The sequence below is a fragment of the Gottfriedia solisilvae genome (assembly GCF_002128405.1).
GTDB lineage: Bacteria > Bacillota > Bacilli > Bacillales > Bacillaceae_G > Gottfriedia > Gottfriedia solisilvae.
Map to the genome: position 1 here is coordinate 519,045 of NZ_NETJ01000001.1, position 115,343 is coordinate 634,387.

A 115,343-nucleotide genomic window follows, 5' to 3' on the forward strand; every position below is an offset into this window, starting at 1 on the left:
TCCAACCCATTTCACGATCTACAATAAAGCAAGTTACGCCACTTCGACCTGCAGTTGCTTGATGTTTTTCTTTATCTGTTATGGCAATTACCATTACAAAATCAGCTTCATTCCCACCTGTAATAAACGTTTTTTCGCCATTTAAAATATATTCAGAACCATCTTTTACAGCGGTCATTCTAATATTTTGCGTATCAGAACCAGCATTTGGCTCTGTCATTGCAAAGCATGATTTCTTTTCACCATTTATTGTTGGAATTAAGTACTTTTTCTTTTGTTCTTCATTTGCATAAAACAGGATATTATCTGCAAAGCCTCCAAATGTAAACGGAACAAATGTTTTTGAAATTTCCATATAGACAATCGCTAACATCATTTGACCTAAGTCCGCTCCACCATACTCTTCTGGTGTATTAATTCCCCAAAATCCTGCTTGCTTTGCTTTTAATTGCAGCTCTTTAATGACTTCAGGAGATAAACTAGGTCGCCCTTCTCTTTCATTACGTAATACTTCATTTTCTAGAGGAATTAATTCTTTTTCAACAAATTTGCGAATCGTTTTTTGAATCATTCTTTGTTCATCTGTTAAACGTAAATGCATTCTCAATTTCCTCCGTTCCATTTGTTTTTATAGATGTAATCATGAATAACATCTAAAGAATATTTATTTTTTAGGCTCTAAAATAACTTTTCCAACTGTTTTTCTTGCTTGCATAAGTGTATGTACATTGGCTGCTTCGCTTAATGGGAATACTTCTCCAATTGTTACTTGAATTTTTCCTTCTGCTAAATAGGTAAACAACTCTTTTAAACTATGATTTATTAATTCTACTCTTCTCATAAGTGGTGGTAAGAAGAACCCAATCACCGATTGATTTTTTGCCATTAAAGAAGAAGGATAAAACTTACTTTGTTGCCCACTAGCAACACCATAAATTACTAGTCTGCCAAAGTATGCTAGACATTTTAAGGTCTTATAAAACACATCTCCACCAGCCATCTCAAGTGCAACATCTACACCTTTACCATTTGTAGCTTCAAGCACTTTTTCTTCCCAACCATCTTCTGTATAGTTAATTAGTACATCTGCACCCATTTCTTTTGCAAGTTGTAGTTTCTCACTTGTACTAGCTGTTGCGATCACTTTTCCTGCGCCAAACAGTTTAGCCAGCTGAACTGCTAATGTCCCAACACCGCCAGCAGCAGCGTGAATTAGCACAGTTTCACCTGGTTGAAGCATACCCATTGTTTTTAAAATATGGTACGCACTAAGTCCTTGAACAGGCAAAGCTGCTGCTACTTTAAAATCCAACTCAGCAGGAATAGGAATAATGGATCTTTCATCAGAAATTGCATACTCTGCGTAACCACCAGACTCCATAATAGTCACAACTCGGTCACCTGGTTTTACTTTCGTTACATTTTCGCCTACTTCCACAACAAAGCCAGCTACTTCTGCACCCGGAACATATGGCAAATTTGTTTTGACAACATATTGTCCTTCTCTTCTAGCTGTATCAGCATAATTGACAGCAGATGCATGAACTTCAATTAATACTTCTCTACCTTTTGGTACTGGTCTTTCTAATTCAACTCGTTCTAATACATTAGGACCACCGAATTGTTTAAATTGAATCGCTTTCATTTTAACCCCTCCAATAGTTTATTTACCTGTAAAGACAGGTTTACGTTTTTCTTTAAATGCGAGGACTCCTTCATGATGATCTTCTGTTGCAACCATTAATGTTTGAATCATTCGTTCCTTTTCAAGTATTTCATCTAAATTTGATGTGAAAGAATGATCGATTAGTTTTTTCATCATGCCAAATGCTTTTCCCGGACCACCCGCTAATTTATTAGCATATTTAACTGTTTCTTCTTTCAAATCTTTTGCGGGAACTAAAAAGTTAACTATACCTAATTGAGCCATTCTTTCTGCAGAAACAGCTTCTCCACTAAAGAAAAATTGCTTTGCCAAATGTGGTCCAATTAATTGAGGCAAAAAGTATGAGCCGCCACCGTCTGAAATAAGACCAACTTGTGAAAAGCTTAAGGCAAATTTACTATCCTCTGCTGCAATAATCAGATCACATGCAAGTGCTAAATTAAAACCTGCACCAGCTGCGAAACCGTGAATTGACGCAATAACTGGTTTATGTGTATCTTTAATTGCTTTTATACATTTGTTTAATACCCCAATATGTTCATACACATCAGAGGCATTCGTGTTTCCCATTGTTTTTACATCGCCACCTGCGCAAAATGAACGACCAGCTCCTGAAATGACGATTACTTTTATTTCCGGATTATTCTCAGCTTCTAAAATAGAATTCGTGATACCTGTTAACATCTCTAGATTAAAAGAATTTAAGGATTCAGGTCTCTTTAATGTTAAAAATAAGATACGATCTTGTATTTCAGTTAATAAAGACTCGTTCATAAGTTTCATTCTCCTTATATCGTATTGTGATTTGGTAACGTGACTTGATGCCCCAACGTAATTAGTGACTTAGCAAAGTGTTCAAATTTTGCAAAACGTTGATCATTTGTTTGCCCCATTTTAAATCGATAATAAATTTGTTGGACAATGACAGCTAGTTTAAAATACGCAAATGCAAGGTAAAAATTTATGTTGGAAACATCTCTACCACTTTTAATAGCGTAGGCTTCTATGAATTCTGCTCTTGTCATAAAACCTTTATGAATTGTTACTGAAGGACTACCAAGTCCATATTTCAACAGATCTGGATCATCTTTTTGTATCCAATAGCTCATCGCAACACCTAAATCAGCAAGTGGATCACCAATCGTTGTCATTTCCCAATCAAATAGACCCACCATTTCTGATAAATCCTGATTAAACATGGAATTATTTAACTTGTAATCATAATGGATAATTGCTGCGTCGTGATGATGTGGAACATTTTTTTCAAGCCACTTCATCAGCTGTTCAACTTCCAAAATATCACTTGTTTTCGCTCTGTTATATCTAGTAATCCATCCATGAACTTGTCGTTCCATGAAATTAGTTGGTTTACTGATTTCTAATAAATTTGTTTTTTGATAATCAATCGAATGCAGCTCAACGAGTTTTTCAACCATTACATTGGAGATTTTGCTACAATCTTCTTTTGTTACATTTAAGTGGTCGGGAAATGCCGTATCAAAAACTTCACCTTTTTTCCTTTCCATCATAAAAAATGGACTACCAACAATTGTTTCGTTTTCTGAATATAGAATAGGTTTAGGAGCGATAGAATAATGTGGATGAATCTCTGATAAAATTCGAAATTCCCTGCTCATATCATGAGCTTTTGGTGCAACGGGACCAAGAGGTGGACGTCTAAGAACTGCTTCCCATTCTCCGACTTTCAATAAATAGGTAAGATTTGAATGACCCGCTGAAAACTGTCGAACACTCAACTGTTCATTAGGCAAATCATTTATATGTTTTTTTAGGAATTCCTGTAATACTGGTATATTTAATTCCTCGCCTCTACGAATCTGTATTGTTTCAGATTCTACTCTCTCCGCCATCTTACTCCTCCAATGAATCTATTTTTATTATTTATCTTCTAAATGATTTTCTAATTGAGCTCGAAATAAGTCTGGTATATTTTCACTTCGTTGTTCCTTGAAATTAAAATACACGATGATTGCATTTGCTTTCGCAATGAAGACATTCGTTTCTTCACAAGTAATGTCATGCTCAAGTTGAAAGCTTTTACTCCCTATTTTGGAGATATAAGTAGAGATTACTAGTTTTTGATTAAAGTAGCCTTGACTAAGGAAATCACATTTCGTCGAAGCTAAAATGAAATTCCAGTCTTGTAGATTCATTCCATATCCTAGTTGTTGAAAAAACTTGATCCGTGCTTCTTCCAAATAAATGAAGTAGCTCGTATTGTTTATGTGACCAAGCGCATCTGTTTCACAAAATCTAGTCGTGATTGTTAATTTTTCCATTTTATCCCTACTTTTTTATTAGTCTATGATTCAAAAAGGAAATACTAACTAGTCGGTATGTAATTCGTTTAAGTAAAGTAGGAGAGATGAGCTCCCCTACAACTAAACTTCAATACCTTTAAAAACCATTTCAGTAAAAATTTCTGCTAATTGATGATCATCTATTGAACCCTCAGGATTAAACCATTGATAGCTCCAATTCGTAATACCTAAAATACCAAAGGTAACGATTGGCACATTCAAACTTGCTCTTAATTCTCCGCTTGCAATTCCTTCATTTAATAGGTTTTCAATATTAAATCGATATTGATCCCTCTTTGGATTAATTTTATCCAAACTTTCAGGACTTAAGTGTCGCATTTCCCTGAAAAATACTTTTGCACTTGCACCTTGTTTTTTGATATCTAGTATTGATAAATGAATGATACTAAACAATTTTTCTTTAAAGCTTTTGCCATGATCATCAAGTATTTTCATTTGTTTCGTTAATAAATCATCAATATAACGAAGGTGAATTTCCATCAGAAGCTCCTCTTTACTAGAGAAGTAATAATAGAAAGTGCCTTTCGTTACGCCAATAGATTCGACGATATCCTGAATGGAAGTGACTGTAAATCCTTTTTTATCAAATAATTGTATTGAGTGTTCTGTAATTTTCTCTTTCATTGGAAATCCTCACAATCTAAAAAAATATCACTTGAATTATACCATAATCTATTCTCGTGAAAGTTTAAAAAACAGAATCTTCTTTACTTTTAACAATGTCCGAATTCGTACATTATACTGTTTTAGAATTTTCGGTTTCTCTCAGTGCTCTACGTAATATTTTTCCAACATTTGTTTTTGGTAATTGATCTCGAAATTCAATCATTTTTGGTACTTTATATGATGAAAGATTACTTTGACAAAATTGTAGAATCTCATCCTCAGACGTGTTTTCACCGACTTTTAATACGATGACAGCTTTTACAGTTTCACCTCTATAAGTATCAGGTACACCTATGACTACTGCTTCTTGTACACTCGGGTGTTCATATAAGATTTCTTCTATTTCTCGTGGATAAATATTATAACCACTTGCAATAATCATGTCTTTTTTCCGATCAACAATTGAAAGATATCCTTCATCATCAATTCGAGAAATATCTCCTGTAAATAACCATCCATCTTTTAACGTATGAGCTGTCTCCTCAGGCATATTCCAATATCCTTTCATGACTTGTGGACCTTTTACAATTAATTCTCCAACTTCACCTACTGGAACTTCCACCGTACCTGTTGCTAGATCTACAATTTTATAATCAGTCGAAGGTAGTCCAAAACCAACTGTACCTGGTTTACGTTCTGCAAATGCAGGATTACAATGTGTAGTAGGCGATGCTTCTGATAATCCGTAACCTTCCAATATTTTTGCGCCTGTTTTCTTTTCAAATTGATTAATCAATTCTACAGGCATTGGTGCACTTCCACTATTGCACACTTTAATACAATCAATTCCATAATTTTCTGCATCTGGATGATTAATAATTGCAACATACATTGTAGGTACACCAGGAAAAAGTGTTGGTTGTTTATTTTTTATTGTTGTTAAAACCTCCATGACGTCAAAACGTGGAAGGATGATCATTTCATTTGCCATTAGAATTGAAAGATTCATACTAATGTTCATACCATAGACATGGAAAAATGGAATAACCGATAAACTGCGCTCCTTTGCAATCTCAATACTGCCTTTAAAGAATTCTTGCGATTGCATTACATTTGCTAATAAATTGCGGTGAGTAAGCATAACACCTTTGGATCTCCCCGTCGTACCACCTGTGTACTGAAGTACGGCTATGTCTTCACTTGGATCAATCGAAATAGGCAAAACGATTCCATTTCCTTCAGTTAAAAAGTTTTCAAATGTTGTATGACCATCAAAACTTTCTTCTGTTTGGGTTAAATTGACGACAATAACCTTACGTAGCTTTGTTTCCGGTAAAATAGCCTTTACTAGTGGATAAAGACTCCCTAATACAATCATTGTTTCTGATTCAGAATCATTCAACAAATGCTTGAGCTCTCGTGCTACACTCATAGGATTTACCTGAGTTACGATTGCACCTGTCGATAAAATACCATAGAAAGAAATGACATATTGAGGACAATTTGGCAACATTATGGCTACTCGATCGCCTTTTTGGATACCGTTTTTTTGTAATGATGAGGCGAATGCCTTTACTGCGTTTTGAACTTCTTTAAATGACAACTTCTTATGATAGAAAGTAATACTTGTATGATTAGGATATTTTGAAACAGTATCTTGTAAGATTTGAGGAATTGATTTGTCTGGAATTGTGATTTCTGGTGCAATATGCTGTGGATAGTGGGAATACCATATTTTATTCGAATTCATTTTATACCCTCCAATGTTATAAAAATCTATTCAATACATGAAACATGTAAACCTTAAAATATTAATCCCCCACCATCAACAGGAAGTGTAACACCTGTTATAAAAGAGGCTTCATCAGACGCTAAAAATAACGCGACAGCTGCAACTTCATCTGGATTCCCGACTCTTCCAAGTGCATTTGCTTTAGAAATAATCGGCCATTTTCGCTCATCTTTTTTCCACATATCAATAATATTTGTATCAATTACACCTGGGGCTATAGCATTAACTCTAATTTGATACTTTCCATACTCTAAAGCGGCATTTTGTGTTAATAATACAACCCCACCTTTAGACGCATTATACGCACTGACTAGTTTTCTACCTCTTAAACCTAGTAAGCTTGATGTATTAATGATTACGCCATTTCCTGATTTGATTAATTCAGGCACAGCATATTTAATTCCTAAAAATACACTTTTTAAGTTAATATCTATGACAGAATCCCATTCGTCTTCTTCTAAATCTACACTTCGAACCTCAGAGTTACCAACCCCTGCATTATTAAACAAAATATCAAGTCCACCATATTGCTCTACAGTTACGCTTATCAAGTTTTGAACGCTATTTTTGTCACTTACATCTGTTTGAACAAAAATTGCATTCCCATTTTGCTCCCTAATGAGTCGAGCAGTTTCTTCCCCAGTTATTTCATTTCGATCAGCTATGACAATCTTTGAACCTTCTTTTGCGAACCTGATAGCAGTAGATCGACCGATTCCTCCTCCACCACCAGTTATGATTGAGACCTTATCCTTTAATCTCATGTTTTATCACCCATCATCTCTATTTTTCAACCGATACAAATTGATTAGATGTTTGGTATTTTCGTAGTTCAAGTTTAGCTATCTGTGCTCGGTGTACTTCATCTGGTCCATCAGCTAATCGTAATGTTCTAGCATTCGCCCATTGCGCTGCTAGAGTAAAGTCATTTGATACACCTGCTGCACCAAATGCTTGTATCGCACGATCAATCACATTAAGGGCCATTGAAGGAGCTACTACTTTAATCATCGCAATCTCCGCTTTTGCGGCTTTATTGCCGACTGTGTCCATCATATATGCTGCTTTTAATGTTAGTAATCTAGCTTGCTCAATTTCAATTCTAGAGTTTGCAATCCATTCTTGAATCACACCTTGATTGGCAATTGGTTTTCCAAAAGCAACACGACTTTGAACACGCTTACATAATTCTTCAAGTGCTCGTTCAGCTGCACCAATCAATCTCATACAGTGATGAATTCGTCCTGGACCTAATCGTCCTTGGGCAATTGCAAAGCCTTTGCCCTCACCCCAAATCATATTACTTTTCGGTACTTTTACATTCGTGAAAGTAATTTCTGCATGACCATGTGGTGCATGATCATATCCGAAAACTGGTAGCATTCTTTCAATCTTTACACCTGGTGTATTTAATGGTACAAGAATCATAGACTGCTGTTCATGTCGGTTTGCTTCAGGATTAGTTTTTCCCATTACAATCGCAAGTCTGCAGCGCGGATCCCCAGCTCCCGAAGACCACCATTTTCTTGCATTAATGATATAATAATCACCTTCATTTTGAATGCTAGCTTCTATATTAGTAGCATCGGATGAAGCAACATCAGGCTCAGTCATGGAAAAACATGAACGAATTTCACCTGATAGTAAAGGTGTAAGCCATCTTTCTTTTTGTTCTTCTGTACCATATCTTTCTAGAACTTCCATATTCCCAGTGTCTGGTGCACTACAATTAAATACTTCTGGACCAATTAATGAACGCCCCATAATTTCACATAAAGGTGCATATTCTAAATTTGTTAATCCTGCCCCGTAGTTGCTGTCTGGTAGAAATAAATTCCAAAGCCCTTCTTGCTTAGCCTTAGCTTTTAATTCTTCAATAATTGGAGGCACATCACTCCATCTAGTTTCTTGTTGATTCAATTGCTCTTCATATAATTGCTCATTTGGATAAACATACTGATCCATAAATGTTTTCAATCTGCTCTGAAGCTCTTGTACTTTTGATGAATATAAAAAATCCATTTACTCATTCCTTTCATACTAACTAGTTGGTATGTAATTTATTTCAATAATAATCTTTTTCTAGAGAACTTTATTAAAAAGCAGTTTTCTCAGAAAGTTTCACATCCACTATCCTTTTTCCATTTTCCATCATCGGTACAACGTTAAATATACTTTTTTGGCTAACAAAATGAAGTTCTGCTTCAAAACCATAGTTCACCATCATTTTACCTACTCTAGATTCTGCTAATATCTCAATCTCTTTTTCTTTAAAACTTCTATAAAAATGTAATGCAGCTAAAGAAGAATCAGTCATTTCTAATTGAATCGATTCACTTAAAAGACAATCTATAAAATAACCCGCTCCATAAAAGTCTTCAATATTAAAATGGCCAAATGACCCTGCACAAACTAAAATAATTGTTTCATCATCATAAGTTTGACGAATATGATTTACAACAGATTTACTGTTCAGAATCGAAGCCGCATACACTTTTTTCGCAGCCTGTGCATTTTTAAGTGCGATCGTTCCATTTGTAGTTGATAAAATGATTGTTTTTTTGTTTACTACACTTCTTAGCGCTAAAGGATTAGGCGAATGAAAACCGTCTAAAGTTGCACCATTATATTCTCCAATTAGAATCGCTTCATTATTTTTTATTCCTTCTGAGATTTCTACTGCTTCTTTTCCATTTAGTACAGGAATTACTTCTTTTGCTCCAAATTCCAACGTGGCAGTGATTGTAGAGGTTGCTAGTAAAATATCGAAAACAACAACTGTTTTATTCCCGCTTAGTTTTTGTTGATTCATTTCTTCTTTTTTCATTAATAAATGAATTTTTGTCATTATTAAACTCCTTTTTTAACAAGAAATCTCAACAAATTACATAACTGAAGAACCACCGTCTACTACTAAAATTGCTCCTGTCACAAAGTCTGAAGCTGGTGCAGCTAAAAATAGTGCAGCCCCTTTTAAATCATTTTCAGATCCGAACTTTCTCAAAGGTGTTCCCTCCAAGATTTCCTCACCACCATGTGCGATCACATCTTTTGACATCTTAGTTGGAAAGAAACCAGGTGCAATCGCATTTACATGAACCCCACGCGAGCCCCATTTGACTGCCAAATCTCTTGTTAAATTAACAACTGCTCCTTTACTTGCACTATAGCCAACTGCATCTAAATATTTTGGATTTGTACCTTGCAATCCTGCAACTGAAGCAATATTTATGATTTTCCCACTGTTTTGTTCAAGCATGATTTTTCCTACTGCTTGAGACATAATAAATGTTCCAGTCACATTTACATTTAATACTTTATGCCAAGCCTCTAACGGCATATCTTCAGCAGGCGCACCCCAGGAAGCACCACTATTATTGACTAATATATCAATACTGCCAAATTTTTCTTTCGTTTGATTGACAACATTTTTAACATCTTCAGGGTTTGTAACATCACATTTAATAGCTAGCGCTTCAACCCCGATGCTTTTCAATTCTTCACTTACTTCTTTACAAGCATTTTCATTCCTAGAACATAAAACAACGTTTGCACCTGCTTCAGCGAAACCTTTTGCAATCTGCTCGCCAAGACCTCTACCACCACCAGTCACAATTGCCACTTTACCAGTTAAGTCAAACAATTCTTTTACATGCATTCCGATAACCTCCTAATTACGAAATAAAAACGCTTAAGTAAGATTCTGTATGGATCAATGTCATAAAAATAAAACATACATTAAGATACTAACCAGTCGGTATGTTGTAATTACATCATACAAAATAAATTCTGAATATTCAATAAAAAAATCTATGAATCTATTTTTGATTAATATACTTATATTCAATTGAGTGACATTCCATACAAAAAACCATTTCTAATAAGTAGAAATGGCTTTCGTGTAAATACAAACTATAAAAATTGATAGAAATAATCTTAATACTATTCTTTCATAGATAAATGATTGATGACATCCTCTAGCGTCTTTTCAGCCATTGAAGATAGACGAAGACTATAATCTTCAAAAACTAAATTTGCTGTCACACTGTTTGGAACGATTACGCAATGTAAACCAGCCTTACGAGCTGCTAATAAACCATTTAGTGAATCCTCAAATGCAATTGCTTCTGTTGCATCTATACCTAATGCTTCAATAGCTTTCAAATAAAGCTCGGGATCTGGCTTGATGTCCAATACATCTTCTTTTGTTTTAATTACTTCAAAATAATCGTATATATTCATTTGCTTTAGAAAACCTTCAACCCATGCTCGAGAAGAACTAGATGCCAATCCAATTTTTAGTCCAACTTGTTTTGCTGTTAATAAATAGTCTTCAACACTTTCTCTTAAAACAGGTTCTCCTAATTTTACCTGTACTAACTCCGAGACTTTACTTTCTAAAATTTCTTTATCAAATGGTATTGAACTATTTTCTTCAATATATGAAAATAGTACATCATCATGAGTACCAACGACTTCTGAGAATTTTTCAAGTGTTAATTGTATCTCGTAATCTACCAAAACTTCTTTATATGCCTCAAACCACACAGATTCTGTATCGATGATTAGACCATCAAAGTCAAAAATAATTGCTTTAATCACCTGTAATCCCCCTTTTATAAATCATGAACGATACCTATTTAGTTTTAACAAAATACTAGTGATTGTCTCCTTAAATGCTTCATCTTGAAAATCAACTCTAAAATAAAGGCTACGTAAAAAATGCTTAGCATTTATTTTTATATAATAGTCGGTTATATAATCACCAGTTTTGTTAACATTCTGGAACTGTTCCATCCACTTACATATTTCTTCACTAGATAATACATCACGTTTTAAAATTGAATTAGCTGCTGTTACTAATCTTTCATCTTCTTCACAATCAAACACATTTTGAGATTCCATCGCTCTAAATAAGATCAGTTCTAATATTGTTCTTAGATCATTTTCGTTTAAATCATTACATTTTGCAAGTTCATCTAAGCAATCAGCCAAATGAGCTACTGAATGAGCCCATCCTTTTTCTTCGACATAACCCCTGACATCATTTTCACTTTTCGCAAATAAAAATACGTGCTCCTTTACAAGTTCTAACTCTTCGATTGAAATGAATTGTTTTTCATTATGCTTCAGTAAAATAACCGCTATGATTAATACAGAAAATGCTCTTGTAAAAACTGAATCAGTATTCGTTTCACCTAATCCGAACAATAAATGTTCATCATCTATACTAACCTGTAAAAATTCTCTTAATTCACCGGGTGTAAATACATCATTTTTAATCCACTTAGAAAGCGTTGAATAAATTAAATCGTCTCGTAAATATGGATTAACAGAACCAATGTGATCTAACATTTGTTTTGCGATTTCATAATGACTTTCATTTTTTGGGATCATATAATCATTTTCTCTGATATTTTCAAGCTGCTCTATTAAATATTGTTCATTTTTCATTTTATTCACCTTTACATCTTACCTTGTTATTTTTTATTTTTTGTGCACGAATCAATTCATTCTTAGATTGATTTAAGTCTTGAGATTATGTATACAAATCATTCCTGTTTACTTCTTATTAATCATTCATTTTGCCCAATCGGACTTCAGTAATGAATAGACGTATACATCATGTGAATCTTCATTTTGATAAATATAGCCCCTTAAAAGTCCTTCCTTTTGAAAGCCGAATTTTTCAATTACTTTAGTAGACGCAATATTCTTAGGAAAAATAACTGCCCCTATACGGAATAATAATAGCGTCTGAAAGCAATATGTAATGACTTCATTAATGGCCTCTGACATAATACCTTTACCCCAATACGTTGGAAGTAGATCATAACCGATTTCCGTTCTCTTTCCTGATAGAATTAAATTGTTTAATCCAATCGTCCCAATCAAATGATTTGAATCCTTCTCAACGATTCCCCAACGCATTCCTTGTTTATTTTCAAACCTAATTCTGAAAGATTCAATCATTATTTTTGCTTGTGATTCATTTGTAAAAGGACTCATCCCATAATATTTTGTAACTTCTTCATTAGAAAAAATTTGATAGACCTCATCAAGGTGTTTGTCTTCTATTTCTACTAACAATAAACGGTTCGTTTCTAAAATTGGAAAAGTCATCAAATCACTCCATTATATTTAATTTTGTGAAAATTCTGCTTCACAAATGATACGTATATACAAATTTTACCATATACTTATGAATATTGGTCATTTTCAAAAAATGACAAACAAAATTCTATACAAAAAAGACGATTACAAAATAGTAATCGCCTTTTTATTCCACTATTTTTGCAAACTCATCTATAGTTGTAGAATACTTAATATAAATGCGAGGTAATAAATAGTTTTCATCTTTTTTACCTTTTTCTACGTAAAGTTCTGGAATCGTTGTAATTCCATATGTATAGTACTTCTTGGTTTCTTCAATAACTTTTTTATCATATAAACTATATGGATACGCCAAAGCAAGGACAGGTTTATTCGTAATGGCTTGTATTTTCTTTTTCGATTCATTTAATTCATATTCATAATTTGTTATTTTTGTTAAATTTGGATGGGTTGCAGTATGAGATTGAATTGAAAACATGCCCGAATCAACCATCTTTTTCAAATCTGACTTCGACAACCTATTTGACCAATCAATATAATCAGAAATCACAAAAACCGTTCCAGTTGGTTTAAATTGATCATCCTTTAATTTTTGAAATATCGAAAAAGCATTTAAATTATTCTTATAACCGTCATCAAAAGTAATGAAAATCGGTTTCTTTACTTTATTCCGTTTCTTCCAATCTTCAAAAGTTAATAAAGTGAAACCATGTTGCTTTAAATACAACATTTGTTTTTCAAATTCTTTAGGATGTACATAAAGATCCTCAACACCATGTCCCGTAAATTCATCAATGGAATGATAAATGAGTATTGGTATTTTTTTCTGAGCAAAAACCTTTGAAGGCTGACATGTAATAACTAGTAAAAATAGCAATAGAAAAATTTTTTTCATAGAATTCCTCACTCTTCAATATCGTCATGGTTAGTATTCCTAATATCCAAAAATCTATTAGTTTCTTTAAAGATTGAAAGTGAATATGACTTTTTCTGTATTGGATCTTGAGTTTCATACAGTATTATTAACGGGTATAAAATTTTAATCGTAAATACTCTGTAATAAAGTTAGTCTTTCTAATTTCCCTCATATATCTACATAAGAAAAAGACATTGAATTGTTGTTCAATGTCTTTTTTCACTATACTTTTCAATTTTATAATTAGGAGATCATATTACTACATAGAATCAGCAGCTTTTTCAAATAATACACTTTGTTCAATGACACCACATGCACCACATTGAACTAAGTATTCAGGCCCTTTATAAGGAACATAAAATGGGTCTAGCCCACCTGAGATATATTCTTCTTGTTCAATATCACCGCTTTGTGCATTTAATTTTACTGCTTTTGGGTGTTGTTCGATTAAATAAAATCTCGTTTTATTTGTTTTACAGCGTGGACATGCTAATTTAGACATATTTTCACCTCATTTTATTCATATAAGGTTACTTTTCCATAATTTTACTAATATTATACATCTATTTATTAATCTTTCCTTCAAATACTATTTTTCTACCTGAAGGTTCAATCTCAATTTTACCATTGATCATTTGCTCTGAAAAAATTGGAACTTCCATTCTTTTAACTGGCGTATACCCTTCTGCTTCCATTCTCTTTAAACAATCATTAATTGTTTCATGTTCTAATACTTCAAATTTTTTCTTACTCATTGTATAGCCCTACTTTCTAACCAAATTTCGTGCTTTAAATCTTATGTAGAAAAAACCTTACTTCCATCACAGAGTAAGGTTTTTAGCTAAATATGTTAATTTCTAAGTCTTGATAGAAATCTTAACGCTTCAACATAAATCCAAATGACAGTAACTAATAGACCAAATGCACAATACCATTCGAAATGTTTAGGTGCACCATGTTTTATGCTAGATGTAATCAAATCAAAGTCTAAAAATAGATTAAGTGATGCAATGATTAAGATTGCTAAACTTACTAATAAGCCAATGGTACCAGATTGATGCATAAATGGAACTGGTACATGGAATAGTTGTAGAATCATTGTTAGTAAGTAAAATATTAATACGCCAAATGTTAAACCAATTACAATTGATCTAAATCGATGTGTAACTTTCACGATGCCAGTTGCGTAGCAAATTAATGTACCAGCAATAATTGCAATTGTTAATAATGCAGCCTGTAAAACAATCATTCCGTAAGTTGCTTCATATACAGCTGAAATATTCCCTATTAATATCCCTTCAACAGCAGCATAAATAGGTGTTGTAATCGGAGCAATTCTAGGTGAAAAGCTTGTTACTAAACCGATTATAAAAGCAAAAATTAAACAACCAATAAACACCTTAGTACTTAAAGTACCCGTTACTGTTAAATAATAAGAGTATCCAGCAGTAGCGATTAGCATGATTAACGCAATTAACGCTTTACGAATCGTTCCACCCATTGTCATCGCTTTTTCTGAATGCCTAGCCTTTGTTAATTGTTCAGAATTTAAAATCGGATTCGAACTCCTCATCGAAACTCCTCCTTGTTTTTTATACATTGATTTTACCATTTTTAGTATTTTAATGAAAATTTAAACAAGCTTTATTAAAATATATGAAAAAAGATGTCCAAAAGGACACCTATTTTCTAAAAAGTATTAAAACTTAATTTTGTTTGCTAAGAATGATTGAAGTTCACTAATCGCAACACGCGTTTGTTCCATTGTATCGCGGTCACGAACCGTTACTTTTCCATCCTCAATTGACTCAAAATCGTAAGTGATACAGAATGGCGTACCAATTTCATCTTGACGACGGTAACGTTTACCAATTGAACCAGTCTCATCGAAATCTACATTGAAATCTTCAGCTAATGCTGCAAATACTTCTTGTGCATTTTCTGATAATTTTTTTGATAAAGGTAAAATTGCCGCTTTATATGGCGCTAATGCAGGATGTAATCTCATAACAGTACGAGAAGTTCCATCTTCTAATGCCTCTTCTTCATAAGCATCAATTAAAAATGCTAAAGTAACACGGTCAGCACCTAATGATGGCTCAATACAATAAGGAACATATTTTTCATTCGTAATTGGATCATGGTACGTAAAGTCTTCAGTTGAAAACTCCATATGCTGTTTTAAATCATAATCTGTACGAGATGCTACACCCCATAGCTCGCCCCAACCAAATGGGAATTTGTATTCGAAGTCTGTTGTCGCATTACTATAATGTGATAATTCATCTTCACTATGGTCTCTTAAACGAAGATTATCTTCTTTCATACCTAATGATAATAACCACTTATTAGCAGTTTCTTTCCAATACGTAAACCACTCAAGCTCTTCACCTGGCTTACAGAAGAATTCAAGTTCCATTTGTTCAAATTCACGAGTACGGAACGTGAAATTTCCTGGTGTAATTTCGTTACGGAAACTTTTACCGATTTGAGCAATACCAAATGGTACTTTCTTTCTCATCGTACGTTGAACATTTTTAAAGTTAACGAAAATACCTTGTGCTGTTTCTGGACGTAAGAAAATTTCATTTGTACTTGATTCAGTAACACCTTGGAAAGTTTTAAACATTAAATTAAATTGACGAATATCAGTAAAATCATGACTTCCGCAATCTGGACAAGCAATATTATGTTCTTGAATTAACTTAGCCATCTCAGTAAATGGTAGCCCATCAACGATAATTTCCATGCCTTTTTCATCAAGTGCATTTTCAATTAATTTATCAGCACGGTGTCGAGCCTTACAATTTTTACAATCAATCATTGGATCATTAAAATTACCAATATGACCAGAAGCTTCCCAAGTACGTGGGTTCATTAAGATTGCAGCATCTAAACCAACATTATATGGACTTTGTTGAACAAATTTTTTCCACCAAGCTTTTTTAACATTGTTTTTTAATTCAATACCTAATGGACCATAATCCCAAGTATTTGCTAATCCACCATAAATTTCTGATCCTGGAAAAACAAATCCACGATGCTTTGCATGACTTACAATGACTTCCATTGACTTTTCTGACATTTTTTTTGCCTCCATTTTTCATTCGATTCTATTTGAAAATGCAAGAATGAAAATAAAAAAGCTCTCATCCTTAGGCATTTTCTGCCTAGGGACGAGAGCTGTATATGCACCCGCGGTTCCACCCTAGTTGACAATTTTAGAAATTGTCCACTTTCAAACATAACTCAAGAATGCCTTTCACTAAAGGTTTTGATTGAGCTTCCACCGTCCTCAATTCGCTATGCAAATATTGCTTTAGTTACTTCTTTCCATCAACGTTATAACTTATGTAATAATAATATGGTCTTAGTTTATCAAAGTGACAACTATTCCGTCAAACATTATTATTATCTTTTCTTAATGAAATAATACCATGAATTTTTTGAATATTTAACGGGAATCATTCATGTAAAGATAATATCTTTACAGTATTCTGATTAATTGGTATGATAGAAAAGTTGTTTTAAAAATATACCTATTTTCTGAAGAAGGGAGTGCTAGTTTTGAGTAGCAGCATATTTTTTAAGAAAAAGAAACGATCAGCAGTATTGCTTGATAAACATCATTCCATTCGTTTATTAAAAACGAACAAAAAACGAATCGTAAATAAGAGAAATAATAAAATAAAAGGATTCGAACAAATCTTAGTTAAAGAATTAAACGATGAAATGATTTCAACTTCAAATAGTACGGTAAATGAAATTTCTGAACAAAAAGGAAATATCACAATTGAAAAACTTCCAGTAACATTTCTTCTAAAGCTTGGAAAAGAGTTTTTCTCAGATTTAGAAGCAGTGAAGTACTATTATAATAGCAATCAAGAAAACTATTATAAAAATCGTAGTTTACTAGAAGAGACATTACAATCTTCTATTAATCAATCATCTGAAGATGTTCAAGCAAAAATTGCGGAATTTATTGCTAACAAATAATGACCAAAAAAAGTGCCATTTGTAATCAATACAAATGGCACTTTTTTTATGCTAAGTAAGCTTTCTTAATTTCTTCGTTATTCATTAATGTTTTACCTTCACCAACCATTTGGATTTCTCCTGTTTGAATTACATATCCACGATGTGCAATCTGTAATGCTTGGTAGGCGTTTTGTTCAACTAATAAAATCGTCATCCCTTGCTTGTTTAATTGCTCGATGATCTCAAATATTTGTTCAACAATAATCGGCGCAAGTCCCATAGATGGTTCGTCTAGCATTAACAGTGACGGCCCCATCATTAATGCTCTACCAATTGCAAGCATTTGTTGTTCTCCACCACTCATCGTACCACCCTTTTGGTTAATACGTTCTTTCAGTCTTGGAAAATAATCAAACGCCATTTCCATTCTGGCAGCTATTAGTTTTTTATCTTTTACTGAGAAAGCACCCATTTCTAAATTTTCTTTTACAGTCAATTTAGAAAAGATTCTTCTTCCTTCAGGTACATGAGCAATCCCCTTTAAGGCAATTTCATGAGATTGTAGTTTTACAATATTCTCACCTTTATAAATTAGCTCTCCAGTTTTTGGTTTCACTTGACCACTTATTGTTTTTAAAGTAGTAGATTTTCCAGCACCATTACTTCCAATTAACGTAACGATTTCACCTTCATTTACATCAATATTAATATTTTTCAGTGCTTGAATACCACCGTAAAAAGAGTTAATTTCTTTTAATTGTAATAGCGTCATTTTTTTTACTCCTTTCACTATGCAGTAGTCACTGCACTTTTTCCAAGATATGCTTCGATTACTTTTTGGTTATTTCTGATTTCTAGTGGTTTTCCTTCCGCAATCTTTTCACCATGATCTAAAACGAAAAGATATTCAGAAATTTCCATTACTAGCTTCATATCATGCTCGATCAGAACGATTGTTAAATTTAAATCATCACGCATTTGATAAATTAAATCTGTTAGTTCTTTCGTTTCTTTTGGATTCATACCAGCTGCTGGTTCATCTAAAAGTAAAATACTTGGCTTTGAAGCTAGTGCACGCGCGATTTCCAAACGTCTTTGTGCGCCATATGAAAGACTAGAAGATTCTTCATTATAAACATCGCTAAGCCCTACGTATTCTAACCATTTATAAGCCTCTTTCATTGCAGCTTTTTCAGCTTTTTTATAGCTAGGTAAATGGAATATTGTAGAAAATACACCGTATTTTAAGTGTTGATGCATACCGACCATCACGTTTTCTAAGGCTGTCATACTACTAAAAAGTCGAATATTTTGAAACGTACGAGCAATTCCTTTTTTAGACACTGCGTGAGGCTTCAATCCGACTAAACTCTCTTCTCCTAGAAGAATTTCTCCACTTGTTGGTGTATATACACCCGTAATCATATTAAAAAATGTTGTTTTACCTGCTCCATTTGGTCCGATTACCGCGGTAATTGAACCTTTTTGAATTTCGATATTTACATTATTTACAGCAGTTAATCCACCGAAACTTTTCGTTAAATTATTTGTTTTTAACATTTTTGTTTGCCTCCTCTCCTAAACTGAAACTGAACGTTGGTTTTCATCAACAACTGTTTGATCTACTACATCTTCTTTTGGAACAACCTTATTTCTGGCAGGTAATAAACCTTGTGGCCTAAAAATTGCGACTAAAATTAAGATTAAACCGAATATCATTCGTTGCATTTTAGAAGGAGAAAGTGCCGATGGAATATTTAGTACTCCATCTAATGTTAATTGATTTAAATAATTCGTTACTTCTGTTAAAACTTGTAAGTTTAGGATTGTAACAAGTGAAGCTCCTAAAATTACGCCAGGTACACTACCCATTCCTCCAAGAATTACCATAACTAGAATTGTAATTGACTCTAGTAATGTAAAGTTTGTTGGATCGATGAACATTTGTTTCGCTGCGAATACAACTCCCATCATTCCTGAGAACGATGCACCGATTGCAAACGCAATTAATTTTGTTCTAACTAAGTGAATACCTGAAGCTTGTGCAGCAATTTCATTTTCACGAACTGCTTGCCAAGAACGTCCAAGCTTAGAGTCTTGTAATCTTGTAACTCCTAAAATAACAATCGCAAGTACGACAAGTACTACATAATAGAACTGACTTGAATCACTAATTACATACCCAAATATTGTTGGTGATGGAATTGAAGAAATACCTTGAGCTCCACCTGTAATATTTACCGGTTTATCTAAGTTATTAAATACAATTCGAATAATTTCACCAAACCCAAGTGTAACGATTGCTAAATAATCCCCTTTTACACGAAGTACTGGAATTCCTAATAAAACGCCTGCAATCGCCGCGATAATCCCACCAATAATAATGAAAGCCCAAAATGAACTTCCAGAGAATGGTAAGAAATCTAATTTCAAGAAATTCTGTACTTGATTTGTTGAAAAAATTGCATAAGTATAAGAGCCAATCGCAAAAAATGCTACGAATCCTAAATCTAATAATCCAGCAAGTCCAACTACTACATTTAATCCAAGTGCCATGGCTACATAAATTCCAACTAGCGTCGCAACACCCATATATGATTCAAATGCAGAACCTTGTGAGGCTGCAAATGGCATTACAAGTGTAAGAATCAGAATACCGAGGCTCCATTTCAGCTTTACTGGAAAATTCGTTTTATATAATAGAAAAAGTGAAAATAAGATTAATAAAAATGCAGTTACAGATTCTTGTAAAAGGAACAGACCTAATACTGTTACAACGATATAGGAAGTTAAGAATATTGCTTGTAGCTTATTTGACTGTTTTACTTGTGCAAATAAATTATTCATAAGATCCACCTACACTTTCTCTGCCACTGGTTTACCGAATAAACCTTCTGGCTTAAAGATTAGGACTAGAATTAAAATACCAAATGCAAATACATCTTTATACTCTGAAGGGAAAATACCGTGTGTGATCGTTGATAAATTTGCCGCTGCAAACATTTCAATAATACCAATTAAAAATCCGCCGACCATTGCACCACGAATATTTCCAATTCCACCTAATACAGCTGCTGTAAATGCTTTTAACCCTAAAATAAATCCGATATAAGGATCGATTGTGTTGTATTGTAAAGCAAAAAGAACACCTGTTGCCCCACCTAATGCAGAGCCAAGGAAAAATGTTAAAGAGATAACTTTATTAACATTCACTGACATTAATGATGCAGTTTCACGGTCTTGTGCTACTGCACGCATTGCTGTTCCCCATTTTGTTTTATTGATGAAGTAATCTAATGAAATCATCATTACAACTGCAACAACAAGGATAATGATCGATGCTGATTTTATTTGGGCATTTCCAAATGAGGATAAGATAGAACTAGTATTAATTTGATGTTGTCCAGCAAATAGTGATGGACCAGTAATAATGTAATTTCCTTCTTTTAATTCAGCAATAAAACGAACGATATCTTGTAATAAGAATGAAATACCGATTGCTGTAATTAATGTAATTAGTTTTGGTGCTTTACGTAGTGGTCGATATGCGACACGCTCGATTCCCATACCGAGGAAACCTGTTAATACAGAAGCAATAATTAAAACAATAGCTAATAATAATATAGCTGGTAAACTACTTAAAAAACCAAGTCCAGTAAAAGTGATTAATACTGCTGTACCAATAAATGCACCTGCCATAAATATTTCACCATGGGCAAAGTTAATCAATTCGAGTATTCCATAAACCATTGTGTATCCTAGCGCAACAATTGCATAAACAGCCCCTAAGACAAGTCCATCAATTAATACTTGAGGCAGTGTATGGATTATTTCATTCATGTACGTACCCTCCTATAGATAGTAATATTCGTTATCTCGATTTTCAAAAACTGACATGTTTTTTACGATATTTAGAGAAAAAGAGTATCACGATATACGAGATACTCTTTTCTTTCACTAACATCCTTCAACCTTCATCGTCGTTTGCAATTATTCATTGCTATCGGCTGATCGGAGGTATTTTAAGGCGCTAGCTTTACTAATTATTTAGTAACTTCGCCTACTTGAGTACCAGGGTATTTAGCTTCTTTAAATGTATAGATGAATACTTTAGCGAATTTGTTGTCCCCTTTATCATCAAAGCCAACTTCAGTTACTACACCTTTATAATCTTGAATTGCACGAACAGCAGCAGCTACATCTTCACGAGATGGAGTTTTACCATCGCTATTTTCAATTGCGTCTTTTAAACCTTCTAATAATACGCCAGCTGAATCATATCCGTAAGAAGAGAAAGACTCAATGTTTTTCTTGAATTTCGCTTTATAGTCTTCTGCGAATTTTTTACCATTATCAGTTTTTAATGTATCTCCAGCTACTGAAGTGTAGTAGAAGTTTTTAACAGCATCTCCAGCGATGTCTACTAAGCCTGAAGAGTCCATTCCATCTCCACCCATGAATGGCATATTTAATTCTTTATCACGAGCTTGTTTTAACAGAATTCCACCTTCAGCGTATAGACCACCGAAGAATACTAGATCTGGATTTTTTGCTTTAACGTTGTTTAATACTCCGTTAAAGTCTTTATCTCCAACTGAAATACCTTCTTCACCAAGAATTTCAGCACCTAATTGCTCAGCAGCCGCTTTAAATTCGTTTGCTAAACCAGTACCATAAGCAGTTTTATCTTGAATGATAAAGATTTTTTTAGCTTTTAATGTATTGACTGCGAAATCTGCTCCAGCAGGTCCTTGGAAGTCATCACGAGCACAGATACGGTTAACTACGCTTAATCCACGATCTGTTACTTCATTAGCAGTATTTGAAGGTGAAACCATTACAAGATGATCTTTTTCATATTTTACTGAAGCTGGGATCGCAACACCTGAGTTTAAGTGTCCAACAACACCTAAAATTGATTTATCAGCACCTAATTGCTCAGCATTTGCTACACCTTTCTTCGGATCTCCTTGATCATCATAAGGAACAAGCTTCAAATCAAATCCTAATTTTTTAAATGCTGCCTTTTGATCATCTAAAGCTAATTGTGCACCTAATTTGATTGAATCACCTAAAATAGCATTATTCCCAGAAAGTGGTGTATTTGTTGCAATTTTGATAACTGTATTTCCATCCTTCTCACCGCCATTGTTACAACCAGCTAAAATACCCGCCGCTAATGATGCAGATGTTAAAATTGCAAAACCTTTTTTTAATACCATTATGTACTTCCCCCTTAATAACTTATTTTTTAGAAAATTTCAAATACTTAAGAAAATAGTAAGCGAAATTTTTGTATTAAACAAGTTCTTTTGGTTCAAAATATTTCGACAATTCTGTCGTTTTCTTGTTATTTTAGGAATATATTACCATTTAATAGTCAAGATTCTCCTATTTTCTTTAATTTCTAGCTATAGAAAAGCCATATTTAATCGCTATTTTCAAGTATTTTGCTCATAAAGAATAATTCTTTCTTCTATGCGACATTCTTCGACAAAAAAACCTATTCCAGATTTATGGAATAGGCATTTTTTTAGTTATTTTCTTCTTTTTTGTAGCGAATGATTGTTTTAATTTCTCCTGCTTCATCTGTATCCATTATAAATGATCCGTTACTATATTGATCACTATGACGAATACCTGCAGGATCGACCATTTCAAATTGACCTGATTTACTTAAAATTGCAAACATATCATTCTCGTTAATCGTATAAACACCAATTAACTGGTGAGGATTATTTTTCAAATCTCTGATGATTTTCGCACCTCTAGTTCCTCTTGAACTTTGAGGTATTGTATCTAATTTCATTTTCTTTACTGCTGCTCGATGAGTGGCACAGAATATATCTTTTACCGATTCCGAAACGATATCAGCTGAAACGACATAATCTTGATCTTTTAAGTTAATTCCTTTAACGCCACCAGCTCTTAGACCCTGGACACTAATTTCGTCTACTTTAAATAACAGTGTATAACCGTTACTTGTTGCAAGTAAAACGCGGTCTGTCTCACCTGAAACGCCTGCATAAATTAATGCATCATCATTCTTTATAGACATTCCGACAAGTGGTTTAGAATATCTCTGCACCTTTAATTGGCTAATACTTGTACGTTTCACGATACCATTTTTCGTTACAAATAATATAAAATCTTTATTCTCTTCAAAATTATTTACAATCGTTGCAGAAAGAATAGCTTCATCACGTTCAATTGGAATGATATTGGCTATATGTTGTCCCATGTCTTTCCATCTGATATCTTGCATTTCATGTATTGGTAAATATAAATAATTCCCTTTTGAAGTAAACAAGATTAAAGTATCTGTCGTTGTACTTTCTTTTTGATAAATTAAACGATCTCCTTCTTTCATTCCATAATCCTTACCATTTGAGGCAGAATATGACCTTGGAGTTGTACGTTTAACATATCCTTCGCTTGTAACGGTGATAATGACATCTTCTTGTGCAATAATGTCTTCTCTTACAATTTTAATTTCTTCAATTTCACCTTCGATTGTAGAACGACGATCATCAGCATATGTTTGTTTAATTTTCTTTAAATCTGTTTTAATAACTGATAAAAGCTTTGTTTCACTATTTAAAATAGTTTCTAATTGCTCTATTTTCTTGCTTAACTCTGCTGCTTCTTCTTGAAGTGCAGTGATATCTGTATTGGTTAATCGATATAACTGTAACATCACAATTGCTTCAGCTTGCTGTTCCGTAAAGCTATACTGAGCTATTAATTTATCTTTCGCATCACGTTTATCGTTTGCTGAACGAATAGTAGAAATAACTTGATCAAGTATAGATAAAGCTTTCATTAAACCTTCTACAACATGTGCTCTAGCTTTTGCTTTTCGCAAATCATACTTTGATCTATTCGTAACAACTTCTTTTTGGTGCTCAATATACGCGTCTAAAATAGCTGGTAATGACATTTGCTTTGGCGTACGATTGTAAATCGCAACCATATTAAAGTTATATGGAATTTGAAGTTCAGTATTTTTATATAAATAATTTAAAATCGCTTCATTATTCGCATCTTTTTTCAATTCGATAACAATGCGTAGTCCTGTGCGATCAGTCTCATCGCGAACCTCTGTAATCCCATCGACTTTTCGATCAAGTCGGACTTCATCTATCTTTTTTACTAAATTCGCCTTATTTACCTCAGCAGGAATTTCAGTAATGATTAATGCTTGTTTCCCACCACGTATATCTTCCGTATGAACACGGCTTCTAATAATAATTTTACCTTTACCTGTTTCATACGCTTTTCTAATGCCATCGACACCTTGAATAATCCCACCTGTTGGGAAATCTGGACCATGAATAACAGTCATCAGATCATCAATAGAGCAATTTTTACGATCAATTCTCATAATTGTCGCATCAATTACCTCTCCAAGATGATGAGAAGGTATTTCTGTTGCGTAACCTGCAGAGATCCCTGTGCTTCCATTCACTAATAAATTAGGGAACATTGAAGGAAGAACAACCGGTTCCATACTTGTGTCATCAAAATTCGGAACAAATTCAACTGTTTCTTTATCAATATCACGTAAAAGCTCACTAGCAATCGCAGATAATCTAGCTTCGGTATAACGCATTGCAGCTGGAGGATCCCCATCAATACTTCCGTTATTACCATGCATTTGAACTAATACATTTCTTAATTTCCAATCCTGACTTAAGCGTACCATTGCATCATATACTGATGTGTCCCCGTGAGGGTGGTAATTACCGATTACATTACCAACAGTTTTTGCTGATTTACGGTAAGGCTTATCTTGTAAGTTACCTTCATAAAACATGGAGTATAAAATACGTCTTTGAACTGGCTTTAAACCATCTCTAGCATCAGGTAATGCACGTTCTTGAATAATGTATTTACTGTATCGTCCAAAACGATCTCCTAAAATATCTTCTAAAGGGATATTATATAACTTTTCTGATGATACCATCAGTCTTCGCTCCCTTCTGATTCGACCTCAACTTGTTCGTTATTTAAAATTTTATCTTCTTCATCTAAATCAAACACAACATTTGATTCAATCCACTTACGTCTAGGCTCAACTTTATCACCCATTAGCGTAGTGACTCGACGGTCTGCTCTAGCCGCATCGTCTATTTTCACACGAATAAGCGTTCTCGTAACTGGGTCCATAGTTGTATCCCAAAGTTGGTCGGCATTCATCTCTCCAAGACCTTTATATCTTTGTAAAGTATATCCTTTACCAACCTTCTTAATTGCATCTTGTAGATCTACTTCAGACCATGCATATTCAATTACTTCTTTTTTACCTGAACCTTTGCTCACTTTATATAAAGGTGGGAGCGCGATGTAAACCTTACCTGCTTCAACCAGAGGTTTCATATAGCGATAAAAGAATGTCAGTAAAAGTACTTGAATATGTGCTCCATCTGTATCCGCATCGGTCATGATGACAATTTTGTCGTAATTAACATCATCTATATCAAAGTCAGAGCCTACTCCTGCACCAATTGCATGAATGATTGTATTGATCTCTTCATTTTTCATGATATCAGCTAGTTTTGCTTTTTCTGTATTGATAACTTTTCCACGTAAAGGTAGAATCGCTTGAAAACGACGATCTCGCCCTTGCTTCGCACTTCCACCTGCTGAGTCACCCTCAACTAGGTAAAGCTCATTTTTTTGAGGATTTCGCGATTGGGCAGGCGTTAATTTTCCGCTTAATGAAGTTTCAGAACGTTTTCTTTTTTTGCCACTTCTCGCTTCTTCACGTGCTTTCCTAGCCGCTTCTCTAGCTTGAAAAGCTTTTACAGCTTTTCGCACAAGTGAAGTTGCAATATCTGGATTTTCTTCTAAGAAATATGCAAGTTGATCAGATACGACTGAGTCTACAGCAGATCTCGCTTCACTAGTTCCTAGCTTCCCTTTCGTTTGTCCTTCGAATTGAAGTAGCTCTTCTGGAATTCTAACCGAAACGATTGCAGCTAATCCTTCACGAATATCCGCGCCTTCAAGGTTTTTATCTTTTTCTTTTAAGATATTTACTTTTCTAGCGTACTCATTAAATGCTCTTGTAAGTGCAGTTTTTGCACCAACCTCGTGAGTTCCACCATCTTTTGTTCGAACATTGTTTACAAAAGATAGCATTGTTTCTGAGTATCCATCATTGAACTGAAAAGAAAATTCAACCTCGATTTTATTTTGAATACCATCAAAGAATACAACCGGATGGATCGTTTCTTTTCCTTCATTTAAGTAGCTAACAAACGCTTCGATACCGTTTTCATAATAAAACTCTTCGAAAGCATCGTGACGTTCATCTTTAATTGTAATTTTTAATCCTTTTAGTAGGAATGCAGATTCTCTTAAACGCTCACATAGCGTATCAAAATTATAGTTAGTTGTACTAAATATTGTTGGGTCTGGTTTAAATGAAATCGTTGTACCAGTTTTTTTTGATTTTCCAACGATTTCTAATGAAGTAACTGGTTTACCACCATTTTCAAATCGTTGTTTGAAAATAGATCCTTCACGATGGATTTCTACAACAAGCCATTCTGATAATGCATTAACAACTGATGCACCAACACCGTGTAAACCACCACTTGTTTTATAGCCGCCTTGTCCGAATTTTCCACCTGCATGCAGAACAGTTAAAATGACTTCTGGGGTAGGTTTACCCATTTTATGCATCCCAGTTGGCATGCCTCGACCATGGTCTCTTACAGTTAAGCTATTATCTTTATGTATAATCACATCTATTTGAGTTCCGTGACCAGCTAATGCTTCATCTACGGAATTATCTACGATTTCGTAAACTAAATGGTGTAGACCTCTACTATCTGTGCTACCAATGTACATTCCTGGACGTTTACGTACTGCTTCTAAACCTTCCAGTACCTGTATCGCATCTTCGTTATATGCTGTTTCATTCTTTGCCAACACCATTTCTCCTTTCCATATTACACCTTACATAAGAACATCCGTTCCATTATATCATATACCGGATTAAAATGTTTCTTCTAATCGTTCATGTTAATGGTTTTTTCGTTAACTTACAAGTCGTTGAAGAAAAAAATAGTTAAATTGTCCTTTTTTTTATCGTCATTTTTTTAAATAGTTTAAATTTTTAAATCTTTCTAATATCATCGTATATTCTCTTTAGAAACTAAAAACTCACTGGGTTACAGTGAGTTCATAGTAGACAAAATATTAGAAAATAGACATTCAGACTAATTGAAAACGCTTGTCTTTCGAGGTGTGCAGGCTGGTGAGGAGCGGAGTTACCTTAGACGGTAATGAGCACCGCAGACAGACGAAACAACGAAGAAAGCGAGCGTTTGTCTATAGTCTGAACTCACTGGGTTACAGTGAGTTTTCGTTCTATCTTGTCATAGCATGTTCTACTTTAATACAACGATTCATAATAACTGTTTTGCCATTAGCTTTTAGTAGTTCATAGGCTTCTTCATTTTCTATACCTAGTTGTGCAAAGAACACATCACAATCTATTTTTAGAAAATCCTCTGCAACCGGCAAAAGATGCTCTGGTCTTCTAAAAACATTTACAATATCTACTTTTTCTTTAAGATCTAATAAACTTGGTACTGCTTTTTCTCCTAACACAGTGTCAACTGTAGGATTAACTGGGATGATTTTATAACCAGCGTCTTGCATTGCTTTACTTACCATGTAAGACGTTTTAGAGGAATCCGCTGAAAGTCCAACTACTGCAATAACTTTACTGTTCTTTAGAATTTGGCCTATTTCTTCTCTAGATGGGTATTTACTCATTATCTAATCACCCTTTCATTTACATAAATAAGCGAAAAGAGCAATCTCTTCGCTTATTCGTTATATATTCATCTTATTTTGTAAAAAATTTCCTGTCAATTACTTGATGCTAGCGTTAAAGTTAAATCTTGTTTTTTACCATCTCGGTAGAAAGTTACTTTTAATTTATCGCCGACTTTTTTATGTGAATATAAGTATTCTCTAATTGCAATTACATCTTCAATTGGTTGATCATCTAATTCGACAATGACGTCTAATTGTTGTAATCCCACTTTCGCTGCAGGAGTACCTGGATCCACATGAGTTACTACTGCACCTCTCGTAACAGATTCAGGTAATTTTAGAGATTCTTCAATATTAAATTGTGGAATTTCTTCTAAAGCTTTTAACCCTACTCCCATTACTGGACGTGTTACTTCGCCGAATTTTTCTAGCTGGTCAAAAACCGGTTTTGCTATATTAATTGGAATTGCAAAACCAATCCCTTCAACTGATTGCTCTGCTATTTTACTCGAGTTTATACCGATTAACTCACCCTTCGCATTAATTAATGCACCACCACTATTACCTGGATTAATTGCTGCATCAGTTTGAATAACTTGTGTTTGGTAATCTGCTACTCCATCACCATCAATATCTTGTGGGATTTCACGCGCTTTACTACTTACAATACCTTGTGTTACAGTGCTTTCTAAAAATCCAAGTGGATTCCCGATTGCGATTGCTGTTTCACCTACATTAATTTTTTCAGAATCTCCTAAATTAGCAACATTTGTAACATATTTAGCATCTATAGCTACTACAGCTAGATCTAATAATTCATCAGTTCCCACTAGTTTAGCATCTACTAATTTACCATCGGCCATTTTCACCTTTAGTTGTTTTGCACCTGATACAACATGGTTATTTGTTGCAACTAATGCTTTATTTCCGACCTTTTTATAGATTACCCCAGAGCCAGAACCAGCTTCTTGAGTGTCCATTGAAAAAGGGTTTGAAGATTGATAATTATTAACACCAACTACAAATTTACGAGCAGTTTGAATTGTTGAAGTAACATCTTCACGTGATACGTTAATGACTTGTGCTGGAGTTTGGTTTTCATTTCCGATTTCAGATTCGTTTGTTGTATTAATTAAATTGGGAGAAACAAGTGAAATCGTTACAGCTCCAATTACTGCACCAATAAAACCTGTTAATACATGTGATCCGCCTCTTCTGCCTTTGTTATATCGTTTATTGTTATGATCATTATTTTCATTTCTTAAATCTGTTTCATCATAATATCCCATATTTATTGCCTCCAATATGTAATAAATTATCTTGATATTAATTTACCCTAGCAATGTGTATTTACTGTGAACTTTTTTAACTATTTTGGAATTTTTTTAGAAAAAATGAAAATTCTACTCCATCTTCTTTATTATGGACGTTAATTTTTGAATGATGTAAATCTACTATTGTTTTTACAATGGCTAAACCTAAACCTGTTCCACCACTTTGTCTATTTCTAGATTCATCAATTCGATAAAAACGATCCCAAATTTTATCAATCTTGTCAGATGGGATTGGATTTCCTTCATTAAAAATAGAGATGTTTATACAATCATGATCATCTTTTAAGTTCACAATAATTTCACTTCCAGGTTTACCATAATGGATTGCATTCGAAAGGATATTAATTAGGACTTGCTCAATTCTTCTTTTTTCACCACTAACAAGTGTATCTTCTTCTACATTAGAAATCAGTTTACATCCATTATGCGTTGTTTTATGATCACAAATTCTATTTATCACATTTAGGGCAGACTCTACAATTAAGAAAGGTTCACTTTTCAGCTTATAAGTACCAGATTGCAGTTTCGATAGCTCCAACATATCTACAACTAAATCATTCATACGATCTACTTCTTCTAGTATTACATCTGCATAATAACCATTTTTCTCAATGTTTAATCCATCTTTTAAACCTTCCGCATAACTTTGCACAATACTTAACGGTGTTTTTAGCTCATGTGATACACCACTTATAAATTCTTTTCTAGTTTGTTCAAGCTGTTTTTCTTTTTCAATATCTTTTATTAATCTTTCATTTGCCTGCTGTAGATTATCGATCGTCAATGCAAGATTTTCAGACAATGTATTAATTGATTTTGACAGTTCTCCTATCTCATCCTCTGACTGTATGTTTATTTTCTCATTAAAATTTAACTTCGCTAATTGATTCGTCACAGCATTCAATTTAAGTAATGGTTTTGTAATGACTTTAGAGTAGTAAAATGAAACGACAATAATGAGTAACAAACCAATCATAAATGCGTATAAATAAAAATCTTTTAATACATACATCGCCTCGTTTACAGGTTGAAGTGATGTCATCGCAAATATGACCTCATTATATCCTTGCTCAGTTTTTAAAGGATATATCAAGACTTTATTGTCTAATCCATTCACTTTATCTAGATAATTAAACGTAAGTGGAAAGTCTTTTACTGTATAATTAGAAAAGTCTTCATTACTCTTTGTCCATTCTGTGATTGCCTGCATTAACGAGTTCATTTGAGCTGAATACGAATACTGATTTGCTAATGGTAAATGTAAATCGACTACTTTACCCTTTATCTCAATATTAATTAAGTCATTCAAATCATTATTTTGTGTAGACAATTTCACAGGATTAGCTGAAGGATTTTCTTCCTTCCATTCACCAAATTTCGTTTTAATATACATTGGAATAAAATAGTCATCTTCTATATATCCTCTAATGACGATATTCTCATTCTCTTTAATTCTCAAACTTAGAATTTCTTCAATTTGATCAGAATACAGTAAATTATTTAAAGGTACATATACTTTTTTACCTGATGTTGTCTGTACTGTTAAATCAAAATTATTCTCAGCTTTTAAAATACCTTTACGATCTAATACCGCCAAAGAAGTATTATATTTGGTAAAAAATCTTGTTAATTCATTTTGAAACTGTTTGTCAGATAAATTTCCTTTTTCATAAGTATGGACAAATTCCTTCAATTCTTCAGAGACTATATCAATTTTCTTTTTCGTATAAAAACCTTGTAGAAAAACTGATTGTCCAACGAACACAATCATTAAAAACACAATTAACAAAACAGTGATTGATAAAAAAAGCTTACTTACAATACTCTTTTTCATCCTTTACTCCTCAAACTTATAGCCAACTCGTATAACGGTTGTAATATGTTTTGCCTTCTCACCTATTTTGTGACGAAGTTTTTTGATATGTGTATCGACTGTACGACCATCTCCAACATAATCAAAACCCCAAATATTATTTAATAATTGATCTCGCGTTAGAACGATGCCTTTGTTTTCTATTAAATACGCTAATAATTCGAATTCCTTATGAGTTAAATGAAGTTGTTCTCTATTTATATAAGCTAATCTTGAAGAGGTATTGATCGTGATTCCGCAAATCGTTTTTGAATCAGAATCTTCCTCTTTCATTTCCATTGTTCGTCTTAGGACACTTTTTGCTTTTGCAACCAGTATTTTTGGACTAAAGGGCTTTGTAACATATTCGTCAGTACCCATTTCAAACCCTAATAATTGGTCCTCTTCCTCAGATTTAGCTGTTAACATGATAATTGGAAGATTTGATTTTTCTCTTATATATTTACAGACTTCTAGACCATCAATTTTAGGCAGCATCAGATCTAAGATGATTAAGTCAATTTCATGTTCATTAAATTTTTTGATTCCTTCCTCACCGTCAGCTGCTTCAATCACAATAAAATCTTCATTATGAAAATAATCTTTAACGATCTCCCTTAACCTTTTTTCATCTTCAATTAATAAAACAGTTGAGCTCATTTATTTTCACTTCCATTTATATTTTGAGATATATTACCATGTTATCATAATTATTTGAAACATTTCGAATAGAAGACTTTGAAAAAGATTTATGACGTACATTTCAAAAATCTATTTATTCAATTCAACTTGTGATAAAATGAAGGGAAAATGCACTTATATTTATTATGTTTGTAAAGGAGCTAGAAAATGAGCTTGTTCATCATTGTACTAGCCTATTTAATAGGCTCAATTCCGTTTGGATTAGTTATAGGAAAATCCTTTTACGGAGTAGATATTCGTCAACATGGCAGTGGAAATTTAGGCGGTACGAATACATTTCGTACGCTAGGTAAAAAGGCTGGAATTATCGTAACACTTGGAGATATATTAAAAGGTACACTAGCGGCATCATTACCAGTTTTATTTCATTATTCAGGCCCAGACTGGTTCAATCCATTATTAGTTGGTTTATTTGCTGTTATTGGGCATATGTATCCTATTTTCGCAGGTTTTAGAGGTGGAAAAGCTGTTGCTACATCCGCTGGTTTATTATTATTTGCATCACCTATTTTGTTTCTAGCACTTTTAATTTTCTTTATTTGTTGCTTAAAAATTACAAAATATGTATCACTTACATCAATGTTATCAGCAATAGCAGGTACAATTGGAGCATACTTTGCTGGCGAACATCTATTATTTATAATTATGATTGTATTGACAATCTTTGTTATATATCGTCACCGTGCAAATATTACAAGAATTATCAATAAAACAGAACCAAAAGTATCTTTTCTTAGCAAAAAGAAATAAAAATTTTATTCTAAATAAAACCTTACAAATAGTAAGGTTTTTTTGTTATCTATTTCATACTATTTGGGAAAATATACAAGTTTTATCATTGATTATTATGTAGATGATATTGTAATGAAGGGTAGGATGCAGTTTAATAGGAGGCTATCATGAAATATCATCCGTTTGTTTACTTTTCCGCTTTAAAATGGTGTTCATTCGGGTTTGAATTATTTTTTGGAATGCCGACATTCGGCCGCTTTCTTGTCTTAATTTCTGCTAATATTCTTCCTCTCATTTTAGGAATTGTTTACTTAATCACATTGTACCTTGCTAGAAACCATGGCCAATTTACAATTGGTTCTATTGCAGGTTTAATTACTCTTTTTATTGAATACATTTCCCCATTAGCGTGGATTATGCATCTTATTACAGCTGTCATACTGCTTGTTGAAAGTATACAAGCAACGATAACGCTTAATAAGAAGGAGTATATAGTAAGGGATGAAGATGAAGACGCGTTCCTATTAGAAGCATGAGTGTTTTAAATTAAAAGGTAGAAGAATTTTATTTATCCTTCTACCTTTTTTACATTTATCCCATCGCCTTTTCGTATGCATCATACCAGTCGGGGAAGGATTTTTTAAATTTGATTGGTCTGAAAGTATCCTTAGATACTAAAACATGTGTAGAGCTTCCAATACAACAGATTTCGTCTTCTTCATTTAAGATCTCATATTCATAAATTACTTTGAGCGGACTGAGTGATTTTATTTTTGTTTTAATGGTTGGACTTTGACCATATCGTAAACTTTTTTTATACGATACATTCAAATCAATGACAGGAGATATTACTCCTTGTGCCTCCATGTCCGCATAATTAAATCCTAATTCCTTTATTAGTGCAGTTCGTCCAATCTCAAACCAAACTAAATAATTTGCATGATATACGACACCCATTGCGTCTGTTTCTGCATATCTAACTTCAACCTTTTTTTCTGAAATAAACATCATACTCACCTCATATTCTTCTATAGAATACTTTACCAAAAAATTAATTTTTGTTCTATTTTAAACTTCGCGTAGCCCGTAGATGTTATAATGTATGTAACAATTAAGGGAGGTCTCATTCTTGAAAGTTATAATAGGTTCAATCTTGATCATCCTTCTTTTTTTATTTGGTATCTGGCTCATCCTATCTCCTACATTTCATAAAATTGGAGAAAAGTCAGCAAAAGTTAAAAACATATTAAAGGACGAGGAGGAAAATAGAGAATGAATGTTCAACCAATGGAGCAAAAAAAATCATTTTTTACGAAAAAAGTAATTGGTGGGATGATTGCTGGAATTGCACTTCTTTCTGCTGTGGCAATACCTGCATTATTTATTGAAAAAATTACACCAGGATATGTAGGGGTAGTTTATTCTCCTAATGGTGGAATACAAAAAAATACATTATCACAAGGATGGAACTTTGTAGGTTTATTTGACAAGGTCACTGAATATCCGATTCGTTTACGTACAGTTGAATATAAAGATGTTGCACTTGCTACTTCCGATGGAAAGCGAATTGAAATGGACTTATCTTATACATATAAAATTGATCCATCGAAGGTTGTTCCAATGTTTAATGAATTTGGACCAATTGCCATTGAAGAAATTGAAGATACATATTTAAAGAAAAGACTGCAGGATGCCGCTCGAATTGCAGTTTCTAAATACACTGTTCTTCAGTTATATGGTGAAAAATCAAGTAATGCTTCAGCAGATATTGAAACACTTTATAAGGACGATGTGAAGGTGCTTGGCTTCTTTGTCGAGAACCTGACATTAGGTACACCAAAACCAGATGAAAAAACTCAGGAAGCAATCGATGCACGTGTTCAAGCAGCTCAAATAAACGATCGTAAGAAAATCGAATTAGAAACAGCAAAAATAGAAGCTCAAAAGAAGAAAGTAGAAGCGCAAGCAGATGCTGATTCACAGCTCATTCGTGCACAAGGTCAGGCAAAATCAAATAAAGTACTACAACAATCACTTACAAAGGAATTAATTGAATATAAAAAAGCAGAAAAATGGGATGGTAAACTTCCTACTGTTTCTGGTAGTGATTCAAATATTATTCAGTTCCCACTTCCACAAAATGAAAGTAACGAAACGAAAAAATAATATTTCTTGTAAACCTGGTCCCTTGGCCAGGTTTTTTCTTCCTTCCTTCTTTATCCCCTAACCTTGTTTTTTGGTCCCCTCTTCTATTTCCTTAATATCGGCATATATTTTTTAATAGCGTAATTCATCATTCCTGTGAAAGGAGATAGACGAAATGCAAATTCACGTGGTTAAAAGCGGCGAAACTGTAATGAGTATTGCCGATTTTTATGGTGTTGACAGGCAAGCACTAATAAACTCAAATGCCCTAATAGCCCCTTATAAAATAATTAAAGGTCAAGCGCTAGTAGTACCTACAACTGGAAATGAATATTTTGTTCAACCTGGAGATAATTTATACGAGCTTGGCTTAACTTATGGTGTTAGAGGAAATCAAATCGCTACCTATAGTGGAATCAGTCCGTACGCAACCTTACATGTTGGACAAAAATTAAATTTACCACCAAGAAAAAAGAGAAATGTTGAATCTATTGGCTATTTACAACCAACTTCTAGTCCAATCAGACCTGCTTTAGAAGAAGCTGCTAGGAATGAAGGTAAATTTTTAACTTACTTAGCGCATTTTAGTTTTGATGCGAGAAGAGATGGGTCTTTGACAGAGCCACCAATTGGTAATATCCCTCAAATCGCGAAAGAAAACCGAAATATTTACATGATGGTTGTTTCTAATTTAGAAGCAGGAAACTTTTCAACAAGTCTTGCAACAGATATATTACAAAGTCAGGCAGTTCAAGATACTTTAATCAATAATATAATTGCTACATGTAATAAATATGGTTTTAGAGATGTTAACGTCGATTTTGAAGATGTAGCTGCAACAGACCGCGTTGCTTACATTAATTTTTTATCAAAACTTAAATCAAGACTACCTCAGGGAATTATTCTAAGTGCAACATTAGTTCCAAAAACTAGTTCAAATCAAAAAGGTAGATATTATGAAGCACATGATTATGCTGGAATAGGAAAAGTTGTCGATTTTGTTGTCATCATGACATATGACTGGGGCTGGCAAGGCGGTCCACCAATGGCGGTTTCTCCGATTGACCAAGTCCGTAGGGTTATTAATTATGCAAAAACGGTCATTAGCCCTTCAAAAATAATGATGGGACAAAATTTATACGGTTTTGATTGGAAAGTTCCATTTAAACAAGGTACAATGGCGAAAGCCCTTAGTGCTGAAGGAGCAACTAATTTAGCCATTCAAATGACAAACGAGATATTATTTGATACAAAAGCTAGAGCTCCTTATTTCCGTTATACTGAGTCAAATGGCCAAAAACATGAGGTTTGGTTTGAGGATGCTAGATCAATTCAAGCCAAATTTAATTTAATAAAAGAAGAAAATATTAGAGGAATTTCTTATTGGAAGCTTGGCCTACCATTCATCCAAAATTGGGAATTACTTCAAGCAAATTTTAATATTGTCAAAAGAGGATAAAAAAATGCTAGGTATCAATGAGATATACTCATAATACCTAGCATTTTTTTAATCAATCATTTGCATCATTAAATGCTTGTTCGTCCTTTAATTCACTTTGCAAGGCAACTAACGCTTCCTCACGACGTTCATTTTTTGCTAAAGCATTTTGACGATCTTGTTCATTTCCAAATTTCATTGAAGCTTCTGCTTCCTTCATATTTTCTCTTGTGTTGTTAATTGCATTTTGAATTTTATTTGCGTTATCACTTCGATCATCTGGATTCGGTTTAAATTCCATGATAAAATCCCTCCAATTATTTTATTGTTCTTATTTAGCCATTATCTACAATTGGTTGTTTCCCCGTAGGGTCTTTGTACTGCATTTGCTTTCCTTTATTTCCACCAGCAGCTTTGTTTTGTGTTCCAATATGATTCGGAACAAAGTCTTTAGGATGTTTTTTAGGGTTTCCCATATTATCGCCTCCTAGCGATAGTATGAGTTTTCCTACTTTAAATATGTATTTAGAAATTAAAAAACATCGAGTTAAAAAATAACTAAAATAAAAAAGAGAAGGTTCCCCTCCTCTACTTTTTGAATTCTATTTCATTACTCTGCTTTAGCCTTTCTTTCTAGGCGTTCTTCAAGTCTGTCATATATTTTATTTAAAGCTTCTTGATCGTTCAACAAAGAGTTTTTATTTTCTAAAATTAATTCTTGAAACGATTTATGTCTTTTCTTACGCAAATTAATCACCTCTTCTTTTTAGATAGTATTGCCAAAAAAAAGAGTTTTCTTACAGTTTAGTTAATTGAATTTTATTATTTTAGAAATTGATTTAATTGTTTTTCAGTTAAAGGTCCAATTTGCTTATAAATCACTTCACCATTTGGGTTGATAAAGAATGTAGTCGGTATCGAAATAACTCCGTACTTTCGAAAATTATCGCCTTTTTCATCAAGTAAAATTTGATAATGCATATTATTTTTTTTAACGAAATTGTTCACAAAATTAAGATCCTTTTTTTCACCAATAAAATCGGCAACTCCTAATATAACGATATCACTTTTATTTTTCTGATAAAATTTTTCAAGAACTGGAATTTCATCCTGGCAAGGTGGGCACCAAGTTGCCCAGTAATTTAATATAACCTTTTTCCCTTTATATGACGATAGCTTCACTTTCTTTTGATCCAATGTCATAAGCTCAATATCTGGAGCCTGTTGACCAACTTGGACACCCATTTTTTGAATTGACGCAATATAAGAATCATTCTTACTCACTTTCTTCTCTTCTTGCTTTTTTTCAGTTAATTGAAAAATTGAATACCCTAAAGCTATTACTAATAGTAGTAATGGTATGATTTTTTTCATGATTGTAATCACCCTTTTAATGAACTAACTCTATTTAACCATAAAATATAGAAAAAACAAATTTCAAAAAGAAGTTTTCTTAGGATACCCTTTATAAAGAAAAAAAGCACAGTCATTAAGACTGTGCTTTTTATGATGAAAATTAATGAGTTACTTTAGAATCATTTAATTTATCACGTAGTACCATTTGAAGAATTCCACCATGACGGTAGTAGTCAATTTCAACTTCACTATCGAAGCGAGCTACTACATCAAATTCTACAGTTGTTCCATCTTCTCTTGTAGCAGTTACTTTTACAAGATCACGTGGTTTAACATTTTCATCAACATTAACTGCAAATAATTCTTTTCCAGTTAATTCGTATGTTGCAGCATTTTCGCCATCTTTAAATTGAAGTGGTAGAACACCCATTAATACAAGATTACTACGGTGGATACGTTCAAAGCTTTCAGCTAGAACAGTTTTAATACCTAAAAGGTTTGTTCCTTTTGCTGCCCAGTCACGAGAACTTCCCATACCATAGTCATTTCCTGCTAAAATCATTAAACCAGTTCCATCTTCTTTATAACGCATTGCTGCATCATAAATTGACATAACTTCACCAGTTGGCCAGTAAGTTGTGTATCCACCTTCTGTGCCTGGTGCAATTTGATTACGGATACGGATGTTTGCAAATGTACCTCGCATCATTACATCATGGTTTCCACGACGAGAACCATATGAGTTAAAGTCAATCGGATTTACACCTTTGCTTTGTAGGTAAAGACCTGCAGGAGTTGTTTTACCAATTGAACCAGCTGGTGAAATATGGTCAGTTGTAACTGAATCTCCAAATTTACCAATAATTTTTAATCCAGCTAATGGTTTAACTTCACCTGGCTCTTTTGATAAACCTTCAAAGAATGGTGGGTTTGCAATATATGTTGATTCACTATCCCATTTGTATAGAGAATCATCAGTTGTTTGAATTTCGTTCCAACGCTTGTTGTCTTCAAATACTCTTTCATATTCTTTCTTGAATAATTCAGGAGTAACTGTTGCAGCTACAACTTCTTGAACTTCAGCAGATGTTGGCCAGATATCTTTTAAGAATACATCCTTACCATCTTGATCTTGTCCGATTGGTTCAACAGAGAAGTCAATATTTACATTTCCAGCTAAAGCGTAAGCAACTACTAATGGCGGTGATGCTAAGTAGTTACCTTTTACTTGAGGATGAATACGTCCTTCAAAGTTACGGTTACCTGAAAGTACAGATGTTACTAACATATCATGTTCAGCGATTGCTGCTTCCATTTCAGGAGCTAAAGGACCAGAGTTACCGATACATGTAGTACATCCATAACCTACAATGTTAAATCCTAATTGGTTCAAGAAAGGAATTAAGCCAGCTTCTTGTAAATATCCACTAACTACTTTAGAACCAGGAGCTAATGAAGTTTTTACATAAGCAGGAACTGTTAATCCTTTTTCAACTGCTTTTTTCGCAACTAAACCAGCACCTAACATTACGTAAGGATTTGATGTATTTGTACAACTTGTGATCGCAGCGATTGCTACAGCACCTGTTTTAAATGTTGTTTCAGTACCATTTTCAAATTTAACTGCAACTTCTTTATCTAAAACATCTTTCGTTAATCCGAAACCTGCATTACCCATTGGTGCAGCAACAGCTTCTTGGAAAGATTTTTTCATTTCAGAAAGTGGAATTAAATCTTGTGGACGTTTTGGACCAGAAAGATTTGTTTCAATTTCAGAAAGATTAATTTCTACTAATGAAGTGAAAGTTGGATCTTCTAAATCAGGTGTATAGAATAAGTCATTTGCTTTGCAATATGCTTCAACTAATTCAACTTGCTCTTCTGGACGACCTGTTAAACGTAAGTAGTTTAATGCTTCACCATCAACTGGGAAGAAACCACATGTAGCACCATATTCAGGAGCCATGTTCGCAATTGTTGCACGGTCTGCTAAAGGCATGCTTTGTAAACCTGGTCCAAAGAACTCAACAAATTTATTAACTACACCTTTTTTACGTAAAACTTCAGTAACTTTTAAAGCTACATCAGTTGCAGTAGTTCCACTTGGAAGTGAACCAGTTAATTTAACCCCAATTACTTCTGGTACTGGGAAATAAGATGGTTGGCCAAGCATTCCTGCTTCAGCTTCAATACCACCTACACCCCAACCTAATACACCAATACCATTGATCATTGTTGTATGAGAGTCAGTACCTACTAATGTATCTGGGAATGCAACGATTTCACCATCTTCATTTTGAAGAGCATGAACAACATTTGCTAAATATTCTAAGTTAACTTGGTGAACGATACCTGTAGCTGGTGGCACAGCACGATAGTTATTGAATGCTTTTTGAGCCCAGCTTAAGAATTGGTAACGCTCTTCGTTACGTGAAAATTCTAAATCCATATTAAAATCAAGTGAATCCAACGTACCAGCTTTATCTACCATTACTGAGTGGTCAATAACAAGATCAACTGGAATTTCAGGATTAATTACTTCTGGGTCTCCACCCATATCTGCCATAGCTTTTCTTAAAGAAGCTAAATCTACAACAGCAGGAACACCAGTAAAATCTTGTAAGATTACTCGTGATGGTTTGAAAGGAACATCTACATCTTGTAGTTCAGTTGTTCCCCATTTTGCTAAGTTTTCAACATGTTCTTTCTTAATTACTCTGCCATCTACTTGACGAAGAACTGACTCTAATAATACCTTAATTGAATAAGGTAATTTGCCAATTTTGGCAACTCCAGCTTCCTCAATTGCTTTTAAGCGATAATAATGATAAGTTTTGCCGTTCGCAGTAAAAGTCGAACGTGATTGAAAAACGTCATTTTTCCCCATGTTTCTTCCCCCTATTAAGCATAAAATGTCTGAATTTATTTTATATCCAAACTTTTCAATACCTTACAATAATATCTTATTACAATGTATATCATAAGTAAATAACAAGTAACTTATCATTTCTAATAAGTAAAACTTATGACCAAATATCAATGACAAATTTCGCGTATTCCGAAAAAAAAAGGTAACACTAATAAATGTGAAAAGGAGGGATTATGATGTCAAGACGTAAGAATAATGTTGGTAGTGGTAGATCTGCCTCACTCGAGCAAGGAAAAGCAGCTGGTTTTAATGAAGAAACTGCACAAGAGCCACTTTCAGCAGATTATAAATTAAACAATAAAAAAACAAAGAAAAGACAATAAGCCAAACAAAAAAAACAAGCAATTTCATTAATTTGAGATTGCTTGCTACTTTTTCTTTATTATTTTATCACAAAAACAATCATAAAAATTAATCTACATCATCTTTATGTCGTGGGAATATTTTCTTATCTATCGACTTTGGTGGGATTAGATATATAATCTCCCCAGTTCCTTTTGTATCTTTATTAACTTCATTATTTTTTCGGTTATAGTATTGGTAAAAATTTACTACATTTTTTTGCCTCTTATTATATTGAAGTTTTCTAATCAAAAAATAGAGTACGATAATACCGGAATATATGAGACAAATAGTTAAAGCTTGCATAATCAGTCTCCTCTTTCATTTTGACTACTACTAGTATTGGTTAAATTACATGTTTCATACATAAAAAGAGTCAGACAAACAAAAGTTTTGAACTAATATTCTATTATTATAGGCTATTCCATATTTCTTCAAATAATTGATTGTCATTATTTTTACATTTGAACTAATAGAAAACAGTTTGAAGATTAAAGATATGAAACCAACTCTCCCCCTTTGTTATATGTATTTTATATATATGAAAAATGTTATTGAAAATTATAAGTAAAATTGATTAAAACGCTTTCATTTGAAATTTAGTAAATTTTACATAGTAGCATATTTTTTCATTTAGAACTAAAGCTATTAATGAAGGTAGGTGACAATAATGGCAAATAAATCAGTTCGCCGAAACAGTGCGATTGAAAATGAAAGTGGACAACCAAAACCATTAAGCGGTTCTCATAAAGTAAAGAACCAAAACCATACAAGGCAGAAAAAACATAGTCATCATGACATGTAAATAAATTGATATATTTTGGAGGGTATTAAAAATGAAGAATAAAGAAAATATTAACAATAAATTTAACCGATACGTTGAACCAGATGGACTGGATGTAGAATACTCAGAGGAATTAGCAGATCAAAATGATATTCAAGCACAAGAGCGTTCTGCTGCTGCTGATGCTCGCGTAAAGAAAAAACTATAAATAAAGGAATGCGTTATTAACTTTCAGACTGACTGAAACTCTTGGTTTACAAACGAAAAAGGTATGCGTTATTCGCATACCTTTCAAACTTTATTTATTTAATTCTGCATCAATTGCAGCTTTAATTGACTCTAAACTTGGATCAGCAGTTGCTTTCCCGTTTACAAATACAGTTGGCGTACCTTGAACACCGTAATGATTACCGATTGCAACATCACTAGATACTTGGCTCATTGCTTCTTTTTTATATAAATCTTTTTTAAACTTCTCTTCATCTAAGTCAGGCATAACAGATTTTGCAAGTTCAGTTAACTTCTCTTTTGTTGCCCAGGTTTTCGTTTCATCCTCTTGCTTTGCATAAATCTCTTCTTGGAATTTCCAAAAAGCATCCTTGTCATAGCTATAGACTACTTCAGAAGCTAATGCCGCTAAATTTGAATCTTTAGCGATAAATGGGTAATTGATAAATGAAAAAGAAATTAAACCTTTATCGATATATTCTGATTTAATATCAGGAAAAACAATTCTCGTCCAGTCAGCACAAATTGGACATTTATAATCGCCAAATTCTACAACTTCAATTTTAGCATTTTTATTTCCAATCGTTGGCTGGTCTTTTGTATTAAAGCCGTCCACTTTTACATCATTCACACCAGAAATTGTCGGATATGATTCTTCTGCTTTTTTATCTTGAACTTTAGAGACATAAAACAATGCTCCTAGTAAGAGTAAAATGCCAACAAAAACAGAAATGGCGAATGTTTGATTATTATTCTTTTTTTTCATTACTACTAAGCTCCCCCTACTTTTGTAATGTATATTATTGTATCATAAAGTAGATAAAGCTAACTATTTATTACTTTGTAATAGAAATATATATTACGATTATTTAGACATAATTTAGACATATTTATCTCGAAAGGAAGATATTTTTTTGAAAAAAACAGAAATCATTATATTAACAGGTTTTTTAGGGAGCGGAAAAACAACTTTATTAAAACAGTGCCTACAAACGGAGCTAGCGAATAATCGTAAAATAGCAGTTGTGATGAATGAAATAGGTAAAATCTCAATTGACTCTAACGAAGTGTCTAAAGACGTTCGCTTAAAAGAGTTACTAAACGGCTGTGTTTGTTGTACGATGAAAGATCAACTTGAAATACAACTCTTATCCTTAGTACAAAATAATGAACTTGATTGTATTTATATTGAAACAACTGGGGTCGCAAATACAATTGATGTAATTGATGCTTGTACCTCAGCTCAAACTGTAGAATCCCTCGTGATAAAAGGTGTTTTATCTACAGTCGATGCTTCGCGTTGGTTAACCAAAAATGAATTAAGTCCTACAATTAGATATTTACTCATTCAACAGATTTCATATAGTAATTTATTATTTATTAATCGTTTACAAAATTTATCTACCGACGAAAAAGAACATGTCTTACATGAAATAAAATCAATCAATCCAAATATAATCATTGAAAATACGAATATTAATGAGTTTTTATCGAATCTAAGCTTTTCAGAAACGACAATCGATCATGAAAAATTTGATGTAAATACATCATTAAAAATCAAAACCTACACTCATGAACAAAATCATTCTTATGATAAACAACAATTTGAAGAATTTCTTAGAAATGCTCCGAGTAATTTATTTCGCATGAAAGGCTATGTTTCATTTAAAGGTGATCCATTATTATATAATGTCCAATATTCAAATGGACTCCTTACCTATGAAAAGGAATTAATGAAGCTCCCTAAAAGATTAGTTTGTATTGGGGAAAATATTGATCAAAAGCTTTTAGAAATTGAATTAAATAAACTAGAAGTAAGTGAATAATCTCATGTTAAAAGCCAAGTTTCAAATTAGAAACTTGGCTTTTATTTCGTTTTTACTTATTGTTTTTATTAACAAGAATAATTAATTCTTCATCAAATTTAATATCCGAACTATGTTTCAATATTTCTTTAATAAATCCTTTGGGATTTTCAAGCGTTAGTAAAATCGGCTGAACTGATTCGTTAATGTGAATTAATAATGTAATTAATTCCTTATTTCTACCATAAACCTCAACTAATTGTTTAATTTCAGTAATATCTTTTATTTTAACTTTTAAAGAAACGAATCCTTTATGAATGACTATTTCATCCTGGTTGATCACTATATCGCTTTTAATCAAACGATATGCAGTAATCATTAATACAACGATTACTACCCCCATCTGTAAATACCCTGTGTACTCATTCGCAGTTCCAACCAATAATGATATCAACTTGTACAGAAAGATTAGAAGTAGTGAACATGCTGCCATATAGAATAAAACACTCAGAAAAGTAAAGTGAGAAGAGAATTTCGCCTGTTCCACAATCGTTCGCCTCCTCTACGACTTTTTTAATTGTTTTTTCTACTATATGTATCAAATCCCCAAAATGAAACTAGTACCCTAAAAAAAATGGTCATTTTTTGACAAAATCACTCGTACTTGCTTGATAGTTCCCTCATTTTCTTACTATAATAGTGATATGTTTATTGTTTAATGGAAACAAGGAGGATACATATGTTTTCGGTTTGGTCGCAAATTATGATTGTCATTTGGACAATTTTCTTATTAGGAATGATGTCAATTGGTGGGTACTTCATGTTCAGAAAGTTTTTAAAAAGACTTCCAAAAGAAGATGGCAAATCCATTTTAGATTGGCAAGATGAATACTTACAACAAACAAGACATTTATGGTCTACTGAGCAAAAGGAATTATTAGAAGAACTTGTAAAACCAGTCCCTTCATTATTTAGAGATGTTGCTCGAGACAAAATTGCAGGTAAGATTGGTGAATTAGCACTCATTGCTAACGCTACACAAATTACACAAGGTTTAATTATTGAAGGTTATATTAAGGCAACTCCTAAAAGGGATCATGCATTTTTAGTAAAAACCTTAAAGAAAAAAGAAATTGATTTTACTGAATATCAACATTTACTAGCAAAATAAAAAGTGTACCTTAAAGGTACACTTTTTTTCATGTAATAATTGTATTTGATGGAAGCTGTCTTCTCATTTTTGTATAAGATTTATACATCGCTAAACGCCACGGAACAATCATTGAGAATGCAAGTAAGAAAAACATTCCGCTCAATTGACCTACATCGATACTTGAACTTAAGTAAAGCTTCATAATAATACGAACAATTAATAAACCAAGTAAGATAAATACGAATGATTTTGATCTTTTTAAATAAATTTCATTTTCTACAATTTCAAACTTCGACGTTTTAATTAAGAATAATGAAAAAAACATTCCGATACAAACTGCCTCAAGTATTTCAGATCCATTTAATCTGAACTCTGGAACGATATACATCAGTGCCCCAGTACTCATGAAAAATGGTGGTAATATAATTTTTCTTAAGTTTGTTGGTTTCTTTGCAGCTTTTAAGCGGACAACAATCACACCTAGAGCCATTACTGTCGCTATGACAGTACTTACTATAATACTCATATCCTTACTCATTTCTTCACTACCTTTTTATTTCAATCTTGAAGACTAAATATTCTCTCTAGTGCTGTGATAATTTGAAGATCATGCACTGGTTTTTCAATAAAATCTAATGCACCGTATTGAAGTGCTTCATTAACTACATTATCTTGCGTCATTGCAGATAACATGATAATTTTTGCATCATGGTGATTTTCTTTAATTTCTTTTAGTGCAGTTAATCCATCTTTTAGTGGCATCGTGATGTCGAGTAACATAAGGTCTGGTTTTAGTTGTGAATAAAATTTGACGGCTTCTTCCCCATTTGATGCAAATCCTATAACATCATAACCAGCGTTTTTAACAACTTCTCCAATTTTCGTACGTATGAATAAAGAATCATCTACGATTAAAATCCTTGCCACTACTAAGCCCCCTGTATTAGAGAATATCAGAATATACTTTAACTATAACCTATATATTTTAAGATTACAATTCAACATCAATTGATTAAAACCCAGTAAATCCACCGGTAAATCGCGTAAAATAAATTGTAATTTTTGTTAGCCAATCAAAATATAACATAATCCCCATTAGAATCATAATATATCCGCCAAAAACGACAATTTTATGTGAGTATTTTTTTATCCAATTTAATGAGCCTAAATAAAATGAAAGAACAAAAAATGGAATCGAAAACCCAAGTGTATAAGCTAGCATATAAAATAGACTGGAACTTGGATTACTAACAGCTAACGCAAAAACAGATGTTAAAATTGGACCTGTACAAGGTGTCCAACCTGCAGCAAAGGCTAAACCAATTAACATCGTACCTAAATAACCGCTTGGTCGTTTCGAAAATTGAAATTGGCGGTTATTCATTAAGAACTTCGGTTGAAAGATCCCCGTTACAACCAATCCTAAAAATACAATTAATATTGCCCCTATTTGGCGAATAAAATCTTGATAGCGCATAAAAAACGATCCAATGAAGGACGTACTAAATCCTAACACGATAAAAATAATAGAGAAACCTAATAGAAAGAATAACGTATGTAATAACGTTTTGCTTTTATGTATTCTATTCTCACTTTTTAAATCACCTAAAGATACCCCAGTAATATATGATAAAAACGCTGGATAAATTGGTAAACAGCAAGGAGAAATAAAGGAAAGAAATCCTGCTCCGAATGCAATACCAATATTTAAGTCCCCCATTAACAAACTCCCTTTCTCATTTAAACATTCTAAATAACATTATAGTATAATCATATGATAATGTTAATTTTAAATACATTCATTAAAGGAAGAAAAGAACTTTTGTCGAATAATAGTTCAAATATAATTTAATAGACTTGGCGCTGATTTGTACCCTACATGACTTTATTGTGTAGGGATTTTACAAATCAACTCCACAACTCTATGAAAGGAGATTTATATGTCAACATTACTTCAGCAAACAAAAAGTACACCTGAAAAAATGAATCGTAGTAAAGAAATGAAAGAAGGCTTTTTAGCAGCTGTACCTTTAATCATTGGCTATTTACCAGTTGCATTTACATTTGGATTAATTGCAAAACAATCTGAGATTGACATACTAAATACTCTATCTTTTAGTGCACTTGTCTATGCAGGTGCAAGTCAATTTATGGGTTTATCAATGTATATTACTGGCGTTAGTTTAGTTCAAATATATATTGCTACACTCATTTTAAATTTTAGGAATTTCGTCATGAGCTTGTCTTTTAACAATCAATTCAAGAATTTGCCTTTTTGGCATAAAATCTATTTATCTATTACATTAACTGATGAAAACTTTGCAGTAACAACACTTGGTAATAAAACAAATTCGGGTAGTCAATCCTCCATATACTTAATCACCTTACATACAATTGCTTACGTAACATGGATTTCAGGTACTTTATTAGGCGTTGTTTTTTCTACACTTATTCCTAAAGTAATTAGTGAAAGTATGGGAATATCATTATATGCAATGTTTATTGGACTATTAACTCCAGCAGTTAGAACGAATTGGCGTGCTTGCATCATTGTATTTGTGAGTATGCTATTAAACTTTTCATTTTCACAACTATTAAGTCAAGGCTGGTCACTTATTTTAGCATCAGTAATTGCAAGTTTATTAGCTATCGTTTTAATGAAAGGAGAAGACAAAAAATGATCGTATTTCTTCTTGTTCTTGGAATGTGTTTAGTCACTATGATCCCTAGAATACTCCCTGTATTTATTGTAGATCGAGTTCAATTTCCAAACTGGGTTACATCGTGGTTAAAAGGTGTTCCATACGCAGCATTGGGTGCACTTATTTTCCCAGGTATATTATCAGTAGAAAAGGGAAATATGAGTGTCGGTCTTATAGGTGGGATTGTTGCCATTATTCTATCTATATTTAGATTGCATATTATATTTGTTGTATTTGGTTCGATTGGAACTGTACTCATTATGAAATTATATTTTATTTAGGCTGTTTTCGTATATATTGTTGCTTTTTAAAAATGCGTTAGTTGATTACAACTCCAGGTTGCTCCCTTTCCGTGAGACGTGAGGCGTGACACTGAGCCTCGGGTCCACACGATGTGGAAATATCAAATAATATAGAAAAAAACTTCCAGCCAATAAAAGGTTGGAAGTTTTTTTGATTAAAAGCCGATACTCATCGTATCAGGATGTGAACCGGCACGACTATCGATGTTTAATCCACTGATTCGTTCCATATCTTCATCTTCTAAATAAAAATCAAAAATATTAGCGTTTTCTATGATTCTATGTTCTTTAATCGACTTTGGAATTGTGACAACTCCGTTTTGTAAATCCCAGCGCAGAATAACTTGTGCAACTGACTTGTTATATTTACGAGCAATTTCTTCAAGCGTTGGATCCTTTAACAATTGCCCTTGTTTTAACGGTGACCACGCTTCAAGCTGAATTCCTTCTTTTTTACAAAAAGAAAGTAGTTCACTTTGTGTTAAATGTGGATGATATTCAACTTGATTTACCATTGGTTTAATTTCTGAAGAACTGATTAGATCCTCTAAATGGTGAATTTGGAAGTTACTAACTCCAATTGCACGCACACGTCCATCTTTATATAGCTTTTCAAATGCCTTCCATGTCTCCTTATATTTATCCTTTCCTGGCCAATGGATTAAATATAAGTCCAGGTAATCTAAACCTAGTTTTTGAAGACTTGTTTCAAAAGCATTTAAAGTTGATTCATATCCTTGATCGGAATTCCAAAGTTTTGTTGTAATAAACAACTCTTCACGGGGGATATTGCTATCTTTAATAGCTTGACCAACACCTTCTTCATTTCCGTATATGGCCGCTGTATCAATACTTTTATACCCATTTCTTAAAGCAGCTTTCACAGACTGTACGACTTCTTCTCCGTCATTCACTTTAAATACACCTAAACCTATCCAAGGCATTTCCACACCATTATATAATTTAGAAGTGTCTTTTAAACTCGTTTGCATCAAATTTCCCTCCTATTCATCTTTATCAAAAGTTTTTAAAACATAGCCTGACAACTTTGCTTTTGAAAGTATCTTTATTGACCTACTCCCATACCTATTTCAATATCCGTTGTATTCTGACCTCGTGCATCTTGGACCTTCTGAACATATTGCTTGGCAATGATTGTTATTTGGTCAAAATCACCTGTCTTTGCAGGGGCAATTAAGTTTCCACCAACACCAACAGCCACACAACCGTTCTGTATCCATTCTTCAATATTCCCTAAATCTACTCCACCTGTTGGCATAATATTAACTTGTGGTAACGGGGCTTTTATCGCCTTCACGATCTCAGGTCCGAATGCATTACCAGGGAATAATTTCACAATATCTACTCCTGCTTCTAGTGCATCTTTGATTTCAGTAATCGTCATACATCCGGGCATATAAGGAATTTGATATAAATTACATAATCGAGCTGTTTGAAGATCAAATGCAGGACTAACGATGAACTGAGCACCTGCTAAAATTGCAATTCTTGCAGTAGTCGAATCAAGAACTGTACCTGCACCAATGACTACATTCGGATTATTTTCGTAAGAAGTTGCTAATTTCTTAATTACTTCATCAGCCCCTTGAACTGTAAACGTAACCTCTATTCCTTTGATTCCGCCTTCCACACAAGCATCACAGATTTTGATAGCCTCATCTTTTGAATTAGCCCTTATTACGGCTACAACCCCACATTCAGTAATTTTTGTTAATATATGTTGTTTGTTCATCATGTCCGTCACACTTCCCTATCTATTTATAGTTGATTTTAAAAGTTTACTAGTTTTGAATAAAATAAATTGAGGAAAACATGCTTACTTTATCAATACTTTCATACTGTTCTCATTCTTTTTATTCGTTTTACAAAACTTTCACCATGTCGTATCATATATTAGAACGGCGTTTCAAAATGAGACCCCATATTCAATGTAAGAAGGTGAATCCTATCTCTAATGTTCAATCACTCGAAAGAGCGTTAACTATATTAAACAAACTATCTGAGTATCCAGATGGTATATCAATTGCACGATTATCAGAGCAAGTCGGTTTAACAAAAAGTACCATACATAGACTTTTAGCTACTTTATCTAATATGAATTATGTGGTGAAAGATTTAGAAACTGATAAGTATAAACTTGGATTACAAGTTCTTTTTCTTTCTAGAAACCTATTAAACAACTCGAACATTGTGAACATAGCCAAACAATATCTAGAAAAATTATCTCAAGAAGTCAACGAAACTGTTCACTTATGTATTGAAGATAGTGGTCAAGTTATTTATATTGATAAAATTGAAAGTAACCAAACAATTCGAATGTTTTCCCGTATAGGAAGTCGGGCACCAATGTATAGTACAGCCGTGGGTAAAGTTTTGCTTTCAGATATGGACCAAAACCATTTTGAAGAAATCATTTCGAATATAGACTTTACACCTAAGACACCTACCACGATTACTTCGAAAGAAAAATTTTTAGAAGAAATAGAAATGGTAAAAATACAAGGCTATGGATTAGATAATGCTGAAAATGAAACGTTTCTTAGATGTATCGCTTTTCCAATCTTTAATCACAAAGGAAAGATCGTAGCAAGTTTTAGCGTTTCTGGTCCAACAAACCGTGTTACGATGGAATTTATAAACGAAACATTAATAGAAAAGATGAAACGTTGCTCTCTAGACATATCAAGAAACCTTGGGTACATAGGAAGTTGATTTAAAAAGAATTCTCTAAAGCCAATCTTTAGAGAATTCTTTAATTTATTTCAAAGTAGATATTTGTTTTTCCATAAATGTATTAAGTACTTCCCTACTTGGTAAACCATCATTATCTCCTGGAGACATGACAGCTAATGCACCGATTGCTGCTCCACGTCTTGCTGCTTCCTTAAGTGGAAGACCTTCTAAGATCGCACTTACTACCCCAACGGCAAAACCATCTCCAGCACCAACAGTATCGACCACTTTCTCAACAGGAAAACCTTCAGTAAAGAATTGCACTCCTTCTGAACTTGTAAATGCACCACTTGCACCAAGTTTGATCACTACTGTTTTTACACCTTTTGCATGATAGTAATCAGCTATTTCATGTACATCTTTTCTTCCAGTTAGTAATTGTCCTTCATTAACTCCAGGAAGTACAATATCAGCTAAGCAGGCTAAATCATTAATCACCTGAACCATTTCCTGTTTGTCACTCCAAAGTCCTGGTCGTAAATTAGGGTCATATGAAATTTGTACACCTTTTTTTCGAGCTTCATTCATAAGTTCGTAAACCATATCTCTACAGCTAGAGGATAGAGATGGTAGAATTCCTGTCAAATGAATATGATCATAACCAGTCCAGTCAAAATTTGAAATTTTTTCAGTTCCCATATGTGAGGCTGCAGAGTTTTTTCGAGCTGAAAACACTTCTGGATCGCCTTCTAATACTTTTTGTTTCCACTGCATACCTGTTTGGTAATCTGAAGCAAAAGTTACGTTCGATGTATCAATTCCATTGTGTTGAAGAAATTTTTCAATATATTTGCCAAATGGATCAATCCCCAATTGGGAAATATAAGTAACTTGATGTCCTAAACGAGACATTCCGATTGAGAAATTGACCTCTGCTCCTGCAACAAACCTATTAAAATGCTCAGCCTCTTCTAGAGAACCAACTCGATCCGCTACAAACAGGGCCATCGGTTCTCCACCAGTAATAATTCTGCTCATTTCAATCCTCCTTGTAAAATAACGCCTGCTATATGTAACTCTTAGTCTATAAAAGCTCTTTTCATAATCTTAGTAGAATCAAATTAGATACTTTTTAAAAATTCAGTTAATAATTGGTAGTATGCTAGTATACATGCAATGAATAGATCAATACATTATTGACTGCTAGACTAATTCAAAAAATAAACCAATTTAATATATTATTTAAATTGCAGTTGCACTGTGTTTTTTTGTTGGTGTCTGTCCATTCTTTTTACTCATAAATTGTGAAAAATAAGCTGTGAGGATAGGAACCAAAATCGATGTGACAATGATGGATGCAGCAACTAAAGCGGTTGCAGATTCTGCTACAGGAAGAAATTCCGGCTTCATTTGAGCAATGATCATTGGGTTTGCAACTGCAGCACCAGCCGTACTTGAAGCAGCAAGACCTGCTGTACCATTTCCACCACCAATATATTTATCTGCGAGCATTAATGGAATACCTGTTACAACAATTACAAGAATGCCAAGGACAATTCCTGCTACACCAGTTTTCGCAATAACGGTCAAATCGATTGAGTTCCCTAAGGCGAAACCAAAGAATGGTATCATCGTATGTGTTGCTTTACTGAAGAAATCTCGTAAATCGTGATCTAGATTACCTAGAATAAAACCAATTAAGAAAGGTAATACAGCTCCTACAAAAACATGCGGTTCAAAAGCAGCTAATCCAGTTGTACCAAGTATTAACATCGTTACAAGTGGACCTGATTCAAGTGACATTAAGACAAAAGCTCCTGCCTCTTCTTTCGTCCCATACTGCTGCATTATGGAAGCATAAAGTCCACCATTAGTCATATCCATAGCTGCAATCAAAGCAAGTACTGAAAATCCTGCAAAAAATCCAGTTTGGATACCTCCATCAGGGATAAATAAGGAAGCAACGATCGCTACAACCCATGCAACCGCTATCTTTGTTATGACAAGTGTACCCGATTTTCTTAATACCGTCCCTGTTGCTTTAATATTAATACCCGCACCCATACAGAAAAACCAAACTGCTAAAATCGGTACTGTACCGGTCATTAACCCATTTGTAAATGAACCGAAATATTCACCTGATTTTGGAGCTAGAGTGTGAATAATCGCACCTAAGAATAAAGGAACCAACATTAGCCCCCCTGGAATCTTTTCAATCGTCTTCAAGATTTTCATCATTGCACACCTTACCTTTTCTTTATATTTGGTAATTCAAGCAAAAGAAATTGACACCCGAGTTTTGTTTCGTAATAAAACCTACTAGTGTAGTTCCTTAATGAATGTAATGAAAAACATAGTTTCTTGATGCATCTTCCCAGTTATAATCGCTTAAGCAATTGGCTTCTCTTATTAGTCTTACAATCTATTAATAATAGAAATTAACTCATCCAAAGATTTTTGTTTATTTTAACGTGCTAACCATCCGCCATCGACGGCAAGTATATGTCCATTCATATAGTCTGATGCTTTACTTGCTAAGAAAACGACAACACCCATTAAATCAGAAGGTGAAGCCCATCTGCCAGCTGGAATCCGAGAGAGTATTTCTGCATTCCTTTGTTCATCAGCACGAATCGGTGCAGTATTCGCTGTTGCAATATAACCTGGAGCAATTGCATTCGTTTGAATATTATATTGTCCTAATTCATTTGCAAATGCTTTCGTAAGGCCTGCAACTCCATGTTTACTCGCAGTATATGGTGGGATAAATTTACCACCTTGGAAAGACAGCATCGAGCCGATATTAATAATTTTACCGCTTTCCTGTTTTGCCATTACTCTAGCAACCTCTTGACTTAAAAAATATACAGCATTCAAATTAATATCCATGACTGCATCCCAATCTTCTGCTTTATATTCAAGTAATGGTGTCCTGCGAATTGTTCCCGCGTTGTTTACTAGAATATCGATTTTACCGTATACTGTTAAACACTCGTCTACGATTTTTTTTATATTATCTCTAACTGTAAGGTCTACTTGAAAAAAGTGAACTTTCCTTCCAGTACCTTCAATTAGTTCTCTCGTTTCATCCCAAGAAGAATCATGTGAAACAATAAAGAGATCTGCTCCGGCCTTTGCCAGTGCAACTGCGTAGCCTTGGCCAAGACCTGTATTACCTCCAGTTACAATCGCTACCTTTTCATTTAAGGCAAAATAATCCAATGAAAAATTGTCTAAACTCATTTCAAATGCACTCCTTGTTCTCAATTTGAATTTATACTTATATTGAACTTAAAAAGTTTCATTAACTTATCAAGCTTTGTATGTAACTAGTAATCTATAAATCTAACTATCGCAACTGATCCATAGCGACCTGGTCCATGTCATTATAGGTTTTGTTTTCTCCTGCCATCGCCCAAATAAATGTATAATTACTAGTTGCAGTTCCACAATGAATGGACCACGGAGGTGAAATAACAGCCTGTTCATTTTTCATGACAATATGGCGTGTTTCTGTTGGTTCGCCCATCATATGAAACATTCTCGCATTCTCATCTAATTCAATGTATAGATACACTTCCATTCTGCGGTCATGCGTATGAGTCGGCATTGAATTCCAAACACTGCCCGTATTTAATTGTGTCATTCCCATCACAACCTGACAGCTTTGAATCCCTTCATTATGTATCATTCGGCGAATCACTCTGTCATTTGCATTTTCAAGTGACCCTAAGCGCTCACCTTCAATATCTTTAAACGCTACTTGCTGAGTTGGATACTCTTTATGAGCAGGTGCAGAGAATAAATAATATTTTGCTGGATTTTCATTAGAGTCACTCGAGAATAATAACTCTTTCTTTCCTAATCCTACATATAAGCAATCCTTATTTTCCATTTCATAAATTTCACCATCAACAATAACTTTCCCTGATCCACCCACGTTGAATATCCCAACTTCTCTTCGCTCTAAGAAGTAAGCTGCTTTGATTTGGTCATATCCTTCAAGAGAGATCATTTCATTTATTGGGGTAATTCCACCAGTAATCGTTCGGTCCTCCATCGAATATACAAGCTTGATTTCTCCAGGGACAAATAATTCTTCAATTAGATAGTGCTTTCGAATTTCTTCAGTATTAAATGTTTTCGCGTGATCCGGATGTGTTGAGTATCTTATTTCCACAATTAGCATCTCCTTTTATTTCACCCTTAAAAAAAGGTAATTCTATTAAGTGAAACAACCAAAAATAAAACGGTTACATCTTTATCAACATTTATCAAACTGTGAAAATTGAATAATTTTGTTTTTTTATTATCACACTCCAATACGTTTATGCAATGTTCCGTATCGTGGAACGGTGTTTCATAATTTAATTATATCGTTTTCAATTACAAAAATGCAAGAAAGAATATTACAAAAAAATGAATTTTTCTCCAATGCTATTATGTACATGAATCTAAATTTCTTACATTACTACATAAAAGGACCATTCACCTAACCTAAATTACTTCAAAAAAAATACACCACTTTTGAAAAGTGATGTACTTAATTCATTTCTAGCATATCTATTAAACTAGGTTACTTTTACTCTGCTAATTGAAGTGACCCTTTATTTTGCAGTAAATACATATTGTAATACAACCCTTGCTTAGCAAGAAGTTCTTGATGGTTTCCTGATTCTACTATTCTTCCTTTATGGAGTACATAAATACAATCAACATCTTGGATCGTAGATAAACGGTGAGCAATTATGACTGTCGTTCTTCCTTTTCTCATTGCTGTTAATGCAGTTTGGATGGCTTCTTCCGTTTCACTATCAATATTTGCTGTTGCTTCATCAAGAATTAAAATAGTTGGTTTCGCCGCTATCGTTCTTGCAAAAGTAATTAACTGTCTCTGACCACTAGATAAGGTTGAACCTCGCTCGACTACTGCCTCATCATATCCATTTGGTAATTTTTCAATAAATTCATTTGCTCTTACTAATTCCGCTGCTTCCTTCATATCCATTTCGCTAATGGTGTCATTATACATTGAAATATTCCCTTTAATATCTCCTACGAATAAGTAAGGGTCTTGCAAAACTAATCCGATATTAGAACGTAATTCACTTTCTTGAAAAGTAGATAGTTTTTGAGCGTCGATTCTTATTTCTCCATTTTTCACATCATAAAAGCGTAATAATAAGTTCATGATAGTCGATTTACCACTTCCAGTATGCCCTACAAAAGCAACTGATTGCCCTGGTAAAACAGAAAAAGACAAATCATGAATGACATTATGCACACCATCATATGCAAAAGAAACATTCCTAAAATCAATACTACCTTCTACGATTTTCGGTGAATTCGAACCTTCTTGTACAGGGGCTTTTTGCTCTTCATCCATTAAATCAAACACCCTTGCAGAAGAAACAACTGCTTGTTGCAGTAATGAAAGTTTCATCATCATTTGTGTTATTGGTTCAAAAAATCTTTCTAAATAACTAACAAATGCATAAACAGTTCCAATTTCAACAGGATTACTAAATGAAGCAACTCCAAAAAAGCTTAAAACAAACATAATACCGATCGTGTAAATTAAATCAGTTGCTGGTCTTAAAAATAATGAATCTAGTCTGATTGTTTTAACGCCTGCTTGGTAATGTGACTCGTTTACATGTTCAAATTCACTTTGAAGACGCTTTTGTTGATTAAATGCTTGAATGATAGACATACCTTGCAAATGCTCATTCAGTTTTGCATTTAAATTACTTAATTGTCCTCTTGTTTCCATAAAAAATGGAAAACTCTTCTTACGATATGTGAGAATGACAAAATACACAATAAACACTAAACCTAAACAAATTGAAGCAAGTTTTACATCCAAACTATACATCGCAATAATAATACCGACTAAAAAGACGATTTGCTGAATAAATGTTGCTAAAACACTTACGTAAAAATCCTTGATTGCTTCTGTATCATTCGTAATTCTAGAGACTATGCTTCCAATTGGTGTTTTATCAAAGAATGAAAAGGCTAACGAGTGAACATGTTCATAAACTTTCATACGAATATCTTGAACTACTTTAAAAGCAATTTGTTGAAACATTAATAATTGAAGATAAGATAAAACAATTTTTCCAATCATTAATACAACATACACAGAGAACAGCATAAGAATGGTATCTTTTGGAAAGTACTGTTTCATTAAATGATCATCTAAAAATCTCTTCACTAATATTGGCCCGTACATTTCACAAGCAGTTGCAAGGAATAAAAATACAAATGCGAAGAAAAGTAGAACTTTATATTTTTTTAAAAATGAAAGTAAACGAAATAAGTCTTTCTTTTGCCTTGAAATATCTAATTCTTGTTCCATTTATCTCCCTCCTTGCTGAACAAGTTCTTCTAATTGCTGTCTTTCAAACATTTCCTTATACCAACCATCTATTTGAACTAATTCCTCATGTTTACCACGCTGAATGATTTTACCTTCATCTAGTACAATAATTAAATCACTATGCATTACAGCACTCATACGATGAGAAGTAATAAAGGTTGTTTTCCCATCACGCTCATCTTTTAATGAACGAAGTATCTTCTCTTCTGTTTTTGCATCTACTGCCGATAAACAATCATCCAAAATTAAAATGTTTGGATTTTTAATTAATGATCGAGCAATTGAAATTCTTTGTTTCTGTCCGCCAGAAAGAGAAACACCTCGTTCTCCAACCACTGTTTGATAACCTTCTGTAAAATCTAATATATCATTGTGGATATTTGCTATTTCAGAAGCTTTATAAACATCTTCATCTGTTGCATTTGTGAAACTAAAAGCAATATTTTCTTTCACGGTACTTGAGAATAAAAAATGCTCCTGAGGTACATATCCGATATGCTCTCTTAATGCATGTAAGCTCACATTTTTAATATTCATATCCCCAACAGAAATTCTTCCTTGATTGACATCATATTCTCTTAACAATAATTTTAATAATGTCGTCTTTCCTTGCCCTGTCTTTCCAACAATACCAATCGTTTGACCTTCTTTTACACGAAAATGAATATCACTTAACTTAAAATTGGATTCCTCATTATATGTAAATGAATCGATTGCATAGTGTATTTCACCCATCGCAAGTTTTTGTAACGCTTGGTCGGAATCTTTAATCTCAGCTTCAATACTTAATAAAGAGCGAATACGATCATAAGAAGCTCTCCCTCGTTCAACAATATTGAATAACCAACCTATTGCAAGCATAGGCCAAATTAAAATTCCTAAATATGTAACAAAAGTGATTAATTGTCCAATTGTAATGTCATCTGAAATGACTAATCTTGAACCATAAACAATCGAAATTAAGTATGAAATTGAAACAACAAGCATAATTGTCGGATCAAATAAGGCATCAATTCTTGCAACCTTCATATTGTTTTTAACAACTACGTCGGCTTGATTTTTAAAAGCACCAATATCTTCTTTTGCTTGCCCTAAACTTCTGATTACTTTTAAACCACTCATGCTTTCTTGTACTTTATTATTTAATTCAGAAAAAGCTTCTTGCGCTAAATGAAATCGTTGATGTAATAGTTTTCCATAGTATTGCGTTAAAATGGCCATGATTGGTAGTGGTAATAAACTAATTAAAGTAAGTTTCCAACTAATTGATACTGCCATCATGACTAACACAGATCCACCTAGTATAATCGAGTCAACAAAAGTTAAAATACCCGCACCGGCCGTTTCTCGAACAGCTTGAACATCATTAGTCGCATGGGCCATTAAATCTCCAATACGATTTTTTTGATAAAAAGTTGGCGACATTTTTGTAAAGTGATGATATAAATTATCTCTAAGTTGTTTTGCTAATTTTAATGAAGAGCCAAAAATTAATCTTCTCCACAAAAATCGAAATAAATATAGTAGTAGTCCATTTAGGAAAATTAATCCTACCCAGAAGAATAATGTCTTGCCACTAAGTGATTTTTTTATCATTTCGTCGATAACAAAACCAATGACTTTCGGAGGTAAAAGCTCTAATAATGCAACAATAATTAGTAGCGATATACCCCAGATATAACTTCTTTTTTCTTGTTTAAAAAACCATAGTAAATCTTTAAAGACTGACATTTCCTCACCCCCGTAATTAACACATAGTTTGATTTTAACAAATATTATGAATACTTTACAGTTAAGGGTCAATTATAACATAAAAAAAATTGTTCAAAGAAAGATTTTAAAAATGCACAAACAGTTCACTGCTTGTGCATTTATCAAGAGATAGATAATCTACCATAGATATTTGATTAGTTCACCTTTAAATAAATTTGTATCAATATTACAATCAGTTGCATCTAATCCATATTGCCAACCATAAATTTTAGCCTCACTTGGTCCACCAGCTGAAAATTCTGGTGCTTTTGTTTTTGAAGTTACACCTCGTTGTGGAAATGCAGTCCAGAGAATCGTTTCTTTACTTAATCTGCTATTATCTTTTGCAGCTAGTTTATATGCTTTCGATAAACCTTGCCCATTATCAAACACACCATAGAGGCCTGATACATATCCCATCTTTTTCATCTCATCGTAATACCCTTTTATAAACTCAGCATCGACTTCATAAGTTGGTTCAATGTCTGCAAATATTGCTGTTCCTTTTGGTACATCTAAATTCTTTGCTAGCTTCACACCGACTTGTGCCTGCTTTACACCGTTTTTGTACCCTGTTGCTGACACAAATTGATTATTGATTAATAAGATTTTTATTTTCTTTGAATGTAATAAAGCTGCTTCTTTTTTAGTAATTCCTTTAGAAACGTCTTCTTTCGTGCCAAGATATCTACCCCAAACCTCAGGTGTTCCAAACTCTTTTTTCACACAAGTTAAAAATTGGTTAGTTGTATTTGAAGCAGAGTCAACTCCCCAATAAAAAGATTTAGTAGAAGGACCTTTTTGCTCCTGCTTTTCATGTTTTCGAGACGAATCTTCTTTACTGCTCATTACTCCGAAGATTATAGAAAACAATAATACAACTGATATGAGAATAAAAATGATTGGTTTCCAATTCAAGCTACACACTCCCTTTTCGAAACATCTTATTCAAGAGAGAAAAGGAATGATTGTGCTCTGGAAAATGAAGTAGAAAATGACATTTAAAAAACAACTAAAAAAACCACTCTCCATTGGATCATTACCAATGAAAAGTGGTTTTGGATTAGTTGTTTGATTGATGAGATATTATTGCAATTTTGATCATGTCTAACAAGAAGAATGTTCTCAATTCTAGCAATAAGATCTAAATCTAGACTAATTACTTTTGGTTGTTCATAGCCTTCATCATTTGATTAATTTTCTTTTGTGAAGGTTTTTGACCCATTTGTGCCATCATAACTTTTAACATTTGTTCATTAATTGGTGGATTTTTCTTTAAATAGTTCATTGTATATTGACGAGCTATGAAAAATCCAATCGCTACACCAGCAACTAATGCTAGTACTCCGACTAGAATATATAACCACATATTTATTGCTTCCTCCTTAAAATCATCTAGAACAATTTTACTAAAACAAACCTATTAATACAAGAGCATTATGCATTTTTATCTTATTAAATATACTTTTGGTACGCAATTGGTCTTAGCCAGCCAAATCTTTCATCCTTTACATCTATTGCAATAAACGTAGAGCGAAATTTCCTTAAGAGTTCAAAGAAGATCGTTTCAGCATCTAAGCTGCCATTTGCATACAAAATTAATTCACCTGGATTCATTTTTAGCTGCGCTTTGGCACCGTCAGCTAGTTCTAGAAGATACTCTCCGGTTTCTTCATGAAAGTAGATTTGATAAGGATTATTTTTGCGAATAAATGTGTGTAGCTCAAATAAAGGTATTGGTTCTGTAATATATTGTAATTGTTTTTCAATTATTTTTCTCAATTCTTTTGACGAGTAGTAATATTCGTTCACTAGTTGATATATTTTATGCTCTCTTCCATAAAATTCTATAGAAAGTGGTTCACTTATTAAATATATTTTATATTCTCTCATAACTTGTCCACTCCTAACAACTATCTGTAAGGAAATTATATAGAATTTCACCTAAAATATTTGTCTTTTTAAGGAATAGAATATCAACTAGTTTTGTCGAATATTATTTTTTCGTTTACATTTTTAATTTATTTGACCTATTAGCCTAAAACTTTTTTGGCAGCTTCAACAACATGATCAACAGTGAAGCCAAATTTCTCCATTAATAATCCACCTGGAGCTGAAGCACCGAAAGTATCGATTGCAAGTACTTCTCCTTCGAATCCAACATATTTATGCCATCCAAATGAAGAACCCATTTCAACAGCGATACGTTTAGTCACTTCTTTAGGAAGAACTGATTGTTTGTATTCTTCAGATTGTTTCTCAAATAAATCCATTGAAGGCATTGATACAACTGAAGCTGAAATACCTTGAGCTGCTAATTTTTCTTGTGCACCTACAGCTAATTGCACTTCACTACCTGCACCAATTAAAATTACATCAACTTTATCTTGCTTAGCTGGTGAAATTACATAAGCACCTTTAGATACTTTCTCGTACACATCAGATGTCGTACCTTCTAAAACAGGTAAATCTTGACGAGATAGAACTAACATAGTTGGTGTATCTTTTGCCTCTACAGCAATTTTCCAAGCAGCTGAACTTTCGTTTCCATCTGCTGGACGAATTACATTAATGTTTGGCATTGATCTAAATGAAGCTAATTGCTCTACTGGCTCATGAGTTGGTCCATCTTCACCAACAGCAATACTGTCATGAGTAAATACATAAGTTACAGGTAAGTTCATTAAAGCAGCAAGACGAATTGCTGGTTTTAAGTAATCAGAGAATACAAAGAAAGTAGCTCCAAATACGTTTAGTCCACCATGAAGCGCCATTCCGTTTAATGCAGCTCCCATTGCAAATTCACGTACACCAAACCAAATATTACGTCCATCATAGCTTTCTCTAGTAAAGTCACCTTTACCGTTCATATATGTTTTATTAGAACCAGCTAAGTCCGCTGAACCACCAAAGAAGCTTGGTAATACGTTCGCGATTGCATTGATTGCTTCACCTGATGAAGAACGAGTCGCAATTTTCTTACCTAATTCATATTTTGGAAGTGCATCTTCTAAATTAGTTGAAATATTACCTTCAATTGCATTCTTTAATTGAGCTGCAAGTTCTGGATATTTTTCTTCATATTTAGCAAATGTAGCATTCCATTCTGCTTCTTTTTTCGCACCAGCTTCAACAATTACATCATTAAAGTGAGCATAAACTTCTTCTGGTACATGGAATGCATTTTCATATCCCCATGCATAAGCTTGCTTTGTTAAAAGTGTTTCTTCTTTACCTAGTGGCTCACCGTGAGATTTAGATTTACCCGATTTATTAGGAGAACCATAACCGATCGTCGTTTTTACTTCAATTAAAGTTGGACGAGATAATTCTTGCTGTGCTTTTTGAACAGCAGCGTTAATTTCATCTAAATTATTTCCATCTTCTACACGAATAACTTGCCAGCCATATGCTTTATAACGATCTTCAACACTTTCAGAGAAAGAGCGATTTAACTCACCATCTAAAGAAATATCGTTTGAATCGTAAAGAACGACTAATCTTCCTAATCCTAAGTGTCCAGCTAATGAAGCTGCTTCAGCTGAAACACCTTCCATTAAATCTCCATCACCACAAATTGTATATGTAAAATGATCTACAACATTTAAATCTTCTTTATTATATGTACCAGCTAAATGACGTTCTGCTAATGCAATACCAACTGCCATTGAAATACCTTGTCCTAGTGGTCCAGTTGTTGCTTCTACTCCATGTGTATGACCAAATTCTGGATGACCTGGCGTGTTACTACCCCACTGACGGAAGTTTTTAATATCTTCGATAGTAACTTCATATCCTGATAAATGAAGCATGCTATATAGTAACATTGAACCGTGACCTGCTGATAACACAAATCGGTCTCTGTTAAACCATTTTGCATTTTTTGGATTGTGATTCATAAACTTTGCAAATAATGCATATGCCATTGGTGCTGCACCCATAGGCATTCCAGGGTGACCTGAGTTTGATTTTTCGATCGCATCAATTGATAAAGTACGAATCGTATTAATTGCTAATTGTTCAATATTATTAGACATAAATTTCGCTCCTTTAGCTTATTCATAAATATTATCATATAGTTTCGTATGATTTATTACAATATCTATCACTTAGTTTTAACAATTTTTAGAACTTCTTGTCATAAAATAGAAAAAAAGCAGAAATAAATATTTCCGCTTAGTGTAAATTTCTTTTTCGAATTGCTTTTGCAATTTTTAACTTTGCAGGTGTAATATCGTTACCTTTCTCGTCTACTATTTTAATAGAAGTTAATTCATCTACCATACGAGAACGAAAATCAGCTAAATATTCTTTTCTTAATTTTTCTTGCTCTATTTTTTCATCCGGAGTTAATCCTTCAGCTTTAGACTTTTTTGATAATTCATTGATCCTATTTAAAGTTTTAGGTGAAACCATCTTACCTTCTCCTCTCATTGAATGATACGATTCAATTATCATATCTTACATTAAAATTGCTTAGCTTTCAATCTTTGAGATTTCACCAATGTACTCATTATATCTTCTATTAACAGTTGCTTTAGAAACATCATAGCCAAATCCTCTTAAAGTAGCTGCAATTTCCTCAAATGTTAGATTATTTTGACGTAAACGAACGATTTCAGTAATTGGCAATTCTTTCTTCTCTCGTCCCCCACCATTTATGCTACCCTCTAGGTTTCTTTCGGGTTTATAACCATTTTCAACAGCTTTTCTCATACCTCGTTTTATTTTCATATTATGTATTTTTCTTTGATATTCTTCTACAATACTTAAAATCTCAAGTACCATTTCATCACTTTCACTTAATTGAAATTCACCATTTTGAGATGATGTAAAAAGCTTGATCCCCTCTTTTTTTAAGAAGTGCAATATGGCTATTCTAGCATGTCCACGGCCAAGACGAGTTTCATCTTGAATTAATAAAGCTTCTACTTTATTTTCTTTAATGGACTCAAATAATTCTATTAAACCATCTCTTTCCACAACATAACCGCTTGCTTGTTCGCTTATTGTTTTAAGAATACACATTCCCATCCGCTCACTTAGTTCAGACAGCTCAACTACTTGTCTTTGCAGTGATGTTTCTTGTGAATCCTTAGCTGTACTTACTCTTGCATAGATAATTGCATTCATTAGTTGATACCCCCATACGAACATGAAAACTACTTTCCGAAAAAAACGAACTAACGTTTGTATATATTATCCTATCATGATATAATTAAAAAAATAAAGAGGAACGTATTATCTACTTTACAGGTAAGGGGGAAATTTACGTGAATAAGTTATCTAAAAGACAAGCTGAAATTCTAGCGTATATTAAGGATGAAGTAAAAGTTAAAGGTTATCCGCCTTCAGTTCGAGAAATTGCTGAAGCTGTTGGACTAGCTTCTAGTTCTACTGTTCATGGACATTTAGAAAGATTAGAACAAAAGGGATTTATTCGCCGAGATCCAACTAAGCCACGTGCTATTGAAATTCTTGGAGATAGTAACCCTGTTGTAAATGAAGCTCAAGCTGTTTACAGTGAAATATACAGTGACATCATGAATATTCCTGTGATTGGGAAAGTTACTGCCGGTATCCCTATTACTGCAGTTGAGAATGTTGAAGAGTATTTTCCTTTACCAACTAGTGTTGCACCTGCAAATGAACAAGTATTTATGCTTCGAGTTGAAGGTGACAGTATGATGAATGCAGGAATTTTAAATGGTGATCTAGTAATTGTTAAAAAACAATTTACTGCTGAAAATGGAGAAATTGTTGTAGCTATGACCGAAGATAGTGAGGCAACGGTTAAACGTTTCTATAAAGAAAGTGATCATTTCAGACTACAACCAGAAAACGACGCTCTACTACCAATCTTACTAAAACAAGTTTCTATTTTAGGTAAAGTTATTGGCGTATACCGTACATATCATTAATGAATTTGGAGGCAATGACATAATATGTGATTGCCTTTTTATTATCTTTACATCTTTCACATAGATACGAATTTTTCATAGTAAGGGGTTAATCATGAGTAAGTTTGAATGGAGAAAACATTTAAAAGATATTTATCTACCAAAAAATAATCCTGAAGTTATTGATCTACCAGCAATGAAATATTTCACAATTAATGGAACAGGTAATCCGAATTCTGAACAGTTCACAAAGTGTATTGAAGCTTTGTATTCATTGTCTTATGCTGTAAGAATGATGCCCAAAAAAGGTATTACGCCTAATGGTTTTTATGAATATACTGTATTTCCATTGGAAGGATTCTGGGATTTAGATGAAGAAGGAAGAAAATTGGATTATTTAAATAAAGACCATCTCGTCTACAAATTAATGATCAGACAACCAGATTTTGTAACACAAGAAGTTTTTGAGATTGCCGTAAATAGTGTTAAAGAAAAAAAGTCCCAACTTGAGATGGATAAAGTAGGTTTTGAAACAATAACAGAAGGTCTATGTGTCCAAGCGATGCATAATGGAAGTTATGATCTTGAACCGGCTACTTTTGCTTTAATGGAACAATTTTGTTCTCAAAACAACTTAGAAAGACTTGAAAAAACACATAAAGAAATCTATATTTCGGACGCTCGAAAAACACCTTCAGAAAAACTAAAAACAGTTTTAAGGTTTAACGTAAAGAAACTTTAAACTTAATCAAAAAAACAAAGAGCTTGGCAATCCATGCTCTTTGTTTTTTTGTCAGTTTTTTAAATTTAACTTTTAACTCCCCTAACTAATACTCCTTTTTTGATACATTTTTTTCTAAATCTTCACGGAAAGCTACTGCTAAATAATTATCAATGATATTTCTTGTAATTGAAGATTGAAACACCTGAGAATTATAAACACCATCTTTATATTCAATTATATCAATCGTTTTTTCTATATTCTCATTCGTAATTTCATCATAATACTTAACTAGAACTTCAATTAATGGTTCATCAATTTTAATTTCCAGCTCTCTATTGAAAAATACTACTTTTGTATACGCATATTCATCAATCAGTATATCTAACTCACCATTTGCTGCTTCTATTTCTTTCTTTAAGGACTCTTTCAAATCAGTAAAATATGATTCGAATTTATTACACAGTTTACTATAGGCATGATTCTCTGATACTGTCTCTTTATAAATTTCTTTTGTTTTTAAAATGAATTCCTTTTTAAAATCCATAACCTAGCCCTCTCCTCCCCAAATATGATTGGAGTTTTTATACATTCTATTCATTTCACATAGATTAATAGAATAAAAGCAATAAAAGTTTTCTAAAACTTTCATTTATTTATTAATCTTATTGTTTCAAATAATAGGAGTTGTGACATGTTTAGAAGAATTATTAAAAGGAATACATTAATTTCAATAATAAGTGAAGGGATCTATAGTGATGACTGTACTTTATGAAACGAAACGATTAATGCTACGAATATTTGAAGATGAACATCTTGAAGCAACGAAATTCTTTTGGGGTGATGAAGATGTTATGGCCCTTTGCAGTGGTGCTACGACTGAGGAATTATTATCTCAAATCATAGTCGGATATCGTAAATGCCACGAAAAGACAGGTTTATCGGTTTATGCTGTGGAAGAAAAGAAATCAGGCAGTATTATTGGTGCTGCAGGATTTAATATTTCTGGGAATATGGAAACTGTAGAATTAATTTACCATTTTAATAAAAACTCATGGGGACAAGGATATGCAACCGAAGCTGTTAAAGCTTGTCTAGACCTTGCTAAACATCACGGTAGCGTCAAACTGATTACCGCTTCTGCTGACGTTAAAAATATTGGCTCCTTAAAGATCCTTAAAAATGTAGGTTTTATTGATAAAGGAACAAAATATTTTGAAGACTCGCATCAAGATGAACCTTATTTTGAATTCACTATTTGAGATTTAAAAGAAAATAAGTATTCTTACAAACCTACTTATTTTCTTTTTTAAACTTATTCATTAAATAAATTTTACGTAGATAATTTCTGGATCATCTTCATCTAAATTGTTAATAATTCCACTCTCTACATAACTTAGCGTTTTAAATACTTCTTGCATGGGCTGATTTGATTGATTTGTAGATGAAAATATTTTACTAGTTTGACAGTTTTCTTCTATATATCTTAACAAGCTCTTTGCAACTCCATTACGTCTCTTCCTTGGACTCACAATAACTAACTCAACAAAAAATTGGCCAAAAAAGTGATGATGATAGATAAGGAATCCAAAGATCCTTTCATCAATACAACATACTACGCATCTATTATGTATTATTGAATTTCTAATCTCAGCTTCCCTACAATTGCTTTTTATGACTTCTTCTTCAATAAACATGATTTCTTTTAAATCAAGTATTGTAGCTAGTCTAATTTCCATTCAATTCATATCCTTTTTGTTTTTTTTCATTTCATGATTTTGCTTATACTCTACTGCTCTATTAAATTTCTAAATAGAATAAGTCATTTTATTAGAAAAGTGTATATTTACCCTATTGGTAAGTACTCCAATGAAATCTTAAGGCAATCCCTGAATATTACTAAACTCGGAAAATACCTTCCCTTTATGAATACTCATCTCCAAAGTTTAAATATATACAAAAAAGGTAAAGATAAAATAAAAAGGAAATGAGAACGTATGGCATTAAATTGGATCGTTGGATTTGTAATTCCATGGATTATTTTTATATTTCATCTAAACCTTAAAGATAAAACTCTTTTAGTTCTCATCGCTCCATTTGGAACTTTTCTTGCATATACAATTAATGATATTGGAATCTATTTTGAACTTTGGAAAGTACAGCCATTTGATCACCCATTATCCGAGATGCCTTTTAATATTGGACTCTATCCTGTTTTTGGATGCTATTTAATTTACTTTATAAAGAAATACAAACATCCTTATGTATTTATTATCGTACTGTCATTACTTACAACAGGTCTAGAATACGGCTACCTGATTGCGGAAAATGTAAATTACGGAAATGGATGGAGTATATATTGGACGATTTTGTCCTACGTAATTCCTTTTACAATCGCCTATTGGTTTTATCTTTATTTGAAAAAGTTAAATATCACGAACTAACAAATTCTACTATTGTTACTATAATACATCAAAAGTCTACATTCGAAGTAGGCTTTTTGTTTTGCCTATATATTAATGATACTCCATTTTCACATGTGAACACTTGCCTAATCGACTTCATATACTAATGAAAAATGGAGCTGATCAATTTGGGCATTTGGATTCATATATCTACGTCTCGACATCAACTAAAACTTTTTGATGGTAGTCAACTAATAAAAACATACCCGATTGGCGTTGGTAAAATGGTGACACCTACTCCAGCTGGCACATATACAATCATCAATAAGGACCCAAATCCAGGAGGACCTTTTGGGGTATTATGGATGGGGCTTTCAAGACCACATTACGGCATCCATGGAACAAATGATCCCGCTTCAATTGGTCATGATGTTTCTCATGGTTGTATAAGAATGCAAAATCGTGATGTTTTGGATTTATCATCCAGAGTTTCAATCGGAACTGGTGTCGTCATTCAATGATGATTTCAATCATAGATTATATAACAAGTATTGTTTAAACAAAGTTCCCTATTACTAAAACAGTATTAGGGTTTTTTTGTACATTATTACATAAAAAGCATTTACATCCATGCAATAAAAAAATAAAGATGATCGTCGTACTAATTTACAATACTAATAAATCCAATACTTTTTTAAATTCTATAAATATTCTATACTAATTTAATAGTAAACTTGTAAACGAACACTAATTGGGGGGAAACGTTTGAAATCACCACTTATATCATATGCCTTTTTATTTTTTGCTGTATTTGCACTATCTACTTCTGCAATCTTTGTGAAATTAGCAGATGCACCAGCCTCGATTACCGCATTTTATCGGATGCTTTTTGCAGCAATGATTCTATTACCTTTTTTAATAGGAAGCAAAAAGAACCAACAGGAATTGAAATCCTTGTCAAAAAAACAATGGGGTCTCGGGTTATTATCAGGATTATTTTTAGCCACTCATTATGCATTATGGTTTGAATCACTACATTACACTTCTGTAGCAAGTTCGACCGTTATTGTAACTTTACAGCCACTTTTTTCAATGGTTGGTGGCTATTTTTTATTTAAGGAACGCTTTAGTTTTGGAGCTATAATCGGATGTGTTGTTGCAATTGCCGGAAGTATTGTTATTGGATGGCAAGATTTTCAGATTAGTGGCCAAGCTTTGTTAGGTGATATTTTAGCTTTTATTGCTGCTGGTGTCATTACTGCTTATTTCTTTGTTGGTCAACATTTTCGTAAGACACTTTCACTTGTACCATATTCAATTATTGGTTATGCAAGTAGCGCTTTATTCTTATGTATTTATGCAATTTCACTCAATGAGCCCTTCTTCAATTACTCAAAACAAACATGGTGGTCATTTGTCGGTATCGCATTTATTGCCACAATCTTAGGTCAAACCATTTTTAATTGGCTTTTAAAATGGTTAAGTACTACTGTAATCTCAATGAGTATTTTAGGGGAGACAATCGGAACATGTATCCTGGCTTACTTTATTTTGGATGAAATCATTTCCTTACAGCAAGGAATTGGAATCTCTATTATTTTAATTGGTCTAGCTATTTTTCTACTCAAACAAAGAAAAATAGAATCAAAGGAAGTAACTTAATTTATGTACATAAAAAAACCGCTGATTACATTTTAAAAATGTTCAGCGGTTTTTTTTATGAAAGTTTTGCTACTTTTGAAGGATTATTTAACTTATATTTCACTTCTTTATTTAATTTTTTATCAACAACTTTACCATCAAATTGATAAGAATTTCCAACTTCTAATTCAGCTGCTTTCAAGGATTTACTAAGGGAGCACCAAGCATCACCAATCGTTAATTCAGTATCGCCTTTAACAATCACATTTTCCCAAATAACAATTTCTTCTTCACTATCATTAAAATGATTATATTTTGTTGAAAACTCCTTAACAGTACCATTGAAGTGAGATTTTTCTGTTGGTAGAACAATTGTTACTGTTTCTTTTTTCTCTTTTGAAGCCTTAGTAGTAGATGTACTTTTCGTTTCTTTTGGCTTAGGATTTTCACTCTTTACTTCAGTAGGTTTGCTTGCATTTTCATCTACTATATAAACCTTTTTGAAATTTGGAGACTGCATTTCTTTTAAATACGCTGGATGGATGCTCGATAAGTTTCCATCTTCAAATTCAATAATGATTGTATGGTACTCAGCTGTGACACCGTAAGTCTCATACCCGACAATTTTAACGATTCGTTGATAATCCTGCCCTTTAAATAAAAATTCATGTTTTGGATTCTTATTAAAAAGTCCCCACAATTGACCTTTTTCTAAATAGTCTTCATCAGATAAAAATTTTGTAAATTCCCCTTTAGGTGGGATATATTTCGTTAATTCACTTTTTTCAATATGTGATAAATTGTTCGCCATGTATAAACTCCTTTTTTAACAATACACTTATTTATTTAATAGTAATCTACTTATCATTTTTTCACAATCATCACTGATTTAAAACAATTTATTCTCTTATTTAAGAATGTAATCTTTTAAAGAATTACCAAATAAAAAAAGCAACCAAATTGGCTGCTGACTTACTTTTCTTCTGGTTTATTGATCACATTTTTCGTACCACTATATAGTCCAGTAGCTGATAATCCAATCATTAACCCTACTACAATACCCTCTTTAATATTACTTGCTATATAAAAGATGCCAAAGAGTAAGCCAAAGAATACACTTACAAATGGAGCGTATTTTGCTGGTAACCCGCCTCTTTTAAATAATTCTACGATTCCTATGATGAGTGGAATGACTGCTACATTATAGATTTCAAACATCCTACACCCCTCCTTTATTTCAATATATTCTATTTTATTAATGCATCCTTCAAAATGTGTCCATTCAGTAATAGTCTCAAAAAATATTTTTGAAAAAATTTTAAGTTGCTATTAACCTATTCCTTCAATAATTACATAGTGACTGATCCCATGTTTAGAATAATCGACTTTCATTTCAACCACATGAAAAAATCATGACAATTCATTTAAATTTGTATTCAATAAAAATTTATTGTCAAAACTGTATTAATGAAAGGAGTTGACAAAATTGGGATATAGATTAGATTCTAAAATAACTAACATAATGAATGACCTGGATATTGATGAACAAGAAGCAGCCAATATACTTCATATTCCTAGATCCGATATTTTTGATAGTGTAGATCAAAACGAATTTAGAACAACTCCATATTTAAAATTATTCAATATATTTTGACCTAATGACAAAAACCCTTGGACCTAATGGTTTCAAGGGTTTTATGTTTTATGCTATAGGTAAAGACGATACACTTATCTTCCATAATGTTGATGTAATTGTTCCATACATTCCTTCCAATTAGGAATTTTTTCATTTTCAATTTCCCAATTTATTTTCTCTAATTCATCTGCAATGTTTCTTGATATTTTCATAGCTTTTAAATGATTCCCGTTATTTCGGTATTTTTTCATAAATTCTTTATTTTCCCAAACAGTTAGAGTCCAGTATGTCAATAAATTCTCATTTCTTACTGAAGAATGTATTAAGCCCTCTGATTTTTTTAATTGCTGATTTGATTGAAATGTATGTAAAAAAAATAGTGGTAACATTCTTCTTCCTTTTAAATGTAATCTCGTAACTGAAATAAACATATCTTCCCTCTTTTTGAAAGTTTTAAAATATAATTAAGTTCGGTAATTGAATGATTACTAGATTAGGTGAATATTGTGCAAAGATAATAAATCCTTAAAAGCTGGTCTTTCATTTCCATCTCTTCCAACAACATGTGTTGCTGTTACTAAAGAGTTCAAAACAGCCTCTTCAGTAGCTTCTCCAATTGCTCTAAAGGCTAAATCAATATCTTCTTCATGGATAACTGGAATTGAAATACATTGAGTGGTTTTTTCATGTGGTATTTTAGTAGCAGTTGAAAATCCAATGACTACTTCTCCACTACCAGTTGTTATAATTGAACCCGTACGCGAAAGCCCTGTAATTGCTCTTTTTATGATTCTATTTAGCTGCCTTTCTGACACTGGAAGATCAGTTCCTACTATGATAATAATCGACCCTTTGTCTTGTTCCTCTCGTGATTTAAGAATTGCATTACTTAATTCTTCGCCAACAGCCTTTCCATTTACTTTTAAATCACTCAAAATACCAAAATTAGTTAATACCAAGACGCCCATTGTATAAGTCCCATGTTCCATATTCATGAGTCTTGAAGATGTACCAATACCACCTTTTAATGAATAACAAAGCATTCCAGTACCTGCTCCAACTGTTCCCTCTGTAACATTTGTTGATGTATTGCTTAAAGCTTCTATAACATGATTTTTTGTAATTTGTCTAGCTCGTACATCATTTAAATGCATGTCATTACATTCGCAAACTATTGGATTAACAGTTCCCGTCGTTCTTCCTATTTCCGGATTATGATCTAGCATGTATTCGATTAATGCATCAGCAGCTGTACCAATGCTTAGGGTATTTGTTAAAATAATTGGTGTTTCTAATGTACCTAGTTCATTTATTTGGATTGTTCCCATCGTTTTCCCAAATCCATTAATGATATGTGTTGAAGCAATTAACTTCTCCTTAAAAATATTCCCTTGGTGAGGAAGGATTGCTGTTACACCTGTTTGAATGTCCCCATCACTGAGCGTAACATGACCAACCGTAATCCCTTCAACGTCAGAAATTGCGTTTTGTTTACCAGTTTCTAATTTCCCTATTTTCACACCATAATCTCTGATTCGTTTTTGATGACACATAAATTTTCCTCCATTATTTCAACAAAAATGTTCTACGTATTCTTCTGCAAAATTATCTAAATTTAACGTTAATCGTAAGTACAATTCACCAAGTACAAACTTATGATGAAAATGAATTGATTCTTCGTACTATCTTATACATTCTATTGTCTACTATTACAACCCTGCTTAATAAAAAATAAAAAATGAGCTACCAAAGGTAACTCATTCAAAAAAGAACTATTTTGTATCAAGTATTTAAATTTTTACTTTTTAAACGAAGTTAGTTTCAAAACTATTTTCATAAACTCCTCGTAAGATGCAAAGTACTTATTCCGATGGTTATACCACTTTCGAATCGTTTCTAAGACCCAAAACGGTACACTATTTCCATCAATTAAGTGATAGTAATCGTCGTAAGCTTTTTTCAAATGCTCCCATCTAAAATCATTTCCGGATTGATTATACTCTGATATATCGAGTATTTTTGCTCTTCCATTTTGTAATAAAATATTTTTCAAATGTATATCACGTGGATTTAGCCCTTTTGTTCGTACTATTTCTCTAGCAGCTTCCACATCATCTATCACCTGTTGTGGAACGTGAATACCTAGTAAAAGGCAGTCAAATAGCGTTTTCCCTTCCTCATAACTTAAAACAAGGAAATGATCATTTGATGCAAAACACCTTGAGAAGAATGGCGAGTCCCCGATCATATGATATATATTTTCTTCAACTTTTATTTTATGTACTTTGTCTTTTGCATAAACTTTAAATGCATACTCTGGAGCAAAAAATGATTGAAAGACTGCTGCATCAGTCCCCACACCGATACACTTTAAATCATCAGAATCACCACAAATTGTTACAGGTTCATTGTTTGGATTTGATAAAACTGTTATCTTTGAGAGTGAATCAATTGCAATTTCCCACTTATTTTCCACATTTTCACTCCCTTTAAATTCTCTTACTTAATAAATTACTTATACTAGTTAAATTTTTTTAATTTATTTTTAATTATATTTTAATATTAGTATAAACGTAAAAAGCTTAAAAAACCAAATATAAGAACTAATATTTCGATTTATTCTATTTTTTAGCTTCGCATCTTGTTGACAGTATATGTATTTTAAGAACAGTCTATTTCAATCAAAAATAATAACTTTAACGTTCTTCCTATAGCATTCTTTACACGAAACTTAAATAAGCTTTTATAAAAGTACATAGATGAAAGTGGTGATTTTTATAGCCTATATATTCGATCAAGGGCAATTTCTAGATGAATCAACAACTTCTATTAGTTTGAGAAATAAAGGGTTAAATTATGGATTAGGATTTTTTGAAGGAATCCGTGCTTTTTGGAATGAAGAGCAGCAACAATTATATGTTTTTCGATTATATGATCATTATTTACGCTTTTTCCACTCAGGCAGGTCGATACATATGGATATCCCCTTTTCACCTACCCAATTAGCTGAGTGGACGATTCAATTATTACGTTTAAACAATATACGAGAAGATACGTATATACGTCCCATCTGCTTTAAAGGTAGCGATACACTAAGACCTAATTTAACTGATCCTTATAACCGAGTGATGATCTATGAAACGATTAGTCACTATTTACCTCAAAAAGAGCTAAAAGTTTGCATTTCATCCTGGATCAGAAATGGAAGCAATATGATTCCTCCCCAATCGAAAACAACTGGAGGATATATGAATTCGGCATTAGCAACAGCCGGGGCTATTTTAAATGGTTATGATGAAGCTATTTTCTTAACTGAGGAAGGAAATGTAAGCGAAGGTCCAGGTGAAAATATATTTTTGGTTCGTAATAATCAACTTATTACGCCCCCACTATCTGATGACATATTGGCAGGTATCACTCGTGAAACTGTAATGACTTTAGCAGAAAATATTTTCCACATGACGGTTAAGGAACAAAGTATTTCTAGAACTGAACTATATTCAGGTGACGAAGTTTTTTTTACTGGAACAGCAATTGGCATTAAACCAATAATTGAAATTGATCGAAGAATGATTGGATACGGCCAAGAAGGACCGAATACAAAACGAATACGCGAATTGTATAATCAAATTACAATGGGAAAACATCCTAATTTTATGAAATATTGTACACCTGTTTATTAAACGCTATTAAGTGATTTCAAAATTAATTTTCAATAAATGAAAAAAGTAACCCATTAGAATTCGTACAGGGTTACTTTTTCCTTTTGTCTTTTTCCAATTCGTTCAAAGACTTAGGGGTTATTTATGGATTGGTTTCTATATATATTAATTATTTGATGAATCTTTGTAAGACGAAACTTCACTAAAAGAATTATGATTAAATCTATCTATTTATGTATTAAGGTTCTTATATTTCACTTCTATCTTTACTTACTATTTTAATTAATTCATCAATTTTTTCATTTCTTTCTTTGTCTAAATTTATTTTTGCATTCATAAATTTAATAATTTTAGTTACAAAGTAAATACCAATGCAAAGTAGCACAAACTTTAAAAACACTGGAAAGTAAACATAAAAAAGCATAATACCATCTGTAGCAAATACTGTTTCACCGTTAAACATTTTTAACCTCCAAAATTGTATAAATTCAAATCAACACTTTTTAAAATAAATAAAATGAGTTGTTGCAAAAAATTTGATGTAGCGTAATAGAAAAAACACAAAACAAGAAAAGTATCTTATCTTAAACTACTCAATCGTTAATCAAAACGTACCGTATCTATTCCATCTATAATATCTTCTAATTCTGTTAAAAAATTTATTTGTACTGGTGCTGGAATTTGCTCCATCCAATTTTTTATTTCAGGTACCTCTTCAGCTTCCTCAATATTTAATGGTTTTGGATCAAGGGTTTCCCACCATTTTTTCAATTCATCAATAAACTCATAAAAATAGCGTTCAAATCTTTCTGCCCATTCTGCGCCTTCATCATCTGAAGTTTTTTGCATCATTCCCCAGGCTTCCATTGCAGTTTCAAAATATTCATCTATCTTCTTCATTTTGAACTCCTTTCTTCATACATCTTCAACTATAATTAATCGATAAATTAAACTTAAGGTAGTTTGTTAACATAACTTATAAAAATTGTAAATTGACTAGATTAACAATAAGAAGAACTATATGTTTACTTAATATAATAGCGTAATTCAGATGAAAATCCTTCAATTTTTTACAACTCCAAACTAAAACCAACAAAAAATAAATGAAATAAATAGGCTGCCGAGATATACTCGACAGCCTTAGTCCAATAGGTACTCCCTATCTTCTTTTTATGAAGCAGGTTCAATTTTTGTTGCTATATAACCTGTGCCATTCCATTCAAGAAACACACGATATTTTTGTGAGCCTTTTTCTTTTGCAGAGACAGTCCCAACTGAACCTCCTGGGTTGCTTTTATCGCTCCCTAAAAACCAAACAGTCATATTACTTTGATCTATTCCAGTAGAAGTTGAGATTGTCTGTAGCATATCCTGCCAATCTTGAGAACTAGAATCATAGTTTGTAACATGCTGCATTCCTGTTTGTTCCGGCGTTTCTGGAGCTATAGTTGAATTTGACTGAGAGCTATCCGGCGTAGAATCTCCAGACACTGTATCACTACTTGATTGATCAATTTGAGTTTGATCTTCAGACGATGTGTCCTCATTTGTTTCATCTACTGTAGAATCCTCTTCTGCAGTTGGCTTTTCCTGATTTTCGGTTGAAGCTTGAGTACTTTTTGGGGATGCATTGTTATCATTTGATGAAAAAATCGAATACATAACAAATACAATCAGTATAAGACCTATTGCAATTGATCCAGTTAAAATCAATTTGGTTTTTTTTCTTTTTGCTCTAGATGTTGCACGTGAATTTCCATTATTCAACATAACCACTCTCCCAAATCTGAGAATGTCAAAATTCTACCATGTGTAATGAAAAACTTGAAGTATTTCTCATAAAATTAACCATTTCGTAATACAACTGATAACTTCCTTTTCATGAATTTACATCCAAATGAACTACTCCAAGTCTGGAAAATTAAATTGAACAGTATTATATATTCGTTTTTTTTGATGATTTAAAAAATTTTTTTCCTTTGTTATAGATAAATCTTTCTAATTTAGCCAATAATCCATTCCCATTTTCACCACGTTCTACTTCAGAAACATGATTTTTATGGAGAACGTTTATGTTAGCAAGAGCTTTTCCTTTGTTATAAACAAATTTCTCCCATCTAGCTAATAATCCATTTCCATTTTGAATATTATTGACATGATTTTTATGGAATTCTGCCACTCGCTTATTATGTTTTTTCTGCCATACTTGTAATTTATTTGTTTCCATTTTAATTTCCACCTTCCTTATATTTAATTCTGAATGTTTCGTTGTACCAACATATATCCGTCATAGCGTTGTAATTAAATACTTGTATTATCATATACCTGTTAATCGGCGTTCTTAATCAGATCAACCCAATTTAACACCGTTAAATTTAACGGTGTTAAATTGAATATAAGTGCTTTTTTAGACACTGTCAAGTAGAATAAGATTAAATATAATCGACAATTAATTTAGGTAAACACTGCAATTTACGTACGATAGATAAAATGATAGAGCTTAGTAAGGAGAGAAATTTGATGGCATTAATAAAGGAAAAAATAATAGAGGAATCACTACAATTGCTTAATGAAAGCGGTCTCGAAGGTGTCACTTTGCGAAAACTTGCAAAAAGATTAGGTGTTCAAGCACCAGCTTTATATTGGCATTTTAAAAATAAAGAAGCATTAGTGAACGAACTTGCTGAGACTATATTGCGAAACGAATTCTCTGAATTTGAGCAAAGCGATGATAGCGAGGAGTGGCAAAAATTGTTCATCCATATTTTTTATCGTTTACGTAAAGCCTTAATCTCTTATACAGATGGTGGCAGGGTCGTTGCTGGAGCACATCTATCACTAAAAATGGCGGAAATTTCAGAAGTGGCAATTAAAACACTTTTAGATGCCGGGATAAGTCTTCATAAATCACGGTTGTTAGTTTTGACGGCAAAACATTACACTTTTGGATATGTGATTGAGGAGCAAACTTCTCCATCTCCGGAAATAATTAATATTTTCGATTTAGAGTTATTTAAAAAAAATCATCCCTTAACGATTCAAAGTATAGAAGAATATTTTGCTACTGGGCGGACTCGTGATGATTTATTTCTTGATGGAATGGAAATTATCATAGGCGTTCAACGTTAACTCACTGTTAAAGCAGATCTACAAAGCATGCGAAATGTCACATTGTTAGGTACTTTGTTTTCGTGGATGAATTGTGAAATAATTGAAGTTAAGTGTCACTATTCAAATTCAATAATATTGGAGGTAAATTAGAATGTCCGACAGCACTCAAATGCATCATTCAGGTAAATTGCACTTTATGCTAAAATCTACTCCCCCAAGAACAACTTTTCAACAAGACATGTCAGATGAAGAACGAACAATCATGGGAAAACATATTGCCTATTGGACAGACAAGCAAAACCAAGGGATTGCTCTTGTATTCGGTCCTGTTCGAAATCCTACATCACCTCATGGAATTGCTATCATTGAAGTTGAAAATGAAGATCAAGTCCCAAAACTGATTGCCGAAGATCCAGCCGTAATTGCTGGTATCATGACAACAGAGTATCACCCGATGTTGGCAGTGCTTCCTAACCAAAAGTCATAACCAGGTGATTTTAAAAAAGCAAACGGCTCAGCATTATGCTGAGCCATTTGCTTTTTTCAAGGGTTCGAATTGCATTAGTTTCTTGACCCACTGATGGAATGCTTTATTGGTATTCCTTTTAGCATCTACTATTAACCATCGCATTTCATGTGGCGTTTGTCTATACCATTCAAGCTCTTCAACACAAAACCTTTCATTCACTGGGAGAAATTTGTTCCAGTCTAATTTTTTTAATGATTCTTCATCATTAACATCGAAATCTGGCATTTCTAATACCATTTCATATAAATCCCCTAAATTCATATTATTAGCTTCTAACCCATAGTCTTCAAGGAACATAATCTTTTTGTCTTCTTGGTAAAGATAATAACAATATCCTTCAAATTCTTTTCCATGAAAAACCGCCATTGGGTGTTCATGATTCTCCTTGCACAAACACAAATTACAATTTAATGTATTAAAAATATTAATAAATTTGCTTAAATAACTCTTTCTAACAGGAATGATTGAACTAAATAGCCCTTTTCTAGGTTCTAATCCAGTGTACCTTTCTTCAATCATAATATTATAGAAGTCCTCTTCATTAAAATACTGATTATCACGTTCAATTTGATAATAATATTGATACTTTTTCATAATCTTCTCAATATGTTTTTTGGGTGGTAATTTATTTCCATAAATAAGTAAAATAATGTTAATCTCCATTTAAAACGATCTCCTCATTGCTATTAACGCTAATTTAATAATCTAATTAACTATTAAAAATTATCAAATTAAAAAATCAGTTATCAGTTTAATATAAACCTTATAACAAATTGAATAATAAAAGCTAAAATTGATGTAATGATCATATCAAAAACTATCATTTTCTTATTAGTTTATTTATAGTCTGAATCTAAAAAATATCTTAATATGTAAAAGACCATAAACAACCCTAATAATTCGAAAAAAGTCATGCCCTCATCCCTCAGCAAATCCTTAAAAAATCTCTGTATAAATTCTATCTTAAACATTACATGAAATAGTTATTTGAAGATACTCTATTAGATAAAATAATAGAATTTATGTAAATAGTTAGCTCAGAGAATTTATGGATTTAATGCTTTAATTGAAGAAATCAAGGTTTTCCACCTATTTTTCCTTTATTTAACTATTAAAAAATTAAGATACTTTATAGTTTTTATACAAAAAAAGACGGTCTTCTTTTGTTAAGATCCGACTTTTTTTGCTTACCTAAGAAAAACTTTAAGTTTAAACTCTATCAAACTAAATTTAATATATCCATAGGCTTGTTTAATACAAAATCTGCTTTTTCAAAGCCTTCCGTTGTCTTTGAACCCCATAATGCAAGTGCGAATTTTACGCCAGCACTTTTTGCACATTGCATGTCGTATATAGAATCCCCAATGTATATTGCGCTATCATTTGGAACATCTAATTTTTCTAAACAAGCTACTAGTGGATCTGGATTCGGTTTATGCTTTACAGTATCACATGCACAAATGATATGTCCGAAGTAATCATTTAACCCAAATGGTTCGAATCCGTCTTTTAGATCATTTTTAGTTTTCGATGTAACGATTCCAAGTTTTAATTTTCTAAGTGATAATTCTTTTATAACTTCTTCTATTTCTTCAAATACGGTAACTTCATGTAAAAAATCTAATTCAGCTTTTGACCATTTTGGATGAACTTCTTCTATATTAGATATGTTTAATTTCTTCAAAGTTTCTTTACCTGGAATTCCTAAGGCAAATCTTAATTCATGTAATTGAAACTCTTTATTTAGTTCATACTTTAAAACCTTTTGTAAAGATTTAAGTACAATTTGCTCTGTATCCAAAATTGTGCCATCAATATCAAAAATAATAGATGTTACCAAACTAATTCCCCCTATTTTTCATCTTGATTTGCCAAGATTACTTCAACGCCGTGTTCTATCATAATGTTATTTAAATCATTAGGTATTTCTTGATTAGTAATAAAAGTATCTATTGATTCAAGTGTTAAAGCTTTATAATGCTGCCTTTGATGGAACTTAGTATGATCTGCCAATAAAATAACTTGATCAGCATGCTTTATTAATTCACGTTTAAAATGAATATCTTCCTCAAATCCATAATATATCCCCTCTTCCGTAATACCCACCGCTCCAATAAACACCTTATTGAAATGATAATCTTTCAGTTTCTCAGTAGTAGAATATCCAGTGACATGTCGAGAGGATTTATTTAATACTCCTCCTAAAAAATGAATTGTCGTATCTTCAGATTGGGCTAATGTATAAGCACTATCAATAGAATTGGTTACGATTGTTACGTTCTTTGATTGTAAATATTGACCGATAAAATTAACTGTGGTTGAAACATCTAAGTAAATCATGTCATTATTTGTGATCAGATCTGCAGCTTTCATTCCAATTATTTTTTTCGTTTCCATCTCAGTCAGTGATCGTTCTTGATAATTATCAATTTTCTTATGAAAAGTTGATAAAGCTACTCCACCATAAGTTCTAACCACTGCTTTATTTTTTGAAAGTTTTACAATATCTCTTCTTGCAGTATCACGTGAGATATTATACATATCACACATTTGTTTAATGTTCATTGTTTTATGAGTTTCTAAATAATTAAGGATGCGTATTAATCGTTCATCTTGATTCATTAGTAACCACCTCATACATATTATAAGTTATATTAAGTTATTATGTAAGTAATTTTAAGTAAATATAATATTTATACGCATTTAATTAAGTGGTATTAAGTATATATATTATACACATGGATAAATTTCCAATAATTTTCCCCGAATAATTCCTATCAGACATTTTTTTAAGATACTAGAATGTCATACAAAAAAAGTCGCAATTGCGACTTAGATTGTGTGTTACATATGAAAGGCTAGTTTTAAAAGTTATCTATTAAAGTCTTCAAGCGATTTTTTACCATTTCCATTCAATAGATTTTTCATTAGATGATTGGAAATCGATAATGCCTCTTCTCTACTTTTTGCTGGTGCAGAAATCATAATACCATCACTAGTACTCCATCCATTAGTCCCTTTTGGCTCTTCTTCATATACTAAAATTGTAAGCTGACTAAAATCTTTACTTATATAAAGAGTCCCATAGTTATTAATGTCTAACCAATTTGAATAATCATTTAAAATGATTAAACCGCTATTGTCTTCATTGAATACAATTTCTACTTCTTTTTGGTCAATTTTTACGAAAGGTGGAACATCTCCTTTTATATCAATCGTACCTTTAAAACGATCATTTTCAAACATTTTATTTCGCAGCTTACCTTTTACTGTAATAGTGACTTTTTCATTAATGCTTTTCTTCTTTTCACCTAGTCCGTATAAATACCCATCAAATGACTGATTAACTTCTTTCGGCAGTATAATCCATACAAAGTAACTTGCTATACATATAAAGCATAGTAAAATAATTATTGCTATCTTTCGTTTCATTTTATTCAATTTCCTCTCTATTAAAATCCCTTTCACATTTTAATTTTTTTTAATATCTTTCCAGCCAGTTTTTGAATGAACTTGGGTTATTCTACTTTCACTAATAAACTCAACTATTTTTCCATCAATTTTGTATCTGGTTACGATAAACTGTATATTTACTGAATCATATTCAGGATGATTCAACATAAAAGAATTGTCATTTAATAAAGTCCTCGATCCACTGATAATTTCTTTATGAAGCCATTGTGTATTCCATTTATTATATTTAATTGCTAGTTCATACCATTACTTTTCTCTAATAAGACTCATTTCGTCTTTAGTTAAAGTTTTAGTAACAGTTGATTCTTTTTTCGTATTTTGAACAAAAAGTTTATTTACTGAACTTCCTATTTTGGTGAAATTCAGAACAATCAATAAAATAATAATCAATACGGCTATTTTACGACTAGTTCTAAGTTTCTTTCTTTTTTCTACTACTTCCATAATTAGAAACACTCCTACAACATTAGTCCTATTTTATAGATATTAAATAATGAAAGTGAATAATCCTTTTTATTGAACTTATGACTTTATGCAATAAAAAAAACGACTAAATAGTCCCCTTGTTCTTCAACCATGAAAAATTAATTACATAAGATTACACGTATTCAATTAAATCGTCGCCTGATTATGTCACTGAGAAGCTCATATCTGGAATTGTTAAAAAGGATAAACTAATAAAAAAATAAATAGAACTCCTATTGCAACTAACGTAACGTCAGGTTATATAATTTACTTGTCGACAATCAATTCGTATGAAATGAGGTGAAAGCATGCCAAAAACCTCTTGGAAAATTGGTGAGCTTGCAAGCCAGTGTGGAATAACAGTAAGAACACTGCACCATTACCACCAAATAGGTCTATTAGTGCCATCTGAATTTACCGATGCTGGTCATAGACTTTACACAAAGGCTGATGCAACAAAACTACAACAAATTTTATCTCTAAAGCAATTAGGACTTTCATTAGAAGAAATATTTAACTTTCTTGTAAATCCTAATTTTGATCCAATACTAGTTGTTCAAGCTCAACTCGATATCATAAATGAACAGATAAAGTTAAAAGAAAAGCTACGCGATGAGCTTGAGCAGCTACATGCAATTATGTCATTAAACAAAAATATCAGTGCCGACCAATTATTAAAAATATTGGAGTTGATCCGAATGAACGAAAGTAATTATTTAAAACCAGAGTTAATAGAGAAGATGAGAGCTTTACTCGAAAGCCTTCCGGAAGAAAAAAAGTTAAAGATGAAAAAAATGCTTCCGCTCGTTAATGAGACAAAAAAGCAAGCACTACAGAAAATGAATTTAAAATAGGATAATAATGCATTTCATCTATAAAATGAAACAAAAAACGGGCTGAAAAGTGCACTTTTCAAACCCGTTTTTTGCTATTTTCACTCTTTATTTTTTTGTGATAATTTAATTATAAAGTTGTAGGACGATCAGGAAGTATATTAGCAAGAATAATATATATGATTAAATTTGCAGGTAAAAAAAGAATAAATAAAAGTCTTATAAAAAAAGATGAAATATCGAAATACTCAGCAATACCTCCACATACCCCAGCTATTGACCTATCTTTTGATGATTTTGTTAATTTCTTTTTCAAAGATAATCCCCCTCGCCCTTAGTTTCTTACCTCATATATAAAATTTACCATAGTTATCCCTTTCTTTTTTAATATTTTTATCAGTAATGTTTCTATTCATGATAAAAAAAAGAGCCACCATTGTGACTCTATCTAGCAACTTTTAAAAAAATTGATTGGTTGAAATTATAAATATTGATTTATTATTGTTTTCACAATACCGAAGTACTCTCGAATGAAATAATTTATTCTAACAAGCATAGGAGATTTTCCTCCTAATCCATAACTCTCCAAACCTAACTCTTTACCAATCATTTTAGCTCTTACTACGTGATAATCATTTGTGACAATTAATACGGTTGGTTCTGTAACTCCTAATTGTTTAATGATCTGTTTTGAAAATTTAAGATTCTCATATGTTGTAGTTGATTCACTTTCATAGTATATTCGGTTTTCTGCAATTCCTTTATCGGTTAAATACTTTCCCATAGCCTTAGCTTCAGAAATCGTTTCCCCTTCACCTTGACCACCTGAAACAATTACTGGTAGATTCTTATTCTTTAACAAAAATTGTTTTCCTGCTTCTAATCTAGTTTCAAGAGTCTTGGAGGGAATGTCCCCATGGAGTCCAGCCCCAAGTATTATAACAAAGTCGACATTTTTAAAATCATCCTTATTACTTGCTTTAGCCTCTAAAATGATGATAGATTCTATTAAGAAAAAAGAAGTGAGAAATACACTATACATTGCTACAATTATTTGGCTAACTACTTTAAATTTTCGATTTCCTGATATTTTTGCTTTATTAAATAAAACTAATATTAGAAACAAAACCGCGCAGTTAGCAATTACAAATAAAACACCAAAACTATTTCCAAATATTGCAAGTAAAGCCATTATTATTAAAAAAATTAATAGATAGATAGTTCTACTTTGTTTAATACCTTTTATTAAAAATTCCATTCAGTACCTCATCCCATATGTGCATTCTATAGTTGTTGATATTTTTTATTTTACCAACATACAGCTTAAAATTATAGGATTTCATACAATATTTTCATTTACTTTTTTTGAATTTGAATTGGAAAATTCTTTTAAACAAAATATGGATTTTCAATATCATCATTATTAATGACTACATCCGCTGTTTGTTTAGGTAAATGTTCCTCTAAATACATTCTAGAGGCAGAGTGATACCTATTAATAAACATTTCTTCTGCTTTATCATAACTACCAAAATTTCCTTCTTCTCTTCTAGCCCCTCTTTTTCTAGCTATCTCAAAATCTGTATTAACAAATATTTTATAATCAAATAGATTGCTTAGATCCTTTTTGAATAGGAAAGTACCATCAATAATAAATATCGTATCTTTTTTAGCTACTTTTGATTCAGTACTTACAAATTCGTCTTTATCTAAATCTAAAGAAATTGTCACATAATGAAGGTTTCCCCCTGGTCCTAAAGGAATTAGAAGTTTCTGCTTAAATGAATTGTAATCGTGGGCATCTTCGTAATATCCAATTGCTGATTCTTTTCCTTGTCTATATCGTACTGCTCTCGGATTATGGAAATTATCTATGCTTGTCCTCACCACATCCATATTTCTAACTTGAAGTTCCTCCATCAGTTCATTCGCAAGTGTTGTTTTTCCAGAGGCTGTTATCCCACTAACACCTACTCTAATAGGATGGGGCAATTTTAAATTTAAGATTCTATTAGCTATTTCTGAAATTAAATCATTCCTTAACATATTTCTCCCTCTTTCAAGTGATATTCTTTCTATAACTTTTCAATTTAAATGATGAATATCCTTTTTCAATTATCCTTTCATTCAGCACTCTAAAAAAGACCGACGAAGGTTTCGATCGTTGTTGGACTAGTGAATGAGTAAATTTAATCTTTAAGAAAATTTATTTTAAGATATCATTTTTAGACCTCACAATTGGTGTTAAAATGAGTAATTTTATATTAAGTTTTGTAACAATAAACTTCTTCAGAAAAAATAAAAAAACCTTAGCCCTCCGAAATTTAGGGGCTAAGGTGTTTTGAGTTTTAACCTTAGACGAATAAACTTAGTAATAAAATAAATCCTAATCCACAAACTGAAATAATTGTTTCTAGTAATGTCCAAGTTGCAAATGTTTCTTTCATACTTAAACCAAAATATTCTTTAAACATCCAGAAACCTGCATCATTAACGTGTGAAGCTATTAAACTACCAGCTCCTGTTGCAAGTACGACTAAAGCAAGGTTTACATCTGATTGACCTAGCATTGGGATAACTAAACCAGCAGTTGTTAAAGCTGCAACAGTTGCAGATCCTAATGATATTCGTAAAATTGCCGCGATAATCCATGCTAGTAAAATCGGTGATAATGAAGTGCCATTGAATAACTCGGCTACATAGTCACCTACACCACCATTAATTAATACTTGTTTGAAGGCACCGCCGCCTCCGATGATTAAGAGCATCATACCAATATGTGTAATTGCTGTCGTGCAAGAATCCATCACTTCTTTAATTGGTATTTTTCTAGCCAATCCCATTGTATAGATTGCAACTAGTAATGAAATCACCATGGCAGTACCGGCATTACCTATAAAGCGGATCGCCACTATTAAGCCAGAATCATCAAATCCCATTGTTTTTTGTAGTAAATTAATAATTGTTGCAATTGACATTAAAATAACAGGTAGTAAAGCGGTAAATACACTAATTCCAAACCCAGGTGTTTCTTCAAGTTTAAATGTTTTCTGTTCACCTAAAGAGGCAATATTTCCCATTTTCGTGAAGGATGCTGGTACTAGTTTTTTAGCAAGCTTTGTAAATAAAGGACCCGCGATAATCACAGTTGGAATCGCAATAATAAAACCGTAAAGTAATACTTCACCAATATTTGCTCCATATTCCCCAGCAATTACAGTTGGACCTGGGTGTGGAGGTAAGAAACCATGTGTTACAGATAAAGCAGCAGCCATTGGAATTCCAAGATATAATATAGAAACTTTTAATTGTTTTGAAATTGCAAATACGATTGGGATCAATAATACTAATCCTACTTCAAAGAATAAAGCGACACCGATAATGAATGAAGCAGCAACTACTGCCCATTGAATATTCTTTTCACCGAATTTGTTAACAAGCGTCATTGCAATACGTTGTGCGCCACCAGAATCTGCGATCAACTTACCAAGCATTGCACCAAGTCCGAAGATTAATGCTAAATGACCAAGTGTTGCCCCTAAACCAGCTTCAATTGTAGTGACAATATCGTCTGGTTTCATTCCAAGTGCTAAAGCTACACCAAATGAGACAATAATTAATGAGATAAACGTGTTTAATCTTAACCCCATGATTAAAATAAGTAATGCTACAATTCCTATTGCTACTATTACTAATGGCATAATATTTCCCCCCGAAAATTTATTTATTTTTATTAATTAAACCTCTTTGATAATTAGCAATCCTTGTATAATCTGCTTCTAATACTCTTGATAAGTTGATAAAGATTGGCAATAACTGTCTGTACTCAACTACTGCTTCTTCCTTAGGCAAATGTTTGTGAGTACTACCGACCATATCAGAAACAACTTCAAAAGATTCAATTTCCCCTGTTGCATACAGTCCTAAAATGCAAGCACCTAGACAAGAACTTTCATAGCTTTCTGGTACGACTACTTCTAGGTCAAAAATATCTGACATCATTTGACGCCACACATCTGACCTTGCGAATCCACCTGTTGCTTGAATTCGAGTAACCGGACCATCCATGCATTCAATTAAAGCTAAAAATACCGTATATAAATTGTAAATCACTCCTTCAAGAGCAGAGCGAATCATATGTTCCTTCTTATGCGCCATGGTCAAACCGAAGAACGAGCCGCGGACGTCAGGATTCCATAATGGTGCACGTTCACCTGCTAAGTAAGGATGGAATAATAATCCATCAGCCCCTGGTTTTACACCTTCAGCGATCTTTGTCAGTACTTCATAAGGATCAATACCTAACCTTTTTGCAGTTTCTACTTCTGACGCGGCAAACTCATCTCGAATCCAACGAAAAACCATCCCGCCATTGTTTACTGGCCCTCCAATGACCCAATGTTTTTCCGTTAATGCGTAGCAAAATATTCGGCCTTTTTCATCAGTTTGCGGTTGATCAATAATGGTTCTAATTGCCCCACTTGTCCCTATTGTAACTGCAATTTCTCCTTTTCGAATCGCATTCACTCCAAGATTCGAAAGTACTCCATCACTTGCGCCAATTACAAAAGGAGTTTGTGGATCAATCCCCATTTGTTTAGCCATTTCAGGATTACAGTTCGTAAAAATATCAGTTGTAGGTACAAGGTTAGATAGTTGCTCTGTAGTGATTCCCGAAATCTTTAAGGCTTCCTCATCCCAATCTAGTGTTTTAAGATTCATCATCCCCATAGCTGATGCAAGTGAATGATCTACAACGTATTGGTCAAATAACTTTTTAAATATATATTCTTTAATCCCGATATATTTTTTTGCTTTATTCGCAATCTCTGGTCGTTCATTCACAATCCATGTAATCTTGCTTAAAGGTGACATTGGGTGAATCGGCGTTCCTGTTCGTTTATAGATTTCATGACCATTCAATTCATCTTTAATTTTATGCGTCCAGGCTTCACTGCGATTATCTGCCCATGTAATACAAGGCGTTAGCGGCTGATCATTTTCATCCATAACAATCAGGCTATGCATCGCACTGCTAAAAGAAATAAACGAAATCTCTTTTTGCGGATGTTGTTTCATGATTCTAGAAATCGCTTGTATAACTGCTGAAAAGATCTCATCAGGGTCTTGTTCAGCTGTCGAAATATCAGGTGTGTAGAGTGGGTAACCGATATTCTCTTGTTGAATAACTTTGCCTTTTTTACTAAATAACACGGCTTTTGTGCTTGTCGTACCGATGTCTAACCCTAACATATAACTATTCATTATTCTTGGTCTACTCCTTTAGAAAGCATTTGTTGTGACCTCCAAAGGTCTTCTACTTTTCCTTGAACATCATCAAAGTTTTGATGTAATGATTGAATCATAAGGTCTCTATTCTTTGTAGCGATTGCTTCAATATAAAGTTGATGATTCTCAACTATGCGTGGAAAGTCCTCGTATCGTTCCTCGAAACGAACACGCATTGATAATAGAATAAACGCTTCCATTACCGGTTTAGCATTATTCCAGATCATCGTAATGTATGAATGACTAATCGCACAAATAATCGTTTCATGAAATAATACATCCTGAAATGAAAACTCATCAGCATCTCGATATTTTATAGCGACTTTCATCATTTCAAGGATTTTACTCAGTTCCATTACTAATTCTTTCGTATCTAATTTTACTAATCGCTCAAATACAAACGTTTCGATTAGTAATCGGACATCATAAATTTCTTCAATTTCTTTATCTGTTAATCCAATGACAACTGCACCCATTCGCTCTAAACGAATTAAATTTTCAGATGCTAGTGTTTTTAATGCTTCTCGAATTGGTGAACGACTCACCTCAAAATCGGCAGCCAGTTTATTCTCAGATAAAGTGGTACCGCTTTCAATCAACCCTGAAATAATTTGCATTCTTAACTCATATGTTACGCGATCACCAGCTGAAGCTTTTGAAAGCCATTTTGCAGGATATAAATATTGGTTTGATTCTTTCATTTGTTCACCCTCTTGTTAATACTAGTATACTTGTATACAAGTATTATATAATTTATTTCTAAAAATGCAAGCGCTTTATTTGGATGTATAAAACTGGATTAGAATACATATTGATTATTCTTACAAAACTTTCTAAAAGTATCCGAGATAAAAAACTTAAAATATGAATTTGATTTTATAAAAACTAATAATAATAGATTGTCTAGTAGATCCTCCCTAATCAGCGGATAACACTAGATGTATTTTCTTTTTAATTCGAATACAGCAAAAAAGACTCATTCATAAATTTATGAATCAGTCTTTTTCTATTTAATCCTGGTTTGTTAATCTATAACTTTCTTTAATATTTTATTTAATTCTTTTGATTGCGTTATAGTAATGTACTCGTCATTTTTATTAAAATAAGTTTTTGAATTTGAATCATATAATCGTACTGATTCACCATTTTTGTTAATTAAATACTTAAATCTACCGTCAAACGATTCTTTGTTTTCAATGGTGAATTCTTTACCATTTTTATTTTCAAGATGAATTAGTACAAAACTCCCATACTCACACTTAATAGACATTGCATAATTATATTTAGTTTGGAAAAGAGCCATCATATTAGAATTATTTATTTCTGTAATCTTCATTCCCTGTTTTGTTATTGAATTTAGAAACACTTTAGCATGGTTATATTCGCTTGGAACATTAAAACTATGAGGTACTTCAAACTCCTCTTTTACGGTAGATTCTAATTTTGAACATCCAATAACCAGGAGAATGATCGATAATAAACATAATACTAAACTAATATTCCTGAACAAATAAAGTCCCTCCTTATATAAAAAGGATCCCTTACATTTTGTGATAATGAATTAATTTATGCTTTTGCAATGATTTATATATTTTAATGTCATTCAACTGTAATTTCTTTCAGATAAATAATTCCCATATAACGATATTTAATAATTACTTTATTTATTGATTTATTTTGTACAACATAAAGTCCATATGTTTTATCTTTTTCTGTTGCAGTGCCATTGTTTACTTTTTCCAAACTATCAGATGGTGATGTGTTTGGTTCAATCACTAAAGAATCAATATCCTTAAATCCATATTTTTTTTCTTCATCTAGTGAATCTGTAATAATTAGTGCTTGTAGTGGATTACTTTCTTGGATTTTCACATTTAAAGGGTATTCATTGTTATTAACTAATACATTTGTAATCTTTATTTTTTTCAAACCTGTATTACCTATAGCAATAACTACTCCATGTCTATCTTCAGCAAAACCAATTGTACCACTTTCTAATGGAGGGTTTCGCTTCATAAAAGGTTTAAATCCTATCAATAAAATAACTATTACAATTGCTAAAACAACAACTAATTTCTTCAAAATTGACAAATACTTTTCTCCTAACTCTATGTAACAATTTTCTTTTGTTTTCTAACTTTCCTTTCATTTAGCTCAATAATAAAATCGACTAAACAGTCGGACTGATGTTTAACTAAAAAATGCGTTAGTTGAACAGTATCATTTCATCTATTCTTAAAGACATTAAATACTGAATAACTGGTCCAACCACGACTATACCAAAAATAATTGCACCAATTTTCATTTTTTTAGACATTGTTAAAGAATCATTTAGTTTATAAATAATAAAAGCAAGTAATGCTCCAAAAAAGGAACTCACTATCCCACGCTTTAAAATTACTAAAAAATAATCAAATACTTTTAAATAATTGAGCTCATTTCCATTAGTCGTTGTAATGATTTCATAATGTTTAATAAATAAAATAGCAATTGCTATACCAATTAAAAAGCCATAAAAGAAGCCTTTTCTAATAACTTTTTCCAAATTTATTCCCCCATGATGTCTTTATATATCAAATATTATAACAGAAATAATAAAGTATTTATCTTTATATAAATAGAATGAGAAAATGAATTAACGCATGTGTTAAATACATAAATACGGTTAATGGCAATAAAAAAAACTCTTCAATTGAAGAGCTCTTTTATTGTTTTATCTCTCTTACTTTTGAGATGACTGTGTTGAAACCTGCCAAGTAACACCAAATTTATCTGTTACTTGTCCGTATAAAGGACTCCAAAAAGTTTCGTGTAATGAAATGATTACTTTTCCACCATCTTGTAATTTGCCGAATACTTCTTTCGTTGTTTCAACATCATTAATTAAAATAGATAAAGTGGTTTGATCTCCAATTTGATAAGGCAGTCCTGTAAATGTGTCAGAAATCATTAAATCTGTTGACCCAACTTTGAGATGTGCGTGTAAGATACGATTTTTTTCTTCATCAGATAGATTTGTATTTTCATCCCCTGGCATGTCGCCAAATCTTTGAAGAATAAGAGTCTTTGTATTGAATGCATTTTCATAAAACGAAACAGCTTCTTCTCCATTTCCATTCAATATTAAATACGGGTTGATACCTAAAATCATAAAATACACCTCTTTTAAAATTTAGTTGGTAGTCAACTTATTCAGTTAACAATTAATGTTACCATATATTCCCTATCTGTGACTAATAGAGATCATCACATTACAATTGTTTACTATTGATTATTTGTTAATATGGGCAACGAAAAAAGAGAGACTTAAAGTAGTCTCTCAACTGTTGATATTATGATTATGATTTTTTAAATCTACCAGGTGTATACTTTTCGCTTGCTTTGAAGTTATAAACTGGTTTTACAAAGCAAGTAATCTCACATGTTTCTTCGATTTTTTCTAAAATTTCATTCATTGGCTTGTAAGCCATTGGCGCTTCATCAAGTGTTTCTTCAGAAACTGATGTTGTCCAGACACCTTCCATAGATTCATGGAAGTCGTCCATGTCTAAGGTTTTCATTGCTTTTGTGCGGCTCAAGATGCGGCCTGCTCCATGTGGCGCTGAAAAATTCCAATCCTCATTACCTTTACCCACCGCCAAAATTGAACCATCTCTCATGTTGATTGGAATAATGAGTCGTTCTCCTTTTTGCGCAGAAACTGCCCCTTTTCGTAAAATCAAATTCTCAGTATCAATATAATTGTGCACAGTATCGAAGCGGTCAATCTCCTCGAATCCCATATTCTTTATGATAGCTCTTGCGATTTCTTCGCGGTTAGCTTTTGCGAATGCTTGCGCTAATTTCATGTCGTGCAAATAATTATGGAAGTCCTCGCCTTCTAAATATGCTAAATCATTAGGAATCACTGGATTCTTTTCTTTGAAGCTTTGAATTGCAGTTTGGATTTCATTTTCTCGTCTCTCAGCTTTTAATTTTCCAATAATTTCGGTTAAATCATGAGTACGAATTTTTGAGATTGCTACTTTTTGATAGTATGTTGCAATCTTTGCCCCAACGTAACGGCTGCCAGTATGAATCGTTAAATAGTGGTGTCCATCTGAATCAACAGATACTTCGATAAAGTGATTTCCACCGCCTAGCGTTCCCAAGCTAAAACGACTTTTATTCTGACTCAGTATGTGCTCAGCTTTAAACTCATGTGTGGCTGGAAAATTCGTTTTAATAAATCTTGCCGTCTCATCTGTATGTAGCTCATGTCCGCTTGGGACGTATGTTCGAATGACGTTATCAAGCTTATTAAAATCAACTTTATTTTCTTGAAGCTTGACAGTAAGGACACCGCAACCGACATCGACACCAACAAGATTAGGGACTATCTTATCCTTTAATTGTATGGTCGTTCCGATCACACAGCCTTTTCCAGCATGATAGTCTGGCATGATACTGATCTTTGTATCCTTTAAAAAAGCTTGATTACATAGCTCTTGTATTTGCTCAATCGCTGTTTCCTGCGGATAATTGGAAAATACTTTTGCTTTTGTTTGCGTCCCCGCTATAGTTATCACTAGTTTTCCCTCCTCCAAACGCAGATTACCAATAGGCTACCATTTAAATTACATTCTGACAATGTGTTTTATACGACAGTAAATGAGTAAAAAAACTGTTTAATGATAGCAGTCACTTCACCTTCCTCTATACATTCCATCAAGAATAAAAAATCCTTAACATCTTCAGCGTCAAGGGGTGATTTTATTAATATCCATACATATTTGCTCGCGCTCCACGAGTAGGTAACGAATTTCCTTCAGTATAGGAATTATAAGTAAAAAACACTTTTAAAAAATAAATTGTCTTATCATAAGACTAAAAATAAACTTGTCCAAATGGAAAGTACGCTTGACATTACTTTCGTTCCAAGATATACTCCACCTATGGAAAGTTAACTTTCCATAAAAATAAGGGGTGAACGCGTTGAACAACCGTTTAGAAGAAATCCGTAAGCAACGCGGAATTAAGCAAGAAGAACTAGCAACGGCTCTTGAAGTGTCAAGGCAAACTATTGGTTCACTGGAAAATGGTCGTTATAACCCATCTATCCTTTTAGCGTTCAAGATTGCTCGTTTTTTCGGTATGAGTATCGAAGAAATCTTTATTTATGAGGAGGATGAAAATATATGAAAAAAAATATTTCGATTTATTTTCTTACCATGGTAGGCATAGCACTATTTGCAGGTGGTCTGTACTTCATAAAAACTATTGAAGACCCACAAGGTCTGCTACGGGCGTTGCCTTATATCTGTGTTGGGCTTGGCTGTAGTATTTTCGGTCACGGTATGGGAGAAATAATTGTCCGAAGCGCTATGAAGAAAAATCCTACTGCAGCAAAACAGTTAGAGATTGACAAAAAAGATGAACGTAATTTGGCAATCGCTAATCGAGCAAAAGCGAAAGCATATGACATGATGGTTTTTGTATTTGGAGCTTTAATTATTTCATTTGCTTTGATGGATATAGATTTAATATTGCTTTTGCTTTTGGTTTTTGTATTTATGTTTTTTGTTGGATATAACACTTATTACCGTTTCAAGTACTATAAAGAGATGTAAAATAATATGGCGTATAATTTACTTAGATTTTTCTTATTCCTGTTTAACTAACACTAAATGCTCAAATAAAAAAGGGTCATGAATGCGACTCAAGGTATTGAACAAAAGTATGCGTTAGTTCAATACTTTTTTTATATTTATTTCTTTTCAAAATATCCTCTTTAACAATGGAACTTGTAGATAAAAAAAACAGTGTTATGTGCGGAAGTATTAAACTATGTAAACTATGATTTTTGTGTCTAAGTTCATTAATTTGTTCTCTCTTTATATACTGTATTCCATATTGCTCCTAATTTCTTGTTCTACTGCCCTGTTAGTTTATTAAATAAGTTACATTTGTTTCTCATGATTTTGTTCAAATAAAGCATGCGTTAGTTTTATACTCAAACATTAAAAGAACTCATAAATATCAACAAAATATTTATATTCCTCATCAGTAATAATTCTATTTCCATATCCTTCCAAGAACGTTGATACTTCAGATTTTTTTTCAAAAACATTTGGTTTTGGTCTTATTGCTAAAGAAACATCATACCTTGGATCTCCGTAAGTTCCACCACTCCAATCTATGACACCAGTGATTTCACCATCTTTAACTAATACATTATCAATTGTAAAATCACCATGAATTAAAGTCGGATGAAAAAATTTCGGCTTATTTACTTTCAGTTTATTTAACAGTTCTAATGAACCATCCACATTAAAATGTTTTAAATTATATTCAGCTTGAATTAACATATCATCAAGCCAGGTAGAATTATTCTTTAATTCAATTGGACATTTAGTTGAATGGATTATAGATAAAGTTTTCCCGAAATTATAAATTGCTTCGTGCCTTGTTTCTTGTTTATTTTCATTAGATAAATAACTTCTTAATGTAACGCCCTCGATATACTCCATTAATGTCCAATTGGAATGATTATCCTCAGTGTAATGATAAACATTTGGTATGGATAAATCAGTTTTAGACAACTGATTTAGTATTAGTACCTCTTTTGCCAATAATGAGGAATACTGTTCTCCTTTTGATCTTTTTAGTACATAGTAACCATGAGTTGATTGGATCAAACCGACGTTTGATGTGTGCCCTTGTCGAGGAAATGCTATTTCTATAATTTCTCCCACAATACTTCTAATGCCAACTGGAATTTCGTTTAATCTAATTGGTTCCACAAGAAATCTCCTATAAAGTTTTACTTTTATATTTTAGATTCTTTACTTTTTTACAAATTCCTTGTTTAACAATTCTGTTGGTTCGAAATATAAGCTCATCTTTTAATTCACATCCTATATATTCCATCAACAATAAAAAACCCCTCAACGCTTCAGCGTCAAGGGGTGATTTTATTAATATACAGACATGTACTGCTCGCGCTCCCAAGGGTGAACTTGAGTACGGAAGATGTCCCATTCGATTTCTTTTGCTTCAACGAAGTGTTCAAATAGGTGTTCACCTAATGCGTTAACGATTACTTCGTCAGTTTTTAATAGCTCAAGTGCTGCTGCTAAAGTTGCTGGAAGGTCGATGATACCAACTTCTTCGCGCTCTTCTTTAGACATTACGTAGATATTGCGATCTACTGGAGCTGGAGCTTCTAATTTGTTTTTGATTCCGTCTAATCCTGCTGCTAATAATACTGATAATGCTAAGTATGGGTTTGCAGCTGGGTCAACTGAGCGTACTTCTACACGTGTGCTTAATCCACGTGATGCAGGAATACGGATTAGTGGACTACGGTTTCTTGCAGACCATGCCACGTAACAAGGAGCTTCGTAACCTGGTACTAATCGCTTATATGAGTTTACAGTTGGGTTTGTTACAGCTGTAAAGCTTGGTGCGTGCTTTAAGATACCAGCGATAAAGTGACGAGCTGTTTCACTTAAGCCTTGCTCACCAGACTCATCATAAAATGCATTTTTGCCATTTGTGAATAATGATAAGTTACAGTGCATTCCAGAACCGTTTACACCGAATAATGGTTTTGGCATGAATGTTGCGTGTAAACCATGTTTACGAGCGATTGTTTTTACAACTAATTTGAATGTTTGAATATCATCACATGCTTTGATTGCACCAGCATATTTGAAATCAATTTCGTGTTGTCCAGGCGCTACTTCATGGTGAGATGCTTCAATTTCGAAGCCCATTTCTTCTAGCTCAAGAACGATATCACGACGGCAGTTTTCACCTAAGTCTGTTGGTGCTAAGTCGAAGTAACCGCCACTGTCATTTAATTCAAGTGTTGGTTCACCTTTTTCGTCTAATTTGAATAAGAAGAATTCTGGCTCAGGTCCTAAGTTGAAATCTGTGAAACCTAAAGCTTCCATTTCTTTTAACATACGTTTTAAGTTATTACGAGGATCTCCTTCGAATGGAGTGCCATCTGGATTATAAATATCACAGATTAAACGAGCTACTTTTCCTTTTTCAGCAGTCCAAGGGAATACAACCCAAGTATCTAAATCAGGGAATAAATACATATCTGATTCTTCAATACGAACAAATCCTTCGATTGATGAACCGTCAAACATCATTTTGTTGTCTAATGCTTTTTCAAGCTGACTTACTGGGATCTCAACGTTTTTGATAATTCCTAGTAAATCTGTAAATTGAAGACGTATGTATTTAACATTTTCTTCCTTTGAAATTCTGAAAATATCTTCCTTTGTAAACTTAGCCATTATTAAAGTTCCCCTTTCGTATGTATCAAACAAAATTAGTCTAACACACTATAAAATAGAAAAGTAGAAATTTCCCACTTTTCTATTTTTTTATTTAAATTTTTAGTGTCTAGCAGTTTAAATATGTTTCTTTTTCCCATTCTGATACACGTAAACGATATGCATCCCACTCATCTTTTTTGTTTTGTAGGAATGAATAATAAACGTGTTTTCCTAATACTTGCTGTAAAAATTCACTGTTTTCTAATTCTGAATATGCTTCTTGTAAACTACCAGGTAAAGTATCAATCCCTTGTGCTTTACGAGTTACATCATCCATTAAATAAAGATTTTCAGCTCGTTCAGTTGGAGGTGTTAATTGTCTCTTAATTCCATCTAAACCTGCAGATAATAAAACAGCTAAAGCTAAGTATGGATTTGCAGATGGATCTGGATTACGTACTTCAATTCGAGTACCTGCTCCACGAGCAGCTGGAATACGAATTGTACAAGTACGGTTACTGCGAGACCACGCTACATAAACTGGTGCTTCATAGCCTGGTACTAATCGCTTATATGAATTAACAGTTGGATTTGTTACTGAAGCATTGGCACGAGCATGTGTTAATACACCTGCAATAAATTGACGCGCTGTTTCAGATAATCCAATTGCATCATTTTCATCATAAAAGGCATTACCATTATCATTTCCTAAGCTCATATGACAATGCATACCTGAACCATTTTCTCCAAAAATAGGTTTTGGCATAAATGTTGCCACTAAACCGTGATTTTCAGCAATTTTTCTAACTGTATATTTAAATAATTGAATATTATCAGCAGTTTGTAAGCCTGGTGCATATTTCCAGTCAATTTCATGTTGTCCGATCGCAACTTCATGATGTAACGCCTCTACTTCTAAACCTAAACGTTGAAGTGATTTTGTAATCTCACGGCGAATCGCTACAGTTTTATCTAGTGGGGCAACATCAAAATATCCACCATTATCATTTGGTACTAAATTATTTCCTTCTTTATTAAATAAGAAGAACTCTGGCTCTGGTCCTACATTAAATGAAGAAAATCCTTGTTCAGTCGCATGATCAATTGCACGTCTTAAAACATTTCGAGGGTCACCTTCAAATGGAGTTCCATCTGGGTAATAGACGTCACAAATGAATAATCCAACTTTTTCATCTGTGTCAACTTTCCATGTACTGTAGTCTGGAAATAACATCATGTCACTTGCTTCAATTTTTGTGAAACCATTAATACTTGAACCATCAAACATGATTTCATTATTCAGTACTTTTTCGATTTGTGTAATCGGTAATTCTAAATGCTTGAATACCCCTTCCACATCCGTGAAAAATAATTGAACAAATTCAAGACCATGTTCTTCAACACTGTTTAAAATCGTCTCTTTTTTCATTTATATTTCCCCCTGTATAAATATAAAAGTCAGAAAAAACCAGTTTTAAATAATAATTTAATGAAAGAATCTCGACATATCTCCCTGCCTTAGTGATGTTTTGCCTAGCTTACCAGTTTGATATAACTCCTGGCGTAACATCTTTCTAAGCTGTTCATCTGAAATCGATTTTTCAACAATCACTTGCTGAACAACAGTCTCTTTTGATGGATCTTGAGCTTTAAGTTGTAGCACTTCTTTAATTCCTGCTAAGTTTAAACCTTGTTCAATAAATTTTTTTATTTCTAGTAATCGATCTACATCGTTAAATGAATATAATCTACGTTTACTTTCAGTTCGAGCTGGATGAATTAAATCATGTTCTTCATAATATCTAATTTGTCTTGCTGATAATTCAGTTAACGAAATGACTATTCCAATCGGAAAAAGTGGCGTTGAGCGTCTTACTTGATCATTCATAGCAGTGCTCCTTTCGTTCATCTATTAGTATTTTATTCCATGTCAGAAAAAGTGTCAACACAATGTTAGGAAATCTAACATGAAAAGTATGATTTTTTTATTCTATGCTATTTCAGCTTAATTTCTACTATTAAAATAAAAAAAAATCTCCTGTTTAGGAGATTTTTTCTAAATAATTAATTATTTTTTTTAGCAAGGAAAATGGCACCTATTAATAAAGTACCTTTAATAATATCTTGAGCAAAATAAGGAACATTTAACATCGTAAATCCATTTAATAAGATTCCCATTAAACATGCACCTAAAAATGTACCAACAATATTAGGTTTCCCTTTACCAAACATCGCAATTCCTATATACGCCGCTGTAATGCTATCCATTAATAAAGGTGTACCTGCTGAAACTTGCCCCGTACCTACGCGGCTCGCAAGTAAAATCCCACCTAATGCTGCAAATAATCCACTAATTACATAAGCATATACGCGATATTTATTAACCGGCATTGCCGATAAATGAGCAGCAGTTTTATTTCCACCAATAAAGAAAAATACACGACCCCATGTTGTTTTTTCTAAAAACAAATGAGAAATTAGAATACATACAGCCATGATGATGACAGCCACAGGAATATTAAATAAAGATCCTTGCCCCAAGTATAAGAAGGATGGAATAAAGTGACCGGTTGTTACTTCATTATTAATCGTCATGCCTTCATATATAGAAGAACCTTTTGTTAATGTTAATTGTAATCCATTCACTACATACATCATCGCCAATGTCACTAATAAATCTGGTAATTTCCCTTTTGTGATGAATAAACCATTCGCAAGACCAATGATTAATCCAATGACAATTGCTACTAGTAATGTAACCCATAATTCTTGCCTTAAAACGATTAAACAATATGCTGCCGAAACCGTACTTATACTTGCTGTTGATCCGACTGATAAATCTAAACCGTCAATAATTAAGCTGAACGTTACACCGATTGCTAATAAGGTAACGATTGAAATTGACCTTAAAATATCTGAGATATTACTATAAGATAAGAAAGAACTTGATGTCATTGAAAAAAATACAATAACAAGTAGTAGAAGCCAAATTGCTCCAAAATCTAAAACGATCCTTTTACCTTGTGTTTGGGCCCACTGTGTCACTTGATTCCCTCCAATAATTCACCTTGCACGATGGTAAAGTGTTTATCACCAATAACATTTGCTTCCTCAATGTCATTTGTAAAATAGAAAACACATCCTCCATTTGAACAAAAATCGTCAATAAATTGGAAAATATGTTGTTTTGCGTAAATATCTACACCTTTTAATGGTTCATCTAAAATTAGACAGCGTGTATTTGGTGTTATCCACTTTGCGATGCTAACCTTTTGTTGATTTCCACCACTTAAATGAATCACTTCTTTTTCAGTGTCTTTTGGAAAAATACTTAATGACTGAATAAAAGAGTTTGTTTTCACGACCTCGAGATTTTTCTTAATCCAACCCTGTTCATGAATTGATACATTTTCACGAATTGTATGATGAAGAAAGATTCCTTCTTTTCTTCTGTCTTCTGGCACAAACGCAATCCCTTGTTTATTAGCATTGATTGGAGAATGAATTGAAACAGTTTTATGTTCTTTGATCAAATCGTATGATTTTTTATCTCCCCAAAGAGTTTTTGCTAGGGTAGATTTTTTATTTCCATTCGCACCATAGATGACAATGACTTCACCTTTTTTTATTTCTATATTAATAGAAGGTTTAGAATCAACAAGATTGATATTATGAAACTTATAAGCAAGTTCATCTTGTAACGTTCTCTTCTTATTAAAAGAAAATGTAGACGAAGACATTTTCTCTACGATTATTTCTTTTGAAAGAATCTTAGACTGAGATTGTTGGTTGATTTCACCATTTTTTAAAATGACAACTTCATCACAGTGTGACAAGATTTCTTCAATTGAATGTAAGATAACGACAATTGATTTCCCTTGTTTTTTAAGGACCTTTAAAAATGAGAAAAATTGTTCTTTTTCACTTTTTCCTAATGATGAAGTTGGTTCATCAAATAAAAACAGCGAGGAATCATTTAATAAAGCTTTTGCGATTAAAATCAGTTGTTTTTCATAAATAGAACAATCACTAACGGTCTTTAAAAAAGGTAATGATAAGTTCCAACTAGATAATTTTTGAGTCGCGTACTCTATACTCTTCTTTTTCGAAAAAAATACATGTTTTTTTTCACGGTGAATAGCAAGCATCAAATTTTCGATGACTGTTAACCCTTGCACTAGTCCCTCATCTACTTCCTGAGGGACATATGCTACCGTGCCTATTTCATTAAATGTAATCATTCCACTTGTAGGTAAGTGTCTTTTTGCAAGAAGCTTTAATAAAGTACTTTTACCAGCACCATTTAACCCAGCAAATCCAACTACTTTACCAGATTCAACATTCAAATTGATTTCTCTTAGTACTTCTGTGTCTCCATAACTAAAAGATACGTTTTCTAGTTGAATAGTCATCTTTATTTCCCTTTCTCAAATTGCTCCATCCATGGTGATGTTGCAGCTGATGTTGGTGTCCAATTTTTACTATATTTACTTAAGTCACTCACCTTAATTGGCGTACTTGGTAAATCCTCTTTTTCTATTAGTTTAGGTTCCAATGAATATATGTCTGGTGTTTCTTCACCTGCTATTTTTTGATATAAGAATCTAGATTGAACTTCACCAATTTCTCCTGGATCACTTGCAGCTGAAGCAACCCATGGTGAATCAGGTTGTTGAATTAACTGTAAATCTTCATCGCTTAAGTCAATACCATATACTTTTATTTCAGTACGACCTGCTTGTTGAATTGCTTTAGTTGCACCCTTTGCAAACTCATCCCATGTTGCAAAAATGGCATCTAGTTCGCCTTTAGGATATTTCTTTAATAGCGCTTCAACTTGTGCTTGCGTATCCAACATAGTATTGCTACTAGCTTTTCCAAATCTAGCAACCTCTTTAATACCTGGGTATCGTTTATAGAACGCTTCAATCATTACTTTTCTACGATCCATCGGTGTAAATCCACCAACCCAAATTGTTGCGATTTTACCTTTGCCATTTAAATCTTCAGCTAGGCTTTTTAAGCTTTTCCAAGCAAGACTATAATCATCTTGGTCAATAACTGTTACACCAGGAAGATTTAAATCACTGTCAAATGAAACAACAGGTATACCCGCTTCTAATGCTTTTTTCACACCTTTTTCTAATGTTTCTTTACGACCGTGATCGATTAAAATGCCATCTACCTTTGCATTAACTGCTGTATCTAAATTTGCAGCCATTTTCGCTAAATCATTATCTGCATTGTAAACTTGAACTTCTCCACCAAATTTCTCTACCTGTCTTTTTACACCATCAATGTATTGCGAAGAAAACGTTCCGATTGAGAATTCCATTACTAAAGCAATTTTTAATTTTTTATTAACTGCTGCTGGAATTTCAGCAGCATTATTTGTTGTATTTGTTTTTTTCTCAGTTGTACTTGTCACTTGAGACTTTTGATTCGAAACTGCATTTTGCTCATTCCCACACGCTGTCAATAAGATCGATGCAATTGATAAAGTTGCAATGATTTTTCTCATTCTTCATTCCCCCATCGTAAAAATGTCTCACGATAATTACTTGTTACTATTCCATTTTCTGTAATAATCGCGGTAATTAATTCATTTGGCGTAACATCAAATGCTGGATTTAAGACATCAATACCATCTGGAGCGATTTGTAAATCTCCAATATTTGTTACTTCGCTACGATCGCGTTGTTCAATCACAATTTCTTTGCCTGTTTCAATAGAAATATCAATTGTTGAAAGTGGCGCTGCTACATAAAATGGGATTTGATAATAATTTGCTAAAATTGCTAATTGTAATGTCCCAATTTTATTTGCCGTATCACCATTTGCTGTAATTCTGTCAGCACCGACTATAATGGCATCAACCTTTTTATTTTGTAATAAATAGCCGACCATATTATCTGTTAAAAGCGTTACAGGAATGCCACTTTGCTTTAATTCCCATGATGTTAACCTCGCTCCTTGAAAGACTGGTCTAGTTTCAGTAGCAAACGCTGAAATTTCCCAACCCTTTTCTTTTGCTAAATGAAGCGGAGCAAGTGCGGTTCCATATCGACTTGTTGCAATACTGCCTGCATTGCAATGTGTCAATACAGCAGCACCATCATGTAAAAGTGTTAATGCATTTTCTCCAATTTCTTTACACGTAGCTTCGTCAGCTAAATGTAATTTAATCGCTTCTTCCATAATGATGAATTTTGCTTCTGCTACTGACTGTGCATCCGAGCTAAGTTGAAGTAGCTTTTCTACAGCCCAAGCTAAATTTACTGCAGTTGGTCTTGCACTAATTAATTCATCAGCAAATCGTCTTGACTGCTCGCGAAATTCTTCTATTTTGTCAGTTTCAATGTCACGCACGCCTAGATATAAGCCATAAGCAGCTGCCAATCCGATCGCAGGAGCTCCTCTCACTTGTAGCTTTACAATCGCTTCTCTCACATCTTGTAATGAGGTTGCTTCTATATAAACAATTTCTAGTGGTAATTTTGTTTGGTCAAGAATATTTAAAGTTTCACCGTTCCATTGTAATGATTCAGGTATTTGCTGTAATGTAGTCATGATTTGTTGCTCCAATCAGAAATTAAATTTTTAATATTGCCAATAGTAAATCTATTCTTTATGCAATTCGCCCCAAACGCGAGGATCTCTTTTTTAATTGCAATTTTACGGTCTAGTTCAAGCGAATCAATATCCTCTACGTGTGCTAAACCAATCGAACGTCTAATACATTCACAACCAATTACGCCAATTGCATCAATCCAATATCCTTCAAGCTTTTCTTTAATAAGTTCGACTTGGTTAAACGGTCTTACACTATGCTCTTCCCATAGCCTGATAAATGTTTCATTGAACACTTTTTCAATCGTAACAAGCTGATCAAGTATTTCTTCTTTTTGATCAGTTCTACTAAATATTTGGAACAATAGATTTGCTTGAATTTGCCCTAAATCAAATCCAATTGGACCAACGAATGCGAACTCTGGGTCGATTACTTTTGTTTCAGTTGCTGATGCAAATATACTGCCTGTATGTAAATCACCGTGTAATAATGCTTCTTTTTTTGATAAGAAATCAAGTTTCAGTTTTGCAGCTTCAAGTTGTAGCACTTCATCGTTCCATAAAGCTTGAACATCTTCTAGTAGTTCCTCTTCAAAACTATTTGTCTCGCTATTAAAAAATGGATCCGTATATACTAGATCTTCCGTTATATCGCATAGCTCCGGATTATTAAAAGTAAGCTCTAGCTCCTTCTTTTTGGCAGGCGTCGTTCCAAAATCAGAAGTGAAAAATAATGAATTTGCTAAAAACTCACCGATGTGTTCTGCAAAAAACGGAAAGCTTTTCTTTTCAATCAATCCTTTACGTAAGATTTGTAAATGAGAAAGGTCTTCCATAACTGTTACTGCTTGTTCTTCATCATGTGCAAATATTTTCGGAACTAGATTTGGAATTAATTCATTATAAATTTTTGTTGCATTACTTTCGATTGTTGCTCTTTTTAATGTTAGTGGCCAACTTTCTCCAACTACTTTTGCATATGGTAATGCTTGCTTAATAATTAATCCTTGCTCTTGATCAACAGGTCTTACTTTAAAAACTAAGTTTAAATTTCCGTCCCCAATTTCAACACTTTCACATACTTGATTTGTAAAATAACCCAATTTTTGTAAGTAAGTGATTGATGTCGCCTCTGTTAAAGGTCTATATTCTTTCTTCTGAATGACAGTCATTACAATTCATCCCCCTTAAAATTTACAATATAAAAAGCCCCTTCTCGAGACGAAAAGGGGCAATCGGAAATTGGCTTTCGTCTCTTATCTACCAGAAAATTTCTTTTCTGTTGGAATTAGCACCGTGCCTTGCTGAGCATTTAAGCTCAGGCGTATATTTACGCCCCATTTCACAATGGTATTATGGTCGGTTGCTGGGCATCATCGGGCCAAATCCCTCCGCCTACTCGAAATAAGAGTTCGCATATTAAATTTTATAACCGTATTGTAGATGATTATTTTTTAGTTTGTCAAACGTTTTTTTTGAAACTTTTATAAATTCCATCTTTTCTGTCTTCAAAAATTGGGATGGTATTGCGGATTTCCTCTACTTTTCCTCGGTCGATTTCTCCATAAATAATTTCTTCTTCGGTAGAACCTTTCACTAAAACTTCACCCCAAGGATCAATCAGCACCGAGCCTCCACCAAATGTATTCGCTAAATCTTTCCCAACACGATTACATGCGACAACATAGCATTGGTTTTCTATTGCACGTGCTTTTAGTAAAGTTTCCCAATGCTCCATTCTTTGAATAGGCCATTCAGCAACAAAAAACAAAACTTTTGCGCCATTTACAGCATGAGTTTGAATCCATTCCGGAAAACGCAAATCATAACAAACAAAACCAGCTACCTCTAAGCCATCGATGGTAAATAAACCATTGTCAGTTCCAGACTGTAAATAGTGGTGCTCGTTCATCAACTGGAACAAATGGACTTTGTCATATTCTTTTACCACATCACCTTCATTGTTTATCACGATTAATGTATTTGTCACTCCATGTTCACGCTCAATTGGAAATGAACCACTTATGATTGTCACTTGATGACTTCGAGCAATCGTTTGAAGTTCAGAAATAATAGATTCCTGTTGACCTGTATGCTTCGTAATTTCTTCTAAACAATATCCGGTCGTCCACAGTTCTGGCAACACAATTACTGTTGCATGTTGATTAATTGCCTCAATGATTTTGCCTTTCATCTTCATGGAATTAGTAATAGAATCCCCTAAAACAACGTCTGATTGTATACATGCAATCTTAATCAATTTATATTCACCCTATTCTAAATTTTATAGACATTTTTAAAATGAGCATATATGATGGTGAAAGTTATTGCAATATTCATTGTTTGAAATTTAAGGCTTGTATTCATACAAATCAATGAACTATATTTTTGGAGTGATGAACTTGAAACCTAGTAAATTATTAGAAAATCTACCAAAGCAATTCTTTGCTTCTCTCGTTATGAAGGTAAATGAGTCTATTAAAAATGGTCATGATGTTATTAATCTTGGTCAAGGTAATCCGGACCAACCAACGCCAAAACATATTATAAAAGCTCTACAAAACTCAGTAGAAAATCCTATTACTCATAAATACTCTCCATTTCGAGGAATTAGCAGTTTAAAACAAGCAATCGTCGATTTTTATAAACGCGAGTATGATGTTGATCTAGATCCTGAAGAAGAAGTAGCCATTTTATTTGGTGGAAAAGCAGGTTTAGTTGAACTGCCATTATGTTTATGTGATGAAGGCGATACAATTTTAGTTCCAGATCCAGGATATCCTGACTATTTATCAGGAATTGCCCTTTCAAAAACAGTACCATATACTTTACCGTTGATTGAGGAAAATCATTTCTTACCAGACTATCAAAAGATTCCTCAAGAAGTTTTAGACGCTAGTAAAATATTATTTATTAATTATCCTAATAACCCTACTGGTGCAGTTGCTACATCAGAATTTTTTGAAGAAACGGTTCAATTGGCAAAAAATAATCAAATAACAGTATGCCATGATTTCGCTTATGGAGCATTTGGATTTGATGGTAAAAAGCCAATCAGTTTCCTTCAAACTCCTGGTTCAAAAGATTGTGGTATTGAAATTTACACACTATCTAAAACTTATAATATGGCAGGTTGGCGAGTTGGTTTTGCCGTTGGAAATAAAGAAGTGGTTTCAGCGATTAATTTATTACAAGACCATCTTTATGTTAGTTTATTTCCTGCAATTCAAGAAGCAGCCGCTGCTGCATTAACTGAATCACAGGATAGTGTTAAAGAATTATTATCCCTTTACGAAGAAAGAAGAAATATTTTCATTAAGGGTTGCCGAGAAATCGGATGGAATGTAACTGCCCCTGCTGGTTCATTTTTCGCTTGGCTTAAAGTACCAAATGGATTTACATCATCCGAATTTGCAGATCTGTTACTAGAAAAGGCTCATATTGCTGTTGCGCCTGGTAATGGTTTCGGTGAATTTGGAGAAGGCTATGTTAGAGTTGGTCTGTTGACTGACACTAGCAGATTAGAAGAAGCCATTTCACGTTTAAAAAATCTTGAGATATTTTTAAACATTTAATGTTTGACAATTCCAATTGTTCGTGAAATAATGCGATTATGTTAAAAATTCAAAATTAAATATTTACTTTATTCAGAGTAGGTGGAGGGACCGAGCCCGATGAAACCCGGCAACCGGCTATATTGCATAGCACGGTGCTAATTCTCGCAGCATTTTGCTGACAGATAAGGTGTAGGTATACCTCTCCTTGTGAGAGGTTTTTTGTTTTTATTCACTAATTACCCGAGGAGGTCTTGAAATGAGTGGTGTAATAGCAACGTACCAGGTTTATGACAAAAATCATCATTTAGAAAAAAAAGCAGAGTCCATTGCACTTGGATTGACAGTTGGTTCTTGGACATCTTTGCCTCAAAATGATCAAATTCAATTACAAAAACATAAAGGTAAGGTACTTTCAATTCGTGAAGTCGAATGTGAGGACAATATTGCCGAATACTTTGGTCATAGACCAACAAAAGGCTTTATAGAAATCTATTATCCTAGTTTAAATTTTTCATTGGATATTCCAGCAATCTTAACAACTGTTTTTGGAAAATTATCACTTGATGGTGAAATTAAATTAGTAGACTTGAATTTTACTGATGATATTTTAAAGCAATTCCCAGGACCAAAATTTGGGATCAGTGGCATCAGAGAAAAAATTGATGTGTATGATCGTCCGTTATTGATGAGTATTTTCAAATCAGTGATTGGTAGAGATATTCAATACATTTCAGAGGAATTAAAAAAACAAGCCCTAGGCGGAGTTGACCTAATAAAAGACGACGAAATTCTATTTGATACAGTGACTTCATTAACAGAACGAGTTACGCAAGGGAAAAAAGTCTTACAGCAAGTGTATGAAAAAACTGGTCATAAAACCTTATATGCGGTGAATTTAACTGGTCGTACATACGAATTAAAAGAAAAAGCAAAACAAGCTGCAGAAGCTGGTGCTGATGTATTTTTATTAAATGTTTTCTCTTATGGAATTGATGTCCTTCAAAGTTTAGCTGAGGATCCATCAATTCAAGTACCGATCATGGCACATCCTGCTGTATCGGGAGCGTTTAGTGCTTCCCCTATTTACGGGATTGATACAGGTTTATTATTAGGGAAATTATTACGTGTTGCTGGAGCAGACTTTAGCTTATTCCCTTCCCCTTACGGGTCTGTTGCTTTACAAAAAGAAACTGCATTAAAAATTGCAGAAAATCTTACGGTACAAAATGGATTAAAAGAAACATTCCCGGTTCCATCTGCTGGTATTCATCCAGGTTTAGTTCCAAGTTTAATTCAAGATTTCGGAATTGACCAAGTTATTAATGCCGGCGGTGGAATTCATGGGCATCCAGATGGTCCGATTGGCGGAGGAAATGCATTTAGAGAAGCTATTACCGCAACACTTTCTGGAATTAAATTAAATGAATATGCACTTCCAGATACATCACTTCAAAAGGCTTTGCAACTATGGGGGTAAAAGAATGGCAATAAAAATTTTTTGTGACTTTGATGGAACGATCACTGAAGGCGATAACATCGTAACTTTAATTAAGCAATTCGCTTCACCATCAGCAAAAGTCTTAACATCAGATGTTTTAAGCGGAAAAATTTCGATTCGTGAAGGTGTAGAAAAAATGTTTTCCACAATCCCTTCATCAAAAAAAGAAGAAATGACTAAGTTTGTCACAGAAAGTACGAAAATCAGAGACGGTTTTCAAGATTTCATCCAATTTGTGAAACAAAGCGATTATGATTTAAAAGTTGTAAGTGGGGGTCTAGACTTTTTTGTACATCCCATTTTAGCTGACTACCTCCCCTCTTCGGATGTGTTATGTAATCGAACTGATTTTTCGAGCGAAAACGTGATCATACATTGGGATCATTCTTGTGATGAACATTGTTCAAATGATTGTGGTATGTGTAAGCCTTCTGTTATGAGAAAGTTTAGCAGTTCAGATGATTTCATTATAGTAATTGGTGATTCCATTACCGATTTACAAATTGCTAAAGAGGCTAACTTAATTTTTGCAAGAGACTTCTTAATAGAAAAATGTGAGGAATTAAGTCTACCTTATATTCCGTTTACAAATTTTCATGATATTCAAACAGCGTTAAACAAGGAGGTTTTAGTTTGAAGGAATTTTTCAAACGTTACGATGAAATTCGTGACATAAAACAAACTCTTGCAAAAAGAGATTGGTTTTTAGGTACGAGTGGTAATTTATCAATCAAGGTTAATGATGCCCCTTTAAATTTCTTAGTCACTACAAGTGGTAAAGATAAAACAAAACATACGTATGATGACTTTTTACTTTTAAACGAATTTGATCAATCCATTTGGGATGAAACGAAAAAACCATCTGCCGAAAGCATCTTGCATCGATTAATTTATTTGCACACTAATGCGACTTGTGTTTTACATGTTCATACAATCGCAAACAATCTGATCACAAAGAATTTTCCTGTTCAAAAAGAATTATCATTTTCAGGAATTGAAATTATCAAGGCTTTAGGCTTATGGGAGGAAGATGCAGAAATAACGATTCCGATTATCAAGAACCATGCTCATATCCCTACTTTAGCAGAGGAATTTCTACCTCATATTAAAAAGGATCATGGAGCTGTTCTCATCCATAATCATGGAATTACAGTTTGGGGTACATCAGCTTTTGAGGCAAAAAAACACTTAGAGGCTTATGAATTTTTATTTCAATATGCTTTACAAGGAAGTTTAAATAATCTTTTCATAAAAAATTGAACCTTATGGAGGAATGAACAATGGCAACTATTTGGGTAGAAAAAAAGGATTTTCACATTACGAATGATGTTGAGGTTACGTCTTATTTAGAAGAGCAAGGTGTTATTTATGAAAACTGGAATATTGAACAATTAGATCCATCTTTAAGAGAAAAATTCATTCTTTCTGATGAAGAAAAATCTTCAATTCTTGCAACATTTAAAACTGAAATAGATAGTATTTCAACTCGCCGCGGCTATTTAGCAAGTGATATCATTTCTCTTTCTGATGCAACTCCAAACTTGGATGAGTTGTTAAAGAATTTCAATCGTGAGCATCACCATACTGACGATGAAGTGCGCTTTATTGTAAGTGGTCACGGTACTTTTATCATTGAAGGTAACGAAGGTTTCTTCCATGTTAACTTAAACCCTGGTGACTTAATTTCAGTACCACCAAATGTACGCCACTACTTCACGCTAGCTGAAGATCGCAAAGTTGTTGCAGTTAGATTATTCGTTACAACTGAAGGCTGGGTACCAATTTATGAAGAGCAAGTAACACAAGGCTAATAAAAAAATATGTATGATAAAATTTAGGAATAGGTTTAAGGTCGAAATGATCTTGAACTTATTCCCTTTTTTATATTCTCCCCTATCTTTACGACCTCTTTTAAAAAGCACTTCCTTTTCTCCATTCACATGCCCTCTTTGTATTTTTTCAATCTTTTTGAAGAAAATAAGCTTACTCCTATATCTTTCAGGACAATTTGTATTATTGAGGTGATTCTCCCTGAGTAAAAAACTTTCGTTACTTGGTTTAATTTTAATGGTGTTTACTTCTGTATATGGATTTGCAAATATTCCAACCGCATTTTATTTGATGGGATATAGCGCAATTCCATGGTATTTAATTTCTGCAATTACATTCTTTATCCCCTTCGCTTTTATGATGGCAGAATTTGGTGCTGCATATAAAAAATCTGAAGGTGGGATTTATACGTGGATGTCAGATTCGGTCGGTCCTAGATTTGCATTTATCGGGACATTTATGTGGTTTTCCTCGTACGTCATTTGGATGGTTAGCGTCGCTTCAAAGGTGTGGATTCCATTGTCCACGTTTATTTTTGGGGCAGATCGGACACAAAATTTATCAATTCTTGGTCTTTCATCGACTCAGTCTATCGGTCTATTAGCTTTACTATGGATGTTTGTCGTTACATTTTTCGCATCAAAAGGAATCGAAAAAATTAGTAAAGTGACATCAATTGGTGGAGTCGCCGTTACCTCATTAAATTTAGTGTTATTGATTTCAAGTATTATCATTTTTATATTAAATGGCGGAAAATTAGCGCAACCAATCAATGACTTTTCAGCTTTCACAAATTCTCCAAATCCTAATTATCTTTCGACGTTAGCTGTTTTATCATTTGTTGTTTTTGCTATTTTTGCTTATGGAGGGTTAGAAGCAATCGGTGGATTAGTAGATCAAACAGAAAATGCTGAACGTAACTTCCCAAAAGGAATTACAATTTCGGCTATTATTATTTCCATCGGTTATTCCCTTGGTATTTTCCTATGTGGAATTTTTATTAACTGGACAAGCGCATTAAGTGCAGAAACGACAAATTTAGGGAATATAACATATGTGTTAATGTATAATTTAGGCTTAGAATTCGGAAATGCTTTTAATCTCTCAGCTGGAACAGCAGATTTAGTTGGAACTTGGTTTGCAAGAGTAACAGGATTATCAATGTTTTTTGCATATACAGGTGCGTTTTTCACACTTATTTATGCTCCATTGAAAACCATTATTAAAGGTACACCGAAGTATTTATGGCCTTCAAAATTATCAGAAACGAATCGAATTGGCATGCCAGTCAATGCAATGTGGGTACAATTTTCAATCGTCGCATTTATCATTCTTCTAACTTCATTTGGAGGAGAAGGAGCATCTTCATTTTTTAATAAATTAACATTAATGACAAATGTCTCAATGACTCTACCTTATATCTTTTTAGGCATAGCCTATCCAATGTTTAAGAAGAATGAACAGATTGAAAAACCATTTGAAATTTTCAAATCTTACTCTTCCGCTTTATTTGCAAGTATCCTTGTCATTTTAGTCGTTGGATTTGCAAACTTTTTTACAATCATCCAACCAATGATTGACGGAGATTACAACTCGACTATTTGGATGATTGCTGGACCAATTTTCTTTTCTATATTAGCTTTACTTATCTTAACTAGAAGTAGAAAAAAATCTCACGAACATAAAAATATAGCGTAGAAATTCCAAAAAAAAGACCACGTATTGTGGTCTCAGTTGTTGACAATGTACAAAAACCAAGTGATTCAGACTAATTGAAAACGCTTGTCTTTCTAGGCGCGAAGACTGATGTGGAGCGGAGTTACCTTAGACGGTAATGAGCACCGCAAGCAGACGAAGAAAGCGAGCGTTTGTCAATAGTCTGACAACTTTATATCTTCTTAACAAACTCAGATTTTAATTTCATCGCACCGAATCCTTCGATTTTGCAATCAATGTCATGGTCACCTTCTACTAAACGGATGCTTTTTACTTTTGTTCCGATTTTCACGACTAATGAAGTACCCTTTACTTTTAAATCCTTAATGACAGTTACTGAATCACCATCATTTAACACATTTCCATTCGAATCTTTCACAACTTTCACTTCATCATTTTCATTTGCTTGATCAAGTGTCCACTCATGGCCACATTCAGGACAAATTAATAAACTTCCATCTTCATATGTATATTGAGACTGGCATTTTGGGCAATTTGGTAATTCTAACATAGTTTCAAGTCCTCCGGTAATTAAATAAATAAAACGATTCTTTCGTTAATTAATCTTCTCTATACTGTCATAATCTATGAAAATTGACAAGTCTTTTTACAAATCAACTCTTTTATATTCTTTAAGGAAAAATTAAGAATTCGAATGTAAGATACCAAATATAAAGTATAACCCTTTGAAACAAACTTATGAAAGTATGCCCCCCATTTATTTTCATAAAAAAACAGCCCATTCTTCTAAAGAAAGGATGGGCTGTTTTTGTTTATTTCATCGTTAATAATTCTTTCTCGATTAAAGAATTAACAGCAGAACAAATCGCAATTTTAACATGCGCATAAGTTAAACCACCTTGTACATAGGCAATATAAGGAGGTCTAATTGGACCATCTGCAGTCAGTTCGATACTTGCACCTTGAATAAACGTACCTGCTGCCATAATAACATCATCCTCATATCCCGGCATATAGTTTGCTGTAGGTGTAAAGTGTGCATTGATTGGCGAAGCTGCTTGAATTGCTTGGCAGAATGCAATCATTTTATCTTTATCATCAAATTGTACAGATTGAATTAGATCTGTTCTTGTAGCATCCCATGATGGATTTGTATTCATTCCAAGTTTTTCTAAAAATGCCGCAGTAAATATTGCACCTTTTAATGCTTGACCAGTGATATGTGGAGCCATAAAGAAGCCATGATACATATCCTGTAATGCATATAATGATGCGCCGGCTTCTCTACCTATACCTGGAGAAGTTAAACGATAGCCACATTTTTCGACTAAGTCTTTTCTACCAACAATATAACCACCTGTTTTAGCTAATCCTCCACCAGGATTTTTGATTAGAGATCCTGCCATTAAATCCGATCCAACATGACATGGCTCTAATTTTTCTACAAATTCACCATAACAATTATCTACAAATACAATTACATTTGAATCGATTTCTTTTACAAATAAAATCATTTCCTTAATTTGTTCAATTGTAAAAGATGGACGAGTGCCATACCCTTTTGATCTTTGGATCCCAATTACCTTTGTTTTACTTGTCATTTTATTAGCTACTTTTTCGTAATTGATTCGACGATCATTAACTAAATCAATTGCTTCGTAACCAATCCCGAAATCCTTTAATGAACCATTTCCACTTTCACCACGAATTCCAACAATTTCTTCAAGTGTATCATAAGGTTTCCCCGTAATATAAAGTAATTCATCACCAGGTCTAAGCACACCAAAAAGCGCAGTAGAAATCGCATGTGTACCAGAAATGATTTGAGGTCTTACTAAACCAGCTTCTCCTCCTAAAACATCAGCGAAAATTTCTTCTAATGTGTCTCGACCGATATCGTCATATCCATAACCTGTTGTTGGGATAAAATGACTATCACTTACCTTATGCTTACGGAAACTTTGTAATACTCTAAATTGGTTATACTCAATAACCTCTTCTATTTCTTTATGACGTTCTGAAATCATTTTTTCTACATCTGCTACTAATGGTGCAAGTTTTTCCCCATGTGTTAAAAATTCTAGCATTCGATTATTGCTCCTTATAATTTCGATATCTTTTTACTGTGTCATATATTGAGTGTTCTTTAAACACGTAACCTGTTAACTGATAAATCTCATTTTCTTCATCAAACCTTATATCATCGATTAATGTAAGTTTTTTCATATCATGTATTAGCTTGCCTTCAGTTGCTGGAACAAAAGCCTCATAGTGCTCCATATATTGCTTGCAATCTGATTCAATTCTATGGCGAAGTTTTTCAAGATCATTTTCACTTAGTGCACTCATTTCGATGAAACCTTCTTCAGGAGAAGGAACGAAGCCCTCATGTACTTGATCGATTTTATTATAAACTGTGAGGATTGGAATATTTTTAACTTCTAAATCGTTTAATAATTTAGAAACTGTGATCTCATGACTTTTATAATTCTCATGTGACGCATCAACAACGTGTAAAATAAAATCTGCTTCTGTTGCTTCTTCTAAAGTAGAACGAAATGCTGCAATTAAAGAAGTCGGTAAATCTTGAATAAATCCTACTGTATCAGTAAGTAATGTTGTCATTCCGTTTGATAAAACAAATTTACGAGTTGTAGGATCTAATGTAGCAAATAATAAATCTTGTTCATAAACATCTGATTTCGTTAGTCGATTAAATAAAGTCGATTTACCTGCATTTGTATATCCGACTAATGAAATATGAAACATTTCATTTTTCTTACGACGTTCACGATATCTTTTTCTATGTTCCACAACAACTTTTAATTGTTGCTTGATATCATCGATTCGTTTTCGTATATGACGTCGATCCGATTCTAGTTTCGTTTCACCAGGACCTCTTGTTCCAATCCCACCACCAAGACGTGAAAGCTCTGTCCCTTGCCCAACTAATCTAGGCATTAAATATTGAAGCTGAGCTAATTCTACTTGAAGTTTACCTTCTTTTGTTTTAGCTCTTTGTGCAAAGATATCTAAAATAAGTTGTGTACGGTCGATTACTCTTGTACCTAATCTAGCTGAAAGATTTCGAATTTGAGAAGGCGTTAATTCATTATTAAAAATAACGACTTCAGGCTCTAGCTCTTCAATTGCCGCTTCTAGTTCTTCTACCTTACCAGTACCTATGTATAAAGCTGAATGATATTTAGTTCTCTTTTGAGAAGTTACAAGAACAACTTCTCCATTTGCAGTTTTCGTTAATGATGCTAATTCCTCCATCGAATAGTGGAATCTTTCGTCATCTACATTTTGAAGCTGACATCCAACTAATATGGCTCTTTCTCTCGATTCATTAGACACAAAATTCCTTCTTTCTGTAAACAATTGTCAAACTAATAATTGTTCTTTACTCTTAACTGTCTCTTTATTATA

Annotated in this window: 128 protein-coding genes, 2 riboswitches and 1 other annotated feature (1 of these 131 only partly in view); of the genes, 33 read left to right on the plus strand and 95 right to left on the minus strand. The window is 33.1% G+C overall.

Annotated elements, in window-relative coordinates:
* The 19 genes from CAB05_RS02510 to CAB05_RS02600 all read right to left on the minus strand — a co-directional run.
* Positions 1 to 601 carry the 5' portion of an acyl-CoA dehydrogenase family protein gene (locus CAB05_RS02510; RefSeq protein ID WP_087998234.1) on the minus strand. It extends 578 nt beyond the left edge of the window, so 601 of the gene's 1,179 nt are visible here — the first part of the coding sequence; the start codon lies at positions 599 to 601; its stop codon lies beyond the left edge, outside the window.
* Positions 602 to 664: 63 nt separating this feature from the next.
* Positions 665 to 1,645 (minus strand): quinone oxidoreductase family protein, encoded by a 981-nt coding sequence (locus tag CAB05_RS02515; RefSeq protein WP_087998235.1) that lies wholly within the window; start codon positions 1,643 to 1,645, stop codon positions 665 to 667.
* Between the two features lie 18 nt (positions 1,646 to 1,663).
* Positions 1,664 to 2,449 carry an enoyl-CoA hydratase/isomerase family protein gene (locus CAB05_RS02520; protein WP_087998236.1) on the minus strand — a complete coding sequence of 262 codons (786 nt, stop codon included), beginning with the start codon at positions 2,447 to 2,449 and terminating at the stop codon, positions 1,664 to 1,666.
* 5 nt (positions 2,450 to 2,454) lie between these two features.
* Positions 2,455 to 3,537 carry a phosphotransferase family protein gene (locus CAB05_RS02525; protein ID WP_087998237.1) on the minus strand — a complete coding sequence of 361 codons (1,083 nt, stop codon included), beginning with the start codon at positions 3,535 to 3,537 and terminating at the stop codon, positions 2,455 to 2,457.
* Between the two features lie 27 nt (positions 3,538 to 3,564).
* Entirely contained in the window at positions 3,565 to 3,966 is a 402-nt protein-coding gene (locus CAB05_RS02530; protein WP_087998238.1) for an acyl-CoA thioesterase, read from the minus strand.
* Between the two features lie 102 nt (positions 3,967 to 4,068).
* The gene (locus CAB05_RS02535; RefSeq protein ID WP_087998239.1) at positions 4,069 to 4,632 is read right to left on the minus strand and encodes a TetR/AcrR family transcriptional regulator; all 564 of its coding nucleotides are present in this window, start codon (positions 4,630 to 4,632) and stop codon (positions 4,069 to 4,071) included.
* 112 nt (positions 4,633 to 4,744) lie between these two features.
* Positions 4,745 to 6,364, minus strand: coding sequence for a long-chain-fatty-acid--CoA ligase (locus CAB05_RS02540; RefSeq protein WP_087998240.1), 1,620 nt, complete (start codon positions 6,362 to 6,364; stop codon positions 4,745 to 4,747).
* Between the two features lie 53 nt (positions 6,365 to 6,417).
* Positions 6,418 to 7,170 (minus strand): SDR family NAD(P)-dependent oxidoreductase, encoded by a 753-nt coding sequence (locus CAB05_RS02545; protein WP_087998241.1) that lies wholly within the window; start codon positions 7,168 to 7,170, stop codon positions 6,418 to 6,420.
* A 19-nt stretch (positions 7,171 to 7,189) separates the two neighbouring features.
* On the minus strand, positions 7,190 to 8,428 hold the full coding sequence (locus CAB05_RS02550; protein WP_087998242.1) for an acyl-CoA dehydrogenase: 1,239 nt from the start codon (positions 8,426 to 8,428) through the stop codon (positions 7,190 to 7,192).
* Between the two features lie 73 nt (positions 8,429 to 8,501).
* A complete protein-coding gene (locus CAB05_RS02555; protein WP_235821346.1) occupies positions 8,502 to 9,254 on the minus strand; it encodes a 2-phosphosulfolactate phosphatase in 753 nt (250 codons plus the stop codon).
* 36 nt (positions 9,255 to 9,290) lie between these two features.
* On the minus strand, positions 9,291 to 10,064 hold the full coding sequence (locus CAB05_RS02560; RefSeq protein ID WP_087998244.1) for an SDR family oxidoreductase: 774 nt from the start codon (positions 10,062 to 10,064) through the stop codon (positions 9,291 to 9,293).
* Positions 10,065 to 10,348: 284 nt separating this feature from the next.
* Complete coding sequence (locus CAB05_RS02565) at positions 10,349 to 11,008, minus strand: HAD family hydrolase (protein ID WP_087998245.1); 660 nt, start codon at positions 11,006 to 11,008, stop codon at positions 10,349 to 10,351.
* 21 nt (positions 11,009 to 11,029) lie between these two features.
* A complete protein-coding gene (locus CAB05_RS02570; RefSeq protein ID WP_087998246.1) occupies positions 11,030 to 11,860 on the minus strand; it encodes a DUF2785 domain-containing protein in 831 nt (276 codons plus the stop codon).
* 126 nt (positions 11,861 to 11,986) lie between these two features.
* On the minus strand, positions 11,987 to 12,529 hold the full coding sequence (locus CAB05_RS02575) for a GNAT family N-acetyltransferase (protein ID WP_087998247.1): 543 nt from the start codon (positions 12,527 to 12,529) through the stop codon (positions 11,987 to 11,989).
* A gap of 157 nt (positions 12,530 to 12,686) precedes the next feature.
* A complete protein-coding gene (locus CAB05_RS02580; RefSeq protein ID WP_087998248.1) occupies positions 12,687 to 13,415 on the minus strand; it encodes a polysaccharide deacetylase family protein in 729 nt (242 codons plus the stop codon).
* Between the two features lie 280 nt (positions 13,416 to 13,695).
* Positions 13,696 to 13,938: a DNA alkylation repair protein gene (locus CAB05_RS02585; RefSeq protein ID WP_087998249.1), complete on the minus strand. Its 243-nt coding sequence runs from the start codon at positions 13,936 to 13,938 to the stop codon at positions 13,696 to 13,698.
* 61 nt (positions 13,939 to 13,999) lie between these two features.
* Complete coding sequence (locus CAB05_RS02590) at positions 14,000 to 14,191, minus strand: NETI motif-containing protein (RefSeq protein ID WP_087998250.1); 192 nt, start codon at positions 14,189 to 14,191, stop codon at positions 14,000 to 14,002.
* 95 nt (positions 14,192 to 14,286) lie between these two features.
* Positions 14,287 to 15,009, minus strand: coding sequence for a Bax inhibitor-1/YccA family protein (locus tag CAB05_RS02595; RefSeq protein WP_087998251.1), 723 nt, complete (start codon positions 15,007 to 15,009; stop codon positions 14,287 to 14,289).
* 126 nt (positions 15,010 to 15,135) lie between these two features.
* Positions 15,136 to 16,521: a glycine--tRNA ligase gene (locus tag CAB05_RS02600; RefSeq protein ID WP_087998252.1), complete on the minus strand. Its 1,386-nt coding sequence runs from the start codon at positions 16,519 to 16,521 to the stop codon at positions 15,136 to 15,138.
* A gap of 84 nt (positions 16,522 to 16,605) precedes the next feature.
* Positions 16,606 to 16,785 (minus strand) — a binding site (T-box leader).
* Positions 16,786 to 17,003: 218 nt separating this feature from the next.
* Here CAB05_RS02600 and CAB05_RS02605 point away from each other — a divergent pair.
* The gene (locus tag CAB05_RS02605) at positions 17,004 to 17,432 is read left to right on the plus strand and encodes a hypothetical protein (RefSeq protein WP_087998253.1); all 429 of its coding nucleotides are present in this window, start codon (positions 17,004 to 17,006) and stop codon (positions 17,430 to 17,432) included.
* A gap of 46 nt (positions 17,433 to 17,478) precedes the next feature.
* Here the strand turns inward: CAB05_RS02605 and CAB05_RS02610 are convergent, their stop codons facing one another.
* The 11 genes from CAB05_RS02610 to CAB05_RS02660 form a co-directional block, all read right to left on the minus strand.
* A complete protein-coding gene (locus CAB05_RS02610; protein ID WP_087998254.1) occupies positions 17,479 to 18,186 on the minus strand; it encodes an ABC transporter ATP-binding protein in 708 nt (235 codons plus the stop codon).
* Positions 18,187 to 18,203: 17 nt separating this feature from the next.
* Entirely contained in the window at positions 18,204 to 18,974 is a 771-nt protein-coding gene (locus CAB05_RS02615) for an ABC transporter ATP-binding protein (protein ID WP_087998255.1), read from the minus strand.
* 18 nt (positions 18,975 to 18,992) lie between these two features.
* A complete protein-coding gene (locus CAB05_RS02620; protein WP_087998256.1) occupies positions 18,993 to 20,261 on the minus strand; it encodes an ABC transporter permease subunit in 1,269 nt (422 codons plus the stop codon).
* 9 nt (positions 20,262 to 20,270) lie between these two features.
* Positions 20,271 to 21,254, minus strand: coding sequence for a branched-chain amino acid ABC transporter permease (locus tag CAB05_RS02625; protein WP_087998257.1), 984 nt, complete (start codon positions 21,252 to 21,254; stop codon positions 20,271 to 20,273).
* A 203-nt stretch (positions 21,255 to 21,457) separates the two neighbouring features.
* Entirely contained in the window at positions 21,458 to 22,636 is a 1,179-nt protein-coding gene (locus CAB05_RS02630; protein ID WP_087998258.1) for a branched-chain amino acid ABC transporter substrate-binding protein, read from the minus strand.
* Positions 22,637 to 22,947: 311 nt separating this feature from the next.
* A complete protein-coding gene (gene parC, locus CAB05_RS02635; RefSeq protein WP_087998259.1) occupies positions 22,948 to 25,380 on the minus strand; it encodes a DNA topoisomerase IV subunit A in 2,433 nt (810 codons plus the stop codon).
* Positions 25,380 to 27,353 (minus strand): DNA topoisomerase IV subunit B, encoded by a 1,974-nt coding sequence (gene parE, locus CAB05_RS02640; RefSeq protein ID WP_087998260.1) that lies wholly within the window; start codon positions 27,351 to 27,353, stop codon positions 25,380 to 25,382. The genes parC and parE overlap by 1 nt, the downstream gene beginning before the upstream one ends.
* 441 nt (positions 27,354 to 27,794) lie before the next feature.
* Complete coding sequence (locus CAB05_RS02645; RefSeq protein ID WP_371870377.1) at positions 27,795 to 28,205, minus strand: CoA-binding protein; 411 nt, start codon at positions 28,203 to 28,205, stop codon at positions 27,795 to 27,797.
* Between the two features lie 95 nt (positions 28,206 to 28,300).
* On the minus strand, positions 28,301 to 29,497 hold the full coding sequence (locus CAB05_RS02650; protein ID WP_087998262.1) for a S1C family serine protease: 1,197 nt from the start codon (positions 29,495 to 29,497) through the stop codon (positions 28,301 to 28,303).
* Between the two features lie 76 nt (positions 29,498 to 29,573).
* Positions 29,574 to 31,376 (minus strand): sensor histidine kinase, encoded by a 1,803-nt coding sequence (locus CAB05_RS02655; RefSeq protein ID WP_087998263.1) that lies wholly within the window; start codon positions 31,374 to 31,376, stop codon positions 29,574 to 29,576.
* 3 nt (positions 31,377 to 31,379) lie between these two features.
* Positions 31,380 to 32,054, minus strand: a complete 675-nt coding sequence (locus tag CAB05_RS02660) for a response regulator transcription factor (RefSeq protein WP_087998264.1) — start codon at positions 32,052 to 32,054, stop codon at positions 31,380 to 31,382.
* Between the two features lie 189 nt (positions 32,055 to 32,243).
* Here CAB05_RS02660 and plsY point away from each other — a divergent pair, with 189 nt between their 5' ends.
* Entirely contained in the window at positions 32,244 to 32,846 is a 603-nt protein-coding gene (gene plsY / locus CAB05_RS02665; protein WP_087998265.1) for a glycerol-3-phosphate 1-O-acyltransferase PlsY, read from the plus strand.
* Positions 32,847 to 32,995: 149 nt separating this feature from the next.
* Positions 32,996 to 33,364: a hypothetical protein gene (locus CAB05_RS02670; protein WP_087998266.1), complete on the plus strand. Its 369-nt coding sequence runs from the start codon at positions 32,996 to 32,998 to the stop codon at positions 33,362 to 33,364.
* Between the two features lie 55 nt (positions 33,365 to 33,419).
* Here the strand turns inward: CAB05_RS02670 and CAB05_RS02675 are convergent, their stop codons facing one another.
* Positions 33,420 to 33,836, minus strand: coding sequence for an acyl-CoA thioesterase (locus CAB05_RS02675; RefSeq protein WP_087998267.1), 417 nt, complete (start codon positions 33,834 to 33,836; stop codon positions 33,420 to 33,422).
* A 121-nt stretch (positions 33,837 to 33,957) separates the two neighbouring features.
* Between CAB05_RS02675 and CAB05_RS22280 the strand changes: the two genes are divergently transcribed.
* From CAB05_RS22280 to CAB05_RS02685, 3 genes are all read left to right on the plus strand, one after another.
* A complete protein-coding gene (locus tag CAB05_RS22280; RefSeq protein ID WP_167374456.1) occupies positions 33,958 to 34,104 on the plus strand; it encodes a DUF8570 family protein in 147 nt (48 codons plus the stop codon).
* Positions 34,105 to 34,115: 11 nt separating this feature from the next.
* Positions 34,116 to 34,994 carry a prohibitin family protein gene (locus CAB05_RS02680; protein ID WP_371870396.1) on the plus strand — a complete coding sequence of 293 codons (879 nt, stop codon included), beginning with the start codon at positions 34,116 to 34,118 and terminating at the stop codon, positions 34,992 to 34,994.
* A 154-nt stretch (positions 34,995 to 35,148) separates the two neighbouring features.
* Positions 35,149 to 36,432, plus strand: coding sequence for a glycosyl hydrolase family 18 protein (locus CAB05_RS02685; protein WP_087998269.1), 1,284 nt, complete (start codon positions 35,149 to 35,151; stop codon positions 36,430 to 36,432).
* A gap of 52 nt (positions 36,433 to 36,484) precedes the next feature.
* Here CAB05_RS02685 and tlp read toward each other — a convergent pair whose 3' ends face one another.
* The 5 genes from tlp to acnA all read right to left on the minus strand — a co-directional run bounded on the left by tlp (position 36,485) and on the right by acnA (position 40,654).
* Positions 36,485 to 36,712 (minus strand): small acid-soluble spore protein Tlp, encoded by a 228-nt coding sequence (gene tlp, locus CAB05_RS02690; RefSeq protein ID WP_235821347.1) that lies wholly within the window; start codon positions 36,710 to 36,712, stop codon positions 36,485 to 36,487.
* Positions 36,713 to 36,746: 34 nt separating this feature from the next.
* Positions 36,747 to 36,887 carry an acid-soluble spore protein N gene (locus CAB05_RS02695; RefSeq protein ID WP_056476763.1) on the minus strand — a complete coding sequence of 47 codons (141 nt, stop codon included), beginning with the start codon at positions 36,885 to 36,887 and terminating at the stop codon, positions 36,747 to 36,749.
* 134 nt (positions 36,888 to 37,021) lie between these two features.
* Positions 37,022 to 37,159, minus strand: a complete 138-nt coding sequence (locus CAB05_RS02700) for an FbpB family small basic protein (RefSeq protein ID WP_087998271.1) — start codon at positions 37,157 to 37,159, stop codon at positions 37,022 to 37,024.
* 74 nt (positions 37,160 to 37,233) lie between these two features.
* Positions 37,234 to 37,785 carry a TlpA family protein disulfide reductase gene (locus tag CAB05_RS02705; protein ID WP_087998272.1) on the minus strand — a complete coding sequence of 184 codons (552 nt, stop codon included), beginning with the start codon at positions 37,783 to 37,785 and terminating at the stop codon, positions 37,234 to 37,236.
* Positions 37,786 to 37,927: 142 nt separating this feature from the next.
* Positions 37,928 to 40,654, minus strand: a complete 2,727-nt coding sequence (acnA, locus tag CAB05_RS02710; protein ID WP_087998273.1) for an aconitate hydratase AcnA — start codon at positions 40,652 to 40,654, stop codon at positions 37,928 to 37,930.
* A gap of 218 nt (positions 40,655 to 40,872) precedes the next feature.
* Here acnA and sspO point away from each other — a divergent pair, with 218 nt between their 5' ends.
* From sspO to CAB05_RS02730, 3 genes are all read left to right on the plus strand, one after another.
* Positions 40,873 to 41,019 carry a small acid-soluble spore protein SspO gene (gene sspO, locus CAB05_RS02715; protein ID WP_308464600.1) on the plus strand — a complete coding sequence of 49 codons (147 nt, stop codon included), beginning with the start codon at positions 40,873 to 40,875 and terminating at the stop codon, positions 41,017 to 41,019.
* Between the two features lie 689 nt (positions 41,020 to 41,708).
* Positions 41,709 to 41,843, plus strand: a complete 135-nt coding sequence (locus tag CAB05_RS02725) for a small acid-soluble spore protein P (protein WP_087998276.1) — start codon at positions 41,709 to 41,711, stop codon at positions 41,841 to 41,843.
* Positions 41,844 to 41,874: 31 nt separating this feature from the next.
* Positions 41,875 to 42,030 (plus strand): YfhD family protein, encoded by a 156-nt coding sequence (locus CAB05_RS02730; protein WP_087998277.1) that lies wholly within the window; start codon positions 41,875 to 41,877, stop codon positions 42,028 to 42,030.
* Positions 42,031 to 42,120: 90 nt separating this feature from the next.
* On the opposite strand, the gene CAB05_RS02735 is transcribed toward CAB05_RS02730, so the two are convergent.
* Positions 42,121 to 42,816 carry a DsbA family protein gene (locus CAB05_RS02735; protein WP_087998278.1) on the minus strand — a complete coding sequence of 232 codons (696 nt, stop codon included), beginning with the start codon at positions 42,814 to 42,816 and terminating at the stop codon, positions 42,121 to 42,123.
* 148 nt (positions 42,817 to 42,964) lie between these two features.
* Here CAB05_RS02735 and CAB05_RS02740 point away from each other — a divergent pair, with 148 nt between their 5' ends.
* On the plus strand, positions 42,965 to 43,876 hold the full coding sequence (locus CAB05_RS02740; protein WP_087998279.1) for a CobW family GTP-binding protein: 912 nt from the start codon (positions 42,965 to 42,967) through the stop codon (positions 43,874 to 43,876).
* A gap of 52 nt (positions 43,877 to 43,928) precedes the next feature.
* On the opposite strand, the gene CAB05_RS02745 is transcribed toward CAB05_RS02740, so the two are convergent.
* A complete protein-coding gene (locus CAB05_RS02745; protein WP_087998280.1) occupies positions 43,929 to 44,402 on the minus strand; it encodes a hypothetical protein in 474 nt (157 codons plus the stop codon).
* Between the two features lie 192 nt (positions 44,403 to 44,594).
* Here CAB05_RS02745 and CAB05_RS02750 point away from each other — a divergent pair, with 192 nt between their 5' ends.
* Positions 44,595 to 45,026 carry a DUF2621 family protein gene (locus CAB05_RS02750; protein WP_087998281.1) on the plus strand — a complete coding sequence of 144 codons (432 nt, stop codon included), beginning with the start codon at positions 44,595 to 44,597 and terminating at the stop codon, positions 45,024 to 45,026.
* 28 nt (positions 45,027 to 45,054) lie between these two features.
* On the opposite strand, the gene CAB05_RS02755 is transcribed toward CAB05_RS02750, so the two are convergent.
* The 3 genes from CAB05_RS02755 to CAB05_RS02765 all read right to left on the minus strand — a co-directional run bounded on the left by CAB05_RS02755 (position 45,055) and on the right by CAB05_RS02765 (position 46,728).
* The gene (locus CAB05_RS02755) at positions 45,055 to 45,534 is read right to left on the minus strand and encodes a CcdC family protein (protein WP_087998602.1); all 480 of its coding nucleotides are present in this window, start codon (positions 45,532 to 45,534) and stop codon (positions 45,055 to 45,057) included.
* A 32-nt stretch (positions 45,535 to 45,566) separates the two neighbouring features.
* The gene (locus CAB05_RS02760; RefSeq protein WP_087998282.1) at positions 45,567 to 45,935 is read right to left on the minus strand and encodes a response regulator; all 369 of its coding nucleotides are present in this window, start codon (positions 45,933 to 45,935) and stop codon (positions 45,567 to 45,569) included.
* 85 nt (positions 45,936 to 46,020) lie between these two features.
* Positions 46,021 to 46,728, minus strand: a complete 708-nt coding sequence (locus tag CAB05_RS02765) for a cytochrome c biogenesis CcdA family protein (RefSeq protein ID WP_087998283.1) — start codon at positions 46,726 to 46,728, stop codon at positions 46,021 to 46,023.
* A gap of 220 nt (positions 46,729 to 46,948) precedes the next feature.
* On the opposite strand from CAB05_RS02765, the gene CAB05_RS02770 reads away from it, so the two are divergent.
* Positions 46,949 to 47,689 carry an AzlC family ABC transporter permease gene (locus tag CAB05_RS02770; RefSeq protein ID WP_087998284.1) on the plus strand — a complete coding sequence of 247 codons (741 nt, stop codon included), beginning with the start codon at positions 46,949 to 46,951 and terminating at the stop codon, positions 47,687 to 47,689.
* Positions 47,686 to 47,991: an AzlD domain-containing protein gene (locus CAB05_RS02775; RefSeq protein WP_087998285.1), complete on the plus strand. Its 306-nt coding sequence runs from the start codon at positions 47,686 to 47,688 to the stop codon at positions 47,989 to 47,991. The genes CAB05_RS02770 and CAB05_RS02775 overlap by 4 nt, the downstream gene beginning before the upstream one ends.
* Positions 47,992 to 48,167: 176 nt before the next feature.
* Here CAB05_RS02775 and pgoN read toward each other — a convergent pair whose 3' ends face one another.
* Both pgoN and CAB05_RS02785 read right to left on the minus strand, forming a co-directional pair.
* Entirely contained in the window at positions 48,168 to 49,004 is an 837-nt protein-coding gene (pgoN, locus tag CAB05_RS02780) for a glyoxal/methylglyoxal reductase (protein WP_087998286.1), read from the minus strand.
* A 74-nt stretch (positions 49,005 to 49,078) separates the two neighbouring features.
* The gene (locus tag CAB05_RS02785) at positions 49,079 to 49,765 is read right to left on the minus strand and encodes a bifunctional 4-hydroxy-2-oxoglutarate aldolase/2-dehydro-3-deoxy-phosphogluconate aldolase (RefSeq protein ID WP_087998603.1); all 687 of its coding nucleotides are present in this window, start codon (positions 49,763 to 49,765) and stop codon (positions 49,079 to 49,081) included.
* 179 nt (positions 49,766 to 49,944) lie between these two features.
* Between CAB05_RS02785 and CAB05_RS02790 the strand changes: the two genes are divergently transcribed.
* On the plus strand, positions 49,945 to 50,745 hold the full coding sequence (locus tag CAB05_RS02790; RefSeq protein ID WP_235821348.1) for an IclR family transcriptional regulator: 801 nt from the start codon (positions 49,945 to 49,947) through the stop codon (positions 50,743 to 50,745).
* 45 nt (positions 50,746 to 50,790) lie between these two features.
* Here CAB05_RS02790 and CAB05_RS02795 read toward each other — a convergent pair whose 3' ends face one another.
* The 12 genes from CAB05_RS02795 to CAB05_RS02850 form a co-directional block, all read right to left on the minus strand.
* Positions 50,791 to 51,744 carry a sugar kinase gene (locus CAB05_RS02795; protein WP_087998287.1) on the minus strand — a complete coding sequence of 318 codons (954 nt, stop codon included), beginning with the start codon at positions 51,742 to 51,744 and terminating at the stop codon, positions 50,791 to 50,793.
* Positions 51,745 to 51,948: 204 nt separating this feature from the next.
* Complete coding sequence (gene kdgT, locus CAB05_RS02800) at positions 51,949 to 52,941, minus strand: 2-keto-3-deoxygluconate transporter (RefSeq protein ID WP_087998288.1); 993 nt, start codon at positions 52,939 to 52,941, stop codon at positions 51,949 to 51,951.
* Positions 52,942 to 53,172: 231 nt separating this feature from the next.
* Positions 53,173 to 53,949 (minus strand): 2-dehydro-3-deoxy-D-gluconate 5-dehydrogenase KduD, encoded by a 777-nt coding sequence (gene kduD / locus CAB05_RS02805; RefSeq protein WP_087998289.1) that lies wholly within the window; start codon positions 53,947 to 53,949, stop codon positions 53,173 to 53,175.
* A 106-nt stretch (positions 53,950 to 54,055) separates the two neighbouring features.
* A complete protein-coding gene (gene kduI / locus CAB05_RS02810) occupies positions 54,056 to 54,886 on the minus strand; it encodes a 5-dehydro-4-deoxy-D-glucuronate isomerase (RefSeq protein WP_087998290.1) in 831 nt (276 codons plus the stop codon).
* Positions 54,887 to 55,288: 402 nt separating this feature from the next.
* Entirely contained in the window at positions 55,289 to 57,067 is a 1,779-nt protein-coding gene (locus tag CAB05_RS02815; RefSeq protein ID WP_087998291.1) for an ABC transporter ATP-binding protein, read from the minus strand.
* Positions 57,068 to 58,819 carry an ABC transporter transmembrane domain-containing protein gene (locus CAB05_RS02820; protein ID WP_087998292.1) on the minus strand — a complete coding sequence of 584 codons (1,752 nt, stop codon included), beginning with the start codon at positions 58,817 to 58,819 and terminating at the stop codon, positions 57,068 to 57,070.
* A 159-nt stretch (positions 58,820 to 58,978) separates the two neighbouring features.
* On the minus strand, positions 58,979 to 59,767 hold the full coding sequence (locus CAB05_RS02825) for a glycoside hydrolase domain-containing protein (RefSeq protein WP_235821349.1): 789 nt from the start codon (positions 59,765 to 59,767) through the stop codon (positions 58,979 to 58,981).
* A gap of 232 nt (positions 59,768 to 59,999) precedes the next feature.
* A complete protein-coding gene (locus tag CAB05_RS02830; RefSeq protein ID WP_087998293.1) occupies positions 60,000 to 60,215 on the minus strand; it encodes a YneF family protein in 216 nt (71 codons plus the stop codon).
* A gap of 80 nt (positions 60,216 to 60,295) precedes the next feature.
* Positions 60,296 to 60,733, minus strand: a complete 438-nt coding sequence (sirA, locus tag CAB05_RS02835) for a sporulation inhibitor of replication protein SirA (RefSeq protein WP_087998294.1) — start codon at positions 60,731 to 60,733, stop codon at positions 60,296 to 60,298.
* Positions 60,734 to 60,873: 140 nt separating this feature from the next.
* Entirely contained in the window at positions 60,874 to 62,877 is a 2,004-nt protein-coding gene (tkt, locus tag CAB05_RS02840) for a transketolase (protein ID WP_087998295.1), read from the minus strand.
* Positions 62,878 to 63,016: 139 nt separating this feature from the next.
* The gene (locus CAB05_RS02845; RefSeq protein ID WP_087998296.1) at positions 63,017 to 63,256 is read right to left on the minus strand and encodes a DUF896 domain-containing protein; all 240 of its coding nucleotides are present in this window, start codon (positions 63,254 to 63,256) and stop codon (positions 63,017 to 63,019) included.
* A 60-nt stretch (positions 63,257 to 63,316) separates the two neighbouring features.
* Positions 63,317 to 63,973, minus strand: coding sequence for a YneB family resolvase-like protein (locus CAB05_RS02850; RefSeq protein WP_087998297.1), 657 nt, complete (start codon positions 63,971 to 63,973; stop codon positions 63,317 to 63,319).
* Between the two features lie 140 nt (positions 63,974 to 64,113).
* Here CAB05_RS02850 and lexA point away from each other — a divergent pair, with 140 nt between their 5' ends.
* Both lexA and CAB05_RS02860 read left to right on the plus strand, forming a co-directional pair.
* Entirely contained in the window at positions 64,114 to 64,761 is a 648-nt protein-coding gene (lexA, locus tag CAB05_RS02855; protein WP_087998298.1) for a transcriptional repressor LexA, read from the plus strand.
* Positions 64,762 to 64,855: 94 nt separating this feature from the next.
* Positions 64,856 to 65,482, plus strand: a complete 627-nt coding sequence (locus tag CAB05_RS02860) for a GyrI-like domain-containing protein (RefSeq protein ID WP_087998299.1) — start codon at positions 64,856 to 64,858, stop codon at positions 65,480 to 65,482.
* A gap of 85 nt (positions 65,483 to 65,567) precedes the next feature.
* Here CAB05_RS02860 and CAB05_RS02865 read toward each other — a convergent pair whose 3' ends face one another.
* Positions 65,568 to 66,008 (minus strand): hypothetical protein, encoded by a 441-nt coding sequence (locus CAB05_RS02865; RefSeq protein ID WP_087998300.1) that lies wholly within the window; start codon positions 66,006 to 66,008, stop codon positions 65,568 to 65,570.
* A 211-nt stretch (positions 66,009 to 66,219) separates the two neighbouring features.
* On the opposite strand from CAB05_RS02865, the gene CAB05_RS02870 reads away from it, so the two are divergent.
* Positions 66,220 to 66,723 carry a GNAT family N-acetyltransferase gene (locus CAB05_RS02870; RefSeq protein ID WP_087998301.1) on the plus strand — a complete coding sequence of 168 codons (504 nt, stop codon included), beginning with the start codon at positions 66,220 to 66,222 and terminating at the stop codon, positions 66,721 to 66,723.
* A gap of 60 nt (positions 66,724 to 66,783) precedes the next feature.
* On the opposite strand, the gene CAB05_RS02875 is transcribed toward CAB05_RS02870, so the two are convergent.
* Positions 66,784 to 67,200 carry a GNAT family N-acetyltransferase gene (locus CAB05_RS02875; RefSeq protein WP_087998302.1) on the minus strand — a complete coding sequence of 139 codons (417 nt, stop codon included), beginning with the start codon at positions 67,198 to 67,200 and terminating at the stop codon, positions 66,784 to 66,786.
* 258 nt (positions 67,201 to 67,458) lie between these two features.
* Here CAB05_RS02875 and CAB05_RS02880 point away from each other — a divergent pair, with 258 nt between their 5' ends.
* The 3 genes from CAB05_RS02880 (at position 67,459) to CAB05_RS02890 (ending at position 69,528) form a co-directional block, all read left to right on the plus strand.
* Positions 67,459 to 67,905 carry a hypothetical protein gene (locus tag CAB05_RS02880; protein ID WP_087998303.1) on the plus strand — a complete coding sequence of 149 codons (447 nt, stop codon included), beginning with the start codon at positions 67,459 to 67,461 and terminating at the stop codon, positions 67,903 to 67,905.
* A gap of 149 nt (positions 67,906 to 68,054) precedes the next feature.
* Positions 68,055 to 68,387: a L,D-transpeptidase gene (locus CAB05_RS02885; protein ID WP_087998304.1), complete on the plus strand. Its 333-nt coding sequence runs from the start codon at positions 68,055 to 68,057 to the stop codon at positions 68,385 to 68,387.
* 244 nt (positions 68,388 to 68,631) lie between these two features.
* On the plus strand, positions 68,632 to 69,528 hold the full coding sequence (locus tag CAB05_RS02890) for a DMT family transporter (protein ID WP_087998305.1): 897 nt from the start codon (positions 68,632 to 68,634) through the stop codon (positions 69,526 to 69,528).
* A 55-nt stretch (positions 69,529 to 69,583) separates the two neighbouring features.
* Here CAB05_RS02890 and CAB05_RS02895 read toward each other — a convergent pair whose 3' ends face one another.
* Complete coding sequence (locus CAB05_RS02895) at positions 69,584 to 70,318, minus strand: hypothetical protein (protein WP_087998306.1); 735 nt, start codon at positions 70,316 to 70,318, stop codon at positions 69,584 to 69,586.
* Positions 70,319 to 70,479: 161 nt separating this feature from the next.
* Entirely contained in the window at positions 70,480 to 70,725 is a 246-nt protein-coding gene (locus CAB05_RS02900) for a hypothetical protein (RefSeq protein WP_087998307.1), read from the minus strand.
* A 268-nt stretch (positions 70,726 to 70,993) separates the two neighbouring features.
* On the opposite strand from CAB05_RS02900, the gene CAB05_RS22015 reads away from it, so the two are divergent.
* Entirely contained in the window at positions 70,994 to 71,161 is a 168-nt protein-coding gene (locus tag CAB05_RS22015) for a hypothetical protein (protein ID WP_158093164.1), read from the plus strand.
* Positions 71,162 to 71,235: 74 nt separating this feature from the next.
* Here the strand turns inward: CAB05_RS22015 and CAB05_RS02905 are convergent, their stop codons facing one another.
* The 3 genes from CAB05_RS02905 to CAB05_RS02915 form a co-directional block, all read right to left on the minus strand.
* The gene (locus tag CAB05_RS02905; RefSeq protein ID WP_087998308.1) at positions 71,236 to 71,574 is read right to left on the minus strand and encodes a DUF3291 domain-containing protein; all 339 of its coding nucleotides are present in this window, start codon (positions 71,572 to 71,574) and stop codon (positions 71,236 to 71,238) included.
* 57 nt (positions 71,575 to 71,631) lie between these two features.
* On the minus strand, positions 71,632 to 72,696 hold the full coding sequence (locus CAB05_RS02910; protein ID WP_087998309.1) for a DmpA family aminopeptidase: 1,065 nt from the start codon (positions 72,694 to 72,696) through the stop codon (positions 71,632 to 71,634).
* 245 nt (positions 72,697 to 72,941) lie between these two features.
* Complete coding sequence (locus CAB05_RS02915; RefSeq protein WP_087998310.1) at positions 72,942 to 73,619, minus strand: serine/threonine protein kinase; 678 nt, start codon at positions 73,617 to 73,619, stop codon at positions 72,942 to 72,944.
* Between the two features lie 283 nt (positions 73,620 to 73,902).
* Between CAB05_RS02915 and CAB05_RS02920 the strand changes: the two genes are divergently transcribed.
* Positions 73,903 to 74,826, plus strand: coding sequence for a branched-chain amino acid transaminase (locus tag CAB05_RS02920; protein ID WP_087998311.1), 924 nt, complete (start codon positions 73,903 to 73,905; stop codon positions 74,824 to 74,826).
* A 226-nt stretch (positions 74,827 to 75,052) separates the two neighbouring features.
* On the opposite strand, the gene CAB05_RS02925 is transcribed toward CAB05_RS02920, so the two are convergent.
* From CAB05_RS02925 to CAB05_RS02940, 4 genes are all read right to left on the minus strand, one after another.
* A complete protein-coding gene (locus CAB05_RS02925) occupies positions 75,053 to 75,268 on the minus strand; it encodes a hypothetical protein (protein ID WP_087998312.1) in 216 nt (71 codons plus the stop codon).
* A gap of 137 nt (positions 75,269 to 75,405) precedes the next feature.
* Positions 75,406 to 75,705: a hypothetical protein gene (locus tag CAB05_RS02930; protein WP_087998313.1), complete on the minus strand. Its 300-nt coding sequence runs from the start codon at positions 75,703 to 75,705 to the stop codon at positions 75,406 to 75,408.
* A 270-nt stretch (positions 75,706 to 75,975) separates the two neighbouring features.
* Positions 75,976 to 76,575 (minus strand): DUF1510 family protein, encoded by a 600-nt coding sequence (locus CAB05_RS02935; protein WP_087998314.1) that lies wholly within the window; start codon positions 76,573 to 76,575, stop codon positions 75,976 to 75,978.
* 166 nt (positions 76,576 to 76,741) lie between these two features.
* On the minus strand, positions 76,742 to 77,032 hold the full coding sequence (locus CAB05_RS02940) for a hypothetical protein (protein WP_087998315.1): 291 nt from the start codon (positions 77,030 to 77,032) through the stop codon (positions 76,742 to 76,744).
* A gap of 293 nt (positions 77,033 to 77,325) precedes the next feature.
* Between CAB05_RS02940 and CAB05_RS02945 the strand changes: the two genes are divergently transcribed.
* Both CAB05_RS02945 and CAB05_RS02950 read left to right on the plus strand, forming a co-directional pair.
* Entirely contained in the window at positions 77,326 to 77,934 is a 609-nt protein-coding gene (locus CAB05_RS02945) for a TetR family transcriptional regulator (RefSeq protein WP_087998316.1), read from the plus strand.
* A gap of 133 nt (positions 77,935 to 78,067) precedes the next feature.
* Positions 78,068 to 78,403: a YciI family protein gene (locus CAB05_RS02950; protein ID WP_213087724.1), complete on the plus strand. Its 336-nt coding sequence runs from the start codon at positions 78,068 to 78,070 to the stop codon at positions 78,401 to 78,403.
* A gap of 33 nt (positions 78,404 to 78,436) precedes the next feature.
* Here the strand turns inward: CAB05_RS02950 and CAB05_RS02955 are convergent, their stop codons facing one another.
* The 5 genes from CAB05_RS02955 to CAB05_RS02975 form a co-directional block, all read right to left on the minus strand.
* On the minus strand, positions 78,437 to 79,108 hold the full coding sequence (locus CAB05_RS02955; protein WP_087998317.1) for a hypothetical protein: 672 nt from the start codon (positions 79,106 to 79,108) through the stop codon (positions 78,437 to 78,439).
* A gap of 556 nt (positions 79,109 to 79,664) precedes the next feature.
* Positions 79,665 to 80,285 (minus strand): HAD family hydrolase, encoded by a 621-nt coding sequence (locus CAB05_RS02960; protein ID WP_087998318.1) that lies wholly within the window; start codon positions 80,283 to 80,285, stop codon positions 79,665 to 79,667.
* 11 nt (positions 80,286 to 80,296) lie between these two features.
* Positions 80,297 to 81,067: a DeoR/GlpR family DNA-binding transcription regulator gene (locus CAB05_RS02965; RefSeq protein WP_087998319.1), complete on the minus strand. Its 771-nt coding sequence runs from the start codon at positions 81,065 to 81,067 to the stop codon at positions 80,297 to 80,299.
* A 249-nt stretch (positions 81,068 to 81,316) separates the two neighbouring features.
* The gene (locus tag CAB05_RS02970) at positions 81,317 to 81,877 is read right to left on the minus strand and encodes a hypothetical protein (RefSeq protein WP_087998320.1); all 561 of its coding nucleotides are present in this window, start codon (positions 81,875 to 81,877) and stop codon (positions 81,317 to 81,319) included.
* Between the two features lie 288 nt (positions 81,878 to 82,165).
* Positions 82,166 to 82,363: a hypothetical protein gene (locus tag CAB05_RS02975; protein ID WP_087998321.1), complete on the minus strand. Its 198-nt coding sequence runs from the start codon at positions 82,361 to 82,363 to the stop codon at positions 82,166 to 82,168.
* 329 nt (positions 82,364 to 82,692) lie between these two features.
* On the opposite strand from CAB05_RS02975, the gene CAB05_RS02980 reads away from it, so the two are divergent.
* The gene (locus tag CAB05_RS02980; protein WP_087998322.1) at positions 82,693 to 83,238 is read left to right on the plus strand and encodes a MerR family transcriptional regulator; all 546 of its coding nucleotides are present in this window, start codon (positions 82,693 to 82,695) and stop codon (positions 83,236 to 83,238) included.
* A 109-nt stretch (positions 83,239 to 83,347) separates the two neighbouring features.
* Here the strand turns inward: CAB05_RS02980 and CAB05_RS02985 are convergent, their stop codons facing one another.
* From CAB05_RS02985 to CAB05_RS03035, 11 genes are all read right to left on the minus strand, one after another.
* A complete protein-coding gene (locus CAB05_RS02985) occupies positions 83,348 to 83,533 on the minus strand; it encodes a PspC domain-containing protein (protein ID WP_087998323.1) in 186 nt (61 codons plus the stop codon).
* Positions 83,534 to 83,698: 165 nt separating this feature from the next.
* A complete protein-coding gene (locus tag CAB05_RS02990) occupies positions 83,699 to 84,475 on the minus strand; it encodes a YdcF family protein (RefSeq protein ID WP_087998324.1) in 777 nt (258 codons plus the stop codon).
* Positions 84,476 to 84,606: 131 nt separating this feature from the next.
* Positions 84,607 to 85,263 carry a nucleoside/nucleotide kinase family protein gene (locus tag CAB05_RS02995; RefSeq protein ID WP_087998325.1) on the minus strand — a complete coding sequence of 219 codons (657 nt, stop codon included), beginning with the start codon at positions 85,261 to 85,263 and terminating at the stop codon, positions 84,607 to 84,609.
* Positions 85,264 to 85,571: 308 nt separating this feature from the next.
* Positions 85,572 to 86,918, minus strand: a complete 1,347-nt coding sequence (locus CAB05_RS03000) for a GntP family permease (protein WP_087998326.1) — start codon at positions 86,916 to 86,918, stop codon at positions 85,572 to 85,574.
* 19 nt (positions 86,919 to 86,937) lie between these two features.
* Positions 86,938 to 88,482 carry a gluconokinase gene (gntK, locus tag CAB05_RS03005; RefSeq protein ID WP_087998327.1) on the minus strand — a complete coding sequence of 515 codons (1,545 nt, stop codon included), beginning with the start codon at positions 88,480 to 88,482 and terminating at the stop codon, positions 86,938 to 86,940.
* On the minus strand, positions 88,482 to 89,207 hold the full coding sequence (locus CAB05_RS03010) for a GntR family transcriptional regulator (RefSeq protein ID WP_087998328.1): 726 nt from the start codon (positions 89,205 to 89,207) through the stop codon (positions 88,482 to 88,484). The genes gntK and CAB05_RS03010 overlap by 1 nt, the downstream gene beginning before the upstream one ends.
* Positions 89,208 to 89,530: 323 nt before the next feature.
* Positions 89,531 to 90,016, minus strand: a complete 486-nt coding sequence (locus CAB05_RS03015) for a hypothetical protein (protein ID WP_087998329.1) — start codon at positions 90,014 to 90,016, stop codon at positions 89,531 to 89,533.
* An 89-nt stretch (positions 90,017 to 90,105) separates the two neighbouring features.
* A complete protein-coding gene (locus CAB05_RS03020; RefSeq protein ID WP_087998330.1) occupies positions 90,106 to 90,597 on the minus strand; it encodes a hypothetical protein in 492 nt (163 codons plus the stop codon).
* A gap of 115 nt (positions 90,598 to 90,712) precedes the next feature.
* A complete protein-coding gene (locus CAB05_RS03025; protein ID WP_087998331.1) occupies positions 90,713 to 91,051 on the minus strand; it encodes a hypothetical protein in 339 nt (112 codons plus the stop codon).
* A gap of 177 nt (positions 91,052 to 91,228) precedes the next feature.
* Positions 91,229 to 91,657, minus strand: a complete 429-nt coding sequence (locus tag CAB05_RS03030) for a VOC family protein (RefSeq protein WP_087998332.1) — start codon at positions 91,655 to 91,657, stop codon at positions 91,229 to 91,231.
* 187 nt (positions 91,658 to 91,844) lie between these two features.
* Entirely contained in the window at positions 91,845 to 93,074 is a 1,230-nt protein-coding gene (locus tag CAB05_RS03035; protein WP_087998333.1) for an RtcB family protein, read from the minus strand.
* A 406-nt stretch (positions 93,075 to 93,480) separates the two neighbouring features.
* Between CAB05_RS03035 and CAB05_RS03040 the strand changes: the two genes are divergently transcribed.
* Together CAB05_RS03040 and CAB05_RS03045 are read left to right on the plus strand one after the other, a co-directional pair.
* Positions 93,481 to 93,687, plus strand: a complete 207-nt coding sequence (locus CAB05_RS03040; RefSeq protein ID WP_087998334.1) for a helix-turn-helix transcriptional regulator — start codon at positions 93,481 to 93,483, stop codon at positions 93,685 to 93,687.
* Positions 93,684 to 94,115, plus strand: a complete 432-nt coding sequence (locus tag CAB05_RS03045; RefSeq protein ID WP_087998335.1) for a hypothetical protein — start codon at positions 93,684 to 93,686, stop codon at positions 94,113 to 94,115. Before CAB05_RS03040 ends, CAB05_RS03045 begins: the two co-directional genes overlap by 4 nt.
* A gap of 390 nt (positions 94,116 to 94,505) precedes the next feature.
* Here the strand turns inward: CAB05_RS03045 and CAB05_RS03050 are convergent, their stop codons facing one another.
* The 10 genes from CAB05_RS03050 to CAB05_RS03095 form a co-directional block, all read right to left on the minus strand.
* Positions 94,506 to 95,288 carry a phosphotransferase family protein gene (locus CAB05_RS03050; protein ID WP_087998336.1) on the minus strand — a complete coding sequence of 261 codons (783 nt, stop codon included), beginning with the start codon at positions 95,286 to 95,288 and terminating at the stop codon, positions 94,506 to 94,508.
* A 174-nt stretch (positions 95,289 to 95,462) separates the two neighbouring features.
* Positions 95,463 to 96,797 (minus strand): type I glutamate--ammonia ligase, encoded by a 1,335-nt coding sequence (gene glnA, locus CAB05_RS03055; RefSeq protein WP_087998337.1) that lies wholly within the window; start codon positions 96,795 to 96,797, stop codon positions 95,463 to 95,465.
* Between the two features lie 109 nt (positions 96,798 to 96,906).
* Positions 96,907 to 98,208: a glutamine synthetase family protein gene (locus tag CAB05_RS03060; protein ID WP_087998338.1), complete on the minus strand. Its 1,302-nt coding sequence runs from the start codon at positions 98,206 to 98,208 to the stop codon at positions 96,907 to 96,909.
* 57 nt (positions 98,209 to 98,265) lie between these two features.
* Positions 98,266 to 98,667 carry a MerR family transcriptional regulator gene (locus CAB05_RS03065; protein ID WP_087998339.1) on the minus strand — a complete coding sequence of 134 codons (402 nt, stop codon included), beginning with the start codon at positions 98,665 to 98,667 and terminating at the stop codon, positions 98,266 to 98,268.
* Positions 98,668 to 98,843: 176 nt separating this feature from the next.
* Entirely contained in the window at positions 98,844 to 99,734 is an 891-nt protein-coding gene (locus tag CAB05_RS03070; protein WP_087998607.1) for an ABC transporter permease, read from the minus strand.
* A gap of 86 nt (positions 99,735 to 99,820) precedes the next feature.
* On the minus strand, positions 99,821 to 101,191 hold the full coding sequence (locus CAB05_RS03075; protein WP_087998340.1) for an ATP-binding cassette domain-containing protein: 1,371 nt from the start codon (positions 101,189 to 101,191) through the stop codon (positions 99,821 to 99,823).
* 2 nt (positions 101,192 to 101,193) lie between these two features.
* Positions 101,194 to 102,300, minus strand: a complete 1,107-nt coding sequence (locus CAB05_RS03080; protein WP_087998341.1) for a sugar ABC transporter substrate-binding protein — start codon at positions 102,298 to 102,300, stop codon at positions 101,194 to 101,196.
* Positions 102,297 to 103,349, minus strand: coding sequence for an S-methyl-5-thioribose-1-phosphate isomerase (mtnA, locus tag CAB05_RS03085; protein WP_087998342.1), 1,053 nt, complete (start codon positions 103,347 to 103,349; stop codon positions 102,297 to 102,299). The genes CAB05_RS03080 and mtnA overlap by 4 nt, the downstream gene beginning before the upstream one ends.
* A complete protein-coding gene (gene mtnK, locus CAB05_RS03090; protein ID WP_087998343.1) occupies positions 103,346 to 104,521 on the minus strand; it encodes an S-methyl-5-thioribose kinase in 1,176 nt (391 codons plus the stop codon). The genes mtnA and mtnK overlap by 4 nt, the downstream gene beginning before the upstream one ends.
* Before the next feature lie 81 nt (positions 104,522 to 104,602).
* Positions 104,603 to 104,760, minus strand: a riboswitch (SAM riboswitch).
* A 51-nt stretch (positions 104,761 to 104,811) separates the two neighbouring features.
* Positions 104,812 to 105,606, minus strand: coding sequence for a carbon-nitrogen family hydrolase (locus tag CAB05_RS03095; protein ID WP_087998608.1), 795 nt, complete (start codon positions 105,604 to 105,606; stop codon positions 104,812 to 104,814).
* 136 nt (positions 105,607 to 105,742) lie between these two features.
* Between CAB05_RS03095 and CAB05_RS03100 the strand changes: the two genes are divergently transcribed.
* From CAB05_RS03100 to yjeM, 6 genes are all read left to right on the plus strand, one after another.
* The gene (locus CAB05_RS03100) at positions 105,743 to 106,924 is read left to right on the plus strand and encodes a pyridoxal phosphate-dependent aminotransferase (RefSeq protein ID WP_087998609.1); all 1,182 of its coding nucleotides are present in this window, start codon (positions 105,743 to 105,745) and stop codon (positions 106,922 to 106,924) included.
* A gap of 65 nt (positions 106,925 to 106,989) precedes the next feature.
* Positions 106,990 to 107,095: riboswitch (SAM riboswitch) on the plus strand.
* 67 nt (positions 107,096 to 107,162) lie between these two features.
* Positions 107,163 to 108,383 (plus strand): 2,3-diketo-5-methylthiopentyl-1-phosphate enolase, encoded by a 1,221-nt coding sequence (gene mtnW / locus CAB05_RS03105; RefSeq protein ID WP_087998344.1) that lies wholly within the window; start codon positions 107,163 to 107,165, stop codon positions 108,381 to 108,383.
* 4 nt (positions 108,384 to 108,387) lie between these two features.
* Positions 108,388 to 109,041, plus strand: coding sequence for a 2-hydroxy-3-keto-5-methylthiopentenyl-1-phosphate phosphatase (locus CAB05_RS03110; RefSeq protein ID WP_087998345.1), 654 nt, complete (start codon positions 108,388 to 108,390; stop codon positions 109,039 to 109,041).
* The gene (locus CAB05_RS03115; RefSeq protein WP_087998346.1) at positions 109,038 to 109,664 is read left to right on the plus strand and encodes a methylthioribulose 1-phosphate dehydratase; all 627 of its coding nucleotides are present in this window, start codon (positions 109,038 to 109,040) and stop codon (positions 109,662 to 109,664) included. The genes CAB05_RS03110 and CAB05_RS03115 overlap by 4 nt, the downstream gene beginning before the upstream one ends.
* A gap of 20 nt (positions 109,665 to 109,684) precedes the next feature.
* On the plus strand, positions 109,685 to 110,215 hold the full coding sequence (mtnD, locus tag CAB05_RS03120) for an acireductone dioxygenase (RefSeq protein WP_087998347.1): 531 nt from the start codon (positions 109,685 to 109,687) through the stop codon (positions 110,213 to 110,215).
* A gap of 220 nt (positions 110,216 to 110,435) precedes the next feature.
* The gene (gene yjeM, locus CAB05_RS03125; protein WP_268876372.1) at positions 110,436 to 111,932 is read left to right on the plus strand and encodes a glutamate/gamma-aminobutyrate family transporter YjeM; all 1,497 of its coding nucleotides are present in this window, start codon (positions 110,436 to 110,438) and stop codon (positions 111,930 to 111,932) included.
* 190 nt (positions 111,933 to 112,122) lie between these two features.
* Here yjeM and CAB05_RS03130 read toward each other — a convergent pair whose 3' ends face one another.
* From CAB05_RS03130 to hflX, 3 genes are all read right to left on the minus strand, one after another.
* Positions 112,123 to 112,461, minus strand: coding sequence for a zinc ribbon domain-containing protein YjdM (locus tag CAB05_RS03130; protein ID WP_087998349.1), 339 nt, complete (start codon positions 112,459 to 112,461; stop codon positions 112,123 to 112,125).
* Between the two features lie 262 nt (positions 112,462 to 112,723).
* Positions 112,724 to 113,998 carry a methionine gamma-lyase family protein gene (locus CAB05_RS03135; RefSeq protein WP_087998350.1) on the minus strand — a complete coding sequence of 425 codons (1,275 nt, stop codon included), beginning with the start codon at positions 113,996 to 113,998 and terminating at the stop codon, positions 112,724 to 112,726.
* Between the two features lie 4 nt (positions 113,999 to 114,002).
* Complete coding sequence (hflX, locus tag CAB05_RS03140; RefSeq protein ID WP_087998351.1) at positions 114,003 to 115,271, minus strand: GTPase HflX; 1,269 nt, start codon at positions 115,269 to 115,271, stop codon at positions 114,003 to 114,005.
* Between the last annotated feature and the right edge of the window lie 72 nt (positions 115,272 to 115,343).

Coding starts and splice junctions, on each gene's coding strand:
- CAB05_RS02675 (WP_087998267.1), bottom strand. CDS start 33,836: ATGTTTATTTCAGAAAAAAAGGTTGAAGTTAGATATGCAGAAACAGAC.
- CAB05_RS02925 (WP_087998312.1), bottom strand. CDS start 75,268: ATGTTTAACGGTGAAACAGTATTTGCTACAGATGGTATTATGCTTTTT.
- CAB05_RS02670 (WP_087998266.1), top strand. CDS start 32,996: ATGAAATATCATCCGTTTGTTTACTTTTCCGCTTTAAAATGGTGTTCA.
- parC (WP_087998259.1), bottom strand. CDS start 25,380: ATGGTATCATCAGAAAAGTTATATAATATCCCTTTAGAAGATATTTTA.
- CAB05_RS02560 (WP_087998244.1), bottom strand. CDS start 10,064: ATGCATGTAAAAGAATTGTTTGACTTAACTGGTAAAGTGGCAATTGTG.
- CAB05_RS02555 (WP_235821346.1), bottom strand. CDS start 9,254: ATGACAAAAATTCATTTATTAATGAAAAAAGAAGAAATGAATCAACAA.
- CAB05_RS02750 (WP_087998281.1), top strand. CDS start 44,595: ATGTTTTCGGTTTGGTCGCAAATTATGATTGTCATTTGGACAATTTTC.
- CAB05_RS02865 (WP_087998300.1), bottom strand. CDS start 66,008: ATGGATTTTAAAAAGGAATTCATTTTAAAAACAAAAGAAATTTATAAA.
- CAB05_RS02525 (WP_087998237.1), bottom strand. CDS start 3,537: ATGGCGGAGAGAGTAGAATCTGAAACAATACAGATTCGTAGAGGCGAG.
- CAB05_RS02980 (WP_087998322.1), top strand. CDS start 82,693: ATGCCAAAAACCTCTTGGAAAATTGGTGAGCTTGCAAGCCAGTGTGGA.
- plsY (WP_087998265.1), top strand. CDS start 32,244: ATGAGCTTGTTCATCATTGTACTAGCCTATTTAATAGGCTCAATTCCG.
- CAB05_RS02820 (WP_087998292.1), bottom strand. CDS start 58,819: ATGTCAGTCTTTAAAGATTTACTATGGTTTTTTAAACAAGAAAAAAGA.
- CAB05_RS02965 (WP_087998319.1), bottom strand. CDS start 81,067: ATGAATCAAGATGAACGATTAATACGCATCCTTAATTATTTAGAAACT.
- CAB05_RS02660 (WP_087998264.1), bottom strand. CDS start 32,054: ATGAGCTCAACTGTTTTATTAATTGAAGATGAAAAAAGGTTAAGGGAG.
- CAB05_RS02850 (WP_087998297.1), bottom strand. CDS start 63,973: ATGAATGCAATTATCTATGCAAGAGTAAGTACAGCTAAGGATTCACAA.
- CAB05_RS02770 (WP_087998284.1), top strand. CDS start 46,949: ATGTCAACATTACTTCAGCAAACAAAAAGTACACCTGAAAAAATGAAT.
- mtnD (WP_087998347.1), top strand. CDS start 109,685: ATGGCAACTATTTGGGTAGAAAAAAAGGATTTTCACATTACGAATGAT.
- CAB05_RS02520 (WP_087998236.1), bottom strand. CDS start 2,449: ATGAAACTTATGAACGAGTCTTTATTAACTGAAATACAAGATCGTATC.
- CAB05_RS02590 (WP_087998250.1), bottom strand. CDS start 14,191: ATGAGTAAGAAAAAATTTGAAGTATTAGAACATGAAACAATTAATGAT.
- CAB05_RS02625 (WP_087998257.1), bottom strand. CDS start 21,254: ATGAATGAAATAATCCATACACTGCCTCAAGTATTAATTGATGGACTT.
- CAB05_RS02695 (WP_056476763.1), bottom strand. CDS start 36,887: ATGGGAAACCCTAAAAAACATCCTAAAGACTTTGTTCCGAATCATATT.
- CAB05_RS02530 (WP_087998238.1), bottom strand. CDS start 3,966: ATGGAAAAATTAACAATCACGACTAGATTTTGTGAAACAGATGCGCTT.
- CAB05_RS02990 (WP_087998324.1), bottom strand. CDS start 84,475: ATGGAATTTTTAATAAAAGGTATTAAACAAAGTAGAACTATCTATCTA.
- CAB05_RS02680 (WP_371870396.1), top strand. CDS start 34,116: ATGGAGCAAAAAAAATCATTTTTTACGAAAAAAGTAATTGGTGGGATG.
- CAB05_RS02610 (WP_087998254.1), bottom strand. CDS start 18,186: ATGACGCTATTACAATTAAAAGAAATTAACTCTTTTTACGGTGGTATT.
- CAB05_RS02735 (WP_087998278.1), bottom strand. CDS start 42,816: ATGAAAAAAAAGAATAATAATCAAACATTCGCCATTTCTGTTTTTGTT.
- CAB05_RS02935 (WP_087998314.1), bottom strand. CDS start 76,575: ATGTTGAATAATGGAAATTCACGTGCAACATCTAGAGCAAAAAGAAAA.
- CAB05_RS02945 (WP_087998316.1), top strand. CDS start 77,326: ATGGCATTAATAAAGGAAAAAATAATAGAGGAATCACTACAATTGCTT.
- CAB05_RS02575 (WP_087998247.1), bottom strand. CDS start 12,529: ATGACTTTTCCAATTTTAGAAACGAACCGTTTATTGTTAGTAGAAATA.
- mtnK (WP_087998343.1), bottom strand. CDS start 104,521: ATGACTGTCATTCAGAAGAAAGAATATAGACCTTTAACAGAGGCGACA.
- kduD (WP_087998289.1), bottom strand. CDS start 53,949: ATGAGTTTAGACAATTTTTCATTGGATTATTTTGCCTTAAATGAAAAG.
- CAB05_RS02545 (WP_087998241.1), bottom strand. CDS start 7,170: ATGAGATTAAAGGATAAGGTCTCAATCATAACTGGTGGTGGAGGAGGA.
- sspO (WP_308464600.1), top strand. CDS start 40,873: ATGTCAAGACGTAAGAATAATGTTGGTAGTGGTAGATCTGCCTCACTC.
- CAB05_RS03065 (WP_087998339.1), bottom strand. CDS start 98,667: ATGAATGATCAAGTAAGACGCTCAACGCCACTTTTTCCGATTGGAATA.
- CAB05_RS02725 (WP_087998276.1), top strand. CDS start 41,709: ATGGCAAATAAATCAGTTCGCCGAAACAGTGCGATTGAAAATGAAAGT.
- CAB05_RS02905 (WP_087998308.1), bottom strand. CDS start 71,574: ATGTTTATTTCAGTTACGAGATTACATTTAAAAGGAAGAAGAATGTTA.
- CAB05_RS02795 (WP_087998287.1), bottom strand. CDS start 51,744: ATGAGCAGAATTATTACTGGTGGAGAACCGATGGCCCTGTTTGTAGCG.
- tkt (WP_087998295.1), bottom strand. CDS start 62,877: ATGTCTAATAATATTGAACAATTAGCAATTAATACGATTCGTACTTTA.
- CAB05_RS02955 (WP_087998317.1), bottom strand. CDS start 79,108: ATGGAGATTAACATTATTTTACTTATTTATGGAAATAAATTACCACCC.
- CAB05_RS02705 (WP_087998272.1), bottom strand. CDS start 37,785: ATGAAAAAAATCATACCATTACTACTATTAGTAATAGCTTTAGGGTAT.
- CAB05_RS02910 (WP_087998309.1), bottom strand. CDS start 72,696: ATGTGTCATCAAAAACGAATCAGAGATTATGGTGTGAAAATAGGGAAA.
- sirA (WP_087998294.1), bottom strand. CDS start 60,733: ATGAGAGAATATAAAATATATTTAATAAGTGAACCACTTTCTATAGAA.
- acnA (WP_087998273.1), bottom strand. CDS start 40,654: ATGGGGAAAAATGACGTTTTTCAATCACGTTCGACTTTTACTGCGAAC.
- CAB05_RS02570 (WP_087998246.1), bottom strand. CDS start 11,860: ATGAAAAATGAACAATATTTAATAGAGCAGCTTGAAAATATCAGAGAA.
- CAB05_RS03030 (WP_087998332.1), bottom strand. CDS start 91,657: ATGATTTTAGGTATCAACCCGTATTTAATATTGAATGGAAATGGAGAA.
- mtnA (WP_087998342.1), bottom strand. CDS start 103,349: ATGACTACATTACAGCAAATACCTGAATCATTACAATGGAACGGTGAA.
- CAB05_RS02535 (WP_087998239.1), bottom strand. CDS start 4,632: ATGAAAGAGAAAATTACAGAACACTCAATACAATTATTTGATAAAAAA.
- CAB05_RS03135 (WP_087998350.1), bottom strand. CDS start 113,998: ATGCTAGAATTTTTAACACATGGGGAAAAACTTGCACCATTAGTAGCA.
- CAB05_RS02515 (WP_087998235.1), bottom strand. CDS start 1,645: ATGAAAGCGATTCAATTTAAACAATTCGGTGGTCCTAATGTATTAGAA.
- CAB05_RS02930 (WP_087998313.1), bottom strand. CDS start 75,705: ATGAAGAAGATAGATGAATATTTTGAAACTGCAATGGAAGCCTGGGGA.
- CAB05_RS02730 (WP_087998277.1), top strand. CDS start 41,875: ATGAAGAATAAAGAAAATATTAACAATAAATTTAACCGATACGTTGAA.
- CAB05_RS02970 (WP_087998320.1), bottom strand. CDS start 81,877: ATGAAACGAAAGATAGCAATAATTATTTTACTATGCTTTATATGTATA.
- CAB05_RS02615 (WP_087998255.1), bottom strand. CDS start 18,974: ATGTTAAAAACAAATAATTTAACGAAAAGTTTCGGTGGATTAACTGCT.
- CAB05_RS02630 (WP_087998258.1), bottom strand. CDS start 22,636: ATGGTATTAAAAAAAGGTTTTGCAATTTTAACATCTGCATCATTAGCG.
- CAB05_RS02920 (WP_087998311.1), top strand. CDS start 73,903: ATGAAAGTGGTGATTTTTATAGCCTATATATTCGATCAAGGGCAATTT.
- CAB05_RS03070 (WP_087998607.1), bottom strand. CDS start 99,734: ATGACATCAAGTTCTTTCTTATCTTATAGTAATATCTCAGATATTTTA.
- CAB05_RS02755 (WP_087998602.1), bottom strand. CDS start 45,534: ATGAGTATTATAGTAAGTACTGTCATAGCGACAGTAATGGCTCTAGGT.
- gntK (WP_087998327.1), bottom strand. CDS start 88,482: ATGAATAGTTATATGTTAGGGTTAGACATCGGTACGACAAGCACAAAA.
- CAB05_RS03075 (WP_087998340.1), bottom strand. CDS start 101,191: ATGACTATTCAACTAGAAAACGTATCTTTTAGTTATGGAGACACAGAA.
- kdgT (WP_087998288.1), bottom strand. CDS start 52,941: ATGAAAATCTTGAAGACGATTGAAAAGATTCCAGGGGGGCTAATGTTG.
- CAB05_RS02550 (WP_087998242.1), bottom strand. CDS start 8,428: ATGGATTTTTTATATTCATCAAAAGTACAAGAGCTTCAGAGCAGATTG.
- glnA (WP_087998337.1), bottom strand. CDS start 96,797: ATGGCTAAGTTTACAAAGGAAGATATTTTCAGAATTTCAAAGGAAGAA.
- CAB05_RS02580 (WP_087998248.1), bottom strand. CDS start 13,415: ATGAAAAAAATTTTTCTATTGCTATTTTTACTAGTTATTACATGTCAG.
- CAB05_RS03010 (WP_087998328.1), bottom strand. CDS start 89,207: ATGAAAGAATCAAACCAATATTTATATCCTGCAAAATGGCTTTCAAAA.
- CAB05_RS02600 (WP_087998252.1), bottom strand. CDS start 16,521: ATGTCAGAAAAGTCAATGGAAGTCATTGTAAGTCATGCAAAGCATCGT.
- CAB05_RS02845 (WP_087998296.1), bottom strand. CDS start 63,256: ATGGTTTCACCTAAAACTTTAAATAGGATCAATGAATTATCAAAAAAG.
- CAB05_RS02650 (WP_087998262.1), bottom strand. CDS start 29,497: ATGGGATATTATGATGAAACAGATTTAAGAAATGAAAATAATGATCAT.
- CAB05_RS02995 (WP_087998325.1), bottom strand. CDS start 85,263: ATGTTAAGGAATGATTTAATTTCAGAAATAGCTAATAGAATCTTAAAT.
- CAB05_RS02875 (WP_087998302.1), bottom strand. CDS start 67,200: ATGGAAATTAGACTAGCTACAATACTTGATTTAAAAGAAATCATGTTT.
- CAB05_RS02785 (WP_087998603.1), bottom strand. CDS start 49,765: ATGAACAAACAACATATATTAACAAAAATTACTGAATGTGGGGTTGTA.
- CAB05_RS02585 (WP_087998249.1), bottom strand. CDS start 13,938: ATGTCTAAATTAGCATGTCCACGCTGTAAAACAAATAAAACGAGATTT.
- pgoN (WP_087998286.1), bottom strand. CDS start 49,004: ATGCAAACGAGTTTAAAAGACACTTCTAAATTATATAATGGTGTGGAA.
- CAB05_RS03130 (WP_087998349.1), bottom strand. CDS start 112,461: ATGTTAGAATTACCAAATTGCCCAAAATGCCAGTCTCAATATACATAT.
- CAB05_RS02860 (WP_087998299.1), top strand. CDS start 64,856: ATGAGTAAGTTTGAATGGAGAAAACATTTAAAAGATATTTATCTACCA.
- CAB05_RS02645 (WP_371870377.1), bottom strand. CDS start 28,205: ATGAGTAAATACCCATCTAGAGAAGAAATAGGCCAAATTCTAAAGAAC.
- CAB05_RS02815 (WP_087998291.1), bottom strand. CDS start 57,067: ATGGAACAAGAATTAGATATTTCAAGGCAAAAGAAAGACTTATTTCGT.
- CAB05_RS03080 (WP_087998341.1), bottom strand. CDS start 102,300: ATGAGAAAAATCATTGCAACTTTATCAATTGCATCGATCTTATTGACA.
- mtnW (WP_087998344.1), top strand. CDS start 107,163: ATGAGTGGTGTAATAGCAACGTACCAGGTTTATGACAAAAATCATCAT.
- CAB05_RS02940 (WP_087998315.1), bottom strand. CDS start 77,032: ATGGAAACAAATAAATTACAAGTATGGCAGAAAAAACATAATAAGCGA.
- CAB05_RS02540 (WP_087998240.1), bottom strand. CDS start 6,364: ATGAATTCGAATAAAATATGGTATTCCCACTATCCACAGCATATTGCA.
- CAB05_RS02685 (WP_087998269.1), top strand. CDS start 35,149: ATGCAAATTCACGTGGTTAAAAGCGGCGAAACTGTAATGAGTATTGCC.
- CAB05_RS02880 (WP_087998303.1), top strand. CDS start 67,459: ATGGCATTAAATTGGATCGTTGGATTTGTAATTCCATGGATTATTTTT.
- CAB05_RS02870 (WP_087998301.1), top strand. CDS start 66,220: ATGACTGTACTTTATGAAACGAAACGATTAATGCTACGAATATTTGAA.
- CAB05_RS02595 (WP_087998251.1), bottom strand. CDS start 15,009: ATGAGGAGTTCGAATCCGATTTTAAATTCTGAACAATTAACAAAGGCT.
- CAB05_RS03000 (WP_087998326.1), bottom strand. CDS start 86,918: ATGCCATTAGTAATAGTAGCAATAGGAATTGTAGCATTACTTATTTTA.
- CAB05_RS02895 (WP_087998306.1), bottom strand. CDS start 70,318: ATGGCGAACAATTTATCACATATTGAAAAAAGTGAATTAACGAAATAT.
- CAB05_RS03110 (WP_087998345.1), top strand. CDS start 108,388: ATGGCAATAAAAATTTTTTGTGACTTTGATGGAACGATCACTGAAGGC.
- CAB05_RS02620 (WP_087998256.1), bottom strand. CDS start 20,261: ATGAATAATTTATTTGCACAAGTAAAACAGTCAAATAAGCTACAAGCA.
- CAB05_RS02790 (WP_235821348.1), top strand. CDS start 49,945: ATGAGACCCCATATTCAATGTAAGAAGGTGAATCCTATCTCTAATGTT.
- CAB05_RS02900 (WP_087998307.1), bottom strand. CDS start 70,725: ATGTTTGAAATCTATAATGTAGCAGTCATTCCACTCATCATAGGAATC.
- CAB05_RS03060 (WP_087998338.1), bottom strand. CDS start 98,208: ATGAAAAAAGAGACGATTTTAAACAGTGTTGAAGAACATGGTCTTGAA.
- tlp (WP_235821347.1), bottom strand. CDS start 36,712: ATGGAATTTAAACCGAATCCAGATGATCGAAGTGATAACGCAAATAAA.
- CAB05_RS02775 (WP_087998285.1), top strand. CDS start 47,686: ATGATCGTATTTCTTCTTGTTCTTGGAATGTGTTTAGTCACTATGATC.
- CAB05_RS02655 (WP_087998263.1), bottom strand. CDS start 31,376: ATGAAAAAGAGTATTGTAAGTAAGCTTTTTTTATCAATCACTGTTTTG.
- CAB05_RS03045 (WP_087998335.1), top strand. CDS start 93,684: ATGAAAAAAAATATTTCGATTTATTTTCTTACCATGGTAGGCATAGCA.
- CAB05_RS02975 (WP_087998321.1), bottom strand. CDS start 82,363: ATGGAAGTAGTAGAAAAAAGAAAGAAACTTAGAACTAGTCGTAAAATA.
- CAB05_RS02950 (WP_213087724.1), top strand. CDS start 78,068: ATGTCCGACAGCACTCAAATGCATCATTCAGGTAAATTGCACTTTATG.
- CAB05_RS02765 (WP_087998283.1), bottom strand. CDS start 46,728: ATGGGGGACTTAAATATTGGTATTGCATTCGGAGCAGGATTTCTTTCC.